Origin of the sequence: Bacillus changyiensis, assembly GCF_027706145.1 — a bacterium.
Lineage (GTDB): Bacteria > Bacillota > Bacilli > Bacillales > Bacillaceae > Bacillus > Bacillus changyiensis.
This window is the reverse complement of record NZ_JAQFWW010000001.1, coordinates 978434-1093776: the sequence shown is the minus strand read 5'-3', so window position 1 is coordinate 1093776 and position 115343 is coordinate 978434. Positions and strand designations below refer to the sequence as shown.

The 115343-nt window shown below is 38.1% G+C and carries 109 protein-coding genes, 1 tRNA gene, 7 pseudogenes, 4 riboswitches and 1 other annotated feature (1 of these 122 cut by a window edge); of the genes and pseudogenes, 75 read left to right on the top strand and 42 right to left on the bottom strand.

Translation table 11 applies throughout. The features are described 5' to 3' along the window. Positions 1–406 carry the 5' portion of a LysR family transcriptional regulator gene (locus PDT38_RS05710; RefSeq protein ID WP_270799651.1) on the bottom strand. It extends 485 nt beyond the left edge of the window, so 406 of the gene's 891 nt are visible here — the first part of the coding sequence; its start codon is at positions 404–406; its stop codon lies off the left edge, out of view. Positions 407–531: 125 nt separating this feature from the next. Between PDT38_RS05710 and PDT38_RS05705 the strand changes: the two genes are divergently transcribed. Beyond that, positions 532–1545 (top strand): YeiH family protein, encoded by a 1014-nt coding sequence (locus tag PDT38_RS05705; RefSeq protein ID WP_270799649.1) that lies wholly within the window; start codon positions 532–534, stop codon positions 1543–1545. Positions 1546–1721: 176 nt separating this feature from the next. Here the strand turns inward: PDT38_RS05705 and PDT38_RS05700 are convergent, their stop codons facing one another. From PDT38_RS05700 to PDT38_RS05690, 3 genes and pseudogenes are all read right to left on the bottom strand, one after another. Next, the gene (locus PDT38_RS05700) at positions 1722–1871 is read right to left on the bottom strand and encodes a hypothetical protein (protein WP_270799647.1); all 150 of its coding nucleotides are present in this window, start codon (positions 1869–1871) and stop codon (positions 1722–1724) included. A gap of 96 nt (positions 1872–1967) precedes the next feature. Beyond that, positions 1968–2276, bottom strand: coding sequence for a hypothetical protein (locus PDT38_RS05695; RefSeq protein WP_270799644.1), 309 nt, complete (start codon positions 2274–2276; stop codon positions 1968–1970). 84 nt (positions 2277–2360) lie between these two features. Further along, positions 2361–2633, bottom strand: a pseudogene (locus PDT38_RS05690) (T7SS effector LXG polymorphic toxin); the annotation flags it as partial. Between the two features lie 370 nt (positions 2634–3003). On the opposite strand from PDT38_RS05690, the gene PDT38_RS05685 reads away from it, so the two are divergent. Beyond that, positions 3004–3996: an aspartate phosphatase gene (locus PDT38_RS05685; protein ID WP_270799641.1), complete on the top strand. Its 993-nt coding sequence runs from the start codon at positions 3004–3006 to the stop codon at positions 3994–3996. Positions 3997–4724: 728 nt separating this feature from the next. Here the strand turns inward: PDT38_RS05685 and PDT38_RS05680 are convergent. Then, a tRNA-Val gene (locus tag PDT38_RS05680) sits at positions 4725–4797 on the bottom strand. A gap of 514 nt (positions 4798–5311) precedes the next feature. On the opposite strand from PDT38_RS05680, the gene PDT38_RS05675 reads away from it, so the two are divergent. Together PDT38_RS05675 and PDT38_RS05670 are read left to right on the top strand one after the other, a co-directional pair. After that, positions 5312–5602, top strand: coding sequence for a hypothetical protein (locus PDT38_RS05675; RefSeq protein WP_270799640.1), 291 nt, complete (start codon positions 5312–5314; stop codon positions 5600–5602). A gap of 207 nt (positions 5603–5809) precedes the next feature. Continuing rightward, positions 5810–6355 (top strand): IseA DL-endopeptidase inhibitor family protein, encoded by a 546-nt coding sequence (locus tag PDT38_RS05670; protein WP_270799639.1) that lies wholly within the window; start codon positions 5810–5812, stop codon positions 6353–6355. Positions 6356–6441: 86 nt separating this feature from the next. Here PDT38_RS05670 and cysI read toward each other — a convergent pair whose 3' ends face one another. Together cysI and PDT38_RS05660 are read right to left on the bottom strand one after the other, a co-directional pair. Continuing rightward, positions 6442–8160, bottom strand: coding sequence for an assimilatory sulfite reductase (NADPH) hemoprotein subunit (gene cysI / locus PDT38_RS05665; RefSeq protein ID WP_270799638.1), 1719 nt, complete (start codon positions 8158–8160; stop codon positions 6442–6444). Between the two features lie 21 nt (positions 8161–8181). Beyond that, positions 8182–9948 (bottom strand): assimilatory sulfite reductase (NADPH) flavoprotein subunit, encoded by a 1767-nt coding sequence (locus tag PDT38_RS05660; protein WP_270799637.1) that lies wholly within the window; start codon positions 9946–9948, stop codon positions 8182–8184. Positions 9949–10122: 174 nt separating this feature from the next. Here PDT38_RS05660 and PDT38_RS05655 point away from each other — a divergent pair, with 174 nt between their 5' ends. The 3 genes from PDT38_RS05655 to PDT38_RS05645 all read left to right on the top strand — a co-directional run bounded on the left by PDT38_RS05655 (position 10123) and on the right by PDT38_RS05645 (position 13034). Continuing rightward, positions 10123–11001 (top strand): LysR family transcriptional regulator, encoded by an 879-nt coding sequence (locus PDT38_RS05655; protein ID WP_270799635.1) that lies wholly within the window; start codon positions 10123–10125, stop codon positions 10999–11001. Positions 11002–11102: 101 nt separating this feature from the next. After that, on the top strand, positions 11103–11444 hold the full coding sequence (locus PDT38_RS05650) for a hypothetical protein (protein ID WP_270799634.1): 342 nt from the start codon (positions 11103–11105) through the stop codon (positions 11442–11444). A gap of 876 nt (positions 11445–12320) precedes the next feature. Continuing rightward, positions 12321–13034: a LysM peptidoglycan-binding and 3D domain-containing protein gene (locus PDT38_RS05645; protein ID WP_270799633.1), complete on the top strand. Its 714-nt coding sequence runs from the start codon at positions 12321–12323 to the stop codon at positions 13032–13034. Positions 13035–13082: 48 nt separating this feature from the next. On the opposite strand, the gene PDT38_RS05640 is transcribed toward PDT38_RS05645, so the two are convergent. The 5 genes from PDT38_RS05640 to PDT38_RS05620 all read right to left on the bottom strand — a co-directional run bounded on the left by PDT38_RS05640 (position 13083) and on the right by PDT38_RS05620 (position 16046). Next, positions 13083–13214, bottom strand: coding sequence for a hypothetical protein (locus PDT38_RS05640; RefSeq protein WP_270799631.1), 132 nt, complete (start codon positions 13212–13214; stop codon positions 13083–13085). Between the two features lie 186 nt (positions 13215–13400). Beyond that, a complete protein-coding gene (locus PDT38_RS05635) occupies positions 13401–13565 on the bottom strand; it encodes a type II toxin-antitoxin system SpoIISB family antitoxin (RefSeq protein ID WP_270799629.1) in 165 nt (54 codons plus the stop codon). Then, entirely contained in the window at positions 13565–14308 is a 744-nt protein-coding gene (locus PDT38_RS05630) for a type II toxin-antitoxin system SpoIISA family toxin (RefSeq protein WP_270799628.1), read from the bottom strand. The genes PDT38_RS05635 and PDT38_RS05630 overlap by 1 nt, the downstream gene beginning before the upstream one ends. 109 nt (positions 14309–14417) lie before the next feature. Further along, on the bottom strand, positions 14418–15416 hold the full coding sequence (locus PDT38_RS05625; RefSeq protein WP_270799627.1) for an inorganic phosphate transporter: 999 nt from the start codon (positions 15414–15416) through the stop codon (positions 14418–14420). Positions 15417–15428: 12 nt separating this feature from the next. Beyond that, positions 15429–16046, bottom strand: a complete 618-nt coding sequence (locus tag PDT38_RS05620; RefSeq protein ID WP_172294264.1) for a DUF47 domain-containing protein — start codon at positions 16044–16046, stop codon at positions 15429–15431. Between the two features lie 226 nt (positions 16047–16272). Between PDT38_RS05620 and PDT38_RS05615 the strand changes: the two genes are divergently transcribed. After that, a complete protein-coding gene (locus PDT38_RS05615; protein ID WP_270799624.1) occupies positions 16273–16923 on the top strand; it encodes a YesL family protein in 651 nt (216 codons plus the stop codon). 326 nt (positions 16924–17249) lie between these two features. After that, complete coding sequence (locus PDT38_RS05610; RefSeq protein ID WP_270799622.1) at positions 17250–19118, top strand: rhamnogalacturonan lyase; 1869 nt, start codon at positions 17250–17252, stop codon at positions 19116–19118. Positions 19119–19203: 85 nt separating this feature from the next. On the opposite strand, the gene PDT38_RS05605 is transcribed toward PDT38_RS05610, so the two are convergent. Together PDT38_RS05605 and PDT38_RS05600 are read right to left on the bottom strand one after the other, a co-directional pair. Further along, positions 19204–20514: an APC family permease gene (locus PDT38_RS05605; RefSeq protein WP_270799619.1), complete on the bottom strand. Its 1311-nt coding sequence runs from the start codon at positions 20512–20514 to the stop codon at positions 19204–19206. Positions 20515–20752: 238 nt separating this feature from the next. Next, positions 20753–21976, bottom strand: coding sequence for a S1C family serine protease (locus PDT38_RS05600; protein ID WP_270799617.1), 1224 nt, complete (start codon positions 21974–21976; stop codon positions 20753–20755). 219 nt (positions 21977–22195) lie between these two features. Between PDT38_RS05600 and PDT38_RS05595 the strand changes: the two genes are divergently transcribed. From PDT38_RS05595 to PDT38_RS05555, 9 genes are read left to right on the top strand one after another with little or no spacing between them, the layout of a single operon-like run. Beyond that, positions 22196–23020 (top strand): M55 family metallopeptidase, encoded by an 825-nt coding sequence (locus PDT38_RS05595; protein WP_270799615.1) that lies wholly within the window; start codon positions 22196–22198, stop codon positions 23018–23020. Between the two features lie 17 nt (positions 23021–23037). Next, positions 23038–23964 carry an ABC transporter permease gene (locus tag PDT38_RS05590; protein ID WP_270799612.1) on the top strand — a complete coding sequence of 309 codons (927 nt, stop codon included), beginning with the start codon at positions 23038–23040 and terminating at the stop codon, positions 23962–23964. 5 nt (positions 23965–23969) lie between these two features. Then, positions 23970–24932: an ABC transporter permease gene (locus tag PDT38_RS05585; protein WP_270799610.1), complete on the top strand. Its 963-nt coding sequence runs from the start codon at positions 23970–23972 to the stop codon at positions 24930–24932. Between the two features lie 3 nt (positions 24933–24935). Further along, positions 24936–25925, top strand: coding sequence for an ABC transporter ATP-binding protein (locus tag PDT38_RS05580; RefSeq protein WP_270799607.1), 990 nt, complete (start codon positions 24936–24938; stop codon positions 25923–25925). A gap of 31 nt (positions 25926–25956) precedes the next feature. After that, positions 25957–27573, top strand: coding sequence for a peptide ABC transporter substrate-binding protein (locus PDT38_RS05575; protein ID WP_270799604.1), 1617 nt, complete (start codon positions 25957–25959; stop codon positions 27571–27573). 12 nt (positions 27574–27585) lie between these two features. Continuing rightward, positions 27586–28509, top strand: coding sequence for a S66 peptidase family protein (locus PDT38_RS05570; protein WP_270799602.1), 924 nt, complete (start codon positions 27586–27588; stop codon positions 28507–28509). A 12-nt stretch (positions 28510–28521) separates the two neighbouring features. Next, positions 28522–29610, top strand: coding sequence for a mandelate racemase/muconate lactonizing enzyme family protein (locus tag PDT38_RS05565; RefSeq protein ID WP_270799600.1), 1089 nt, complete (start codon positions 28522–28524; stop codon positions 29608–29610). A gap of 3 nt (positions 29611–29613) precedes the next feature. Then, positions 29614–30573 (top strand): C40 family peptidase, encoded by a 960-nt coding sequence (locus PDT38_RS05560; protein WP_270799599.1) that lies wholly within the window; start codon positions 29614–29616, stop codon positions 30571–30573. Beyond that, on the top strand, positions 30509–31543 hold the full coding sequence (locus PDT38_RS05555; protein ID WP_394356219.1) for an ABC transporter ATP-binding protein: 1035 nt from the start codon (positions 30509–30511) through the stop codon (positions 31541–31543). Before PDT38_RS05560 ends, PDT38_RS05555 begins: the two co-directional genes overlap by 65 nt. A gap of 35 nt (positions 31544–31578) precedes the next feature. On the opposite strand, the gene PDT38_RS05550 is transcribed toward PDT38_RS05555, so the two are convergent. Beyond that, the gene (locus PDT38_RS05550; RefSeq protein WP_270799598.1) at positions 31579–32445 is read right to left on the bottom strand and encodes a dimethylarginine dimethylaminohydrolase family protein; all 867 of its coding nucleotides are present in this window, start codon (positions 32443–32445) and stop codon (positions 31579–31581) included. A gap of 175 nt (positions 32446–32620) precedes the next feature. Between PDT38_RS05550 and PDT38_RS05545 the strand changes: the two genes are divergently transcribed. From PDT38_RS05545 to PDT38_RS05515, 7 genes are all read left to right on the top strand, one after another. Further along, complete coding sequence (locus PDT38_RS05545; protein ID WP_270799595.1) at positions 32621–33139, top strand: acyl-CoA thioesterase; 519 nt, start codon at positions 32621–32623, stop codon at positions 33137–33139. A gap of 94 nt (positions 33140–33233) precedes the next feature. Continuing rightward, positions 33234–33971 carry a DUF421 domain-containing protein gene (locus PDT38_RS05540; protein ID WP_270800148.1) on the top strand — a complete coding sequence of 246 codons (738 nt, stop codon included), beginning with the start codon at positions 33234–33236 and terminating at the stop codon, positions 33969–33971. A gap of 113 nt (positions 33972–34084) precedes the next feature. Then, complete coding sequence (locus tag PDT38_RS05535) at positions 34085–35392, top strand: pectate lyase family protein (protein ID WP_270799593.1); 1308 nt, start codon at positions 34085–34087, stop codon at positions 35390–35392. Between the two features lie 372 nt (positions 35393–35764). Next, positions 35765–36667 (top strand): formyltetrahydrofolate deformylase, encoded by a 903-nt coding sequence (purU, locus tag PDT38_RS05530; RefSeq protein WP_270799591.1) that lies wholly within the window; start codon positions 35765–35767, stop codon positions 36665–36667. 48 nt (positions 36668–36715) lie between these two features. Continuing rightward, positions 36716–36932 (top strand) — a binding site (T-box leader). A gap of 67 nt (positions 36933–36999) precedes the next feature. Next, complete coding sequence (proB, locus tag PDT38_RS05525; protein WP_270799590.1) at positions 37000–38097, top strand: glutamate 5-kinase; 1098 nt, start codon at positions 37000–37002, stop codon at positions 38095–38097. 14 nt (positions 38098–38111) lie between these two features. Next, positions 38112–39359 (top strand): glutamate-5-semialdehyde dehydrogenase, encoded by a 1248-nt coding sequence (locus tag PDT38_RS05520; protein WP_270799589.1) that lies wholly within the window; start codon positions 38112–38114, stop codon positions 39357–39359. Between the two features lie 219 nt (positions 39360–39578). Further along, positions 39579–40004, top strand: coding sequence for an organic hydroperoxide resistance protein (locus PDT38_RS05515; protein ID WP_270799588.1), 426 nt, complete (start codon positions 39579–39581; stop codon positions 40002–40004). A gap of 342 nt (positions 40005–40346) precedes the next feature. On the opposite strand, the gene PDT38_RS05510 is transcribed toward PDT38_RS05515, so the two are convergent. Next, the gene (locus tag PDT38_RS05510; protein ID WP_270799586.1) at positions 40347–40790 is read right to left on the bottom strand and encodes a MarR family winged helix-turn-helix transcriptional regulator; all 444 of its coding nucleotides are present in this window, start codon (positions 40788–40790) and stop codon (positions 40347–40349) included. A gap of 27 nt (positions 40791–40817) precedes the next feature. Further along, the gene (locus tag PDT38_RS05505) at positions 40818–41288 is read right to left on the bottom strand and encodes a nucleoside deaminase (protein ID WP_270799584.1); all 471 of its coding nucleotides are present in this window, start codon (positions 41286–41288) and stop codon (positions 40818–40820) included. A gap of 146 nt (positions 41289–41434) precedes the next feature. On the opposite strand from PDT38_RS05505, the gene PDT38_RS05500 reads away from it, so the two are divergent. Next, positions 41435–42064, top strand: a complete 630-nt coding sequence (locus tag PDT38_RS05500) for a histidine phosphatase family protein (protein ID WP_270799582.1) — start codon at positions 41435–41437, stop codon at positions 42062–42064. Between the two features lie 90 nt (positions 42065–42154). On the opposite strand, the gene PDT38_RS05495 is transcribed toward PDT38_RS05500, so the two are convergent. The 5 genes and pseudogenes from PDT38_RS05495 to metE form a co-directional block, all read right to left on the bottom strand. Further along, positions 42155–43009: a DUF6544 family protein gene (locus PDT38_RS05495; protein WP_270799581.1), complete on the bottom strand. Its 855-nt coding sequence runs from the start codon at positions 43007–43009 to the stop codon at positions 42155–42157. Positions 43010–43182: 173 nt separating this feature from the next. Continuing rightward, the gene (locus tag PDT38_RS05490) at positions 43183–43842 is read right to left on the bottom strand and encodes a hypothetical protein (protein ID WP_270799579.1); all 660 of its coding nucleotides are present in this window, start codon (positions 43840–43842) and stop codon (positions 43183–43185) included. Beyond that, complete coding sequence (locus PDT38_RS05485) at positions 43839–44153, bottom strand: DUF5082 domain-containing protein (RefSeq protein ID WP_270799578.1); 315 nt, start codon at positions 44151–44153, stop codon at positions 43839–43841. Before PDT38_RS05485 ends, PDT38_RS05490 begins: the two co-directional genes overlap by 4 nt. A 670-nt stretch (positions 44154–44823) precedes the next feature. Then, positions 44824–45348: pseudogene (locus PDT38_RS19395) on the bottom strand (GNAT family N-acetyltransferase). A gap of 174 nt (positions 45349–45522) precedes the next feature. Continuing rightward, positions 45523–47805: a 5-methyltetrahydropteroyltriglutamate--homocysteine S-methyltransferase gene (gene metE, locus PDT38_RS05475; protein ID WP_270799576.1), complete on the bottom strand. Its 2283-nt coding sequence runs from the start codon at positions 47803–47805 to the stop codon at positions 45523–45525. 59 nt (positions 47806–47864) lie between these two features. Between metE and PDT38_RS05470 the strand changes: the two genes are divergently transcribed. Continuing rightward, positions 47865–48023, top strand: a complete 159-nt coding sequence (locus tag PDT38_RS05470; RefSeq protein WP_270799575.1) for a hypothetical protein — start codon at positions 47865–47867, stop codon at positions 48021–48023. A 570-nt stretch (positions 48024–48593) separates the two neighbouring features. After that, positions 48594–48863 carry a Rossmann-fold NAD(P)-binding domain-containing protein gene (locus PDT38_RS05465; protein WP_270799574.1) on the top strand — a complete coding sequence of 90 codons (270 nt, stop codon included), beginning with the start codon at positions 48594–48596 and terminating at the stop codon, positions 48861–48863. A 339-nt stretch (positions 48864–49202) separates the two neighbouring features. Here PDT38_RS05465 and PDT38_RS05460 read toward each other — a convergent pair whose 3' ends face one another. Next, the gene (locus tag PDT38_RS05460) at positions 49203–50207 is read right to left on the bottom strand and encodes a S8 family peptidase (RefSeq protein ID WP_270799572.1); all 1005 of its coding nucleotides are present in this window, start codon (positions 50205–50207) and stop codon (positions 49203–49205) included. Positions 50208–50352: 145 nt separating this feature from the next. On the opposite strand from PDT38_RS05460, the pseudogene PDT38_RS05455 reads away from it, so the two are divergent. Beyond that, positions 50353–50508 (top strand): annotated as a pseudogene (locus PDT38_RS05455) (transcriptional regulator SplA domain-containing protein); the annotation flags it as partial. A gap of 141 nt (positions 50509–50649) precedes the next feature. Further along, positions 50650–50814, top strand: a riboswitch (M-box (ykoK) riboswitch). A gap of 248 nt (positions 50815–51062) precedes the next feature. Further along, complete coding sequence (gene mgtE / locus PDT38_RS05450; RefSeq protein ID WP_270800147.1) at positions 51063–52418, top strand: magnesium transporter; 1356 nt, start codon at positions 51063–51065, stop codon at positions 52416–52418. Positions 52419–52570: 152 nt separating this feature from the next. On the opposite strand, the gene PDT38_RS05445 is transcribed toward mgtE, so the two are convergent. Then, positions 52571–52903 carry a MerR family transcriptional regulator gene (locus tag PDT38_RS05445; protein WP_270799569.1) on the bottom strand — a complete coding sequence of 111 codons (333 nt, stop codon included), beginning with the start codon at positions 52901–52903 and terminating at the stop codon, positions 52571–52573. 181 nt (positions 52904–53084) lie between these two features. On the opposite strand from PDT38_RS05445, the gene PDT38_RS05440 reads away from it, so the two are divergent. The 3 genes from PDT38_RS05440 (at position 53085) to PDT38_RS05430 (ending at position 54142) form a co-directional block, all read left to right on the top strand. Beyond that, positions 53085–53243: a hypothetical protein gene (locus PDT38_RS05440; protein ID WP_270799567.1), complete on the top strand. Its 159-nt coding sequence runs from the start codon at positions 53085–53087 to the stop codon at positions 53241–53243. Positions 53244–53335: 92 nt separating this feature from the next. Beyond that, positions 53336–53509, top strand: coding sequence for a stress protein (locus PDT38_RS05435; protein ID WP_270799565.1), 174 nt, complete (start codon positions 53336–53338; stop codon positions 53507–53509). Positions 53510–53680: 171 nt separating this feature from the next. Beyond that, on the top strand, positions 53681–54142 hold the full coding sequence (locus tag PDT38_RS05430; RefSeq protein WP_270799563.1) for a MarR family winged helix-turn-helix transcriptional regulator: 462 nt from the start codon (positions 53681–53683) through the stop codon (positions 54140–54142). Here PDT38_RS05430 and PDT38_RS05425 read toward each other — a convergent pair. Both PDT38_RS05425 and ku read right to left on the bottom strand, forming a co-directional pair. Continuing rightward, on the bottom strand, positions 54139–55977 hold the full coding sequence (locus PDT38_RS05425; RefSeq protein ID WP_270799562.1) for a DNA ligase D: 1839 nt from the start codon (positions 55975–55977) through the stop codon (positions 54139–54141). The genes PDT38_RS05430 and PDT38_RS05425 overlap by 4 nt on opposite strands. A gap of 3 nt (positions 55978–55980) precedes the next feature. Next, entirely contained in the window at positions 55981–56844 is an 864-nt protein-coding gene (ku, locus tag PDT38_RS05420) for a non-homologous end joining protein Ku (RefSeq protein ID WP_270799561.1), read from the bottom strand. A 141-nt stretch (positions 56845–56985) separates the two neighbouring features. Between ku and PDT38_RS05415 the strand changes: the two genes are divergently transcribed. The 4 genes from PDT38_RS05415 (at position 56986) to PDT38_RS05400 (ending at position 60727) form a co-directional block, all read left to right on the top strand. Beyond that, on the top strand, positions 56986–57627 hold the full coding sequence (locus PDT38_RS05415; RefSeq protein ID WP_270799560.1) for a DedA family protein: 642 nt from the start codon (positions 56986–56988) through the stop codon (positions 57625–57627). A gap of 46 nt (positions 57628–57673) precedes the next feature. After that, positions 57674–57847, top strand: a riboswitch (yybP-ykoY riboswitch). Positions 57848–57895: 48 nt separating this feature from the next. Continuing rightward, positions 57896–58657, top strand: coding sequence for a TerC family protein (locus PDT38_RS05410; RefSeq protein WP_449374905.1), 762 nt, complete (start codon positions 57896–57898; stop codon positions 58655–58657). A 259-nt stretch (positions 58658–58916) separates the two neighbouring features. Then, positions 58917–59672, top strand: a complete 756-nt coding sequence (gene sigI, locus PDT38_RS05405) for an RNA polymerase sigma factor SigI (protein ID WP_270799559.1) — start codon at positions 58917–58919, stop codon at positions 59670–59672. After that, positions 59669–60727 carry an anti-sigma factor domain-containing protein gene (locus PDT38_RS05400; RefSeq protein WP_270799558.1) on the top strand — a complete coding sequence of 353 codons (1059 nt, stop codon included), beginning with the start codon at positions 59669–59671 and terminating at the stop codon, positions 60725–60727. Before sigI ends, PDT38_RS05400 begins: the two co-directional genes overlap by 4 nt. A gap of 8 nt (positions 60728–60735) precedes the next feature. On the opposite strand, the gene PDT38_RS05395 is transcribed toward PDT38_RS05400, so the two are convergent. Together PDT38_RS05395 and PDT38_RS05390 are read right to left on the bottom strand one after the other, a co-directional pair. Continuing rightward, a complete protein-coding gene (locus tag PDT38_RS05395; RefSeq protein ID WP_270799557.1) occupies positions 60736–60930 on the bottom strand; it encodes an alpha/beta-type small acid-soluble spore protein in 195 nt (64 codons plus the stop codon). Positions 60931–61143: 213 nt separating this feature from the next. After that, the gene (locus tag PDT38_RS05390) at positions 61144–61860 is read right to left on the bottom strand and encodes a DUF1836 domain-containing protein (protein ID WP_270799556.1); all 717 of its coding nucleotides are present in this window, start codon (positions 61858–61860) and stop codon (positions 61144–61146) included. Between the two features lie 137 nt (positions 61861–61997). Between PDT38_RS05390 and htpX the strand changes: the two genes are divergently transcribed. The 7 genes from htpX to PDT38_RS05355 all read left to right on the top strand — a co-directional run bounded on the left by htpX (position 61998) and on the right by PDT38_RS05355 (position 70067). Further along, complete coding sequence (gene htpX, locus PDT38_RS05385) at positions 61998–62888, top strand: protease HtpX (protein ID WP_270799554.1); 891 nt, start codon at positions 61998–62000, stop codon at positions 62886–62888. 306 nt (positions 62889–63194) lie between these two features. Further along, on the top strand, positions 63195–64544 hold the full coding sequence (locus tag PDT38_RS05380; protein WP_270799552.1) for a TrkH family potassium uptake protein: 1350 nt from the start codon (positions 63195–63197) through the stop codon (positions 64542–64544). 72 nt (positions 64545–64616) lie between these two features. Then, positions 64617–66608, top strand: a complete 1992-nt coding sequence (locus tag PDT38_RS05375; RefSeq protein ID WP_270799550.1) for a penicillin-binding transpeptidase domain-containing protein — start codon at positions 64617–64619, stop codon at positions 66606–66608. A gap of 128 nt (positions 66609–66736) precedes the next feature. Next, positions 66737–66892, top strand: coding sequence for a hypothetical protein (locus tag PDT38_RS05370; RefSeq protein ID WP_270799548.1), 156 nt, complete (start codon positions 66737–66739; stop codon positions 66890–66892). 2 nt (positions 66893–66894) lie between these two features. After that, complete coding sequence (locus PDT38_RS05365; protein ID WP_270799546.1) at positions 66895–67065, top strand: hypothetical protein; 171 nt, start codon at positions 66895–66897, stop codon at positions 67063–67065. A 294-nt stretch (positions 67066–67359) separates the two neighbouring features. Next, the gene (locus PDT38_RS05360; RefSeq protein ID WP_270799544.1) at positions 67360–69570 is read left to right on the top strand and encodes a PAS domain-containing sensor histidine kinase; all 2211 of its coding nucleotides are present in this window, start codon (positions 67360–67362) and stop codon (positions 69568–69570) included. 5 nt (positions 69571–69575) lie between these two features. Then, complete coding sequence (locus tag PDT38_RS05355; protein WP_270799542.1) at positions 69576–70067, top strand: methylated-DNA--[protein]-cysteine S-methyltransferase; 492 nt, start codon at positions 69576–69578, stop codon at positions 70065–70067. A gap of 201 nt (positions 70068–70268) precedes the next feature. On the opposite strand, the gene mtnA is transcribed toward PDT38_RS05355, so the two are convergent. The 4 genes and pseudogenes from mtnA to fosB form a co-directional block, all read right to left on the bottom strand. After that, complete coding sequence (gene mtnA / locus PDT38_RS05350; RefSeq protein WP_270799540.1) at positions 70269–71102, bottom strand: IF-2B domain-containing protein; 834 nt, start codon at positions 71100–71102, stop codon at positions 70269–70271. A gap of 5 nt (positions 71103–71107) precedes the next feature. Next, on the bottom strand, positions 71108–72142 hold the full coding sequence (gene mtnK, locus PDT38_RS05345) for an S-methyl-5-thioribose kinase (protein ID WP_270799538.1): 1035 nt from the start codon (positions 72140–72142) through the stop codon (positions 71108–71110). 66 nt (positions 72143–72208) lie between these two features. Continuing rightward, positions 72209–72346, bottom strand: a riboswitch (SAM riboswitch). 75 nt (positions 72347–72421) lie between these two features. Continuing rightward, positions 72422–73201: a carbon-nitrogen family hydrolase gene (locus tag PDT38_RS05340; RefSeq protein WP_270799537.1), complete on the bottom strand. Its 780-nt coding sequence runs from the start codon at positions 73199–73201 to the stop codon at positions 72422–72424. 46 nt (positions 73202–73247) lie between these two features. Continuing rightward, a pseudogene (fosB, locus tag PDT38_RS05335) lies at positions 73248–73657 on the bottom strand (metallothiol transferase FosB); the annotation flags it as partial. A 169-nt stretch (positions 73658–73826) separates the two neighbouring features. Between fosB and PDT38_RS05330 the strand changes: the two are divergent. Next, the gene (locus tag PDT38_RS05330) at positions 73827–74066 is read left to right on the top strand and encodes an aspartyl-phosphate phosphatase Spo0E family protein (RefSeq protein WP_270799534.1); all 240 of its coding nucleotides are present in this window, start codon (positions 73827–73829) and stop codon (positions 74064–74066) included. A gap of 35 nt (positions 74067–74101) precedes the next feature. On the opposite strand, the gene PDT38_RS05325 is transcribed toward PDT38_RS05330, so the two are convergent. After that, positions 74102–75592, bottom strand: a complete 1491-nt coding sequence (locus PDT38_RS05325) for a PAS domain-containing sensor histidine kinase (protein WP_270799533.1) — start codon at positions 75590–75592, stop codon at positions 74102–74104. Between the two features lie 184 nt (positions 75593–75776). On the opposite strand from PDT38_RS05325, the gene PDT38_RS05320 reads away from it, so the two are divergent. Continuing rightward, complete coding sequence (locus tag PDT38_RS05320) at positions 75777–76232, top strand: MarR family winged helix-turn-helix transcriptional regulator (protein ID WP_270799532.1); 456 nt, start codon at positions 75777–75779, stop codon at positions 76230–76232. Between the two features lie 23 nt (positions 76233–76255). Here PDT38_RS05320 and motB read toward each other — a convergent pair whose 3' ends face one another. From motB to PDT38_RS05305, 3 genes are all read right to left on the bottom strand, one after another. Continuing rightward, the gene (motB, locus tag PDT38_RS05315) at positions 76256–77023 is read right to left on the bottom strand and encodes a flagellar motor protein MotB (protein ID WP_270799530.1); all 768 of its coding nucleotides are present in this window, start codon (positions 77021–77023) and stop codon (positions 76256–76258) included. Continuing rightward, positions 77016–77810, bottom strand: a complete 795-nt coding sequence (gene motA, locus PDT38_RS05310) for a flagellar motor stator protein MotA (protein WP_270799529.1) — start codon at positions 77808–77810, stop codon at positions 77016–77018. Before motA ends, motB begins: the two co-directional genes overlap by 8 nt. A 175-nt stretch (positions 77811–77985) precedes the next feature. Continuing rightward, the gene (locus PDT38_RS05305) at positions 77986–80079 is read right to left on the bottom strand and encodes an ATP-dependent Clp protease ATP-binding subunit (protein ID WP_270799527.1); all 2094 of its coding nucleotides are present in this window, start codon (positions 80077–80079) and stop codon (positions 77986–77988) included. Between the two features lie 226 nt (positions 80080–80305). On the opposite strand from PDT38_RS05305, the gene PDT38_RS05300 reads away from it, so the two are divergent. From PDT38_RS05300 to queF, 5 genes are all read left to right on the top strand, one after another. Next, a complete protein-coding gene (locus tag PDT38_RS05300) occupies positions 80306–81337 on the top strand; it encodes a YkvI family membrane protein (protein ID WP_270799525.1) in 1032 nt (343 codons plus the stop codon). Positions 81338–81413: 76 nt separating this feature from the next. Continuing rightward, positions 81414–81458: riboswitch (PreQ1 riboswitch) on the top strand. Positions 81459–81570: 112 nt separating this feature from the next. Then, positions 81571–82230, top strand: a complete 660-nt coding sequence (queC, locus tag PDT38_RS05295) for a 7-cyano-7-deazaguanine synthase QueC (protein WP_270799523.1) — start codon at positions 81571–81573, stop codon at positions 82228–82230. Between the two features lies 1 nt (position 82231). Further along, positions 82232–82387, top strand: coding sequence for a hypothetical protein (locus PDT38_RS05290; protein ID WP_270799521.1), 156 nt, complete (start codon positions 82232–82234; stop codon positions 82385–82387). Further along, positions 82380–83111 (top strand): 7-carboxy-7-deazaguanine synthase QueE, encoded by a 732-nt coding sequence (gene queE, locus PDT38_RS05285; protein ID WP_270799520.1) that lies wholly within the window; start codon positions 82380–82382, stop codon positions 83109–83111. The genes PDT38_RS05290 and queE overlap by 8 nt, the downstream gene beginning before the upstream one ends. Before the next feature lie 18 nt (positions 83112–83129). Continuing rightward, positions 83130–83627 carry a preQ(1) synthase gene (queF, locus tag PDT38_RS05280; protein ID WP_270799518.1) on the top strand — a complete coding sequence of 166 codons (498 nt, stop codon included), beginning with the start codon at positions 83130–83132 and terminating at the stop codon, positions 83625–83627. 221 nt (positions 83628–83848) lie between these two features. Here the strand turns inward: queF and PDT38_RS05275 are convergent, their stop codons facing one another. The 3 genes from PDT38_RS05275 to PDT38_RS05265 form a co-directional block, all read right to left on the bottom strand. After that, positions 83849–84202 (bottom strand): tyrosine-type recombinase/integrase, encoded by a 354-nt coding sequence (locus PDT38_RS05275; RefSeq protein ID WP_270800146.1) that lies wholly within the window; start codon positions 84200–84202, stop codon positions 83849–83851. Between the two features lie 571 nt (positions 84203–84773). Continuing rightward, the gene (locus PDT38_RS05270; RefSeq protein ID WP_270799517.1) at positions 84774–85904 is read right to left on the bottom strand and encodes a Rap family tetratricopeptide repeat protein; all 1131 of its coding nucleotides are present in this window, start codon (positions 85902–85904) and stop codon (positions 84774–84776) included. A gap of 122 nt (positions 85905–86026) precedes the next feature. Next, the gene (locus tag PDT38_RS05265; RefSeq protein WP_317134944.1) at positions 86027–86218 is read right to left on the bottom strand and encodes a helix-turn-helix domain-containing protein; all 192 of its coding nucleotides are present in this window, start codon (positions 86216–86218) and stop codon (positions 86027–86029) included. Positions 86219–87024: 806 nt separating this feature from the next. Between PDT38_RS05265 and PDT38_RS05260 the strand changes: the two are divergent. The 3 genes and pseudogenes from PDT38_RS05260 to PDT38_RS05250 all read left to right on the top strand — a co-directional run. Continuing rightward, positions 87025–87216, top strand: a pseudogene (locus tag PDT38_RS05260) (site-specific integrase); the annotation flags it as partial. 190 nt (positions 87217–87406) lie between these two features. Continuing rightward, positions 87407–87625 (top strand): annotated as a pseudogene (locus PDT38_RS05255) (preQ(1) synthase); the annotation flags it as partial. A gap of 265 nt (positions 87626–87890) precedes the next feature. Beyond that, entirely contained in the window at positions 87891–88421 is a 531-nt protein-coding gene (locus PDT38_RS05250) for a serine O-acetyltransferase (protein ID WP_270799516.1), read from the top strand. 118 nt (positions 88422–88539) lie between these two features. On the opposite strand, the gene PDT38_RS05245 is transcribed toward PDT38_RS05250, so the two are convergent. Beyond that, positions 88540–88833: a GNAT family N-acetyltransferase gene (locus PDT38_RS05245; protein WP_270799515.1), complete on the bottom strand. Its 294-nt coding sequence runs from the start codon at positions 88831–88833 to the stop codon at positions 88540–88542. Positions 88834–89168: 335 nt separating this feature from the next. Here PDT38_RS05245 and PDT38_RS05240 point away from each other — a divergent pair, with 335 nt between their 5' ends. The 4 genes from PDT38_RS05240 to PDT38_RS05225 all read left to right on the top strand — a co-directional run bounded on the left by PDT38_RS05240 (position 89169) and on the right by PDT38_RS05225 (position 93893). Further along, positions 89169–89984 (top strand): DUF1672 family protein, encoded by an 816-nt coding sequence (locus tag PDT38_RS05240; RefSeq protein WP_270799514.1) that lies wholly within the window; start codon positions 89169–89171, stop codon positions 89982–89984. A gap of 172 nt (positions 89985–90156) precedes the next feature. After that, the gene (locus PDT38_RS05235) at positions 90157–90654 is read left to right on the top strand and encodes a hypothetical protein (protein WP_270799512.1); all 498 of its coding nucleotides are present in this window, start codon (positions 90157–90159) and stop codon (positions 90652–90654) included. A gap of 192 nt (positions 90655–90846) precedes the next feature. Further along, positions 90847–91773 carry a DUF1672 family protein gene (locus PDT38_RS05230; RefSeq protein WP_270799511.1) on the top strand — a complete coding sequence of 309 codons (927 nt, stop codon included), beginning with the start codon at positions 90847–90849 and terminating at the stop codon, positions 91771–91773. A gap of 14 nt (positions 91774–91787) precedes the next feature. Then, positions 91788–93893, top strand: a complete 2106-nt coding sequence (locus tag PDT38_RS05225; RefSeq protein ID WP_270799509.1) for an SA1320 family protein — start codon at positions 91788–91790, stop codon at positions 93891–93893. A 109-nt stretch (positions 93894–94002) separates the two neighbouring features. On the opposite strand, the gene PDT38_RS05220 is transcribed toward PDT38_RS05225, so the two are convergent. Next, positions 94003–94191 (bottom strand): YkvS family protein, encoded by a 189-nt coding sequence (locus PDT38_RS05220; protein WP_172294426.1) that lies wholly within the window; start codon positions 94189–94191, stop codon positions 94003–94005. A gap of 157 nt (positions 94192–94348) precedes the next feature. Between PDT38_RS05220 and PDT38_RS05215 the strand changes: the two genes are divergently transcribed. The 5 genes from PDT38_RS05215 to PDT38_RS05195 all read left to right on the top strand — a co-directional run bounded on the left by PDT38_RS05215 (position 94349) and on the right by PDT38_RS05195 (position 99755). Further along, entirely contained in the window at positions 94349–94543 is a 195-nt protein-coding gene (locus PDT38_RS05215) for a hypothetical protein (RefSeq protein ID WP_270799508.1), read from the top strand. 94 nt (positions 94544–94637) lie between these two features. Next, positions 94638–95978 carry a polysaccharide biosynthesis protein gene (locus tag PDT38_RS05210; RefSeq protein WP_270799507.1) on the top strand — a complete coding sequence of 447 codons (1341 nt, stop codon included), beginning with the start codon at positions 94638–94640 and terminating at the stop codon, positions 95976–95978. A gap of 59 nt (positions 95979–96037) precedes the next feature. Further along, a complete protein-coding gene (stoA, locus tag PDT38_RS05205) occupies positions 96038–96505 on the top strand; it encodes an endospore biogenesis thiol-disulfide oxidoreductase StoA (RefSeq protein WP_270799506.1) in 468 nt (155 codons plus the stop codon). A gap of 198 nt (positions 96506–96703) precedes the next feature. Continuing rightward, positions 96704–98590, top strand: coding sequence for a heavy metal translocating P-type ATPase (locus PDT38_RS05200; protein WP_270799504.1), 1887 nt, complete (start codon positions 96704–96706; stop codon positions 98588–98590). A 70-nt stretch (positions 98591–98660) separates the two neighbouring features. Next, the gene (locus tag PDT38_RS05195; RefSeq protein WP_270799503.1) at positions 98661–99755 is read left to right on the top strand and encodes a M24 family metallopeptidase; all 1095 of its coding nucleotides are present in this window, start codon (positions 98661–98663) and stop codon (positions 99753–99755) included. A gap of 59 nt (positions 99756–99814) precedes the next feature. Here the strand turns inward: PDT38_RS05195 and PDT38_RS05190 are convergent, their stop codons facing one another. Further along, positions 99815–99949: a hypothetical protein gene (locus PDT38_RS05190; protein ID WP_270799501.1), complete on the bottom strand. Its 135-nt coding sequence runs from the start codon at positions 99947–99949 to the stop codon at positions 99815–99817. A 214-nt stretch (positions 99950–100163) separates the two neighbouring features. Between PDT38_RS05190 and glcT the strand changes: the two genes are divergently transcribed. The 12 genes and pseudogenes from glcT to PDT38_RS05135 all read left to right on the top strand — a co-directional run bounded on the left by glcT (position 100164) and on the right by PDT38_RS05135 (position 115279). Next, the gene (gene glcT, locus PDT38_RS05185) at positions 100164–101030 is read left to right on the top strand and encodes a glucose PTS transporter transcription antiterminator GlcT (RefSeq protein ID WP_270800144.1); all 867 of its coding nucleotides are present in this window, start codon (positions 100164–100166) and stop codon (positions 101028–101030) included. 218 nt (positions 101031–101248) lie between these two features. Beyond that, positions 101249–103336 (top strand): glucose-specific PTS transporter subunit IIBC, encoded by a 2088-nt coding sequence (gene ptsG / locus PDT38_RS05180; RefSeq protein WP_270799499.1) that lies wholly within the window; start codon positions 101249–101251, stop codon positions 103334–103336. A 100-nt stretch (positions 103337–103436) separates the two neighbouring features. Then, positions 103437–103703, top strand: coding sequence for a phosphocarrier protein HPr (locus PDT38_RS05175; RefSeq protein WP_026586744.1), 267 nt, complete (start codon positions 103437–103439; stop codon positions 103701–103703). Next, complete coding sequence (ptsP, locus tag PDT38_RS05170) at positions 103703–105421, top strand: phosphoenolpyruvate--protein phosphotransferase (RefSeq protein ID WP_270799497.1); 1719 nt, start codon at positions 103703–103705, stop codon at positions 105419–105421. Before PDT38_RS05175 ends, ptsP begins: the two co-directional genes overlap by 1 nt. 118 nt (positions 105422–105539) lie before the next feature. Continuing rightward, positions 105540–105770 carry a transcriptional regulator SplA domain-containing protein gene (locus PDT38_RS05165; protein WP_270799496.1) on the top strand — a complete coding sequence of 77 codons (231 nt, stop codon included), beginning with the start codon at positions 105540–105542 and terminating at the stop codon, positions 105768–105770. A 32-nt stretch (positions 105771–105802) separates the two neighbouring features. Next, positions 105803–106831, top strand: coding sequence for a spore photoproduct lyase (gene splB, locus PDT38_RS05160; RefSeq protein ID WP_270799494.1), 1029 nt, complete (start codon positions 105803–105805; stop codon positions 106829–106831). Positions 106832–106926: 95 nt separating this feature from the next. After that, positions 106927–107952, top strand: a pseudogene (locus PDT38_RS19385) (cache domain-containing protein); the annotation flags it as partial. Then, positions 107947–108894 (top strand): methyl-accepting chemotaxis protein, encoded by a 948-nt coding sequence (locus tag PDT38_RS19380; RefSeq protein ID WP_394356241.1) that lies wholly within the window; start codon positions 107947–107949, stop codon positions 108892–108894. The pseudogene PDT38_RS19385 and the gene PDT38_RS19380, both read left to right, overlap by 6 nt. A 131-nt stretch (positions 108895–109025) precedes the next feature. Continuing rightward, positions 109026–109811, top strand: coding sequence for an SDR family oxidoreductase (locus PDT38_RS05150; protein WP_270799491.1), 786 nt, complete (start codon positions 109026–109028; stop codon positions 109809–109811). Positions 109812–109825: 14 nt separating this feature from the next. Continuing rightward, the gene (locus PDT38_RS05145) at positions 109826–110698 is read left to right on the top strand and encodes an NAD(P)-dependent oxidoreductase (protein WP_270799490.1); all 873 of its coding nucleotides are present in this window, start codon (positions 109826–109828) and stop codon (positions 110696–110698) included. 176 nt (positions 110699–110874) lie between these two features. Next, the gene (locus PDT38_RS05140) at positions 110875–112989 is read left to right on the top strand and encodes a peptidoglycan D,D-transpeptidase FtsI family protein (protein WP_270799489.1); all 2115 of its coding nucleotides are present in this window, start codon (positions 110875–110877) and stop codon (positions 112987–112989) included. Between the two features lie 172 nt (positions 112990–113161). Continuing rightward, positions 113162–115279, top strand: a complete 2118-nt coding sequence (locus PDT38_RS05135) for a peptidoglycan D,D-transpeptidase FtsI family protein (protein ID WP_270799488.1) — start codon at positions 113162–113164, stop codon at positions 115277–115279. The last annotated feature ends 64 nt before the right edge of the window (positions 115280–115343 follow it).

Here is a 115343-nt window from a genome sequence, read left to right as displayed (position 1 = left end):
TAACAAGTTCAATGATTTTCTTCGTATTATGAATCTTAACCGTTGGAGTAATCAGTGGATAATGTTTCTGAAGTCTTGCAATAATTCTAGGTAAAATATATTCTCCAAATGTATAGCTTGCTCCAATGACAATTGGACCACTCGCATGATGGGTTAGATCATCGATAGACGTTTGCATTTTCGTATAGAGCGCTAAAATCTCTTTTGCATGACGATAGACAATTTCACCAGCTTGATTGAGACGAACATATTTATTGCTTCTTTCTAATAATCTAGTTCCAACCGATTCTTCAAAAACTTTAATATATTGACTCACAGCGGGTTGTGTCATATGAAGTTCCTCTGCCGCCCGTGAGAAGTTTTGTTTTTCCACCACTTTGACAAAGACTTTTAAATATTGGTCCATCCTTATTCCCCTTTATGTTCTCTATTTATATTGATTTACTTATGATAACTATTATACATATTTATTTTTCTAATGATAAGAATCCATGTATGCTAGATTTATTAACATTCTAGAGGTGATTCATCATGAATTCTAAATTTGCGAGGGCTGAACGATATCAGCTGTTTTGGTTTGGAGGTGTAGGCTTTACATTTATTTTAGCTGGTCTTGGCTTCGCCTTAGCTTTTTTACCTGGTTTAAATCGTATCGGTCCAATGGCCTGTTCGATTTTGTTAGCTGTGTTGTATCGCCAATTTTTTCAATATCCGATACTTTTAAAAGATGGAATTCAATTTGTTTCTAAAAAAGTTTTGCGGTTTGCTATTATTTTATATGGTTTAAAACTAAATATAGATGTAATCCTTCAGCAGGGAGTAGGCTTGCTTGTCAAAGATGCAATGGTTATTACATTTGCGATTTTCGCTACAGTCTGGCTTGGACAGAAACTAAAAGCAGACGCATCTGTCACACTATTATTAGGAATAGGGACAGGTGTCTGCGGGGCAGCGGCGATTGCTGCTGTTTCCCCTATTGTTAAAGCAAAAGAAGATGAAACCGCAATGTCAGTCGGAATGATTGCTTTAGCAGGTACTATTTTTTCGATTGTGTATACCATTTTAAGACCGATTCTTCCATTATCAGCAAGCGAGTATGGCATGTGGAGTGGAATGAGTTTGCATGAAATTGCTCATGTGGCCTTAGCTGGAGCTCCTGCTGGTGAGAAAGGATTAGCGCTAGCACTTGTTGTCAAATTAGGACGTGTTCTGTTGCTTGTTCCACTATCACTGTTTCTTATCTACTGGATGAAAAGAAAAAATGCAGATGAAAATATGTCTGCTAAAATAGATTTTCCATGGTTTTTAGTTGGATTTTTATTGATGAGTCTATTTGGAAGCTTTGTGCTCGGCAAATCAATCCATGTTTCTTCAGAAATGATCAATGGTGTTTCAACAGTGACGACATTTCTGTTAACATCAGCAATGGTTGGGCTAGGGCTGAATATTAGTTTGCGGGAACTTCGTAAAAAAGCATTGCGTCCTGTCGCAGTCATTTTCATCGTATCAATCGCACTATCGATTGTTACGTTTTTACTCGTGTAGTTAGAGAGAGCATAAATCTCGGGGTTATGCTGTCGGCAGACATAGAGAGGAGGAGCAGGAAATGTGGCAGGTGGTGTTAAGCAATCATATTTTCTTCTCTTTCATCCCATGTCATTGCTTTTGTGAGGGTGGAGCTAAATCACTGAAAGACAGACATGAAGGAGTTCATTGAGAGATCACTTGAACATTTCTTCAATATGATAAAGTTCTATTTGTTCTGCTTCTTTGCGATCATCAGTATAATCATTTTCATTTATGATCTTTATCAGTCCTTTTTGAAAGAAAGATGACAATCGCTTTGCTTCATGAACTAACATAGGTTTCATTTTCTTTAATGTTTCTCTTTGTTGTAGATGAGGCACGTCATCAATTCTAGTTATATAGATAAGTCCTAAAAATCGAAGAAAAGAATATCCAGAACATTAATCTTGATATAATTGTTCTAATATCTCAACTATATCATGGTTATCAAATATGAGATGATCCAATAGTGAAGTTATTCGAATTTGTTCAAACTTACCAAATGGAATGATTGCTAAAATAAGTTTTTCTAAATCATTTTTGATGTACTTATTTGTATAATCCAAATCAAGTAAGTTGAAGTAAAAATCATTCCCGTAAATCTTTTCAATGTCCTGTGTTTTATATACCCACTTCTCAAACTCTGCAATACTGATATGTCCTTTATAAACACGATAAAACTGTTTTTGAATGTCTGTTTGACTACTCATTCTACACTCCTTTCTTAAGCAGAAGAAACGCTTATTCATTTCGATCCTTTTCTGCTTATCCAATTATCTTTGATATCACCAGAATAAAAAAGAAATCTGCATATCGGCAAGCTTGATCCAACTGCCGACAACCTCGGCCTGTCCTCTAAAAAACTCTTTAATGTTATCTGCGCCTTTTCCTGTGAAATCATCACCTAAATCTGCGCCTCCGAGACACGCTGTTTTTAGTGTCTGAAGCTTCTCTTTCAGGTTTTCATAATCTTTTTTTTGTTGATAGGCTCTTTCAATTAAAGTACTAGCTTCAAGAACTTTAACTGAACTGTCTAACTCATTATTTTGATTTTTCTTGTCCGCCATCACATTTTCCTTTCAATCATATTTTCCATATATCTAAATAATAGAGTAGGATAAAGATAATCGAAATAGATCGTTTCCCCTTTTCTATGTATTAATTCCCTAATACAAAGAAGTTAAATAGTCCTGTTGCTTTGGATATTCGGTATCACGCAACTTTTTTTATCGAAAAAAATTTTCGCTTTATATTTGAAGTATTTGTGATATTCTTAACAAAAAAGGTATTTTTGAACAGAAAGAAATGAGGGGTTATGGAAACAATTCCATCTTCGTTAGTGGGAATGAAAATTAATAAATGGTATAACGAGATACAAAAATTAGATGTAATTGAAGAGAGCGGCTAAAAGAAGAAGTTTGTCAAGAAATAGAAAACATGGAAGAGGATCAGGATGCTCTATTGTATTTTCAACTGATGGACTTAAGACACCAGCTGATGTTAGACTATTTGTTCCCGAAAGAAAATGATATGACACTTGCCGATTATCTTAGAGAGATAGAAGGAAAGGGTCAGAAATTTTCTGGGTTACTAGAGTATTATTTTTCGTTGTTTTCGGGAATGTATTATTTTTCAGAAGGGAAATACATAACAGCAATTAGATACTATAGAATGGCAGAAAAGAAATTGACTAAATTTTCAGATAAAATAGAAAAGGCTGAATTTTATTTTAAAATAGCTGAAGTCTATTATCATATGAAGCAAAATCATATGTCTATGTATTATATTTCTCTTGCAGATGAAATTTATAAAAAACACTCTACATATAAAGTTCGTCAGATTCAATGTCATTTTGTTATTGCAGGAAATTATGATGATTTGGAGGCACATGATAAGGCATTACCTCATTTGCATAAAGCTTTGGCTCTTTCTAAAGAGATTGGAAATTCATCTATGATTACCAAAGCTTTATTAAATATGGGTCACTGTTACAATAATGTAGGGAGTTTTCATGCTGTACCCTTTTATCTTGAAGCTATTAAAGCTGCTGAGAAGACAAAAGCAAAAGAAATTACAATTCCATATTATGATTTGACTCTGATCCATTTTAGTAAAAACGAAAATGCTAAAGGATTTGAATATTTTCAAAAGGCTAGAGAGAGTGCTCAACTATTCCAAGATGATTTGTTTATGTATTTGTTGAATGTTGTGGAGGAGTTGTTTATTAAACAAACGGATCAGGAAAAAGTTTTACAATATTTTGAACCACTTAGGGATAGTAGAGGTTATCCTTATATAGAAGAACTGGCAATAATTGCGACCGAATTTTATAATAAGAATGAGCGGCTGGCAGATTCTGTGGTTTTCTATAAGCAGTTGTTGGAGGCTCAAAAACAAATTCGAAGGGGAGAATTTCAAAATGAAATGTAAAAACTTTTTTTCAGCGGTCATCATTTTGGGAGTATTAACGTTAGGGATTACCGGTTTTTCTCATGCGGATCACAGTGATATGCAGGCTTCATCAAGATATTCTACTTGAAGCTTGATGTAGAAACGAAATTATAAGATCAATGAAGCCCAACTCTAAAGAGAAGGGCTTTTTTCACAACTTATTTGAATAGTTTACCTAACAATTTCCCTGTCGTTTTTCCGGCAGCTCGACGGGCAATGCGTTTCCCTACTGTACCTTTTTTAACCGCATTGACATCTCCTAAAGTTTTAGCCAACTATACATTGCTGATCTGATTTTGTTGATGCTCATTTTTACATGTCCCTTTTGTGTGGTTTTATAGCGTAAAGAAAGTATGTGGGCACCCACACAACACCCACAAACCCATGATAAAGTGTGACTTTTAGTGATCAAGAAAAATTGGAAACCTTGGTATTTCGGCGTTTTAAACATACTAAGATATAGTAAGATGTTCAGAAATAATCTAAAATATGAATACCAATAAGTTTTTGGCCGCTTATTTTGCAAATGCTTAATAAAAAATCTTAATTTTAACATGAGAATAAGCAAATAGGGTTCTTATTACTTCACGCCAAAAGAAAACCGCAACCTAGGCGTTTTTAGGACCGTTACCCTGCATAAATCAACGCAAATAAAAAAACGGCAGGAATGCCGTTGTATCAACGTTTCCTACCATTTCAATTTTGTATGATTCCGACTGGGCTCGAACCAGCGACCTCTACCCTGTCAAGGTAGCGCTCTCCCAGCTGAGCTACGGAATCATGAAGCTGGGTATTTCCTTACTGACAAGTTCTATTATATGCATATGGACTTAGACTGTCAACTGTTTTTTAAAACTTCATGGGGTTTTGTAGATTAGCATGGAACTTTTCTAAAGGCTCAATAAGATGATCATTGAGACATCCCTCAAGATCGCCATGATAGAGCTTTACGAAAGTGAGAGGGAAGAGAAAACATATGAACTGTATTGTAAAAAATAGTTAAGAAAGTATTGACAACTGCCATTCTTATCTTCATTATTTAATTGAAAGGAATGATTTGGATGGAGTGATTGAACTCTTTCATCCAAATCCAAGCATTGAGTTTGTTAAATAGCTGTACAGAGTGTAAGAATGAGGAATGGTTTAAAGGACTTTCGATGTTCCCAAGTGGTCATCATCATGAACATTTTCTCGCAAAAATCAGGTTATGCTGAGACCAGCCCCGGGTTCATTAGCTTCAGATGGTTTATTTTCAGAAGGTTTAGTGAAATGATATTAAAAGGGTGATTAAATCATGACCAATGGCCCAACTTCAGTGAAAGGGTTAATTTTCCAAACGCATATTTACAGATTAAAGGAATTGATGGAAAAGTTTTTGGAAGGCAACATTTCGAAAGCAGAGCGTCGCGAATTATTGCAACTTCATGAAGAGTGTACAGATATGATGGTTCATATTTTCAAAGACTCGAACCGTGCATTGTTTGATACTGAATTAATCCCTGCGGAACATGCAAAAAAGATTAATGAGCTTTTAAAGAGAATATATCAAAACAGTCAAAATATAAGAGATTTATTGGATGATTAGCGTATGGATCAGTACCTTGTTTTTAGGGTGCTTTTTTTAGTGGACTGATTTTAAAGCGGTGGCTTCAGCATGTGTTAAGTTTGAAATCATGAATAAAACAATCAACAATCTGAGTAAAGGAAAAATTTTCTCGAAAACATATTGTAATCTAATCGTAATTATTGTAACATTTGTAATATAAGAGATATATTTGAGGAGAGAATAACAGTGAAAAAACTAATGCTTTGTTTAATAGGTGCTATGTTGTTCCTGCCGAACAGCTCAACGGCCATGAAAAACCAACATTCAACAGACTTAACTAAAAAACAAGTGATAATCAAGACGTTACAGGCTCGTGAACATTTTTGGAACATAATGATGGGGCATAATCCTAAAATAAAACATTCCACTTGTCAGACAGAAACTGTTGAATATCATCATCTACCATATATGTACATGTGCAGCGAATTCAGTACAAAAGAAAAAATGACACAATACTTAGCTCCCATTTTTACAAAAAAAGCAATCAAAGAAGGGTTTGAGAAATACAAAATCGTATCTTACAAAGGAAAAATGATCGTTCCTGTTGGTGATGGGAGCAACCTTTTAAGTTGGGAAAACTCATCATTTAAACTCATCTCTAAAAAAGGGAATATACGCACATACGAATTTACCGTTCCGTCTTTAGATGGAACAGGATCAATTAAAAGAAAAATTACGTTTATCAAAGAAAATCATAAATGGAAAATGAATCAGCTCGATGCTGTGATGTGAATGAAACAGCTAGTGTCAAAACAGACATTAGCTGTTTTTATGATAAAAATTGAATGAAAACACCTCAGCATGGCCGAGGTGTTTAATTACTCATGAAAATTTGTACCGTCCGTCGTTTCTTTCACAATGCCAGCGCGAATGACGAAATCACCGAAATGTTCAGCTTCCTTACGTTCTTTCGCATAACGGGGAAGAATCTGCCGAAGTTCGCTTAAAATTTCTTCTTCACTAATGTTCTCGCGATACATTTTACTGAGCCGGCTCCCATCAAAAGCGGCACCAAGATACATATTGTATTTGCCAGGGGCTTTACCGATAAAACCGATTTCTGCAAGTGCGTGGCGGGCACAGCCGTTTGGGCATCCGGTCATTCGAATCGTGATGTCTTCGTGATGAAGACCGTTTTCCTCAATGATTTCATCAACTTTGTCAATGAGAGATGGTAAATAACGTTCTGCCTCGGCCATTGCCAAGCCGCATGTTGGCAGGGCGACACAAGCAATCGAGTTGCGGCGAAGTGCCGTAAAATCATTTCCATCTGTTAAGCCATATTCTTCAATAAGTTCGTTTAGTTTTTTCTTTTTTGCGCTTGATACATTGGCAATGATCAAATTTTGATTTGCGGTTAGGCGAAACTGACCTGTATGGATTTTGGCAATTTCACGTAATCCTGTCATCAATCTGTAGTCATCTTGATCTTTGACACGTCCACCTTCAATAAACAATGTTAAATGCCATTTTCCTTTAACGCCTTGAACCCAGCCGTAACGATCACCATTATGATCAAAATGATAAGGTTTCGTTTCAGCAAGGCTCCAACCGAGACGGTTTTCGAGTTCCTTTTTGATTGATTCTAATCCAAGACGGTCAACTGTGTATTTAAAACGGGCATTTTTACGGACGGAACGGTTTCCATAATCACGTTGAATCGTCATTGTTTTTTCTGCGACTTCACACACTTGTTCAGGCAGACAAAAACCGATAACTTTGGCAAGCTGCGGATATGTCGCTTTATCTCCGTGAGTCATGCCCATCCCACCGCCGATTGCTACATTAAAGCCTAGAAGTTTGTTATTTTCTACAATTGCGATAAACCCAAGATCTTGAGAAAATACGTCAATATCATTTGCTGGTGGAACAGCGATGCCGATTTTAAATTTTCGCGGTAAATAGAGTGGTCCATAGATTGTCTCAATTTCAGCTGTCTCCGGTCCACCGATCAATTTTTCTTCATCAAGCCAAATTTCATGATATGCACGGGTACGGGGTAGTAGCTGATCACTCAAGGTTTTTGCCCATTCATACACTTCAGCGTGAATTTCTGACTGATCAGGATTTGAGGCGCACATCACATTACGATTGACATCTCCGCAAGCGGCAATCGTATCCAAAAGAACGGTATTGATTTTTTGAATTGTGTTTTTCATGTTCCATTTTAAAATACCATGTATTTGAAATGTCTCTCTTGTTGTCAGTTTCAATGTACCGTTTCCATATTGGCGGGCAAGCTCATCCATAACAAGCCATTGTTCAGGGGTTGCTACACCACCTGGCAGCCGGACACGGAGCATAAACTGATAGGCTGGCTCCAATTTCTGCTTTTGGCGTTCATTACGGAGGTCTCGGTCATCTTGCAAATAGCTACCATGATGTTTTAACAAGCGGTTGTCATCATCAGGAATTCCGGCACTGATTGAATCGAGCATGGCTTCCTGCAAATTTCCGCGCAAATAGTTGCTTTCTTGTTTTATTCGTTCAACATCGCTTGGCGAACCTTCGGGTGCTTTTAATGGTTGGCTTCTCATCGCTAAAAAACCCCTTTCATGTTAATATACATCACGCTGATAACGTTTTTGTTGTTTCAACTCCGTTAAATAGGCCTCTGCTTTTTCGAAGCTCATGTTGCCTTCTTTTTGAAGAATCTCTAACAAAGTGTGATGGACATCTTTCGCCATTTTTTTCTTATCTCCGCAAACGTAGAATACCGCTCCTTCTTCAAGCCACTCAAACAGTTCTTTGCTATGTTCCAGCATACGATGCTGCACATAGATTTTTTCTGCCGAATCTCGTGAAAAAGCAACATCCATCTTCGTCAATACGCCTGTTTTCAGCCAGTTTTGCCATTCCGTTTGATAAAGAAAATCTGTCACAAAGTGCTGATCACCGAAAAACATCCATGATTTCCCTGTTGCTCCTGTCTCTTCACGTTCTTGCATAAATGAGCGAAACGGAGCGACACCTGTACCAGGGCCGACCATAACAATGGGGGTGTCAGAGTTTTCAGGAAGTTTAAAGTTTTGATTGGCTTGAATATAAACCGGAAGTGTATCACCTGGTTGAATACGTTCAGAACATAAGGTTGAGCAGACACCTTTTCGGTTGCGACCATGTGCTTCGTAACGGACAGTGCCGATTGTAATATGAACTTCATCTGGATAAGCCATAAAACTGCTGGCAATTGAATAAAGACGGGCTGGCATTTTCCGAAGCATAGAGACAAATTGTTGTGCTGATGTATTGAACGGTCCAAAATCGCGTACGAAATCAAGTAAATCGCGTCCTTCGAGATATGCTTTGATTTTTGTCTCATTCCCTGTCAGTGAAGATTGATTGGACCATTCAGCAGCTTTTTGAATCAAATTCTTTGTCAGAACAGTGATTTCAAAATAAGAAGTCAGGGCTTCTTTCAACGACATGCTTTCACCCTGTTTATTAACAGTTACCACTTCTTTTGCATCCCATTTCAGTTCCTTTAAAAGCATTTCAACGAGTTCGGGATCATTTTCGGGATAAATACCGAGTACATCTCCAGGTTTATATGTTAAACCTGAACCTTCAAGTGATAATTCTAGATGGCGTGTTTCTTTGTTCGATCCACGACCATTTAAATTTAAATTTTCCAGTACTTCGGCTTGAAACGGGTTTTTTCTTGAATAAATCATTTCTCCTGCTTGAGGAGCTTTCACCGTGGATAATGTAGAGTTGTTTCTTTCGCCTTGATTCAACGCGTCTAAAACACCTTCAAGCCATTTGCCTGCTGGTTCATCATAGTCGAGGTCACAGTCAACTCGCGGATAAAGTCTTGCACCGCCGAGTTCTTTTAGCCGCTGATCAAAGTCTTTACCTGTTTGGCAAAAAAACTGATATGAACGATCTCCGAGTGCCAAAACGGAAAAGTAGAGACCATCTAACTTAGGAGCACGCTTACTATGAAGATAGTCGTAAAATGACAACGCATTATCAGGGGGCTCACCCTCCCCATGTGTACTGACAACAATGAGCAGATGTTTTAATTGTTTTAATTGTTTCGGCTTAAAATCATTCATTGCTGAAACGGTTACTTGGAAGCCACCTTCTTTCAATCTTATACCTACATGGTTGGCAAGGCTCTCTGCATTTCCCGTCTGTGATCCATATAAAATCGTTACGTCTTTTGAAACATGTTGACCAGTTTCATTAGACAGTGTTTCAAGAGGAGCCGCCAAATACCCGCTCAACCAAATCTTTTGAGATGGTGTTAAGGTGGGTAGAAGACGATTAAGAAGTTCTGTCTGTTCCTGATTAAACGGACTGTTCATCACTTGAAACTGCAATAAAATTCACCTCACAATGATATAAATGCACTATTCCGATAAAATAAATAAGATTTATTGGCGAAAAAAATGCTAAACTTTCTCCTTAAAAGTTTACCGGAATAGTAGATATTAGTAAAATATATATTAATTATTAGAGCTATGAAGATTATTAATAATAAGAGGTGAACTCATTTGTATTATGATGCCTTAAAAACATTTGTTACCCTTGCAGAAGTGAAAAATTTTACAAAAACAGCTGAACGTCTCCTTGTCTCACAGCCAAGTGTGAGTATTCACATCAAAAATTTAGAGAAAGAATTACAAACGACATTATTTGAACGCTCACCGAAAAACTTAAAAATTACCCCGACAGGTGAGATTTTATATGACCGTGCCAAACAGATGATCTCCATATATGAACAAACAAAACAAGATATTCTCGATCATCACAATACGATAAAGGGTGAACTAAAAATTGGAGCAAGTTTTACAATCGGTGAGTATGTCTTGCCAGCATTATTATTTAATCTTCAAAAGGATTATCCTGAGCTTGAACTACAAATTGTCATTGGAAACACTGAAGAAATAGTTGAATCGGTCCGTCTTTATGAAGTGGATATTGGTTTAATTGAGGGGCAGACAAATGACAAAGATCTTTCTGTGCATCCTTTTATGCAAGATGAATTATTTATTACCGCATCAACTAGTCACGTATTGTCCAACCAAAAAGAAGTGACAATTGCTGATCTCCACAATCAGATATGGGTGACAAGGGAACTCGGCTCAGGCACTCGAGAATACCTTGACCATGTCATTCGCTCCAATGGTTTAAAAGTAAAATCATTTTTAACTATTAGCAGTAATCAAGCGATTAAAGAAACCCTTATGACGGGGATTGGCCTTTCTTTGCTGTCGGGCAGTGTAATTGCACGAGATATACAGCATGGAACACTATCAATCATCAGCTTGAAAAACCAATCTTTTCACAGAACATTTTCTTATATTTATTCTCCCATTATGGCAGAGAAAAAAAATGTCAATATATTTATTGATGCATTGACAACATGTTGAAACTATGTTTTTGGATATTTTGTGAATGATTTCCTCCAACAATTGACTACTCAAATCAGATGGAATATCCTGGGGTTATCATGGAAGAAAGGGATGATGATATGAAAAGATTAGTGAAAGGTTTAGTAGTTTCATTTGTATTCGCTGGCTTTTTTGCACTTCCATGCAATCCTTTACATGTTCAAGCAAAAGAATTATCGCAATCAGTCCATGTTTCCAAAACTGGGTTTTCTCCACAAGCGATTGTGATCAACAGACCGATGACAGTTGGACAAGAAGATCAATATGTCGGAATTACTAACGTATCATACAGTGGCAGTGCCATTACAGTCAGAATTGCAGGAAATAGAGTTTATGTAAAAGCCATCCATCGTGGAAAAGCAGTGTTTTCCTATCGAAATACGTTAGGAGAACTCGTGATCAACAATATTACCGTTCGGTAAAAGTTTGAAGATCCCACAAGTACCTTTAAGTGAGAACAATCTGTTATGTAATCGTTTTGGCAGCTGTTTTCATGAGTGATTTTTTTAAAGTTTATTTTTCTACATTTGTATAGGTGAAAAACATTTTAAAAAAGTAAAAGTTTTTTATAATAGTATATAAATCATGGACAAAGAGCTATTCGAATCATTTCTTAGTGAACCATCAGCTGTTGGTTCTTAGGAATAGCTCTTTTTTGTATGTGTGAAGATCAATTTACTTCTTCTTTTCCTCAATAAAAATCCAGAAATAATAAGCAAACCACATAACTAAAGGAAATATATATACAATGTGTTTAATGCCTTGTGGAAGATACAATATTAAGAATATACCAAGAATAAGTGTTGGAACTACTAATATATAGTATTTCTTTCTGTGCAAAAAAATCATCCTTTCTGCTTTATATATTAACGTAATTTTAGTCATCAAACTAGGATTGTCTAAAATATCTTTTATCAACATGGATCAGGGGGAATTGCAAGACTCCTGCGGGAGTATCCCCCCGCGGAATGCAAGAAAATTTCCCGATTTTTCTATCATAATTGTTGCTTCAAACTACTTCTCAACGGAATCATTTGTGAAAACATAAACTAGTAAATACTTTAGTTTCTAGCGTAATGATTATCTACCATTAATGTGTAGAATGTTATAAAAGATGAAGAAACCCTGTGTTTCAACGCATAACATGAATGGAGAGGTCTAAAAAGCTGATCTTCAAAAGACTTGAGTAACCAAATTGTAACTCAATTTATATCATTCTGTTATGAGAATGATATTTTTCTATGATACGATTGTCCCTGTTAGTTTCTTAAAGAACTAACAAAGGGAGGATTTAACTTATGAAAAAAACAATGATGTCCTTGATCGCAGCTTTCGCTTTCTCAGCAACTGCATTCGGAGTAAATGCCTCAGCCAAAGAAATTAAAGTGGAGAATGGTGATACGCTCTGGGGGATCTCTCAACAGTATGGGATGAACCTTAAGGACTTAAAAAAATGGAATCAGCTTTCATCAGACATTATTTTGCCAGGGCAAAAGCTGAACATTTCTTTGCCAAAAGAAGAATCTAATCAACACAAGTACACTGTCAAGTCAGGGGATACATTAGCAAAAGTAGCTAAAAAGTTTGCTGTGGATGTCCAAGATCTTAGAAAGTGGAACAATATAACGTCAGATCTTATCATCACAGGTGAGACGATAACAGTCTATCAAAAGAGTACAAATGATAAACAATTGAATACGCAAACGAACACGCAAAGAACGACAAAAGAAATCACTGTGACGGCGACTGCCTATTCAGCAAATGACGGCGGTATTTCGGGAATTACGAAAACAGGTATTGACCTTAATCGTAATCAACATGCAAAAGTAATTGCGGTTGATCCAAGTGTTATTCCGCTTGGTTCCAAAGTATATGTAGAAGGTTATGGTGAGGCGATCGCTGCAGATACGGGAAGCGCCATTCGTGGAAATAAAATAGATGTGTTTATTGCAAATAAAGGAGACGCCTTAAATTGGGGCGTGAAAACTGTAAAGGTTAAAATATTAGATTAACAAAAAATGCAGGGGAAGCATATTCATGAGGCCCCTGCGTCTTTTGTTTTAATCTTTCTTTTTCCGCTTGTTCAGTGCCTGAATCATTTTTTCGCTTCTTTCTTTTAGCATTGTGGTATAAACAGACAGGCCAAATCGACCGAATTCAACGTGTTTTACATGTTTTTTTAGTTTTTTCACAGCATCACCTTACCAATTGACATTCATCACATTATCATATGTATTCATTCTAAAAATGGAATGAAGAGTTGTAATTAAGAAACAAAATTGTTAAAAATTATCATTCTAAACTGTTGATATAACAGGGTTTGTTAAACGTAAAAAGGGCGTCCAATAGTCAAAAAAATGACTTATTGGACAGTCCCTTCATGCTTTTTTTCGTTTAAATTCACTAATTAGCTGTTTGTTTTGTTTGAAAATCCGTTCAGTGTGGGGACTGACTTGATAGGTTGCAAAGTTGGAATTCGCTTGTTTTATACACTTTCCGCGCTTCTTTGTCATGCTATACTTTTTCTGAAAAGCTGGTTCCATTAATTGTCCTCCTCTTCGTTTGGCAATAGGAGATCGTAAATACTGGTTAGGGAAGTAAATAGAAGATAATCAAATTCTGTAACAAGATCTTCTGATGTTAGTTTCATAACATAGTCAATATCATGAATTGAAAAGGGAATCAAAATCATCGTTCCACTTTCTTCATAATAAACATCTTTTCGATCCAATTTTTCTTGGACAGCAAAACGATCTTCCGTGTGTTCTAGCAAGTGATCTTTGCTTTCTTCTGAATTATATTCACATAAAGCGGCTGATATATTCATTTTTTCTGCAAATTGTTTAATGAGTTTTTCAATACCTTCTGCATATGCTTCTATATCTCCATAATAAATGTGGATTGGCTCGTTTTTCAATAGGTATTGAAACGTTTTTAGTCTGTTTTGATAAGTGTGAAGTAGGTCATTATTTTCTTCAAGCAGTATTCTTGTGTCAACTGCCAGTTCATTGCTTCCGATCCTTTTAAAATATGCATTTAAGAAAATAAAAGCATCTGTTAATGTGAAAAAGACAGCAACAATTAAATAGTAGAGCCAATTTGTAAAAAGGGATTCAGGGTGTACAGTCCAATATAGAACTGCACCGATTACATAAAGGAGATACCAAGTTTTACGAATAGCAGCCGTTTTTTCTTTTAGTTTTTTTTCAAAACGCCAGACAGCTAAAACATACAAAGCCAAGGCGAGAACGATAAACCAGACTGAGAATTGATAGAATAACAGCATAACTTGTTCCCTCATTCCGAGAAAAAAATTTAGTACTATTCTTATAGTTATGCTTGCTATCTTTTGAACATGAAAACTCCCATCCATTTTTTGGATGGGAGTTGGTCAATTAAAAAAACAAATCAAGTATAAAGTAGCCAAGGGCACCAAGAGCAGCTGAAATCGGAAGAGTAATCACCCATGTGATAACCATTCGTTTTGCAGTACCCCAATTTACACCTTTTACTCTATGTGAAGCACCGACACCTAAAATAGATGAAGATATGACATGTGTTGTGCTTACCGGTAAATGAATAATTGTTGCACCAAAGATAATCGCTGCACCTGTCAAGTCAGCAGAAACACCATTAACAGGGCGAATCTTCATAATTTTTCCGCCCACCGTTTTAATGATTTTCCATCCACCAATAGAAGTTCCAAGCCCCATGGCTGTTGCACATGCAAACTGCACCCAGAATGGAATATCATATGAAGTGTGCATGTTACCAGCGATTAAAGCCATCGTAATAATTCCCATCGCTTTTTGCGCGTCATTTGTTCCATGGGTATAAGACTGAACCGCAGCCGTTAAAATTTGCACTCTACGGAAATGCTTATTTGTTTTAGCTAGGTTGCTATTTTTAAAAATGACTTTTACAATACTGTAGATCATGTAGCCCACAACAAATGCTAAAATTGGTGAGAAAATAAGAGCTTCGATAATTTTAATAAATCCATTGTATTTAATTGATCCAAATCCGTCTGATGCAATAACAGCACCGGCAATTGCTCCAATGATTGCATGCGAAGAACTGCTTGGTATGCCAAAATACCATGTTAAAAGGTTCCAAGTAATTCCGGCGATAAGAGCAGCCAATATGACGAGTGATCCATTTGCTAATTTAAAGGGATCAGCAATATCGCTCGTAATCGTTTTAGCAACCCCGGTAAATGACAAGGCACCGGCGAAGTTCATCACAGCAGCCATCATAATCGCATGTCTAGGTTTTAAAGCTTTTGTCGATACCGAGGTGGCGATCGCATTTGCTGTATCATGAAAGCCATTGATAAAGTCAAATGCCAAAGCAAAGATGACAATCAATATGGTGAGTACAAATAAAAGATCCATTATAATCCCTCGTTACGCATTTTTCATAATGATGGTTTCTAAATTATTTGCTACACTTTGGCAAAAGTCCGCAATTTCTTCAAGTGTTTCATAAATTTCTCGGTATTGTATGACTTTGATTGGATCTGTTTGTGTCCCAAAAAGATTTTTTAATGATTTACGATGCAAATTATCACAATTGTGTTCATATTCTTTAATTTTAATGGCGTGAGGTTGAATTTCATTAAGGCGGTTTTCAGCCATCAATTCAATTGTTATTAAAATTTCTTTGGCGCATTCTCTAATATATCCGCTGAATTTGTCGATATGTTCATCTGAAGAAGTAATTGAGAAAATTTCCATCATCGCAGAAAAATGCTCAATACCGTCAAGTACATCGTCAAGACTATTGGTTAGCTGAAGGATATCTTCACGTTCAATCGGTGTGATGAATGCTTTATTCAGCTCCTTAATCATCGTATGTACATAGTTATCTCCTTTTATTTCATACTCTTTTAAGGTATCCGCAAATTCTTTAAGGGTCGTTTGATTCTTGACTTTATAATTAACAAAGTACTCAGCCGTTTCATCTAAATTTTTTGCAATTTCCATTAAAAGCAAAGAAAACTTGTCTTTTTTTCTTTTCAACATTTGAAACCCTCCATAGTTTAAATGAGACAATGCACACATCAAAATATTATATAACTTTTTGTCGAAAAAAAATAGGTGCAGTCGAAAAAAATAGATGAATTTTGAATTGGAAATCATAAAACATAAGAGGAAAACACTGATTTAGCTGTGCATCGGGAGGATTTTTTTACAGAAAGGAGAAGTATTTAAATGTAAGCGTTTTCTAAAAGATCTGGGGAGGCCTATCATGAATCATGCGTTTTGGAATGGATGTAGCCGATTTTTTGAGTGGGTATTGAGGTTAGCATATTTAAATATGCTATGGATTGGTTTTTCTTTAGGAGGACTAATCATTTTTGGATTAGCTCCAGCGACTGTTGCGATGTTTGCTGTCACAAGACAATGGGTGTTGGGGAGAAGGGACATTCCTGTTTTTGAAACTTTTTTCGAAACGTTTAAAAAAGAATGGGGCAAATCAAGTATTCTTGGTTTAATTCTGTTATTGATCACTTTGTTGTTCTATTTCGATTTTAAGATGGCGGTCTTTTATTTTGGCGGTCAACTCGCTGTACTTAGTTTGTTGGTCAGTTTGTTTATTATTTACAGCATTATACTCCTGCATATTTGTCCAATTTATGTCCATTATGATATGAAACAAATGGAAGTGTTAAAATACAGCTTTATTATCGGTTTTTCCCAGCCGCTTGTTTCTATGCTGATGATACTTAGTGTAAGTGGTGTAGTGTTCCTGTCTTTATTTCACTTTATATTTCTCGCTCTTTTTAGTGGGAGTGTTCTGAGTTTTATATTGACAAAACTGGCATTTCGAGCTTTTCATGCGGGGGATCATCGCCGTGAGAAAGGGAAGGAACAAGCTTTTTCAATGCGTCTAAAATAACTTCACCGCTTGAAAGTAAATTCATATGTCATAATGATTATTTTTTTTAATTACTTTATACCTACTTTTTACTTCTGCTTGTTTATTAGTCTGCCTTACTATATGGATAGAGTTGATTGTCATGATGGTCACTACTAATGACAACAAATGGAGATAATCCAATAGTACCGAAAAGGATTTTATCGGACTGGAAAAACTAGACTAGTAGAACTATAAAGCCTCATGGTATACAAATAAAGGAAAATTGAATATATATGGAACTCATCATATAATTTGTTATTGTGTGCGCTCGCAATAACAAATTTTAATGTTGAAGGGAAAATGTGATGAGAGGGACAAAGTGGGTCAAATTATTCGTAGTTGTAACATTTTTAACTATTAGTTTTGTATCGTCTTTTCAGATACAGACGAAGGCAAGTGGAGATGAGACAGGACAGGCAAGGCAAATGGAGTTGTTAAAACGCGGGCTGGTCGCTGTTAAAACGGAAAAAGGTGTGTTTCTTAGCTGGCGATTGCTCGGTACTGAGCAACCTTCTGTTTCATTTAATGTGTATCGAAACGGACGTAAACTTAACAAAACACCGATTACGTCAAGCACAAATTATCTAGATGTAAACGGAGATAAAAATGCAACGTATGACGTAAGAGCTATTATAAATGGTCATGAGCAGCGTCCATCTGACAAGGCTCACGTCTGGGGAGAACAATATCAATCTATCCCATTAGACAAACCTGCCGGAGGAAAAACACCTGATGGGGTACGCTATACATATAGCGCAAATGATGCAAGTGTTGGTGATCTTGATGGTGATGGCGAATACGAAATTGTCCTTAAATGGGATCCTTCAAATTCAAAGGACAATTCACAGAATGGGTATACAGGAGAAGTGTTTGTTGATGCTTATAAGCTAGATGGTACACGGCTGTGGAGGATTGGTTTAGGTAAAAACATCCGTGCTGGTGCCCATTATACACAATTTCTTGTCTATGATTTCGATGGCGACGGTAAAGCGGAAGTCGCTATGAAGACGGCTGATGGATCGAGGGATGGAAGCGGCAAGGTGATTGGAAACGCTCATACGGATTATCGTAATGGAAGAGGCCGGATTTTGTCAGGAAATGAATATTTAACAGTATTTAAAGGAGATACAGGTAAAGAGCTGGCAACCGTCAACTATGATCCAGCGCGAGGAAAGGTAGCTAATTGGGGTGATCGATATGGAAACAGGGTTGACCGTTTTCTTGCCTGTGTGGCATATCTCGATGGAAAAACACCAAGCATTGTGATGGCTCGTGGCTACTATGCGAAGACTGAGCTTGTCGCCTACAACTGGAGAGGTGGTAAGCTAACAAAACGGTGGACGTTTGATTCCAGTACACCAGGTAATCAAAAATATGCAGGGCAAGGTAACCATAATTTGAGTGTTCATGATGTTGATAATGATGGAAAAGACGAAATCTTGTATGGTTCAATGGCTATTGATGGTAATGGCAAAGGTTTATATTCAACAGGTTTAGGCCATGGGGATGCACTGCATGTCGGAGATCTTGATCCAACAAAACCTGGTCTGGAAGTCTTTCAAGTTCATGAAGAAAAGAAATCTCCTTATGGATTATCATTCCGTGATGCGGCAACAGGCAAAGTCATTTGGGGTGTCTGGGCTGGGAAAGATATCGGACGCGGAATGGCGGCAGACATTGATCCACGCTATCCTGGAGCTGAAGTTTGGTCATTTGATGGTCTCTATACTGCACAAGGTAAAAAGATCGGCAACCGCAGACCTGCCTCAATTAATTATGGTATTTGGTGGGATGGTGACCTTCAGCGGGAACTCCTTGATGGTAACAGGATTGAGAAATGGGATTATCAGCATGAAAGAACGAACCGTCTGCTGACAGCGGATGGATGTTCTGCAAATAACGGATCAAAAGAAACACCTACCCTTCAAGCAGACATTCTTGGAGACTGGCGTGAAGAGGCAATCTGGCGTACAAATGACAGCAGTGCGCTTAGAATCTATACAACGACAAATGTGACAAATCATCGTTTATATACGCTCATGCATGATTCCGCTTATCGCCTTGGAATTGCTTGGCAAAACATTGGTTATAACCAACCGCCACATACTAGTTTTTATTTAGGTGAAGGCATGTCATCCCAAAAGAAACCGAATATTTATACACCTAAAAACTAGAACTTAAAGCTATAATTCAATTGTCAGAAACATGAACAAAAGCCGCCGATGATGCCTGTTGGCTATTCGGCGGCTCATTTTAGCTTCAGGCTTTCTTTTTCATCCAGAAATAAACTGGAAGTCCAACGAGCCCGATTAAGATCGACCATAAACAACTGTAAAAGTCTGTGATCAGGGTGCTACAAAGGACAAAGAGGGAGCCAGCTATCGCGATAATTGGCATAAATGGGTAAAGTGGAACACTGTACGCTCGCTTGATTCCGCTGTTACGCTTCCGCAAAATAAAGACAGCGAAAAATGCCATCACATAAAAAATATAAATCATAAAAATCGAAATCTCTGATAACTTTTCAGGATTGCTGATCATCATCAAAATGACCGCTAAGATAATCTGAACAATAACGGCGATCCAAGGTGTATGGAATCTTGGATGAACATGGGCTATCCAACGTGAAAATGGTAGCTGTTTTTTTTCTGACATCGCAAAGATGACGCGTGGAAAAGTAAGCACTTTACCGTTCAAACAGCCAAAAATACTAATAATAATGCCAATTGAAATCAATTTGCCACCGATTGAACCGAATAGCATTGTGGCAGCAGTACTTGTAGCATTCTCACCAAGTTTTACAATTTGCTCAGCCGGTAAAACGTGAAGCAGTGCGACATTGATCAATAAATAACAAGCCGTCACAATCAACAAACCGCCAGTCATTGCTTTTGGCAGCAGTTTTTCAGGGTTTTTCATTTCACCGCCAAGAGCTGTAAGGAGAATCCAGCCATCATATGCAAACAGTGTCGCTAAAACCGCAGCTCCAAAGTTCTGTTCTCCGATACTGCTACCCACTGCACTAAAGATATGCTGATCACCTTTCCAAAGCCCGAAAATAATAATACAGGCAATCGGAATCAGCTTACCAATCGTTGTAATGGCCTGAACCACACCACCGTATTTTGTACCAATAATATTAATAATGCATAAAAATGCGACAGTAATGATACCAATTAGTGCAGCCCATGACTTGTCCCATGAAAATAGATGGGTCATAAGAGAACCAAAATACAATCCGAGCGCTCCGATAATAGCTGGTCCATAAATGATAATCTGTACCCAACCGCATAAAAAGCCCCAAAACTCTCCATAGATTTCTTCAAGATACGTATAAAGCCCACCTGTTTTCGGGATTTGTGTACCAAGCTCAGCGATGGTCAGCCCGCCTGCAAGTGTTAAGATTCCACCAAGGAGCCAGGCAAAAAGTGCGATCTGTGCGCTTCCAGAATAAACAAGCACACTGCCGGGCTTCATAAATACGCCAGAACCAATAATTGTTCCTATTACAAGAGAAAGCGCAAAGAACAAGCCGATCTCTTTCTTTAGTCCATTTGCTTCTGCATTCATTGATGACGCCTCCCTAGCTGTATTAAAACCTATTTCTATTGTAATAGCATTTTAAAAAAACAGAAATAAAATAAATTTTCTGATTTTCGTATTTATAGAACGTATTAATCTTTTTTCAGCATAATCAATACAATATACCTATTCAAAAACGAACTTTTTTAAAAGGTTTTTATATTAATGTTTGTGTTTTTGTGAATTTGAAAAGGCTGTCGACGCTTCGACAGCCTTTTCAAATCGTTTATGAAGTTGTTTCTTCTTTTTGATCAAGTGTAAGTTGTTTTGTCATTGTCTTGCCGTTTCTAATAATTGTAACCTTTACTTTATCTCCGATATTGGTGTTTTTATAGAGAATGTTTCGTAAAGTGCTACCTGAATCAACATTTTTTCCATTCAGTTTGATCATACAATCGTTCTCTTGAAGACCTGCTTTATCGGCTGGGGAACCTGATTGGACTTTACGAATGTAGACACCTTTGTTTAATTGATTAGGGCCTACTCCAAGTGTGCCTGTCTGATATTGTTCAGGGACTTGTTCAAGATCCATCATCAGGATGCCGATGAATGGCCGTTCGATTTTTCCTTTAGCCAGCAGTTCTTCAGCAATTGGCTTCACATCATGGCTGGGAATTGCAAAACCAATGCCCTCAACACCGTTTTGACTAATTTTCATGCTGTTAATCCCGATGACTTCACCCTTTGAATTTAAAAGGGCTCCACCACTATTCCCGGGGTTGATTGCTGCATCTGTTTGAATGACATGCATCTCAGTTTTACCGGCAGATGTATCGACGGGAACGGTTCGATCTACACCGCTGATGATACCTTGTGTAACAGTCCGGGAAAGCTCATTGCCGAGCGGATTGCCTATCGCGATCACAGATTCTCCAGCCCGTAGCTTTGTCGAATCTCCAAAATTAGCAACTTTGTCTACATATTTAGCTGGAATCTCAACAACGGCAAGGTCTGTTAAAGGATCGCTACCCATAAGTTTTCCGTCTGTTTCTTTACCGTTTGCTAGAGAAACTGTCAGTTTATTTGCCCCTTCGACAACATGATTATTTGTGATGATATAAGCTTTTCCGTCTGTTTTTTTATAGATAACACCTGAACCTGATCCAGCTTTTTCCTCGTTTGAACGATCACTTTCAAAGCCGAACATATCAGCGCTTGACTGTTTTTGATAATTTGAAATACCGACGATGGTTGGCGAAACATCTTCAACCATTTCAGAAATATCCGCTGATTTGTTGATGACTTGTTTCGTATTCGTATGAAGAGATGAGGAAGAATCTGTTGTTTGTTGTGAAACAGATGAATTTACCGGTTCATCTTTGTGATCATTGATAGTCGTTATCCCAAGAACGATGCTTCCTCCAAGGATTCCGCTGATCACCGGTGTCAGCCATGAGAAATTCCGTTTTGCCATTTTAGATTTAGGATGTTGTTCCTGATTGGTTTCCATGTTCACCACACTCCTATTTATTATCATTACCTTTTATATATCCATCATAAACCAAGAAAATGGGAAAAATGTGAAAACAATATGGGGAATTGTCAAAAAGAATAAAGTTGGCAAATTCCATTTTTGTCAAATATTATTGCAATGGAGGCGATTTTTTAATATAATTTGTTGGAATATTCGTAAAATAATAAAAAATTTGAGAGGTTTAGGGGGATGTTGATGAAACTCTACATGTCAGTTGATATGGAGGGGATTTCCGGTCTACCTGATGAAACATTTGTCAATTCAGGCAAACTGAATTATGAACGAGGAAGAACCATTATGACAAATGAAGTGAATGTTGTAGCCTGTGAAGCTTTTCAAAATGGTTGCTCAGAAGTACTTGTCAATGATAGTCATTCAAAAATGAACAATTTACTTATTGAACGGCTTCATCCTGAAGTAGCCCTTATTTCGGGAGATGTCAAACCTTTTTCCATGGTTGAGGGACTTGATCATACATATGGAGGGGCGATTTTTCTCGGCTATCATGCGAGAGCATCACTAAGAGGGGTGATGTCCCATAGTATGATTTTTGGTGTTAGGCATTTTTATATCAATGATCAGGTGGTTGGTGAATTAGGATTCAATGCCTATGTAGCTGGCTATTACGAGGTTCCAGTACTGTTGGTTGCTGGCGATCGCCAAGCGACAATTGAAGCTGAAGAACTGATTCAGAATGTGACGACAGCGGCTGTCAAAGAAACGATTTCTCGTTCTGCTGTCAAATGTTTGACACCAGAGAAAGCGGGTCGCCTATTAAAAGAACAGACAGCATATGCGCTGAAAAACAAAGATAAAGTGAAACCGCTCATCCCGCCTGACAAGCCTGTGTTAAGCATTGAATTTGCTAATTATGGTCAGGCGGAATGGGCCAATTTGATGCCTGGTACTGAAATCAAACCGGGGACAACGATTGTCCGCTATCAAGCAAAAAATATTTTAGAAGCTTATCAAGCAATGCTTGTCATGACAGAGCTTGCCACGCGAACGACATTTTCTTAAAGGAAGGTGTGATCAACATGGCAGGTTACACCATGAAGCGATTTTTCTCAATGGTGTCGACGATCTTGATCATCACAACATTGACCTTTGTGATCATGAAAGTGATTCCGGGATCACCTTTTAATGAGGAGCGAAATACCAATCAAGTTGTTCAACAAAACCTTGAGGCTTACTATCATTTAGATGAGCCTATCTTTGTCCAATATTTGATTTATTTGAAATCGATTTTAACGTTTGATTTTGGTCCATCAATCAAACAACCATCACAAAGTGTTAATGAGTTGCTTTCAAGAGGTTTTCCCGTTTCATTTGAACTTGGGATGATTGCACTTTTACTAGCGATTTTTTCAGGGATAGCTCTGGGGATTTTTGCAGCGCTTCGCCAAAATGGCTTAATCGATTACTTGGCGATGACGATTGCAGTACTCGGAATTTCGATTCCAAACTTCATTATGGCAACAGTGCTTATTCAACAGTTTGCTGTTAATTGGTCAATCTTTCCACCCTCGACTTGGACAAGCCCATTGCATATGGTGCTTCCGACAGCTGCACTTTCAATGGGGCCCATGGCGATTATTGCCAGACTTACCCGTTCAAGCATGCTTGAGGTGCTGACCCAGGATTATATTCGGACAGCACGGGCAAAGGGGCTTTCTCCTTTGAAAATCGTAATAAAACATGCGTTAAAGAATGCGCTGCTGCCTGTCATCACGATTCTTGGAACACTGACTGCTTCAATATTGACGGGGAGTTTTGTCATTGAAAAAATCTTTGCTATTCCAGGAATGGGGAAATATTTCGTTGAGAGCATCAATTCCCGAGACTATCCCGTCATTATGGGAACCACCGTCTTTTACAGCATCATTCTCATCATTATGCTGTTTTTAGTCGATTTGGCTTATGGTATCATCGATCCGCGTATCAAACTGCATAAGAAAGGGTGAGAACTGTGAGTCTTCCAGTTCGCAGAGAACATGATGTGTCAACTGGTGAGCAAATCCCGAATGAATGGTTTACGCCGAAGAAACAGAAAAGAGTTGAAAAAGAATCGATTGTTAGACCAAGCCTTTCATATTGGCAGAATACTTGGCGGGTTTTAAGAAAAAACAAGTTGGCGATGACCGGCTTAAGTATTTTGCTTTTCTTGTTCATCATGGCGATTCTTGGTCCATTTTTTTCACCTCACAGCGTTACAGAACAGACACTCGCTCAACAAAATCTGCCTCCGTCATCAAACCATTGGTTTGGCACGGATGAGCTTGGACGCGATGTTTTTACGAGAACATGGTATGGGGCAAGGATATCGCTGTTTGTTGGTGTGATCGCCGCTTTCATTGATTTTGCGATTGGTGTCATTTATGGCGGGATTTCCGGTTATAAAGGTGGAAAAACTGACCATGTCATGATGCGAATCATCGAAGTTCTACACGGACTACCTTATTTATTAGTTGTGATTCTCTTAATGGTTCTGATGGGACCGGGACTTGGAACAATAATCGTTGCATTGACTGTCACAGGTTGGGTTGGTATGGCAAGGATTGTGAGGGGACAAGTTTTAAAGTTGAAGCATGATGAACATGTTCTGGCATCAAAAACTTTTGGCGCAAGTACAATGCGAATCATCCGCCGGAATTTGCTTCCGAACATGATGGGCGCAATTATTGTCCAGATCACTTTGACAGTACCATCTGCCATATTTGCGGAAGCTTTTCTGAGTTTTCTCGGCTTAGGGATTCAAGCGCCATTTGCAAGCTGGGGTGTAATGGCGAACGACGGTTTGCCTGTTATATTATCTGGTCATTGGTGGCGGCTGTTTTTTCCAGCGTTCTTTATCTCAATCACCATGTTCGCTTTTAATGTACTAGGAGATGGACTCCAGGATGCTCTAGATCCAAAACTGAGGAGGTCATGAATTTTGCAGAAAAAAGTGCTGGAAGTTGATCAATTACACGTTTCATTTTCGACATATGGAGGGTCTGTTAAAGCTGTACGCGGTGTCAGTTTTGATTTATATGAAGGAGAGACGTTTGCGATTGTCGGTGAATCTGGATGCGGAAAAAGTGTGACCTCACAAAGTATCATGCAGTTGCTTCCGAAGCACTCAGCGACAATTACAGATGGTTCGATCTATTTTAAAGAAAAGGATTTATGCGGTTTGTCAGAAAAAGAGATGAGAACAATCCGAGGTGCTCAGATCTCCATGATCTTTCAGGACCCAATGACAGCTTTGAATCCGACCTTAACGATCGGTGATCAGTTGACAGAGGCTATTTTGGAACATCAGACGATCTCAAAAAGTGAGGCGAAAAAAAATGTGATGTCAATGCTAGAGCTTGTTGGCATTCCCAATCCGACAGAACGTTTGAAACAGTATCCGCATCAATTCAGCGGTGGCATGAGACAACGGATCGTCATTGCAATGGCACTGATCTGTAAACCGAAGATCCTCATTGCAGATGAACCAACAACTGCTCTTGATGTCACGATTCAGGCACAGATTCTTGAACTATTTAAAGACCTTCAAAGAAAAACTGGCGTGTCCATTATATTAATTACCCATGATTTAGGTGTTGTCGCACAGACAGCGGATAGAATCGCGGTCATGTATGCAGGGAAAATCGTTGAAACGGGGATGAGAAAAGATATTTTTTATCATCCGCAGCATCCTTATACAAAAGGATTGTTAAAATCCGTACCTAGGCTTGATCTTGAAGATACAGAACTTGTTCCTATTGAAGGGACACCGCCTGATTTATTTTCACCGCCTGCAGGATGTCCTTTTACCGCTCGCTGTTCACATGCAATGGAAGTATGTAATCGCTTCTATCCAGTGAAAACGGAAATCTCAATAGGACATGATGTGTGTTGTTGGCTTCAGGATGAACGGGCAGAGCGGGCAATATGATCTCTGCTACACTTTAAAATGGGGGAATTTGATGAAAAGACTTTCGAGTAGTTTGATCATCATGTTGATGGCTGTCATGTTATTTGGGTGTACCGCAAATCAACAGGCAGGGCAAACAGAGAAGAAAGGAGGAGCAGATCAAGAGCAGGTGTTGAAGTTAAACAATGAAAAAGAACCGACATCATTTGATCCACCGATTGGATTTAACAGTGTGTCATGGCAGGCGCTCAACAATTTGATGGAAGGGTTGACAAGGCTTGGTGCTGATCATGAACCAGCAGCAGCAACAGCTGAGAAATGGAACATTTCTGAAGATGGTAAAACATATACTTTTACAATTCGCAAGGATGCGAAGTGGTCTAACGGTGATCCGTTGACAGCGGGGGATTTTGAATATGCATGGAAACAGCTGCTTGATCCGAAAACAGGCTCATCCGCTGCGTTCTTAGGATATGTGATTGAAGGTGGTGAAGCTTTTAATAGTGGTAAAGGCAAGAAGGATGAGGTAAAGGTTAAAGCGCTGGATGAAAAAACACTCAAAGTGACATTGGCCAGACCGCAAACATCATTTTTGGACATTGTCGCAAATCCGGCTTTTTTTCCAATTCATCAAAAAGTAGCCAATGACAATCCGAAATGGCATGAAGAAGCTTCAACATTTGTTGGAAATGGCCCTTTTAAGCTAACAGAATGGAAACATGATGAAAGCTTGACAATGGAAAAAAGCGATACGTATTGGGATAAAAATACTGTAAAACTTGACAAAGTCACATGGGCAATGGTTGATGACAGAAATACAGATTATCAAATGTTTCAATCAAATGAACTTGACACATCTTTTGTACCTGCAGAAATGAGCGAAAAGTTGATGAGTTCTAAGCAAGTGAAAGTGTTCGATCAAGCGGGGCTTTACTTTTACAGGTTCAATGTCAAGATGGAACCATTTCAAAATGAAAAGATTAGAAAAGCGTTTGCATTGGCAGTTAACCAGCAAGAAATTGTTGATTACGTCACTAAAAATGGTGAAAAGCCAGCCCGAGCCTTTGTCTCTCCAGATATAAAAGGACAAAACGGTAAGAGCTTTCGTGAGGAAGGCGGTGATTTAGTAAAATTTGATGCTGATCAAGCGAAAAAGTTGCTTAAAGAAGGAATGACAGAAGAGCATTACCAAATGCTTCCTGAAGTTACACTCACATACAGCACAAAACCTGAACATAAAAAGATGGCAGAAGCCATCCAACAACAGTTGAAAAGAACGCTAGGTATTCATGTGAAGTTGGCAAATATGGAGTGGAACACATTTCTGGAAGAACAAAAAGCACTTAAGTTTCAGTTTTCCCAAAGTTCGTTCTTACCTGATTATGCAGACCCTGTCAATTTTCTAGAAAGCTTTCAAACCGATAATACGATGAACAGAACTGGTTGGAGTAACAAAGTATATGATCAGCTGATTCGAGCGGCAAAAAGCGATGTGGCCGAAGAGAAGCGCCAACAGCTGATGCATCAGGCTGAAAAGCTATTGTTTGAAGAAATGCCAATTATTCCGATTCACTTCTATAAACAAGTCCACCTAGAAAAAGAGAATGTAAAGGGAATTATTCGCCATCCTGTCGGTTATATTGAGTTGAAATGGGCTGAGAAGAAATAGGAGGGGATCATCATGAACATCATGCCTGAAAAGTTGCAGGAAGGTGACATAGTCGGAATCATAGCACCTGCAAGTCCACCTGTTTCTGAAAAACTCGAAATCGGTGTTAAATACTTAAAAGAGCTAGGACTTCATATTAAAATGGGCCGTGCAATTTTGAAAAGACACGGCTATCTGGCAGGGAGTGATGAAGAGCGTCTGCGTGACTTGCATGACATGTTCCAAGATCCTTCTGTTAAAGCTGTGATTTGTGCATGTGGAGGGTATGGAACAGCACGAATCGCCCAGCAAATTGATTATCGTCTTATCAAAGAAAACCCGAAAATATTCTGGGGCTACTCAGACATTACTTTTTTACATACAGCGATCCAGCAAAACACCGGACTCATTACATTTCATGGTCCGATGCTCAGTTCAGACATCGGCTCTGAAGATGTTCACCCACGAACAAAACATTCATTTCAACAGCTTTTTCAACAAATGAACCTTCATTATACGGAAGAGATCTCACCTTTAGAAATCGTGGTTCCAGGAGACGCAAAAGGAAGGCTGATTGGCGGAAATCTAGCACTTTTGGTGACGACACTAGGTACACGTTTTGAAATAGATACAAGGGGGAAATTGTTTTTCATTGAAGATATTGATGAAGAACCTTACCGAATTGACAGAATGCTGAATCAGCTAAAAATGGCGGGTAAATTCGCTGATGCTGCCGGGATTTTACTGTGTGACTTTCACAATTGTCTTCCTAAAAAGCGTGAAGAGTCACTGTCACTGAAAGAGATTATCCACGATCATATCACACCTTTTGAAAAACCGACACTTTCCGGCTTTAAAATCGGTCATTCTTCACCGAATATTGCAATCCCCATCGGAGCTGTCGGGGTGTTAAATACAGAAAAAAAACAGCTGATGATCACACCGGGAGTTTCTTGAAAGGAGGACGGAATGAGAATCACTGATGTTCACACATATCGCATTGCTGTACCATTAAAAAAACCGTTTAAAACTGCACTTAGAACCGTTCATACAGCAGAAGCCGTGATTGTCAAAATAACAGCTGAGAATGGGATAGCCGGATGGGGTGAAGCGCCACCAACCGCTGTCATCACAGGAGAAACAATTCTCAGTATCGAAGGTGCGATTAGACAGTTATTTACTCCATTACTGATCGGTCAAAGCTTATTAAACACGGAAGCCATTTTTGTTGATATTGAGAAGTTGATCGTTGGAAATCGAAGCGCAAAGGCAGCCATTAATATGGCTGTATATGATTGTTTGTCACAAATGTGTGGATTGCCTCTGTATCAATTTCTCGGCGGATACAGGCAGAAACTAGAGACCAACTTTACTGTTAGTGTTAATCATCTGAAAGAGATGGGAGAAGATGCCGTTCGCTTAGTGAAGGAAGGGTTCCGTACCTTAAAGGTGAAGGTTGGAAAGGGTGATATGAAGACGGACATTTCTCGAATTCGTGAAATCAGACAGCAGGTGGGGCCGGATATTCAAATCCGGCTTGATGCCAATCAAGGTTGGACAGCTAAACAAGCGGTCACTGCTATCCGGAAAATGGAAGATGAAGGTTTTGATATTGAACTTGTTGAACAGCCAGTCCATAAAGACGATCTTGAAGGCTTAAAACAGGTGACAAATGCTGTAGACACACTGATTATGGCTGATGAAAGTGTCTTTACCCCTGACGAGGCTTACCAAGTACTCAAATCAAGAAGTGCTGATCTCATCAATATTAAGCTGATGAAAGCAGGCGGTATCTGGCAAGCGCTCAAGATCAATAAATTTGCTGAGGTTTGTGGTGTTGAATGCATGGTTGGTAGTATGATCGAAACTCGGCTTGGCATTACTGCTGCCGCTCATTTTGCTGCGAGCCAAAAAAATGTGACAAGGTATGATTTTGACGCACCACTTATGCTTAGCGAAGATGTTGTTCACGGTGGTATCAACTATAAAGGCAGTGTCATTACATTTCCAAGTGCTCCAGGACTAGGTATTGACGATATCAGTTGTAAGGAGGTATGACAGGTGAGTTTGCATACAGTGACAGTTTCAGTAGCAAACGTTTGGACGCATCGGCACGCACCGCGGGAGATCGATTTCACAATGTTAGAGCAGCCGGTCGATGTAAGAGCCTGGCTTCACTCCTTAACATATGAAAAGCGACTTGAGTTATGTACGAAAAATCTCGTGCAAACCCAGGTTCTTTTTGGAGAAGAAGTAGAGGTTCTCGCGGAAAAAGCTGGGTGGGCACAAGTAGTTGTTCCCAGTCAACCGTCAATAAAAGATGAACGTGGCTATCCTGGATGGATTCCGTTATCCTGCTTGGCTAAAAGTCGTCCACAGCGGGTGGAAACAACCGTTGTTATTCAAAAACCGACTGCTTATTTGTACACAGGAAAACAGAAAACAGAAACATTCGACTTGAGCTTTTTAACAAAACTTGCAGTTTTATCTGAAAACAGCAATTGGTTTGAAGTTGAGACACCGATCGGATGCGGCTGGCTGAAAAAAGAGGATGCTAAAATTTCAACAAATGCTAAAGGCTCTGGGATAGACATCGTTCAAACTGGAGAAGCTTTTTTGAAGGTTCCTTATTTGTGGGGAGGAATGAGCGGATTTGGCTATGACTGTTCAGGATTCACCTTCAATATGTTAAAAGCGAATGGATATCAAGTGCCAAGAGATGCCGGTGACCAAGCAGAGGGGGGAGAAGCAATTGCCTTTGACAGACTTGAACCGGGTGACCTGTTATGTTTCGCAGATGAAGAAGACGTAGGGCGGGTGCATCATGTTGGTTTTTATTATGGAAATGGCCAAATGCTTCATTCACCGAAAACGGGTAGATCAATAGAAATGATCACGCTTGAAGGTACAGATTATCAAAAAGAACTGTGCACCATTCGTCGCTACTTTTTAGAAAATGGGGGAGATTCCGCTGGGAAAACAAACATTGTTAAGTGTCAATCACCTAAAAATACATTTTGATATCGGAAAAGGAAAAACAGTGAAAGCGGTTGATGGTATTTCTTTTATGATCAACAAAGGGGAAACGTTCGGACTTGTTGGTGAATCAGGATGTGGGAAGTCAACTTCTGGCCGAGTACTGATGCGGCTTTACAAACCGACAGAGGGTGAGGTGACTTACAAAGGAAAAAACATTCATCAGCTAAATAAAGTAGAAGCATTTCAATATCATCGTAATATTCAAATGATCTTTCAAGATCCATATGCTTCTTTAAATCCCCGTTTAACGGTGAGAGATATCATTTTAGAGCCAATGGAGATTCACAATCTGTATGGCGGGCGAAAAGAGCGGCTTGAAAAAGTGGACGAGCTATTAGAAGCAGTCGGTTTACACAGGGAGTTTGCCAATCGTTATCCACATGAATTTAGTGGAGGTCAAAGACAAAGGATCGGGATTGCGAGAGCGCTTGCACTTGATCCGGAATTCATCATTGCAGACGAACCGATCTCAGCTCTTGACGTATCTGTACAGGCTCAAGTTGTCGGTCTCTTGAAAAAATTGCAAAAAGAAAAACGATTAACTTATTTGTTTATCGCTCATGACCTGTCAATGGTCAAACATATGAGTGACCGGATCGGTGTCATGTATCTAGGAAATATGGTTGAAATCACAGATCGTGTTCAATTGTATAAAGAGCCGCTCCATCCTTATACACAAGCTCTTTTATCTGCTATTCCAATTCCTGATCCTGATATTGAAGATAAACGAAAACGAATCATTTTAAAAGGCGAGCTTCCAAGTCCAATTCATCCGCCAAGTGGCTGTGTTTTTCGGACGAGATGTCCAGCTGCTATGGAAGTTTGTGCGCTTAAAAAACCTGCTCTGCAGGAAATTGATAAAGATCATTTTGTTGCCTGTCATTTATATGATAGAGAGTTGGAACAAATGACTGATAAGATGAAAGTCTTGTTTCAGGCAAGGTCAGAATAAACTGTTCAACAAAAAAAGCCTGTCAAAACAGGCTCTTATTTACAACTTCGCTGAAGTGGCATTGTACAGCATCTAAATGATCCGCCAGATTTAATAATCTCTGAAAGATCGATTTCAATTACAGTATAGCCTCTTTTTTGAAGCTGTTTGTTTAATTGTTTATTATGGGGCAAGCTGATCACTGTTTGTTTACCAAGTGAGAGAATGTTTGTACCAAGTGTAAACTGTTCATCATCAGAAATTTCGATCAAATCATAACGTTCCTTGAGTCGGTTGTATTCGTTTTCTCCCAAAGCTTTCGGGTAGATGAGCGCTTCATCTTGTGAAAGGATATTAAAAATACAATCTAAATGGAGAAATGATTCTTCAAACGGAATCGGAATGACTTCGTATGAGGTGAGCTGCCGCTTTAATTGTTGAACAGCTGAAAATGTTGTTCGATGACTGATTCCTGCATAGACAGTGTTGTGATCGATGAGGATATCACCACCCTCTATACAATACCCTTTATTAAAAGGTTGATAAGAGAGGTTTTCTTTTTCAAACCATCTCTGCAAAACATTTTCCTCACCTTGGCGAACCCTAGCTGAAAGTTGCGCTGTAAAAATAGTTTCACCGATAACAAATCCGATATCTCTCGTAAATACCTGCTCAGGAAATTGATTTACAGACGGCAATAAAACAACTTCTACACCGTGATTTTTAAGCTCTTTTATCAAAGTCTCATGCTGCTTTACAGCAAGCGTTTTATTAATATTATCGTGATAAAAATATTTCTGTGTTTCATTGATGACCTCGGCGATCTCCATATATTCAGGTCTGCAAAGCGCAACTGTTTTTAATCTATCATATTCACTATTGCAGCCTGCTCTGTCATTTTTTTTCACTGTAACTGAATCCATATTGCTTCCTCCATCCCTCATTAATATTTATATTATTCCCTTTTCACATGAAGAGGTAAACACTTTCATAAGAAAATCTTACAAATTCCGCGGATAAAATCTTTAGACAAATCAATTCTAATAGTGTTTAATAAAGAAAATTCCTGTTACAAACATCATCAAAGGAGTCATGAACATGAATCAATCAGAGATTAGATACTGTCGGGAATCCAAAGTTGTCAAAACAAGCCGGGTTTTTCCGCTTGATACAAACAACCACAATACGCTATTCGGCGGAAAATTGATGAGCTATATAGATGATATTGCTTCGATTTCTGCAGCAAGACATTCCCGTTGTGAAACAGTTACTGCTTCAATGGATTCAGTCGATTTTCTTGAACCGATTCGCCAAGAAGATTCTGTTTGTTTGGAATCTTATGTGACATGGGTTGGCAGAACATCGATGGAAGTATTCGTAAAAGTGATTAAAGAGCACTTACTGACTGGTGAACGGACCTTGGCGGCAACATCTTTTTTAACATTTGTGGCTCTTGATCAAGCTGGGAACCCTCAAATTGTCCCACAAGTTGAACCTGAAACAGAAGAAGAAATCATGCTTCACGAGACAGCTAGACAGCGCGCTGAACAACGCAAAAGTCATCGAAAGCATAGTAAAGCTCTTGCTGAAGCTCTCGCTGTAGATAAGCCATGGTAAGCTTTTTCCCCCGATCTTTTTTTAGATCGGGGGTTTTTGAATGCTTCAACCAAAAAATGTAAAGGATAAAAATAAAAAGCGGAGACAGAACGTTATGAACTTTGAATATTTATGGATATTTTTATTGAAACCGGCATTAGTTTTTACAACTGCTTACATTCTTTTTCGAATGGCCGGAAAAAAGGCCGTTTCACAAATGTCGAACTTTGATCTTTTGTTGACATTTGCAATTGGGACGATTATCAGTGAACCGATCCTTACATCGAAACTATCCGTGTCTATTTATTACGCGGTTATCTTTCTCGTCTTTTATCTATTCATTGAAAAGCTATCTTTACACAATAAGTGGAGATGGTTTCTTGTTGTTCAGCCGACCGTCCTGATTCGAAATGGGGATATAGATGAAAAGGGGTTAAAAAAAGAACGGCTGACAGTCAATGAACTGCTCGGTAAACTTCGAGAAAAAGGCTATGCTGATCCTTATGATATTGATTTAGCTTTAATTGAAGAATCGGGACAAATTAGCGTGATTCCAAAAGCGAATGCGAGACCTATTCAGCCGCGCGATTTGAATCTTCAAACTGCCCGAAATTTTGTACCGATCCCATTAATCTTAGACGGAGAAATTATTGAACACAATTTGAAATATTTAAAGCTAACAAAGCAGTGGCTGTTTCATAAATTAAGTGAAAAAGGGATTCAAACAACTGCCATTTCATCAATCATGCTTGGTACATTAAATGAAAAAAATGAAATTATGATCGATCAACATCGTTCTCAAGATGTATCAACAGGTAATCCTTATTTATATAAACCAGGTGATGATGGGTAATTTTTCACAAATTAGCTTGAACAAAAAACAAAACATAGGAGGAAATTATGTTGTTTTTTGTATTTTAATAGAATATATTAGAAATTGTGAAAAATGAGATTGAAGGTGAAATGATGAAAAAACTTTTTTGTTCTACATTGCTTTTCGGTACTTTGTTACTAAGCTCAACCATGCCCGCCCAAGCAAACGATTATGGACATGAAGTGCTTGGGAAAAAAGATGGTTGGGGAGCCTATGGAGAAGGAACAACTGGGGGAGCGGCTGCTTCTTCTCATCATGTGTATACGGTTGAAAACCGAAAGCAACTTGTTGATGCATTAGGGGGTAATAACAATCAAAATGGCAACAATAGTACTCCAAAAATCATTTATATTAAGGGAACGATTGATCTAAATGTTGATGATCATAATAGGCCTTTAGGCTATGACCACTATAAAGATCCAGCATACAACTTTGATCAATATATGAAAACATATGATCCTAAAAAGTGGGGGAAAAAAGAACCGGCAGGTAAACTTGAAGAAGCAAGAAGTCGCTCACAGAAAAAACAGAATGAGCGAGTCATCATTAATGTAGGTTCAAACACGACAATCATCGGTCTGAAGCATGATGCGAAAATTGTCGGTGGAGGTTTCCACCTTAAAAAGACCGAAAATGTGATCATCCGCAATATCGAATTTCAAGATGCCTATGACTATTTTCCTGCTTGGGATCCGACTGATGGAAGCAAAGGGAACTGGAACTCTGAATATGACAATCTTTTAATTGAAACATCTAAGCATGTTTGGGTTGATCATTGTGCATTTAATGATGGAAATCATCCTGATGAAAGAGCGGGTACATATTTCGGACGTGAGTTTCAACATCATGATGGGTTGCTAGATATTAAAAAACAATCCGATTTTATAACGGTATCTTATAATGTATTCTCAGACCATTCTAAAAATACAATTATTGGATCTAGCGATAAATATGCTGCTGACCAAGGTCATTTACGTGTGACGTTCCACCATAACATGTATTCCAATATTAAAGAGCGCGCACCAAGGGTTCGCTTTGGTATGGTACACATGTACAATAACTATTTTAAAAGTACGAAAAAAAGCTACAACTATTCTTGGGGCCTCGGCTTTTCGTCAAAAATTTATGCCGAGAGCAACTATTTTGATCTACCAAAAGGAACCAAGCCTGACAAGATCATAAATGTCTTTAAAGGGAACGCTTTATATGAAAGAGATACGCTTTTGAATGATCAAACAAGCGTTGCAAAAATTGATGTTGTAAATATGTATAATCGTGCTCATCATGCTTCCATTAAACCTTCGGTGGGGTGGAAACCTGTTCTTTATGAAAAGATCAGCCCAGCTGAAACGGTGCCTGAGATCGTGCAGCAACAGGCTGGCGCGGGAAAATTAAAATAACTTAGAAAACGGACATGTCGATGTCCGTTTTTTAAATTCCTTAGTATATATAGGGGATTTGTGGGTTGTTATAGTGAAGGAGAAAATATATTGTTATGAAAAAATATTTATCAGACCTCTCTTACGAAAACAGAACACCATCATGAAAGTAAATATAGAACACCAAGAAAATCGCTAAATACAAGTTGCATGCCCTGTAATGGGCGCTGTATGAAATATTGTGGTTCTTCAAGAATTTCAACTGGTATGATGGTAGTAGATTGACTGTATTGTTGTTTTTACTTGATACAAAAACGTTAATTGATTTTTCAATACACTCAAGTATAATGTAGAGATAGTTTATGAATTCAAGGTAAAGAGGGTTATCCAAAAATGAAATCTTATATAACACAGCAGTTAAAACACTATCAAGATCACAATCATGAAAAGGCGCGTTTACTTGTCAGCTGCCCAGATCAACCGGGCATCGTTGCAGCCGTTTCGACATTTTTATTTAACAATGGTGCGAACATTATTGAATCCAATCAATATACAACAGATCCGGAGGGCGGACGCTTTTTCCTTAGAATTGAATTTGAAGCTGGCGGAATTGGTGAAAAAATCAGGCAGATGAGAGAGGCGTTTGCAGCAGTTGCTGATCATTTCCAAATGACATGGAGTATCACCTTGGCAAGTGAATTAAAGCGGGTTGCCATCTTCGTTTCGAAAGAACTCCATTGTCTGAACGAATTGCTATGGGAGTGGCAAAGTGGAAATTTGATGGCGGAAATCGCAGTGGTGATCAGCAATCATGAAGATGCCAGAGAAGTTGTCGAATCGTTAAATATTCCGTTTCTCTATATGAAAGCGAATAAAGATATTCGTGAAGAGGTCGAAAAACAACAGCTCAAGTGGCTTGAGGAGTATCGTGTAGATGTCATCGTCTTGGCCCGCTATATGCAAATCTTAACACCTGAATTTGTTTCAGCACATCCACACAAAATTATTAATATCCATCATTCTTTCCTTCCTGCTTTTATTGGAGCAAATCCGTATAAACGCGCCTATGAAAGAGGTGTCAAATTAATTGGAGCTACCTCCCATTATGTGACAAATGAATTGGACGAAGGTCCGATCATTGAACAAGATATTGAACGTGTTGATCATAGAGATCATGTGGAAGATCTAAAAAATATTGGTCGGACAATTGAAAGAAGTGTTCTTGCAAGAGCGGTCAAATGGCACTTAGAAGACCGAATCATTGTGCATGGAAATAAGACGATCGTTTTTAGCTAAATTTTGATCTTGACATGGATCAGTTTCCTAGGCATAATTAAAAAAAATCAGCGAGCGTTGAAGAGGATTAGTAAGCAGTTTTTTCTGTGAAAGAGAGTGAAATGGCCTGCTGAAACATTTCACCACAAGAAACCTGCTGAACCTGCCTTAGAGTCTTAGGAAAAAAACCTAGGCGTCTTACCCGACGTTACCGGGGAAAGCGGAATGGGCATTTTGAGCACATTCAATGAAGGTGGTACCGCGGAAAGCTTTTTTCGTCCTTTTTTTAATTGGACGAAAAAGGCTTTTTTTTATTGATTTGTCGCCGCTCGAATATCTCGGAGGGGAAAATTGTGAAAAAACAACGGATTGTAATTAAAATCGGAAGCAGTTCATTAACAAGTTTAAATGGCAGTATTGATGTGACTAAAATAAAAGACCATGTTCGGGCAATAGCTGCCTTAAAAAAAGCAGGCCATGAAGTCATTTTTATTTCTTCAGGTGCTGTCGCTGCTGGTTTTCTCCAGCTCGGTTATCCAACAAGACCAGTCACTTTAAAAGGAAAACAGGCTGCCGCAGCTGTTGGTCAAAGCCTCTTAATGAAGCAGTACATTCAGCAATTTGCAGAATATGAATTGCTGTGTGCCCAGATCTTATTGACAAGAAATGATTTTGCCAAACGAGAAAGATATCGAAACGCTTACGCCACCATGATTGAACTGATTGAAAGAGGGCTTATTCCGATCATCAATGAGAACGATTCTGTATCTGTTGAAGAGCTGACTTTCGGTGATAATGATATGCTTTCTGCCTTAGTGAGCGGACTCATTCATGCTGATAAGCTGATCATCTTAACAGACATTAATGGTCTCTATCATGAAAATCCAGTAGAGAATCCGGATGCCCACCGTTTTGATTATATCCCCGATATTACAGAAGATCTTTTAAGTTATGCTTCTTCTTCTGGTTCAAAAGTCGGAACGGGTGGGATGAAATCAAAGCTGTTGGCTGCAAAAACAGCTCTTTCTCTAGGTGTTAATGTTTTCATCGGTACAGGAATGGGAAAAGATAAACTCATTCAGGTTTTAAATGGCAACGGAGATGGAACATATATTGGCCAATCTGATTTGTCTTCGGTGAACAATCATAAACAATGGATTGCCTTTCACTCTCCTATCTCAGGGAAGATCATCATTGATGAAGGAGCAGAACAGGCACTTTTGGAGAAGGGAAGTAGCTTATTGCCAGCTGGTGTTATAGATGCTTGTGGGAATTTTGCCAAAGGAGCAGTTGTTAAAGTTTGTGGTCCAAATGGATTAGCAGGGAAAGGTCAGGTTCTTTATTCGTCAGAAGAGCTATTAAAAATAAAAGGAAAACGTAGTGATGAGGTCAACTGTAATAAAGGAATAGAAGTCATTCATCGAAATGACTGGGTCAGTATAAAAGAATAAGGGGGCTAATTCAAATGAACGAAGTGATTAAAAAAGCAAAACAGGCGAAAAAAGCGAAAGCAGAGCTAGTGCATCAAACGACAGAAGCGAAAAATGAAGCTCTTTTTCTTATAGGTGAAGCGCTTCGTTCTAATCAAGACTATATATTGACGGAAAATCATAAAGATATTGAGTGTGGCAAAGAAAGAGAGTTTTCCCCTGCGCTATTAGATAGGCTTTCCTTAAACCCTGAAAGGCTGAACGATATTGCAGATGCTCTCTCGCTCCTAATCAATCTTAACGATCCTGTCGGAGAGCGTTTGGAAACCATTCGCAAAGAAAATGGGCTACTGATTGAAAGGGTTCGTGTTCCGCTAGGTGTTGTCGGCATGATCTATGAAGCGCGTCCAAATGTGACGGTCGATGCTGCCACACTTTGTTTGAAAACAGGAAACGCTGTGATTCTCCGCGGTAGTTCGTCTGCAATCAATAGTAACAAAGCGCTTGTCCGTGTCATTCAGGGAGCACTTGCCCAATCCATGTTGCCGAAGAATGCCGTTCAACTAATTGAAGATACGAGTAAAGAAACGGCGAAACAACTGTTTACGTTAAATGAGTACTTAGATGTATTAATCCCAAGAGGTGGAAAAAAGCTTATCGATATGGTGGTGCGAGAATCGACAGTCCCTGTGCTTGAGACAGGAGCAGGGAACTGCCATATTTTTATTGATGAGTCAGCACAATCGGAGATGGCAAAGCAAGTCGTCATCAATGCGAAAACCCAGAGGCCCTCTGTTTGTAATGCTGTTGAATCTCTACTCATTCATGAAAATTGGGCAAAACACTCTGGAAGATCACTACTGAACACGCTTCAGACAAACGGGGTCGAAATTAGAGGAGATCAACTGATTTGTGAACTGGTTCCTTCAGCCGTTCCAGCGGAAGAGCTAGATTGGGAGACCGAGTTTTTAGCACCTATTATTAGTGTAAAAACTGTCCCTGATATACAGGAAGCGGTCAAACATATTAACCGCTATGGAACAAGGCATTCTGAAGCCATTCTTACCGAAAATGAAGAAAATGCTCGCTTTTTCTTAACATCTGTTGATGCAGCCGCTGTTTATCATAATGCTTCAACTCGTTTCACAGATGGGTTTGAGTTTGGATATGGCGCAGAAATTGGTATCAGTACACAAAAGCTGCATGCAAGAGGTCCGATGGGACTTGAAGCATTGACTTCTTCTAAATATATCATAAAAGGAAACGGACAAATTCGTATTTAACACGCCCACGTTCGCAGCCTATTACTGTCTGGAACATCTAGGCTTCAGTACTGTTACCATACCATCTCTCGTGAGTCAAGCTATTGAACTTTAGAACTCAAATCCAGTTTTCAGAAGCATTCTGCTATTTTTTTAGTGGGATGCTTTTTAGTTGAATTTTGAATTTTAATTTTATAAAATTTAATTGTGCACAATTAATTTACGAGGAGGAGATTTTTTATGGCAAAAGTTTTATTTACCTCTCAGGCGACTGCAAAAGGCGGTAGAGATGGACATGTCACAACACCTGACCATGTATTGGAACTGGAGTTAGCTATGCCTGAAACGCCAAAAGCAAAAAAAGTAGAGCAATCAACTAATCCAGAACAATTATTCGCTGCTGGATATGCAGCATGTTTTGACAGTGCATTACAATTGACTGCTAAAAAATCACGTGTAAAGATTGAAACGGAAGTAACCGCTCATGTCAGCCTTCTAAAAGATGAAGCAGATGATGGGTTTAAACTCGGTGTCAGGCTTCAAGTGAAAGGAACAAATATTGAAAAAGCAGAACTAGAAAAGCTTGTCGATCAAGCCCATCAACTATGCCCGTACTCTAAAGCGATATCTGGAAATGTTGAGGTCGTTCTTGAGGTTGTATCATAAAAAAGTATTGCGGTATTTAGCATGGTCATTCCTAAATGAATGATCATGCTTTTTTTAGAGAAAATGAAAAATCTATATATTGTTGGCGGGTTGTTACTTATTACAATTCTCATACACTTATTGATGCGAAACGATATTGATAAAAATAAAAGACTAACGAAAAAAGGGAAAATAAAATTGGGGAACGTTATTTGTCATCATGATTTTGACCACCATAACCATAGTGCTAGTGAATGGTTAAATATGTTTATCTTCTTCATAGAAAATAGGGCATAGAACCACTATGGATCCATGCCCTTATTTGTTTGATAATTGAAGGCGCTTTCGCCATGTAGGTCTCAATTATTTCATTTCATTTGTTATCGATTGCAGGAAAGAACGCAGCACATCTGATAGGTGTTTTAATTCTTCTGAAGTTAAGGGTGTCCGCGTCATTATCTCCGTCGGAATATGGCTTGCTTTTTCTTTTAGCTCTAACCCGGTTGGGGTTAATGAGACAATAACGGATCGTTCATCATCAGATGATCGTTCGCGTTTAATGAAGCCATGCTGTTCCATTCTTTTCAGCATTGGTGTCAGTGTCCCCGAATCCAAATAGAGCAACTCACCCATTTTTTTAACAGTTAATTGCTCATGTTCCCATAATAATAGCAATGTAACATATTGAGGATATGTTATATTCAGTTCATTGAGAAGCGGTTTATACAATTTTGTCATCTCACGTGAGCTCGCATAAAGCAAGAAACACAACTGCCGGTCAAGTTTCATATGATTAAAATCGTTCATCCATTCACCAACTTATTAGAAACAATTTTAATACTCAATCTTTTGCTCGGTGTTTACCCAAGTCTGAAAAGGTTTAAGCTTGTCCGTAACTTCAATCTTATAAAAAGGAATCTTCCGTTCACTTTGATGTTTTGTTATTTCTTCATAAATATAGGAATCGTCAAAGCCTGCCGATGCGGCATCTGAATGTTGTGATGCGAAATAGACTTCCTTCGGTCTGGCCCAATAAATGGCGCCTAAACACATTGGACATGGTTCACAACTAGTATAAAGAATGCAGTCACTCAACTGATAATCACCGATTGCTTCACATGCCTTACGAATAGCTGTCACTTCTGCATGTGCTGTCGGGTCATTACTTGTTGTCACATTGTTTTGTGCTTCGGCAAGGATTGTTCCATCTTTTACAATGACAGCGCCAAAAGGTCCACCTGTACCGCTCTTTACACCTTCTACCGCAAGTTCGATGGCTCGCTGTAAGTATGTTTCGTGATTCATTTCTGTTCCTCCTTGGTTGACTTGCATTTTTATTATAGCTGAAGATGTTGAAAAAATGAAATGAGTTCATAAATTGCAATTCATTTACATGATTGTGTGATGTTAAATATAATAAATGATAGAAATGAAGGATGGAGGAGGATTATTTGCTTACTTTATATATTGCTAGACATGGTCAGACTGAGTGGAATATTGAAAAGCGAATGCAGGGTTGGGAAAATTCTAATCTAACAAGTTTGGGATTAGCAAATGCGCAAGCACTTGGCCAAAAATTAAAAGATGTTGATTTTCAAGTCGTATATGTTAGTACAAGCGAACGTGCTGTTCATTCAGCTCAAGCCATTCTACAAGACCGAGTGCTTCCTTTCATAAAAGATGATCGGTTTAGAGAGATTGGCCTTGGTTGTTGGGAAGGGAAAACATATGCAGAAGTTCAACAAACTGATGCCGACATGTTGAAGGCTTATTTTCATCAACCTGATCAATATATTCCGAATGGGGGAGAAAGTTTTCCAGCTTTTGAAAACAGGGTGAGACAAGCTCTCAAGCAAATTTTAGACAACCATCGGGAAGGGAACGTCTTACTTGTCAGTCATTCTGTTTTTATCTTAATGCTTTTGAATATATTAAAAAAACGACCCATTCAAGAACTTTGGAATTCAGCTTATGTTAGTGATACCGCACTAGCGGTAGTTAATATTGCTAAAAATGGTCATATCACAATTTTAAAAGAAGGGGACGGAGAGCATCGAATCAAACAAGAACATAGTTGGTAACGCTCTCTCATACAATAGAGCTACTGCGCATCGCCATCCTGATCCGTGACCCTCGGATTGACGATCGCAGTTTTTTTATAACAGTTACAATTAATCGATCTCTATCTTATTGTACTGTACATCATCAATTTCAAAATGGAACCAGTCAAAGTCGCCTGTATCTAGCTTCCAAATGACTTTTCCTCGAACTGGAATTTTGATCCCGTTGAATTCTTGATAATCCTTCAGTTGGATAAGCCATTTTTCTAGAGAATATGTTCCTTTTGACTCCATATAACGATCTGCTAAAAAGCTTGTCACTTCACCCTTATCATTAAATTGGAATACGCCAGATCCGGTTATTCCACCATAACTCATCGTCGCTTTCGCAGAGTGTGAATCGATTTCCTCCCACTTTAGTGCATGATGAAGGGCTGCCGTTGGAAACCATACTAACTCCCCTAAATATCTTAGAAGTGTACCTTGATCAATTTCTTTTCCGCTTGCATCCGCGATTTTTATAAAAGAGAGGAGTTTAATCAGCATATTTCCTTTGCCTTGATCATATTTATCTCTTCCAGCGATATGAATGAGTGGAGCAGCTTTAATGAAGCAATTCCAAATGAAAGCGGGCTTATCGATTGTATAATAATACACAGCTTTAGCAGGCATCCAAGGTTTTCCCTTTTCAAGCCGTAGCTTTGATTTTTGTTCAATGCGAACTGTGTGTATTTTCTCCTTACCGATCACTTGAGCATGGTGTAACCATTTTTGAACACATGCTGGCAAAGTTGTTAAATCAGCTTTTTCTATGATGTGTTGTTTGCTGTCTTTATCAATATTTCTAGCAAATAATGTTTGGGCTTCTTGTTTAACTTTTTTGAGAAAGATGATATTTGAAATTCGACTTACGAAAAAAACGAGGATCATCATGATGATGAGTCCTAAAGCTAGCCCTTGAATCAATGTTTCTTCCTCCTTATGAAAGCTAATTATCATGTTAGCATACTAATGAAATTGAAAAAAACTTGAGGGGAATGTACCTGGATGTGACAATTGAAAAAGCTGGCGATAATGCCAGCTTTTGTTTAGAGGTTATATTCTTAGTTCCTCATTGTGAATCATATTTTGCTGTTACACTATGACTGGGTTGTATGCTTCGGTAGGTAAACTGTTTGAACATCGATTGCTTGTTTTGTTATACATGAAACCGTAAGTGAAAGAGGGCCTTTGGCGACATGCTGATAGGCTAGAAGACAAAGGTTTTTTACGACCCTGTTATTAAATAACTGGCGTGCCGACCAAAGCAACCGCTTTCCTTGATCATCAAACTGAAAACAAGCTCCATTTTGAGTGTTTGTTAACAAACCTGTTAGACCGTTCTTCTTTAATTCGTTCATTAAAACACGTGGTTCGGACAAAATTGATAGCTCTAACTTAAATTGATCAGCTGACAATCCCGATGTGGCCAGAAAAGTCATGATGTGTGAATAGTTAGCAAGCTGTCCGCTATGTTGATATAGCTGCGCAGCAAGGATCTGATCGGTTTTTTTCATCCGGGACTCAGTGTAGCAAAGTAAATGATGGATGTCATCAAGTGTCCTTAAATAGCTCTTTAATTCATAGTCTAATTCAGACTGGGCATGATCGATAGCATTTGTTTGTGCCGCTGTCACATTTAAGAGTAGTACATGGAGATGTCGGTTTAAAAGCTGTATCATCCCACTAATCCGCTCTTGAGATTGGCTAAATTGAAGGGTGAGGGCATTTAAGTTGTTTAAATTGATACGGATACTCATATCAGTTCCTCAGCTTTCAGTCTCAGCCGCTCGATTTCCTCTGTCGCTTGCTGCTTAACATTACTTAGACTGTCGTAAACACGATATTCCGCATCATCAAGATCATCTAGTAGAGCGTCATACATCTGGCGTGCTTGCCCTTGCCAGTCATTCATGTACAATTGATGGGCTTTTAAAATGGTCAAACTTTCATGTCTCAGTTCAGTCATCGCATCACTCAAATCTCTTATATAACGTTCAAGAGATTGAATATCCTCGGCATATGTTTTTCGTTTAAATTCGCGTTCAAAGGCTTTTCCATCATCATTCAATATATATTTTCCTTCCTTTCCAATCAAGCTACTACAAATATGTTAAAAGAAAAAGGAATGGAAAGGAATCGTACAAATGAATCAAAAGTCTTAATGGGAGATTTGGCGAGTGAATGACCGATGATAGTATAAAAGAACCATCTGGGAATAGATGGTTCTTTTATACTAGCTGCTATCTTATAAAAAGATCTGATTATTTTTCACTTCATACAGGAACAGAAAAAGATCTAACCCCACACTTAGCTAAGTCTGGGGTGGGGCAAATTCTTCATATTCTGACAGACGGCTGTTGGGAGAAATTGATCCTCCACTTTTAATTTACCTCTTAATCAGTAGTAGTGAAGCCTATGCAGCTGTTTTGCAAAGCTGTACTCTATTTATTTAATAAAGTACCCTGAGGCCGGACAACGATTTTGTCTTACCTTTTCTTTATGATTTTTCCCATACGTGCCTAGAGATGAATTTTTGATGTTTTTTCAATTTTGTTTTCAAGCGAAGGTCATAAGTGTTTACCTTTTCAATCATATCTTATTGAATCTTCCACTTTGGAAACAAGCCTTTTAGAATGAAAGTATTTATGAACGATGTCACCAAAGACTTGACGGTTGGAAGTTTACTGTAATTGACAATTGTATAAAGTAGCTGATCTTCTTAAACCCAACAAGTTGAATTAGAGTTTTTTATTAAGATTTTCCCATTCTTCTCTTAATATACCCATTCGAATTGAGTCGTAATACATACCGTTATAAAGTCGACATTTTCTTAACCTTCCTTCTAATTTCATACCTAATTTTTCTCCTAATCGCATCATACGAAGATTTCCTGACCATGTTGTGAAACCGATTCTAACCAAAGGTAAGGTCTTAAACAAATGATCTATCCAATGTTTTAAAAAAAGGGTTCCATATCCATCATCACCATAATTAGGGTCATAAATAGAAATTCCAACTTCAAGCCAGTTAGATTCCTGATGTTCTCAGTAATAAGATACGGTACCAATCAACTGATTATGAATATACAATCCCCAGCGATTTTTCTTTTGAATAAGAGAAGAGGCTTTATTTTGAAGAAAATCATTGTAAGATAATGTCTCGTGTTTATAATATGGAGCATCCTATTTTTTCCATTATGGATCGGGTTTTTTATACACGAATGTCCAGTAAGCTTCTAAATCCGCTTCATTTAAGGGTTTCATGTGCAGCTTTTTATTAATATTAATACTCAACAAATCATACACCACCTGGATTTGATGTTTTCCGTAAAGAAGTTCTTTGCTAAACTCCTTGTAAAAATAAAAGAAAAAAAATTAGCTGTCGAGAGAATCTCGACAGCTAATCATCTGCAAACAGATAGTTCTTCCATTTCATCTTTAAACGGTTTGAGCCAATGAATCTCTTGCTTGTTTTGCGGCTTCTACCATATTTTTTAAAGCGGCAATTGTTTCTTCAGGTTGCCTTGTTTTTAAACCGCAGTCAGGGTTTACCCAAAAACGGTCGTTTGGACAAACTTTAAGAGCATCACAAATGATCGTAAGCATTTCACTGGTAGGAGGGACCCGTGGGCTGTGAATGTCATATACACCAAGTCCAAGACCTTTTAAATAAGGACGGTGTTCGAGATATTCGAGAAACTCACCATGGCTTCTACTATGTTCAATCGTAATTACGTCTGCATCTAGGTCTTCAATCGTATCGACAATATCTTCGAAATGACTGTAACACATATGAGTATGAATTTGCGTTGTATCTTGAACAGATGATGTAGAAAGTCTAAAAGCCTGAGCAGCCCATGTGAGATAGTCATTTTGGTCATGTTCTTTTAATGGAAGTCCTTCTCTTAATGCAGGTTCATCAACTTGAATGATTTGTATTCCCGCTTTTTCAAGTGCTTCAACCTCTTTTTTAAGGGCATAAGCAATTTGAAAAGCAATTTCTTTTCTCGACAGATCAGACCGGGCAAATGACCAGTTTAAAATGGTGACAGGACCTGTCAACATGCCCTTTACTTGTTTGGAAGTCAAAGATTGGGCATAAACTGTTTCCTTCACAGTCATCGGTTCTTTAAATTCGACATCTCCATAAATTACTGGCGGTCGGACACAGCGAGAACCGTATGATTGAACCCAACCATATTTAGTAAAGGCAAATCCGGCCAGCTTTTCCCCGAAATACTCAACCATGTCTGTCCGTTCGAATTCTCCATGAACTAGAACGTCAAGTCCGATATCTTCTTGAATATCAATCCATTTGTTAATTTCTTCTTTAATAAAGGCTTCATATTGCCCATCTGACCATTCTTGTTTTCGCCATTTTTGCCGTGCGCTTCGCACTTCAGTAGTTTGTGGAAAGCTTCCGATTGTTGTTGTTGGTAACAGTGGCAGTCCAAGTGCTTCATTTTGGAGAGTAAGCCGTTTTTCGTAAGCTGTTTCACGAGTAAAATCTTTTTCAGTCAGCTGTTCTTCGGTAAATGCCTGATCAGTGGCTGTCCCGAAATGTTTAAGTGTGTTTAAGTGTTGGTTTGTGTTGTTTATTTGCTCCCCAATTGCTGCTTTTCCTGACAGTAAACCTTCTTTCAATAGACGGAGTTCAACACATTTCTCTTTTGCAAAAGCTAGCCCGTTTAACAAATCTTTCGCCAAGTGTTCATCAGGGTGGATAGCTACTGGAACATGGAGCAGACTGTTTGAAGGTTGAATCCAGATTTCGCTAACTCTGATTTCACTAACCAATTCGGTGATCCAATCAAGTCGTTCTTCCAGATTCGTTTTCCAAATATTCCGTCCATCCAATATTCCAGCGGCAAGTACTTTATTCTTTGGAAAGCCGAGGGATTTCAACTGTTCAAGGTTTCTTCCTTGATCATGAACAAAATCAAGTCCGATTCCTTCAACAGGAAATGAAATCAGCTCTTCGTATCCATCAACTGAATCAAAGTAGGTTTGTAAAAGAACGTTAAGTGTTGGAACTTCATCTTTAATGGCTTGATATATAGCCTTTGCAGCCGCTATTTCTTCAGGAGAGGCTGTGACAAGAGCTGGTTCGTCAATTTGTACCCATCTAACACCTTCCAACTCAAGCTCTTGAAGAAGTTGGATGTATAGAGGGACCAACTGTTGATAAATGCTTGCGACTTCTTGTTTTTCGTAGCCTTTTGCCAATTTTGTAAACGTGTATGGACCGAGAATGACAGGCTTTGTTTCTACACCAAAGACTGATTTTGCTTTTCGATAGGCTTCTAACGGTTTATTTTCTGTCAGACGGAATTCGATTGATTTTTCAAATTCAGGCACAATATAGTGGTAGTTTGTGTTAAACCATTTAGTCATTTCGCATGGTACAGCGTTCTTAGTACCTCTAGCCATTGCGAAATAAGTATCTAAAGGATCTTGGATATGCTTAAATCTTTCCGGAATCCAGTTGAACATCACCGCTGTGTCAAGGACGTGATCATAGTATGTAAAATCAGACACTGGTACAATGTCAATTTGCTGATCTAACTGTGTTTGAACTGCCTCTAAAAATTGTTTTTCCATCTCTTGAAGAAATGTTTCACGGTCAATTTTTTCTTTCCAATATGACTCAAGCGATTTTTTCCATTCCCTGTTTAATCCGATTCTTGGAAAGCCTAAGCTACTTGTCTTCACAACTGTCATTTGATCTCCTCCTTTAAAAATCAATAAAAAAGACATTCACTTGTTTTGGGGATTTGGAGGTGAATGCCGCCAAACAGCAACTTGTGTTCGAGATCTGTGCTACATCAACTCTTGAACACCTCCTATCAGTCATTGGAAAAGCATCAGATCAACTCTCCAACCGGATATCTCATCCTTTCCAGATCAGAACAGTGGGTTTTTTAGCTGCTTTCTATTAGCTTTTCTTAAATTTTTTCAAATTCAGATCAAAGCCAGCTGACCATGTTCCTGATGATGAAATTGTTTAATAGATTATATACCGTCATGACATTTTAGTCAAAATTATTTTTTTATTCTAATAATTTAAAAGATTGATTAAAAAACTGTAGATCTTCACGACCTTTTCAGCTGTTTGAAATGTTTGTGTACCATTCCGTCAAGCACTGGTAGTGTATGAAATGTTTAATATGGGGATGTTTTAAAAACGTGCCTTTAGATGGTGGCTTTATTCATAAATAAAGGAGAGAAAAAATGATTTGATTAACAGGTTCTACGGGAACAGTAGGAAGAGAAATTGTCAAACAACTAATAGAATGAGGCGTTCCATTTAAAGCTACTTCCAGATTAAAAAAAGGAGATGGTATTTACTTTGATTTTGAAGACGCTGATTCTTATCTTCCGGCTATGAATGGGATTTAACCGTCCACCACATATTTCAAATATAAAAAAGTACTTAGATCCAGTCATCACCTCAGCCAAATTAGCAGGAGTAACACATATTGTAATTTTATCGTGATTAGGTGTCGAAAATGATAAAGTCAGGAATTCCTTATACTTTCTTACGTTCAAGCTTTTTTATGCAAAATTTAGTTCACCAGCATGTGGAGGAATTACGTAAAGATCGTCAAATTTTTGTGCCAGCAGGCAATGGGAGAACAAGCTTTATTGATGTTCGGGATATTGCTTCAGTAGTCGTAAAAACGTTAACTGAGTCTGGTTATAAAAATCAGGTATATTCACTAACTGGTTCAGAGGCACTGACCTATTACAAGGTAGCCGATATGTTAACAGCTGAATGAGGAATAGCCATTGCTTATGCCAATCCATCTGCAAAAGCATTCAGAAAGAGAATGTTAGAAAAAGGAGTTCTTGATCACCATTATGATTGGTATTTATGCAAAGTTAGGACTGGCTAAGAAAATGACACCTGATCTAGAGAACATACTTCAGAGGCAGCCAATCACTGTAAGGCAATTTGTTCACGATTACCGGGATGAATTCATTTAACTTGCACAGTCATGTTCAAATAGATGTTAGTGTCCACTAAAAAAGCCGGTCAATGGGACGTGGAAAGTCCTCATGACCAGCCAATTTATTAGAAAATGACAAAAAAGTCTTTGTGAATAGATCTTAATCAATTAAAAGGAAAGGAGTTTTATCTTTGCGGTTTTTTCGGCTAAAATATCTGGAGAGGTTAAATATAGAAAACCGTTGCCAATCAATGTTTTTGAGTAATCATCAAGAGGAATCGTTCGACGGATCAATTGGGCGTATAGCTCCGGCTCGGTCAATTTACGATTAAATGCTTTTTCTTCCATCGATTGAATAAGAGCCAGTGCTCCGCTGACATGGGGAGCAGCCATTGATGTACCCGTTAATTTACCATATTGTTGATGAGGTAATGTTGACAAGATTTTTTCACCAGGTGCCACTAAATCAATTTCTTTATTCGCATTTGAAAATTCAGATGATTCTCGTGTGACAGATACTGACCCGACAGCGATCACTTCATTATATGCTGCTGGGTATGAGTATTCCTCTGTCCGCTCATTTCCATCACCTTCATTTCCTGCAGCGCAGACGACAAGAATACCATTTTGGACAGCATGATCAATCGCTTTTTTCAATTCTGGAATATCATTGGGGCCGCCCAGAGACATTGAGATGATATCTACTTTCTGTTCGACGGCATAATTGATTCCATTAATAATCCATTCATATTGACCAGATCCATCTTTACCACCAAGCACCTTGACAATTAACAGGTTTGCAAGAGGGGCAACCCCTGAAATTCCTCCGCTGTTCCCATTGGCGGCAATCGTACCAGCTACATGGGTACCATGTCCATTATAATCATTGTATTGGTCTTCTTGACCGTTATCATCGCTAGTGAAGTTTTTTCCACCAATCACTCGGTTAGCTAAATCTGGATGTTTGGTATCACAGCCTGTATCAAGAACTGCAATTGTAACATTTTTTCCTTTAAAACCTTGTGACCACAGCTCTGGTGCCTTAATAGCATTGATTCCTTCCGGCATTTCACTAGCTTCCATAAGCTTTTCATCCATGACATAAGGAATTAATCGCATTTGCATGTTTAAAGCCTCCTTTTTTGTGCTGCTTTGGTGAGGTACAAGGTGCATGATAAAATTATAAAACATCTTTAAAATTTAAAAAAGGTTCATTCGTATTAATTTTTTGAAAAGTCCAAATTTTAAAAATAACGGACGATTAGCTCATATCTATGACTAAAATGAGGTACCCTATAGAAAAAAAGGAGTTGTTTTTCTTATGAAAGAAAAAGAAGACCATCAGGTAGAATTATCAATTAATCAGGCGGAATTCGTACCACATCCGAAGTTTGATGAGGAGTATACCCTTTTGCTTCATGAAAACTATCATTTCCTCTCAAATGAAGATATTTCTTCAAAGGAAAGTGAATAATCTTTAAAATGCCTCATCTGATTAAAAAGCTGGTTGGTTTTTTGACGGAAAAAGAAACTTTCACATACATTAAAGGGTTATTATTGTTTTATTTATTGACAGTTGCCCTTTTTTTCTGTAATCTCATTTTGTCCGATCAATACAGCTTTTCGTTAGGTGAGGCTCCTGTATGGAGATACGCTGCTGCCCAAAAATGTCCAAAGACGCCAATGGGTTAACAAGAATCATCGACATAAGGTGATTTTTAACGCAGCTGACATCATGTCTATGCCATACAGTGCTAAAGCTCTACGATTGAAGGCGTTAGGGTTTTATTTTGTATGGCTTTTTAACACCTTCATTTTAATGAAATAGGTGTTTTTTTATTTTATAATAAAAATAAATAAATGGATTTTTCTAAGGAGGTGTGAGTATGGATTCTCCCCATTCGAGGCGGTTTAAACATACGAAAGGCATCATTAGGCACACATTGATTGAGGATGAGGAGATCTTTAAACATCACACCTTCTGTTATGGTGGTATAAGGATCTCCTAAAAAGGAGGTACAAATGACCATGTTGCAAAATATGACATATGATGAACTAATTTTACGGATTATTATTTTACTCAGAGATGGAAAACGAAAAGAGTTTCTACATCTTTTAGAAGAATTGCAACCGTATGATATGGCGATTTTATTTAAAGAAATGCCAGAAAAGCACCGCGGGCGTTATCTTTCTTTTTTAACCGTTGATGATATAACCGATTTGATGGGAGAGTTAGAAAAAGAAGAACAGTTTGCTGTGTTAAATAAAGTCGGTAAAGAAAAAGCGACCCATGTCATGAACAAAATGGATAACGACGACCTTGCCGCACTTCTTGAGGAGATGGAACCAAAACTTAAGGATCAGCTTCTTTCGAGCATGGAAGCTGAAGAATCCGAAGCAGTCAGAGTACTAATGAACTATCCAGCGGAAACTGCAGGAAGAATTATGACAAACCGTTTTGTATGGATTCCGCAAAACTATACGGTAAAGGAAGCTGTTATTAAGCTGAAAAGTTTTGCAGAGATTGCCGAGTCCATCAACTATTTATACGTGATCAATGAAGCAAAACAGCTTGTTGGTGTTTTATCTTACCGCGATCTAATTTTAGCTGAACCCGGTGAAAAAGTGCAGGATTTAATGTTTACAAGGGTTATTTCTGTTGATGCCATGCAAGATCAGGAAGAGGTCGCAAGGCTCATTGAACGTTATGACTTTCTAGCCATTCCTGTTGTTGAGAAAGAACATAAACTTGTCGGAATCGTTACCGTTGATGATATTATCGACATTGTGATTCAAGAGGCGAATGAAGATTACGAAAAATTTGCTGCTTCAGGTAAGGCGATCACGTTTGATACAAAATCGTATGTTGCCGCATACCGACGACTCCCTTGGTTAATTTTACTTTTGTTTATCGGTCTGATTTCTGGGAGTATTATGAGTTATTTTGAAGATACGCTTCAACATGTTGTGGCATTAGCCTTTTTTATGCCAATGATCGCCGGAATGACAGGAAATACAGGCACACAGTCATTAGCGGTTGTGATCAGAGGCCTTGCCAAAGAGGAGCTCAATAAGAAAACGATCTTTCGGTTGATTTTTCGAGAATTGAGAGCCGGTATCATTATTGGGATTGTATGTGCTGTTTTTATTACAGGAATCGCAATTGTTTGGCAGGGGAATTTTTTGCTTGGTTTTGTGGTAGGTACATCACTTTTAGCAACACTTATTATTGGTACGATGGCGGGTACGATTGTCCCGATTATTCTTCACAAATGTAATGTCGACCCAGCGATTGCCTCAGGCCCGTTAATTACAACTTTAAATGACATTTTATCTCTATTAATTTATTTTGGTATTGCAACAGCATTTATTCATGCCTTATAAATAGCGCCCTCCTAAAAAAGGAGGGCTTTTTCTATGGAGCTGATCAACATGGATCAGGAGAAATTGCGAGACCCCCGCAGGAGGCTCACGGAATCGCCCGCGGAAAGCCGAGCAAATTTCCCAACTTTCATTCACACTACGATAAAAAATTCTTAACGGTTTCTGTATGTGAAGTGTGCATTAAGCTGCCCCTGAAGCATTTTTTTTCTTAGTTGTTGATCATTTTTTAAACTTTTTTCTTTTTTGCGCATATCTTTCAGGATCTCTGCTGTTTGTACACCGTCTTCGCGTTTATTTGCAATGTCCATCAGCCGCTCTACATCCGCGAAGGAGTATTTTCTAGTTCCCCTTGATGATCGTTGTGGATAGATTAATTTTCTTTCTTCATAATATCGAATCTGCCTCACTGATAAGCCTGTGAGTTCGCTGACGATACCGATAGAAATGACTTTTTTATCCTTGTAAGAATGGTCTTCGACTGTCATATTCCCACCCCTAAGACGACTTTTTTTGTATTATATAAAAAATTGAGAGAAAAATCTTATGATTTGTAATAAAATCTGACATGGATAAAAAATTTACGGAAGAAAACTTAACATAAGAGATGAAATGGACTTGAAAATTTTATAATGTTTAACTACAAAATGGATTAGGGGGAGCCTATTGATGAAAGAAGAAAAACAAGCTGTCCTACTCGCTCAACAAATAATTGCTTTAGACAACAGAAGAGATGAATTGTTTGAAATGTTATTGAAACTTGCAGGAAAAGAAGCTTTTCCACTATTGCGTTCAGTGCAGAATGGCCTTTACCAAAAATCATCTTAAGATGAGTAATCTTTACATGGTGTTTATTTTGTGTTAACAAACCGAGTGTAAGATAAAGTTGATGGAATATCTAAAAAATGAAAGGAGATACAATGAGTAAATTACTAAAAAAAGCATTGGAAGAAGAGAGAAAACACTATACAAAAAAACTGATTTCAATTGGTGCATGTCAACAAGATATTTTGCATAAGATGACAATTACAGAATTGCGAAAAGAATATATTTACTTTTTTCGAAAAGATAAAGCCTCGCTTAAAAATAAGTAAATAAAGCGGGGCTTTCTTTTTAATAGATGAAAAAAGAAGAAGGAGTTTCCCCACATTTAACGAAAATATATACATGTAGAAGTGGGAGGAGATCTCCCTTTGTTTTTGTGGGTGTAAGGGTTTACACTCGCTTAAATTTATTTTAAGAAAATAGTATAAGAGGTAGATGATATGAGACTTTCGTTTAATGAGGAAGAGGTTCACCGTGCTATGTCTTTGTACAAAGTTTTTGCAAGAGCTTTTAAAAGCATTTCAGAACATAGTATTCGGGATAGTAAGGAACATGGCTTTAATCCAACAGAATTTGCTGTATTAGAACTTCTTTATACAAGGGGAGCTCAGAAGTTACAGCAAATCGGTTCAAGACTGCTCCTTGTAAGCGGGAATGTCACTTATGTGATTGATAAACTAGAAAAAAACGGTTTTATCAAAAGGGAGCAGGACCCAAAGGATAAGCGATCTGTTTATGCGAAATTGACGGAAAAAGGCCAAACATACCTTGATCAAATTTATCCTATCCATTCCATGAGAATTGCACGTGCTTTTTCAGGTTTGACAAAGGAAGAACAGGAACAGCTCATAAACCTATTGAAAAAAGCCGGAATTCACAGCCAACATCTTTTGTTTCGTTAAAAATTGCTGTCTTTTAAGTGATCGAGAATCGCTCTAATTTGTTTGTCTTGCGGCTGTCTAAAAAATTGTTCGAACGGACATCCGGTTTCATTTACCCGTTTGATGACAGCATCCATTGTAAAATCAACAGGTGATAAGGTGGAATTGATTTCTGACCAAAATAGTGGAGCTGCAACTGTTCCCAGTTCATTCCCTCTTGGGGAGTAAGGGCAGATTATCGTTTTTCCAGGAGCATGCTGGACATAGTCGATGTAAAGTTTTCCTTGTCGATTTTTTATCAATCGTTCAGTTGTAAACAAATCAGGAAATAGTGAGACACAATATTTTGCAGCAAAACTTGTGAAAATGCGAGTCTCATCATAAGTAAATGTGTTTTTTGAAAGCGGTATATAAATTTGTATACCTTTGTTCCCTGACAGTTTAGGAAAGGATTGAAGACCAAGTTGTTCAAATAAGCGCCGTAGTTCCTCAGCTGCACGAACAGCGAGGGAAAACTCCGATTGTGAAGGTGGATCAAGATCAAAGACAATTTCAGTCGGGTGTTGTGTATCTACTGTTTGAAAAGGAATATGAAATTCCACGGCAAGTTGGTTGGCAAGCCATAATAAAACAGAATAATCATGACATAGAATATGTTCATGCTCTTGATCTTTAACAGAAGTAATAAAATCAGGGGCATAATCAGGCTTGTTTTTTTGAAAAAAGGATTCTTTACATGCTCCGTGGGGATAGCGAATCACTGTAAGCGCCCGATTTTTTAAAAAAGGCAAAAGAGTTTCACCCATTTCAATTAAGTAACCCATGTAATCTGCTTTTGTTTTTTGGGTTTTCGGAAAAATAAGCTTGTCGAGATGTGTAAATTGCAAAGCTGGGTTTATGCTTTTTGAATGCAGTAAAAGCCGCAAATATGTGCAATCTTCCCATGACATATCAAATTCGAATTTGACAAAAGAAACTTCCCGTAGTGTACCAAAATGGATTGTCAAATAATACACCATCATACAAATCGAAGGAGCAATCACATATTCACCAGTTTTTACTTCTGTTCCATGTTGTTTGACAATCGCGAGGACAGCGTTTCTTTCCTGATCTGAAAGGCCATGGGAAACTGAACCGATCTCTTTTATTTTTCCGCGATCAACAATGGCTATTGTTATATAACCATTTGCATGATTATATCCTGTCATGAAAACGGCTGCTCGTTTGTGGTTTTTTAGCTTCACCCATTCAGCCGTTTTTTTGTTTTCTTTCCAGAGGCTGTCTTTTTTCTTGGCAACCACTCCTTCTCCATCATATTTTTTGATGTGTTCCCAAAGTGAACGAAAATCAGACGTTTCGGGAATGTAGTGAATTCGCTCATGTGAAAATGGGTCAGGAGCTAGTGGGATTTTCAGATGAACTGAAAAGTCATAAAGCATTTTCTTCCTTTCCTCATAGGGTAATGAAGTTATGTTCTTTCCTCTACATGTCAATAAATCAAAAGCAAGGTAGTGACATGGTTGATGAGTAGCAGCTTCTAGGATAAGATCTTTTCTTTTCAATAATCCTCTTTTTTGCACATATTCAAAATTTGAACGGTAACGGTTTGTTAATGAAACGATTTCTCCATCGATTGTAAAGGGGAGATATCTTTCAAGTTGAGGTAGCTTTTTTTTTATATACTGTGTAATTTCAGGAAAAGCGTTATTCAAAGAAAGACCATTCCTGCTGAGTAGGGAAACCTCTGTTTGAGAAACGTTTAATAGCCCCCGGTAGCCGTCATATTTTACTTCATATCGCCAATTTTCACCTAGTGGAGGTGAAGACGAGAGTACGGGCTGCATTGTAAGGGCCATTTTCTATGTGACCTGGGAGGCTTTTTTTCGGGATGTTTTTTGTTTTTTAGCCTCTACTCCCACTGTTTTTTCTTCCTTCACTACTTCTTGTTTTTTCGTTCGTTCAATACTTGCCTGAAGAGCGCTTACTAAATCGATAACATCCTCACGTGACGCGGTGTTTGCAACAGGAGTTGTCAATTCGTTTTGATCAATCTTTTCCTTAATTTTCTCCATGACGGCAACTCTGTAAGTATCTTCATATTTTTCAGGTGTAAAAGTAGTTGTCAGTTCATCAATTAATGAAATTGCCGTTTGCAATTCTTTTTGATTGATTTCTGTTTCTGTCGGCACTCCAGGGACATGTATCGTGTTTCGCACCTCATCAGGATAGTGGATTGACTCCATTAAAATACAGTTGTCATACACCCTTAGGATGGCAAGTTGTTTCTTGGAACGAATTGTCATATGGGCAATTCCGATTTTTTCTGTTTCTCTCAGAGCCTCGCGAAGAAGGGTGTACGCTTTTACGCCATTATCTCCAGGTCCGACAAAATAAGATCGGTTAAAATAAATCGGATCAATTTCTTTTAGTCGTACAAAATCAACAATTTCAACTGCTTTATCTTCTTGCTCTTCCTTTAGATGATTCATTTCTTCATCATTAAAGGTGACATATTTTCCCTTGACATATTCATATCCTTTAACAATATCATCTGATGATACTTCTTGATGGCAATTTGTACATTTTTTTTCATATTGAATTGGTGAAAGACATTCTTTATGAAGAGAACGCCACTTAATATCTTTGTCTTCGGTTGCAGCAAATAATTTGATCGGAATATTGACAAGCCCAAAACTAATTGAGCCTTTCCACATCGTATGCATTCGTTCAACTCCTTTTTCCTTAGTGATGCCATTGTACGATTTGTTTCATGAATAGTAACATATGGATTTGAAGCATCATACAAAAAACTGTGGTAAAATCAAGTTTGTAAGTTCTTTAGAACTCGAAATTATTTTAAGGCTGTGATTGATATCGAACAATTGATTTTGTCAATGGTAGAGGCTTTTAAAAATCTCTCATATTTTGGTGTGTTTCTTGCTTTATGCATTGAGTTTATACCAGCTGAAGTTGTTCTTCCTCTTGCCGGCTATTGGGTTTATCAAGGTGATATGTCTCTTATAGGGGTCGTTCTGGCAGGGTCACTGGGAGGTGTCGTTGGTCCATTAACTCTTTATTGGTTAGGAAGGTATGGAGGAAGACCCTTTTTAGAACGCTATGGAAAGTATTTTTTTATTAAGCCAGAAGCGCTTGAAAAGTCAGACCGTTTCTTTGAGAAATATGGCGGTTTTGTCGCGTTTAGCGGCCGGTTTATTCCAGGGGTTAGAACGTTGATTTCAATACCTTGCGGACTTGCCAAAATGAATGTCTGGGTGTTCTCCATTTATACATTCCTCGCCATTACACCAATTACTTTTGTTTATGTTTATTTAGGCTTTTATCTTGGTGAGAACTGGAGCGCTGTTGGTAGATTGTTGGACAAGTATCTTCTACCACTTGGAATGGCAATTGCGGTCTTGTCTATTCTTTACCTATATATAAAGTACAAACAAAATAAAGTGAAGACAGAAAGCCTGACTTCTTTTTTGAATAAAAATAAGGATTGACAGATAAACGTAAGAGAGTTAATATGATCATATAATTCAATATTTTCTTTTTCCCAAAGGGGAGTAGCGTCCGGTTTTAAAACCGGAAACAAAGTCGTCAGTTCATGGATGAGTTCCATCGGCTTTGTTGGCATGTATTGATAAAGATATAACCATGTCTAGCAAGACCTTTGCCTAATGTTGGCAGAGGTCTTTTTTGCTTTCTGAAAAATACACTGCTGCATTAGGGGGAATAAGAGAAAGAGACAATTACTTAGGAGGATTTTAAATGGATGCAGCATTATTACTTGAATATGGTTGGGTTCTTCTTATTTTAGTCGGGCTAGAAGGTATTTTGGCTGCGGATAATGCTCTTGTCATGGCTGTCATGGTTAAGCACTTGCCTGAAGAAAAAAGAAAAAAAGCACTTTTTTACGGATTAGCCGGTGCGTTTGTGATGAGGTTTGGTGCGCTATTTGCGATCTCATTTCTGGTCAATGTTTGGCAGGTTCAAGCGATTGGCGCAATCTATTTGCTGTACATTTCCATCCATCATATTCTAAAGCAACATGTTTTCAAAAAAGGCGAAAAAATAAAGGGAACGAAAGAAAGTGGGTTTTGGCCGACTGTGATTAAAGTCGAGCTTGCCGATATTGCTTTTGCCGTCGACTCGATTTTAGCAGCGGTAGCGCTTGCTGTTACATTGCCTGTGACAAACCTTCCTAAAATCGGTGGATTAGATGGCGGTCAATTTATAGTGATCTTAGCTGGTGGTATTATCGGTATTATTATTATGCGTTTTGCTGCAAGTGCGTTTGTCAATTTGTTAAAGAAGCGTCCGAGCCTAGAAACAGCAGCATTTGTGATTGTTGGTTGGGTCGGTGTCAAACTGACGCTTTATACACTTGCCCATCCGCAAATTCATATCATTTCACATCATTTTATTCATTCAGGAACATGGAAGCTCATCTTCTGGGTTGTACTGATTGGTATTGCTCTTGGAGGATGGTTTATGTCAAATCCTAAAAAACAGCAGAATGAGGCTGCATAAGAATAACAAAAAACTGTCGGTAAATACTGATAGTTTTTTTGTTGGGGAATTTGTCGAAATAACTTTTCATTTTATTAACATGGGTGTTACAAAAACAGCAAAAAACCCCCTTAATCATCTGCTTCTTATCGAATTAATCTAAATGAAGAACCATCCTTATTGTCACAATTGAAAAATTAGAAATGTGTTCCATCTCTTCACCTTTGCGAATCCCTAATAAATTAGCTATCATAGATGAGTAGTATAGGGAGGAACTGAGGTGAAACCAGTGCTTAGCCTTTTGTTTAAGACAGGAAAAAAGAAACCAACATTAGAAGATTCTGTAATCAGCATACAACAAGGAAATCAAAAGCTGCAAAACGAACTGATTGCTCAATACAAACCTTTTGTAGCTAAAACGGTTTCATCTGTATGCAAACGATACATAGATGATAAAGATGATGAATTCAGTATCGGCTTGATTGCATTTAATGAAGCGATTGAAAAATATTCTTCAGAAAAAGGAAATTCGCTGCTTTCTTTTGCAGAATTAATAATTAAACGTAAAGTAATTGACTACATCCGAAAAGAAGCGAGAAATGCCAAAAACGTAAAAATGGATTCGCAAGAAGGAGAAGAACATGAATCTTCTCAAAGTATGATAGAAGCAGAATTATCAATTGATGAATTTAATCGTCAGCTTGAACAAGAACAAAGAAGGGAGGAAATTCTACATTTTAAAGGAAGATTGAAAAGCTTTGGTTTATCGTTTTCTGATTTACTGGAGCACTCGCCAAAACACTTTGATGCGAGACAGAATGCAATTAAAGTGGCATATACGCTTGTTACCCATCAAGAATTGAAGGAGATGTTGTTTCAAAAGAAACAGCTCCCTGTTAAACAGCTTGAGAAACTGGTTGATGTGAGTAGAAAAACTGTGGAAAGAAATCGCAAGTACATTATCGCGATGGTGATTATTATCACCGGTGATTACATTTACCTTAAAGATTATCTAAAAGGGGTGCTTCATTCGTGAGAAGAGGAATTGTAGTAGAAAAAAATAAAAAATGTGTTACTTTGTTAACCCCTGACGGACAATTCTTAAAAGCGAAAAAAATGGAAGAAGAATATAAAATCGGTCAGGAAATTGCCTTTCCTGTAGAGACAAGGATGGAGCGAAAACGCGCAGGTTTTTTTGATTTACTCTCGCTTCGTTCGATAAAAGCCGGTGTTTTCTCAATTGCTGCGATTATGCTGTTTGCTTTTATGTTTATACCTGATTTTTTCAATAATAAAGCCTATGCATACATGACCATTGACATCAATCCAAGCTTTGAATTGGCACTGAATAAAGATTGTGAAGTTGTAGGTCTGGTGGCGCTAAACGAAGATGGAAAAGACTTAATAAACAGTATAGAAAATTGGGAAAAATCAGACTTTAAAGAAGTGATCAGTGAAATTGTGGAAGACAGCGATAAACAGGGCTATGTTAAAGACTCAAAAGAAGTTTTAATTACAACTGTTTATGAAAATAATGAAGATGATTCTTATAAAACAATTGTAAAAAGCGAGATTGCTGATGTAACGGAAAAATATGAGAATCAGAACTTTAAGATGAAATTGGTAGAATCAGACATGGGAACAAGGGAAAAAGCCCAGAAAGAAGGGGTCTCAACGGGCCATTATATCCGTTCTCATGAAGAAGAGACAAAAGATCAAGATGTTGTGGATGATCAAGAAAAAAAAGCTGATCAACATCACAAAGATGAAGATAAAAAAGAAAATAAAAAAGAGAAAGGAATCAAAGATGAGGATCAACCTGAACAACATTCGAATGATGAAGAATCCAAAATGGAAGATCAACCAGATGATGATAAAAAAACATTAAATCGAGATGAGACAGGTTCAGATCAGAAGAAAAACGAGGAAACGATTACCCCAAAACAAAACCCTCAAGACAAAAATAATGACAAAGAAGATGAGCAGTTAGAAGAGGGCACTTCTGAGGATGAGAATGTCAATAAAGTTCCTTCACAAAAGGATAAAAAACCGTCTGATCAAGAAAATCCGCCGAGAAGCCCCGGCGAATGATTTAGGTTTTATTTATTTTTTTCATTTAACTGAGTTTGAGCCTGCTGTACAAGACGTTTTGTCATTTCCCCGCCAACAGATCCATTTGAGCGAGCGACCGAATCTGATCCAAGGTGCACACCAAATTCCTGAGCGATCTCATATTTGAACTGGTTTAATACTTTTTCAGCACCAGGAACAACTAGTTTATTCGTTCTGGACATGTATTCCACTCCTTTACTTATGGTTGCTTGTTTAGTTTTAAAATAGATGAACTTTTTTATGCTGGCAATTGTTGATATGACAATGAAAAACTTAGCTATTGTGAGGAGACTGCTGGTAAGTCCATTGTTTCATGAAAAAAAGGTGCATGCCTACTATTTGTAGTGCATCACCTTTTTTTAAAAAGAACCCTTTTTGAGTTTTTCAGTGTTTTTTTACATATGATATTTGTTAAATATTTGTTGGATCATTGATTGTGCTGTTGTCTGAATATGGGAGACAACAACTGATAGTACGGTAACTGATGTGGTGTCTTTCACTATGTTCCATTCGTCATCTGAAAGATCATAATAGAATTCGCGAAGCCGGTTTGTTTGCTCAATAACGATTGATTTCAGTGCTGATTCAATTCGGATATAATCTTTTATTTGATACACGTACTCGAGGACTTTTGCATATCCTTCATAAAAACGAAGCGGGCTAACAACATCGTCTGAACGGTCGGTAATGGTATTAAAAATCATATTTAAAATAGGTCGGATCGTTTCAAAGTCATAAACTGATTTTAAATCCCGTACAATAAGAAGGATAACAGCTTGCTCAATCGAGTATTTTTTACCGAGCTCTGGATGGCCCATTAAATCTTTAATATCCCGTTTAATCCAGTTTTGAATGGCTGTTGATTTTAAGCTTGTGAGCTCACATAAATTACCGAGTTCTACAATTTCATTAGTAGAAAGTCCGTGTTCAGTTTTCTGTTTTTTTCGTTCGTATCTCAGGATGAATTCTGGAATCCTTAGTTTATATTCTGTTTCATTACCGGCTTGATTTCCTGAATTTAATAAGATTGTAAGCGGACTAATATCAAGCTGTCCTTTTAAAGCATACATTAATTTTGCCATTTCTAGGCGAGTTAGTTGATAAGGTTCCATGTTCCACCTCGTATGTATTCATGCATTAATAAACATTATAAACATTATCTTACGTCTTATCGCTTGCATTTTCAAACAGATGTTATATAATTTCATTAAACAAGTTCATTTGAACTTATTATAACATGGAGGTTATGATGGGAAAAAGAATTCTTCTCTTTCTATTGTCGAACATCTTAGTCATTACAACAATCGGTATTGTACTATCGATTATCAGTTCCTTTACAGGAGTTGGGACGTATTTTACTGCTGATGGAATTAATTTACCGGCGCTTCTTGTATTTAGTGCAGTTGTTGGCTTTGTCGGCTCCTTCACCTCACTTTTAATGTCGAGATGGATGGCTAAAATGGCGATGGGTGTGCAGGTGTTAAACCCTGAGAAAGAATCGCTTACTGATGAACAGCAACAATTGGTGGATCGTGTTCACCGATTAGCACGTGCTGCAGGATTAACAAACATGCCGGAAGTCGGCATTTACAATTCCCGAGAAGTCAATGCATTTGCAACAGGTCCATCCAAGAGACGCTCACTTGTTGCTGTCTCAACAGGGCTGCTTCAAGAGATGGATGACAATGCTGTTGAGGGTGTGCTGGCCCATGAAGTCGCTCACATCGCCAATGGTGATATGGTGACAATGACATTGCTTCAAGGAATTGTCAATACATTTGTCGTTTTCTTTGCAAGAATTGCTGCATGGGTAGCTACTCGATTTGTTCGCGAAGAATTGGCGCCGATCGTCCACTTTATCGCGGTGATCGTTTTCCAAATTGTCTTCTCCATTCTCGGTAGTCTAGTTGTATTTGCTTATTCACGCCACCGTGAGTTTCATGCAGACAGGGGCGGTGCAGACCTTGCTGGCAAAGACAAGATGATTCATGCACTTCGTTCGCTTGAGCATTATACAGCAAGAATTAAAGAAGAACAAGCTTCTGTTGCAACATTAAAAATTAACGGAAAAAAACAAACTTTACTTTTCTCAACTCACCCAGATTTAAATGAGAGAATTCGTCGTCTTGAAGCAAAATAAATCACAGACTCCTCTTGGATAGGGGAGTTTTTTTATGTTTATATTAGATACTTAACAAACACCGTCATTACGTATTTGAAAGAAAGTATTTTGTCATTTGCCGAATAAAGACAAAAGTCTTGTGGCAAGTGGTTAAAAAATGGAATTGAAAAATTATGTCAAACTCAGCAAAAGGAGTTGATTTAAAATCCATTTATTTCATAATAGAATTGATTTTTATTCGATGAACGTATCTGTACATCTAGGAATGTTTCCTTTAAAATGGAACACGTTATGAATAACGACTACAAATAAAAGAGGAATATGATGAAAGTTTTAATGAAGAAGATGTTACGTGTGCTTTCACCATTTCAATTGATTGCGCTTTATTATGTTTTAGCTGTTACAGTTTCCGTTGTTTTATTAAGCCTTCCGGTTGCCCACCAAAAAGATGTTGAATGGTCTTTTATAGACGCATTGTTTACTGCGGTAAGTGCTGTAAGTGTAACCGGTTTGACAGTTGTTGATACGGCTGACACATTCAGTACGACTGGCATTTGGATGTTGGCATTTATTTTGCAGTTTGGTGGGATCGGGATTATGACACTTGGGACTTTTGTCTGGCTCATTCTTGGGAAACGGATCGGTTTAAAGGAGCGACGTCTCATTATGACTGATCAAAACCAGACACATTTATCTGGTCTTGTGAAACTGATGAAACATGTACTTGCCCTCATTGTTTTGATTGAGTTAATTGGTGGATTAGTACTTGGAGCCTATTTTTTGAAGTATTTTGATTCGGTCGAGGAGGCTTTTATCCAAGGCTTTTTCACCAGTATCAGTGCGACAACCAATGCAGGATTTGATATAACGGGAAGCTCAATGATTCCGTTTCAGCATGACTATTTTGTTCAGTTTATCGTGATTTTGCTGTTAATCTTTGGAGCGATTGGATTTCCGGTACTCATCGAGGTCAAGGAATTTCTTTTTAGCAAAAAAAGGAATTATATCTTCAGTCTGTTTACAAAGCTAACATCGGTCACTTTTTTTCTGTTAGTGATTGGTGGAGCCATTGGCATTTATCTTTTAGAAGCCAACTTTTTATATGCAGGAAAACCTTGGCATGAAGTATTGTTTTATTCCTTGTTTCAGTCAACAACGACCCGAAACGGTGGTCTAGCTACAATCGATATCAGCCAATTTTCAGATGCAACTGCCTTGTTTATGTGTATCCTAATGTTTATTGGTGCCTCACCAAGTTCTGTTGGTGGAGGTATTCGGACAACTACCTTTGCTCTAAACTTATTAGCTTTGTTTCATTTTGCTAGAGGAAATAAGTCAGTGAAAATTTTCAAAAGAGAGCTTTACCATGATGATTTGATGAAATCATTGATCGTAACGATGATGGCTAGTTTACTCGTATTTTGTTCAACACTAGTCTTAACAGTGACCGAAGACCATTCTTTATTACAACTTTTGTTTGAAGTATGTTCGGCATTTGGAACGACTGGCTTATCAATGGGGATTACTTCAGAGCTTAGTCCAGTAGGAAAAAGTGTGATTATCCTCTTGATGTTTATCGGAAGGATCGGTATTGTCACACTTCTTTATTTAATAGGAAGAAAAGAGATTGAAGCAAATTTTCATTACCCAAAAGAAAGAATCATTATTGGATAAGGATAAACCTTCTAAATTTCTTTTGTATGGTATAATACTTCATGGCGGACATGAAAAATAGGGGGAAAACAGATGAAAAATAAAATCCTCCATTTGTTTATGGTCATCGGTTTTCTGTTGCTGGCAGGAGCTTGTTCAAATGAACCGACAGCAAAACAAAGCATGGACCAATATGTAGACAAATGGAACAATCAAAACTTTGAAGAGATGTATGACCAGCTTTCAGCTGCCACAAAAAAATCAATCTCAAAGGATGATTTTATTAAACGCCATCAAACGATCTATGAACAGGCAGGAGTTTCTGATTTAAAGATTTCCATTGTTGATCAGAATGATGAGGATGACAAAAAAGATGTGACAACGATTCCTTATAAAGTCAGTATGCAAACCTTAGCGGGACCTGTGTCCTTTAAAGGAACAGCAAAGCTTGTAAAAGAAGAAAAGGATGGCAATACATCATGGAATATTAATTGGAATCCCTCTTTTATTTTTTCTCAATTGAAAAAAGGAGAAACAGTCAAAGTTTCAGCTAAAGAACCTGTTCGTGGTACCATATATGATCGAAATGATAAAGCGCTCGCAACGAATACGGAAGTTCCCGAAATCGGAGTTGTTCCTGGGAAACTCGGAAGTAATAAAGAACAGACTTTGAAAAAACTGGCGAAATTCCTTGATATAGAGTTGGCGGATATCGAAAAACAATTTTCTGCCGGATGGGTAAAAGACGATTCATTTGTACCACTTAAAAAAGTAAGGCCAGATCAGACAGACATTATTAAAAAAGCGACATCTTTACCAGGTGTGTTAAAACAAGAAGTTGTGTCAAGATATTATCCATACAAAGAAAAAGCTGCTCATTTAACGGGTTACATCAGACCGATAACAAAGGAAGAATTAAAACAAAATAAAGAAAATTATAGTGATCATTCATTACTTGGCATTGTTGGCCTTGAACATATTTATGAAAAGACATTACGAGGCAAAATGGGTTGGACAATTACAATACCTGAATCAAGAGCAACGATTGCATCAAAGGATGCTAAGGACGGGGCAGATATTAAAACTGTGATTGATATTGCAAAACAAGAACAACTATATAACCAATTGAAAGATGATTCTGGTGCTGCTGTGGCTTTGGACCCCCAAACCGGAGAAACATTAGCGCTCGTTAGTGCTCCTTCCTATGATCCAAATGGTTTTTTATTTGGCTGGAAAAAAGGAGAATGGGAAAAATTAAACAAAGACGATGCAGCCCCATTTGCTTCAAAGTTTAATAAAACGTATGCGCCAGGTTCAACAGTTAAACCGATTACAGCTTCAATTGGATTGAAAAATGGTGTGATCAAACCAGACGAAGAGAAAAGCATTGTCGGTAAAGAGTGGCAAAAAGATGCGTCTTGGGGTGGATACAAAGTGACAAGGGTATCAGAGCGACTAAGTAAAGTCAACTTGGAAAATGCCTTGATTACATCTGATAACATTTATTTCGCACAAACTGCCATTGATACGGGAGCAGATCATTTTACAGAAGGCTTAAAATCATTCGGTTTTGAAGAAAAGCTCAACTATGAGTTCCCGACAAGTCCTTCCTCGATAGCAAATGACAAAATTGAATCAGATATTCTCTTGGCTGATTCAGGATATGGACAGGGACAGATGCTAATGTCTCCACTTCATTTGGCAGCCACTTACACAGCTTTTTTAAATCAAGGAGATATGCTCAAGCCATATTTAATTAAAAAAGACGGTGATAAGAAAGAGATATGGCATGAAGGTGTTGTCACTGCTGAAGGCGCGGACACCATTACAAAAGGCTTGAAAGGTGTTGTTGAAGACCAGCGTGGATCTGCCTTTAGACCGGTAGAAAAAGGACTCACAATCGCAGGGAAAACAGGAACAGCAGAGTTAAAAAAGAAAAAGGGTGAAAAAGGAAAAGAAAATGGCTGGTTTACAGCCTACGATTATAAGAACAAAGATCTTTTGATTACAATGATCATTGAAGATGTCTCAGATCGTGGAGGCAGTTCATATGTTGTCAAAAAAGTAAAAAAGATGTTTAAATGAGGGTTATCCGAAAGGTTGGATTTTTCTGACTTTTCGGAGGCTTTTTTTTTCTATAAAGTGGATGTGTGGAATCGCTTGTTTAGGCAAGCCTATTGATGAACAATATCAACAGAAAGGAGAAGGATATCATGAAGCGAAAAGCTGCTCGAAATGAAGCCGCAGTTAATAATAAAACACCTGTTGAAAGTATGGATGACCATCAATATATGACACAATTTGATGCTGAAAATGGGGATAGAGGTGCTAATCGCAACTCGAAAAATGGCAAGCAGGGTGGAGCATGACAATGAAAAAGCACCAAAAAAGTAAAGAAAAACAAAACCATAAAAAACCGATGAATAAACAAGTGCTTGAAGAGGAATTTTCAAGTGAACTCGGTGATGTCAATGCTTTTAAAATGATAGATGTGATTGAACATAACAAAACGAAAATGGCCAAGAAAAACAATCATTGTTGAAAAAAATTAGCTTTTTGGGGCTGTCCGGTAAGTCAATTTTTGGACTTTCGGACGCCCTTTTCACGTTTAAATTGAAGAAATTTTTTTTGCAATGACAGCTTTTTAATGTAAGGATGGATCGTTTGGTTTGTCTATCCTTAAGTAATTTAGTAAAATGGAGTACCATTTCCCTGGAAATATTGCGAAGTGAACGAAAAAAATATCCCATTGCTGTAAAAGTTTGAAACAAATGAAGGAAGAATTGATAGATTGTAGAATTATTGGAGGATAGGTTTTGAAGAAGGAGTGTAACAAATGACAGAGACTCTTGATTTAAAAAAATCCTTGAATCTGCAAAACCAGTTAAAAAGCCTGAAAGATGAGAACGATACCTTAAAAACGGAGTTGCATTATTACGAACTGATGTTCAATGGAACGCTTGATGCTATTTTTATTCTAGACGAGCAAATGAATATTATGAGAGCAAACAATGCCGCTTGCAACATTCTGCAATGTGAAAAAACAGAGTTGTTGAACCGTTCTGCGATTGCTTTTTTGCATGCTGTTTCACCTGAAGAATTAACGCGGAATATTCGTTGTTTTTTAGAACGTGGTTATTTAAAGAGAGAAGTAGCCATCAGGTTGGATAATGGATCAGTAAAATATGTGGAGTTTACGGCGAACAAAGGGCTAGGAGAAAATTGCATCTTTGTTGTTATGAGAGATATCTCATCAAAAAAGATATTAGAACGTGAACGGACAATGAATGAGAAGCTCTTTAAAGATTTATTTCATAGGGCAGTTGAAGGGATTGTCATTTTTGATAAACAAGGCAGTTTTATTGATGCGAACGATTCTTTTTGCCAAAGCTTTGAAATTGCAACTGGTGAGCTCTCAAACCTGAAACTGGCCGATTTCGTATCCGTTGAAAATACTGATAAACTGAAAAATATGTTACGGACCTTATATAGAAAAGGAAAAACAAAAGGTGAATTGCCAGTACGTCTGCGATCTGGAAAATATAGGCTTTTTGAACTGACAGTCACATCTAATATTTTAAACGGTTTTTATATGTCAATTATGAGGGATATTACTGAAAAACGTCTCATGGAAAGAAAGCTGTTTAAAAGTGAAGAACGATTTAGAGAAGTGTTTGAAAATGCGATGGATGCAATTATTATCATGAACAAGGATTGGCAAATTGTAAAAGCCAATCAGTCAGCCTGCAAAATTTTTGAATTACCGATGAGAGAGCTATTAACAAAAAGAATCATTGACTTTATTGACTTAACAGATAAACGCTATTTTTCTATTCGAAAGCGTTATGATGAAAAAGGAGAAATGCGAGAAGAACTACAGTTTCGGATGGGAAATGGGCAATATAAAGAACTTGAGTTTACATCAAAGCGAATCATGTTCGGTAACCAGCATTTAACGATTTTAAGAAATGTCAGTGACCGGAAGCGAATGGAAAAAGAGTTACGGGAAAGTGAACTTAAATTTAGGAAAGTATTCAATGGATCAATGGATGGAATAGTCCTTTTTAACAATCAGTATAAAATCATTGATGCCAACCCTTTAGCAGGAAAAATACTTCATATTCCGGTTGAACAATTAAAATCGTTTAATCTTCTCGATATTTTATCTGAATATCAGATTGAAAATGCAGTTTCACAAGTTAAGACAATCTCTTTTGAGGAAATCGATAATGACATTCCATTTTTATTAAACAATCAAAAACAAATTCTAGAGTTTTCTTTTAAGCGAAACATCATTCAAAATATGAATATGGCGATGCTCAGGGATGTGACGGAACGAAAAGAACTTGAAGAGCGCCTACGCAAGTCTGATACACTTCATGTTGTTGGAGAGCTGGCAGCGGGAATCGCCCATGAGATTCGCAACCCGATGACTGCTTTAAAAGGGTTTATTCAGCTGCTTGAAGGAAGTATTAAAGAGGAAGATCATTCACTTTATTTTAATGTCATTACATCGGAGTTAAAAAGAATAGAATCAATCATCACAGAATTCCTAATTCTCGCCAAACCACAGGCTATTATGTATGAAGAAAAAAATATTATTAAAATTATGCAGGACACGATGGATCTTCTTCATGCACAAGCGAATTTGGATAATGTCCAGATGCACTTCGACTATTATGACAAAATTCCACTGATTTACTGTGAACCGAATCAACTTAAACAAGTTTTTATTAATATTTTAAAAAATGCTATTGAGGTGATGCCTGATGGGGGAAATATCTATGTGAAAATTCAAAAGAAAGACAACAGCCATATTACCGTATCCTTGACTGATGAAGGAATTGGTATGGCGGAGGATAAATTAAAGCGTCTGGGAGAACCTTTTTATACAACAAAAGAACGCGGTACTGGACTTGGGTTGATGGTTAGCTATAAAATTATTGAAGAACATAATGGAGAAATTGAAGTTGAAAGTATAGAGGGGAAAGGTACAACTTTTCACCTGACACTTCCAATTAGACAACACCATGAAGAGGGAGGTTAAAAGCTTTGGGCTATTATAGTACAATCACTCTACCTTTTGGACAAGCATACCTTGTCGAGCAAAACCGGCATTTGACACATTTACTTTTTGAAAAAGAAGACTTGAGTAGTTTAATCAATTTAGATCTTCAAAAGCGGGATACTGAACTATTAAAAAATGCCAAACTGCAGCTTGAGGAGTATTTTAAAGAGAAACGAAAAGTGTTCACAATCCCGCTGTCTCTAGAGGGGACAGCATTCCAAAAAAAAGTCTGGGGAGCACTGCTGTCCATTCCTTATGGAGAATCGAGGAGTTATTCTGATATTGCACATGCAATTGGAAAGCCTACTGCGGTTCGTGCAATTGGCCAGGCAAATAAAAAAAACGCGATTCCAATTATGGTTCCATGTCATCGTGTCATTGGAAAAAATCGGACACTGACTGGTTATGCTGGAAATGAGATCGATAAAAAAGCGTTGCTGCTTGATATTGAAAAAATTTCTTATCAAGTAAATTGATTAAATATACAGTTCCTTTTTTTTGTTTGCGACATATACTTTTATTAAGTTAAAAATGTTGGTGATGGTAAAAAAAGGAGGGCAAATACATGAAACTGAGTCGCCCGCAAAAGATTGCTGGTTATGCTGAATGGTTTTTCAAACTTCATGTCCTTACGGCAGAACAAAAAAAGGAAATTATTAAGTTGATAAACAACCGTTTTAAATAAAAAAACGTTCAATTTCATGCTTGTCCGTGATCAGTCCATTTTCTGTAATGATGCCTGATATGAGATGAGCTGGGATGTGCCCTCCTTTCGTTGTGTTATGAATGGTTTGCTGACTTTCAAAATGACTAAATGTAAAAGCAGGAGCGGCGATAAAAAGCGGAATATCAAATGCTTTAGCTAATACTGCTAACCGGTACGTACTAATCTGATAGGTGTCGTCACTGTTTTTGATGATATAGTCAGTTCCGGCAATTACAGCTGAAATGTTTTTTTTCGTTAACATGCTAGCTGCTGTATAATTTTCGATGTTAGTGATTTCTGTCTCATGTTGTACTAGCTTCAGTTGATTATTGTGAATGTCGCAAGTATAGATGTTAAAGTCAAGACATTTAGTATTTGAAAGGGTATTAGAGATCGTCATCATCATTTCACCGGGATGAAACAGTTGCAGAACATTTTGACCAATCTGTTGGTATATCTCTTCTTCCTCAATCTGGATTTGAATCGCCTTGTGCACAAGAATGGTTTTAGCCTCGTTCACTGATTTTGCACTTTTTGTCCTTTTGATTAGATCTTCCAACATTGATGAGACATAACCAGCTGGCGATTTGCTCAGTATATCTTTTAGTGATGTCAGCTGTTTGTAAAAATCGGTAACATCTACCGCGTCAATATCTTGGGCGTGAAGAGCAAGTCTGGACACAGCAATGCCCATAGTTGGTTTGTTTTGAAGTGACTCGTATATATCTTCCTTCGCTGTTAGATATTCCGGAAATGGGGTTAAGATTTTAACTGCTGTTTCGTCCTGTTTTGAAAAATCAGGCATATGAATCACTCCTTCAGCACAGTATGAATTATGTCTTTTGTTGTATGGAAATTTTTAGTATGTCCGATGAACTTTGCACCTATTTTTTGAGCACGCTCTTTTTGTTTGAAACTTCGGTTAGCCAGCCTCATTAATTCACATCCAGCAAACCCCACAGTATCTGCAAATATTTCTCTTAGTGTTCTTTCTAGACAATTGTTCGTTTTGTATACGTTTAAGCAGTCTTTTTCCCATGCTTCACTAAAAGTGGAACAGAATGTTTCCCACATCGTTTCGATATGGTTTAATAAAACAATTTGTTGATTGTCATTTCTAGTTAATGCAGTGAGTATCAGACTAGCGGTGAATTGCCCCAAATCAAAACCAAACGGTCCAAAAAATGAAAATTTTGGATCTGTTACTTTTGTTTCGGTTTCTCCGGCCCAAATACTGCCTATATGGAGATTACCGTGAATCAAAGTTTCTTCGGAATTGAAAAATCGTTTTTTCAGCTTATCGATATGAACTTTTAATGTTTGTTTGTTGTCTATTTTTTGTATTTTATTAAAAAAATTCTCTTCCCAAAAACTTGGGGATGTAACGTGTTTCATCAGCCGTTTTTTTACCTGGATGTCCAATGCATAGCTAGACGTATAAAATAAGGTTTTTCCAAGAAATTCTCCAATATCTGTTGATAGATTTGGATAATTATTCTCATTCATTAATCCTTTTTTGACGATCTGCAAATGGGATAGATCCTCTAAAACTGTTACTGCAAGATCTGTATCTGCATAAACCACCTTTGGTACAAGATGAGGAACATATATTGATTGGCGAAGCAGTGCGCTATTTTCAATTTTCGCGTACTGCTTTGCATCATGTATTGCTTGTTTGATGATCAGCCCTTTGTTTTGAGATTGATCATAAACATGAAAGATCAGATTTTGATTATCGTTATCCATCTCCCGACAAGTTAATTTGCTCCCATTAGAAAAAAAACCAAGCTTGATCATAAGTGCTACTGCTGAACTTTCTGTTAAAGGATTTTGAACGACAGTCATTTTGCTCCCTCCCAAAAGTAAAAGCCTCTTTCCCAGTGAGAGAAAGAGGCTGATCGTAATCCGCCTCTCTTATCTCTCAGAAATAGATCTGATGGATTTAGCACCGTGCCCTAAAGGCGCATTTGCGCCCCATTTCACAATGGAATTACGGTCGGTTGCTGTTGGGGTCATAAGGCCAGTCCTTCGCCCAACTCTCGATAAGAGAAAACAGTATGAAATTTAGTTAGAATGGTTGTTGAAAATATTAACAATGTTCATGTTTGTTTGTCAACTCTTTTTTTAATATAAATCTTTGCGGATATCTTCAAAAATAGGTATTTCTTTGCGAATTCTTTTTACATCATGAAGGTCAATTTCCGCTCTGATGACAGCTTCCCCATCTTGAGCTTCGGCAAGAATGTTTCCTAATGGATCAATGATCATACTGTGACCGGCAAATTGGTTTGCTGGATCTTTTCCCGAACAATTGCAGGCAGCAACAAAACATTGATTTTCAATGGCTCTGGCGATTAAGAGGCTTCGCCAATGATGAAGTCGTGGTGCCGGCCATTCAGCCGAAACAAACAGTATATCGATCCCTTTTAAAGTATGTTTTCTGATCCATTCAGGAAAACGGATGTCATAACAGATGACACCAGCTGCTTTCATTCCCGCTAGTTCAAAGCAGCCATCAGTAGAGCCGGGGGTGAGATAAAGATGTTCATCCATCTGTTGAAAAAGATGAACTTTACTGTATTCTTTAACAAGATCTCCACGTTTGTTTGTCATGTACATCGTATTGTAAACACCGGCTTGTTTCTTAACCGCAACTGATCCACCAACAATATCGATATTGTTCGCTTTTGCTGTGTTCTGAAGCCATGCTTTCGTCTGTTTTCCCTCATTATCTCCAATCTGCTGAAGGTTCTGTAAATCATAGCCTGTTGTCCACAATTCAGGGAGAATCAAAATATCTGAGTGCCGACTCTCAGCTTCAATTAAACATTGTGCTTTTTTGAAATTTTCTGAAGGATTTCCGTATGATATGGCGAATTGTAGACAAGAAATCGTCCGTTTCAATTTGTTTCACCTCGTTTTCGTAATAATTCCTCAATATGGGCTTGATGAAAGGAAGGTGAGGCTTTTCTTTCGATAGTATGCGAGTCTGTCGAAAACTGAACCAGTGTGAAGTTCAAATTTATGTCCATCAGGATCTGAGAAATAAATTGAACCATGACCTTTTCTCCCTTTCAGCACCTTCACACCTAATGCTTTTAGTTTCACCTCCCAATCCGGCAAATCTATTTGAGCCATTGAAAAAGCAAGATGTGTGTAGGAATCATGAATCTGTGTTCGCTGAAGGTTTTTTTCTTCGTTCAATGCCAGCCAGATCCCGTTTAAATCAAAATAAGCCGTTTTCTTGCTCTTTACAAGCCATTTCGCCTCAAACACCTTTTCATAGAATCTAACAGAGGTTTCCAGATCAGAAACGGAAAATAGGAGATGATTAATTCCTGTTATTTTGCTACTTTCCATCTAGTATCCACTCCTTTTGTAAGCCGTTACAATCATGTGATAAATCTATTATACCGGAGTAAACACTTTTTTTGAAAAAATGGGTTTACAAAATAGGTATAATCTGTAATAATGCTCAAGTACGCAAAATTTGGAGATTTGTCACTTTATGTGGTAAGGGGGGAAAAGCATGCACATAGACAGAGAAGCATTGCTAGTTTCCATCAATGAAAAGCGGCAAAAAATGGTGGAAGCTGCTGAAATTCATGGATATACAGGACATGAAACGATAAAACAAAGTCAAGAATTGGATCAATTAATCTATCAATATCAAAAAATGTCTGTCATTGACAATGATTCGTCAGAACAGCCATTGCATCTTTATGTAGACCGCAATGACTGTTTGATTGTTGAAAAATATACGGCATAATGAGATCCGTTATAAGCGGTGGAACTTGAGGTATTTTAATCCGCTTTTTCATTTGATATCGGCAACTTGATCGTTACGGTTGTCCCTTTATGCTGTTCACTTTCTATATGAATCGTTCCTTTATACATAGAGATAATCCGTTTACAAACGACGAGACCAAGTCCAGTTCCTTTTTCTTTAGATGTAATAAAGGGTTGGAAAATTTTATCCATCATTTCCTTAGGAATTCCTTCACCATTATCTTTCACAACAACTTCTGCTATTTGTTGGTCATGTTCGATTCTAATGATCAGTTTCCCGCCGTTTTTCATAGATTCTAAAGAATTTTTAGCAAGATTCAAGACAACTTGCTTAATATGATCTTTATTGCAAAAAACGTATGCAGAATTTTTTGCTTGATTATGGACCTCAACCTCTACATTATATAAATGTGCTTCTGAATAAATAATGGGCATAATTTCATCGACCATTTCATTCATCATGTTTAACTGCCATTCCTCTGCCGTCGGTTTTCCTAGCACAAGGAATTCACTGACAATTTGATTGATTCGCCTAATCTCCTGATCGATTACTGAGAAGTACATTTGATCTTCCTTCGAGGTATATTTTTTCTGAAGGAGCTGGATAAACCCACTGATCCCTGTGAGCGGATTTCTAATTTCATGAGCTGTGCTCGCTGCAAGGGTGCCAATCAATTCTAGCTTTTGTGTTTCATTTTGGGCAAGCTCCTGCCTTGTCCGCCGTTTCAGCAAAATATACTGTAATAAGAGGAATAAAATGTTAAGTAAGATGAAAATGCTTAAAAATGAAAACAGAATGCCGCGAGCCATTTGTTTAGACTGAACGGGAGTTGGATAAACTTCCAGCTTCCAAGCGATTTGATCAAGATATGCATCAACAGTTTCACGGTTTTTTTCTGGAGGCGAGCTTCCTGCTGTAAAAACAATTTGATCTTTCTGATTAAGAACTTTAATAAAAAGTTCTGGACTTAGCATATCGATAATGTTTTTTAAGTAATCGATGCGAATCGTTGCCATTAAAAAATTTGTCACATGACCTTTCTCATCAAAAACAGGTGTAAAGATATTCAGCTCATTCCTGTCTGTTGCACCTTCTGTAATGTCTATAATAACAGATTTTTTTGAGTTTTCAGCTTCTTTCAAAATATCCTTGCTAAACGATATCTTTTTTTCATGATCAGGCTTTGTATTTAACATGACATCGCCTTTTTTATTCAGCAAATACAGTGTAGAAATACGCGGTTCTTTTTTATAGGTTTCGGTTAGAATTCGTCCAATCTGTGGTTTGCTAACAGGGTGGTTAAGGGCTGTTGCCAAAGTGCTCATTCGCGCTTCTGTTTCACCTATTAAATAATTGAGTTGGTTACGATGAATGTTCAGCATAACAGACGCTATCCGCCGATGTCTTTCAGCTATATGTTCCAGTCTTTCATTGTATATAAAAAAACTGATAATAAAAGCTGGAACCATGACAAAACTCAAATAAAGTATAACTTTTTTCAACATTTCACTCTCTCCCAATCACACAGGAATAGAGGTATTATAACACTAGTACGAGCTGAATTATAGAAAGCTTGATTAAAATATTTGACTAACATAAATATCCTTTTGTTAAAGGATATCAGTTGACATTTTTCGTATAGTTTATTAATGTTTTTCTGTAGTTTGTTTCTTTTGGAGTTGAGAGATCATGAGTAATAGTGAACAGGAACAGTCATTAAAATTATTTATTGTGTTATCACGAGCGTACAGATCAATTAATGATCATATGAATAGATATATTCATCAACATGGCCTAAATCCAACTGAATTCGCGGTTTTAGAGCTGCTTTATCATAAAGGAGATCAACCCCTACAGCAAATAGGTGACAAGATTCTACTTGCGAGTGGAAGCATTACATATGTGGTCGATAAATTGGAGAAAAAACAACTGCTGGTGAGAAGAGCCTCTTCATCAGATCGCCGAGTCACTTATGCACAAATAACAGATCAAGGGGTCAAGCTCTTGGAACAGATTTTCCCTGATCATGCTAAAGAGCTACATCAAATGATTAGTGTTTTAAATGCTGATGAGAAAAAAGCTTGTATTGACATGCTGAAAAATGTAGGGTTGAACGCGAAAAAACTTCATGATGACAAAGAATAAGGAAGCTGCTTTTGGCAACTTCCTTATTCTTTCGTATTCAAATTTTCTTGGCCAATCGGGAGGATGAGAACTTCAACTCGTCTGTTCTTTTTTCGACCTTCTTCAGTATTGTTTGAAGCAATCGGTTTAAATTCCCCATAGCCTTTTGCGCTAAATGTCTTGGCATCTAGTTTTGGGTTTTCAATTAAAAGTCCCATGAAATTGACAGCCCGCATAACACTTAAGTGCCAGTTTGATTTAAATTCGGAATTTCTTATCGGTATATTATCTGTATGCCCGCTAATTACGATATTGCGCGCTGGTTTTAAGACGAGCAGATCGGAAACTTCTTTAGCTAGCGGAATATCTTGTTGACGGATGACCGCTTTTCCAGAGTCGAAAAAGATGTTGTCTTCAATGGATAGAAGGAGTCCTTCATCAGTTAGCTTTGTCGTTACTTTTGCTTCAAGTTTTTTTTCTTTAATAAATTGGTTCACCTGTTGTTGGATTTTTTCCAATGAATGTTTGTCTTCATCTTTTATACCAGCTTTAGGTTCATCCGGTTTTGTCCCATCCTCATCAGTGTTTGCTTTCGGCTCTGTGAAGCTTGAATACTCCATCACTCCTGTTCCACCAGACAGTACAGTATTGAACGATTTAGACATCATTTCAAATTTTTTGGCGTCAATTGAGCTCATCGCAAACAGTACGATGAAAAGAGCGAGAAGAAGGGTAAGTAAATCCGCATAAGGGATGAGCCAAGATTCATCTACATGTTCTTCATGATCTTTATGCTTCTTTTTTTTAGCCATTTTGATTGTCTCCTTCAGAAACGGCGATATTTGCTCGTTCGCTGGTGGATACATACATTAAGAGTTTCTGTTCAATCACTTTTGGAGACTGTCCTTCCAAAATGGAGAGGATTCCTTCAATCATGACTTCCCTGACCCTCACTTCTGCTTTTGATTTACGTTTTAATTTGTTGGCAAAAGGATGCCACAATACATAACCTGTAAAAATCCCCAGTAGGGTGGCAACGAATGCGGCACTGATAGCATGTCCAAGAGCTTCTGTATCGCTCATATTTCCAAGTGCGGCAATTAGTCCGACAACAGCCCCTAAAACACCTAGTGTTGGCGCATATGTCCCTGCTTGGGTGAAGATGCCTGCACCAACTTGATGTCTTTCTTCCATTGCACTGACTTCTTCTGTCAAAACGTCGCGAATGAAATCGGCACTCTGACCATCGACAGCCATACTCATACCATTTTTTAAAAACTCATCATCTATTTGACTAAGGTTAGCTTCTAAGGCAAGAAGACCGTCACGTCTAGCAATTTGTGCCCATTCGGAAAACATTGGGATAAGCTCTTCAACTTCGATCATCTTTCTTTCTTTAAACAATATACCAAAGAGCTTGGGAATCTTTTTGACATCCCGCATTGGAAAAGCAATGGTAACTGCTGCGGCTGTTCCGACGACGATGATCAGCCATGCTGCCGGATTGGCAAGAACTGCAGGACTGACCCCTTTCATGACCATTCCCACACCGACTCCAATGATCGCTAAAATGATTCCAATTAATGATGTTTTGTCCATTTTTTCACCAATTCCTTTTAACTAACTTTTCTATAGTTATTATCGGTTTATAGGATAGGAACTTTAGGATGTTTCAAAAATTGCTAAGAATAAGGACTTTTGGATTATTGTTAATGAGGGACAAAAGTATTATTGATCAAAAAGACCGACTTCTTGGGGAAGAAGTCGGTCACTCTTACATATTTGGTTTAACAGTGATATTATTGTTCTCGACTGTAACAACAAATCCGGAGATCTCTTCATTTTCAAGCAGGAGGTCAGTTATTGGATCTTCGACTGTTTCCTGTATCGTTCTTCTTAAAGGACGCGCTCCAAATTCGGGCTGGTGACCAATTTCAGCGATTTTTTCTTTTGCCTGATCAGAAACCTCTATCGTCAGATTTTGTTCATGTAACGTTTCTTCAAGCTCTCTCAACAGCAGTTCAGTGATTTTCACGAGATGGTCTTTCTCAAGTGGTTGAAATTTAACAATATGATCAAACCTGTTTAAAAATTCTGGCTTAAAGAAAGCGCCTAAAGAGTCAATCAAAGATTGTTCACTTAGCAACTGTTCTTCTCTGTTAAAACCAACAGTTGTCGGTTTTTCGGCAGTTCCAGCGTTACTTGTCATAATAATGACAGTGTCTTTAAAGCTGACTGTTCGACCCTGACTGTCAGTGAGGCGACCATCTTCCATAATTTGCAGGAACATGTGTTGAACATCAGGGTGTGCCTTTTCAATTTCATCAAGCAGGACGATGCTGTAAGGATTTCTGCGGACTTTTTCTGTTAATTGTCCTGCTTCATCATGTCCGACATATCCAGGAGGGGAGCCAATAATTTTTGAGACAGCATGTTTTTCCATATATTCACTCATATCAAGGCGGATCATAGAGTCTTTTGTACCAAACAGTTCTTCTGCAAGTCTTTTAGAAAGCTCGGTTTTACCAACACCTGTTGGACCAACAAACAAGAATGAACCGACAGGTCTATTTTTTGATTTGAGTCCAGCCCGGCTTCGTCTAATCGCTTTAGCAACTTTTTTAACTGCTTGTTCTTGGCCAATGACTCGGCTTTTGAGGTTTTCTTCAAGCTCTCTCATTTTTTTCTGTTCATCATGCTGAAGCTTGCTGACGGGAATGCCTGTTTTTTCTTCAATGATCGCTTGAATGTTTTTCAGACCAACTGTTACTTGTTTTGTTTTTGTGTTGTGGTCAAGTTTATCATGTAATTCTGCTTCCTCATCCCGAAGCTTTGCTGCAACTTCATAATTTTCTTCTTGCAATGCTTTTGTTTTTTCCACCTCTATTTGTTGTAGTCGTTTTGAAGCGTCCTGATCACTGATGATATCGAGTGCTAAATTCGCCTTGGAACCCGCTTCATCAAGTAGATCGATCGCTTTGTCAGGGAGGTGGCGATCTTGAATATAACGGTTTGAAAGGACGGCGCATGCTTGAATTGCTTCATCTGTATAAGAAATTCCATGGTAAGCTTCATATTTTTCTTTGAGCCCGTTCAAAATAGCAACAGTTTGTTCAATTGTTGGCTCATGTACAACAATCGGCTGGAATCGTCGTTCTAACGCAGCATCCTTTTCAATTTGGCGATATTCTTTTAAAGTTGTTGCACCGATGACTTGCAACTCACCTCTGGCAAGAGCAGGTTTTAAAATATTGCCTGCATCCATAGAACCTTCGGCAGAACCAGCACCAACTAGCAGATGGATTTCATCAATGAAAAGAATTGCATTTTTCCGTTCTTTCAATTCTTTTATTAGCTGTTTCATTCTTTCCTCAAATTGTCCTCTAATTCCTGTATTAGCAACAAGTGATGCGACATCAAGCAAGTAAAGTTCTTTGTTTTTCAGTTTGCTTGGAACATCACCTTCAGCAATTTTTAAAGCAAGACCTTCGGCAATGGCAGTTTTACCAACACCTGGCTCTCCAATTAAGACCGGATTGTTTTTGTTCCTCCGGTTTAAAATCTCAATAACGCGTGCAACTTCATGACTTCGACCAATAACAGGATCGATCAAGCCTGTTTTCGCGGCATTTGTTAAATTGTTTGCAAGTTGATTAAGCAGCCCTTCTTGCGATGGTGATTGTGAATTTACTTGGGAAGGCTGACTGAAAAAAGGGCTCCCTCCGAAAAAGTGATTTCCGGAAATGTTTGAAGGTTGTGCTATTTTTCTGTAGCAGTCTTCACATAAATCCATATGTTTTTTTGTAAAGTTAACTTGAATGTTAAGGCGAATCGTCGCCTCATTTTTTTGACATTGTTGACAACGCATTTGCCTAACCCCCTTTAATGGTTTTGACCTTTTTTGACCAAAGTTTTAAGAAAAAATGGTCGCTTGTTTGACCATCTCTGACTATTAGTATACATTGACTATCTTTGACTTTCAAGATCTTTGCTTCATTTTTTTTCTTGTTAGAGATTGTAAGTTGTCCTTCTATTTTGAGAGCTTGGCTCATATGGTGTAAAGTGAGAAGTCGGGTACTTTATGGAGGATAAGTATGAGTCAATCGAAAGGATCCGCTTTACAACTAGCGTTTGTCTATGTAGGGACTGTGGTAGGAGCGGGATTTGCGACAGGAAGAGAAATCGTGGAATTTTTTTTAAGGTTCGGTTGGACAGGTCTGGCTGGCATTTTAATCAGTGGAATGATGTTTACGTTTCTTGGTGCGAAAATTATGTTAATCTCAACGAGGATTAATGCGAAATCATATCAAGAATTAAATAAGTTTTTATTTGGAAAAACATTAGGGAAAATGATCAATGTTTTTTTGCTCCTGATTTTACTTGGTGTTACATCTGTGATGTTATCTGGTGCGGGGGCTATTTTTAAAGAACAACTTGGACTTTCCAGTCAAATGGGAATGCTTGTGACAATTGTTTTAAGCTTATTCGTCATGATGTGTGGAGTAAAAGGAATATTTAGTGTAAATCTTATTGTCGTTCCGTTATTGTTGCTATTTTCAACGGTTGTCCTGTTTGATTCGTTTATTTTTGGTGATCCGTCTCTGCATTTTCCATTGGGATTTTCAGCTAATCCGGAGTGGTTAGTGTCTGCCGTTTCATACGGAGCTTTTAATTTGTCACTCGCCCAAGCTATCCTTGTCCCACTTGCTTCTGAAATTAAATCGGAAGCTATCATTAAAAAAGGTGCTATTATTGGAGGGTGTTTACTTACTCTTATATTAACGGCAAGTTTTTTGTCACTGTCGACTTTACCTGATGTCCTTTTATACGAAATCCCAATGGCGCAAGTCGTCTACATTGTTCAGCAATCTGTTCATATTATTTACTTGTTAATCATTTTTGGGGAAGTTTTCACATCTGTCATCGGTAATTTGTATGGTCTGGAAAAACAGATTAAGGAATACATTCAAATGAAAAGTTTTTATATTTTTGTCCTGATTCTGTTTACTATTTACTTAACGGGGCAGATTGGCTACGGTAAATTGATTTCAACGATTTACCCATTCTTTGGACAGTTGAGCCTTGTATTTATTTTCTTTCTCATGATGAAAAAAATGCCGAAGTGATAGGGAGACTTGGCGATCGTCTTGTTTTATGGTAAGATGGCGAAAGAAAAATTGAACAAAATCCGCTTGAAAAAATGCGGGAGAGGTTCTAGCAAAACCCTCTATAAAAAACTAAGGAAAGCTGTATCCTTGGGGTATGGCCTTTTTTCATGTTTTTTTGCTGGACACCTTTCCTTTAGGAAGGTGTTTTTTCATGATGATAGAGTCTATGGAGAGGCGGAGAAGGAGGAATTATGAAACAGGAAAAAGCGATCGTTGTATTTAGCGGCGGTCAAGATAGTACAACATGTCTATTATGGGCGTTAAAACAATTTCACGAAGTAGAAGCGGTCACTTTTCAGTACAATCAGCGGCATATTCAGGAAATTGAAGCTGCAAAAAAGATTGCGGGAAAGCTTGGTGTCAAACATCACCTATTAGATATGGCACTTTTAAACCAACTGGCACCAAACGCTTTGACGAGAGATGACATTAAAATTGAAGCAAAAGAAGGTGAACTTCCGTCCACTTTTGTTCCTGGGCGCAACCTTGTCTTTCTTAATTTTGCTGCAATTCTCGCTTATCAAGTCGGTGCCCGGCATATTGTGACAGGTGTTTGTGAGACAGATTTCAGCGGTTACCCGGATTGTCGCGATGCTTTTATCAAATCGTGCAATGTAACTGTCAATTTAGCAATGGAGCGTCCATTTGTCATTCATACACCGCTCATGTGGTTGAATAAAGCAGAAACATGGGAGCTTGCCGATGATTTAAACGCCCTTGATTTCGTCAAACATGAGACACTTACTTGTTATAACGGAGTCATGGCCGATGGTTGTGGTGTATGTCCAGCCTGTAAGCTGCGGGCTAACGGGTATCGCGAATATATGAAAATGAAAGAGGTGAGAGCATAAAGTGGTGAGACATGAAGTCGTTGATAAAATGATCTATGAAGAAGTTGAGGCCTTTTTGGAAGAGCTTGATAAGCCCTATTGTGCCCAAGTTTTTGTTCGAGAAACATCGACAAGCTATCTCAACTATCGAGCAAAACTAGGTGATCATCATGGCTAAACCGATTCCCGTTCTAGAAATATTCGGTCCAACTGTTCAAGGAGAAGGGATGGTCATCGGCCAAAAAACGATGTTTGTTAGAACAGCTGGTTGTGATTATTCGTGCAGTTGGTGTGATTCAGCTTTCACATGGGACGGCTCAGCGAAACATGACATCCAATGGATGACTGCACAAGAAATATATGAGTCACTGCGGAACATCGGGGGTGACGCTTTTTCTCATGTTACCTTGTCAGGGGGAAATCCAGCCCTGTTCAAACAGTTAGATGAACTGATTTCCCTTTTGCGAAAAAATGGTATACAAATAGCGCTTGAAACACAAGGGACAATATATCAGGATTGGTTTACAAAAATCGATCATTTAACAATCTCACCGAAACCGCCAAGCTCAATCATGAAAACTGATTTCAAAAAACTTGATGAAATTGTGAGAATGCTTCAGCAAAACGACAGACTGACAGCCACAAGCCTAAAGGTCGTCATTTTTACACCTCTCGACCTTCAATATGCAAAAGGTGTTCATCAGCGTTATCCCTATCTCCCATTTTATCTCCAAGTTGGGAATGATGATATTCATACAGAAGAAAGGGAGCACCTCGTCGAAAAGTTATTGCGAAAATATGAAGAACTAGTTACCGCTGTGATGAGCGACCCTGAATTAAACCGTGTTCGCGTTCTTCCTCAGCTCCATACTTTGATCTGGGGAAATAAACGAGGCGTTTAACAAGAAAGGAAGATCAACATGTCAACAAGAAAAGACTCAGAATTAGAAGGGGTAACCCTACTTGGAAACCAAGGAACCGACTATTTGTTTAACTATACTCCCGAAGTATTGGAAGCTTTTCCGAACAAGCATCAAAATAGAGACTATTTTGTCAAATTCAATTGCCCGGAATTCACATCCTTATGTCCAAAAACAGGTCAACCTGATTTTGCAACCATTTATATTAGTTATATCCCAGATCAAAACATGGTAGAAAGCAAATCTCTGAAACTTTATCTTTTTAGTTTTCGCAACCATGGAGATTTTCACGAAGACTGCATGAACATCATCATGAATGATTTAATTGAATTAATGGACCCACGTTACATTGAAGTCTGGGGGAAATTCACGCCAAGGGGCGGAATCTCAATTGATCCCTACACAAATTACGGTAAGCCAGGCACAAAATATGAAAAAATGGCAGAATACCGCTTGATGAATCATGATTTGTATCCGGAGACGATTGATAATCGGTAGGGTGTTACGTTTGGAGTTGTGTGGTCGGAGTGTGACCGGTCACAATTTCGACGGCCCTCTTGTGACCACGCGGTGACCAAATTAATACGAATGTGTGATCACGATCCCTGCCTTTTTCGGTGGGGGTTTTCTTTGTATTTGACGTTCAAATATCGCATAAGTCATTTATCTTGATCGGCTTATGACGACTTGCGTATCGTATCTTGATGTTCGTTACAAGCCTAGGTCTTCCCACGCTCGGCTTTTGACACGCCCCCCATTTTCACAAAAAAAGCTGGCCAATCGACCGACAATAAAGAGAAATCTTCTAGCGTTGCTTGTACTTCATCGTCTGTTATCCTAATATATTTAAGTGTGATTGATGGGGCTGAATGATTAAATAACGTCTGAAGCGTCGCCCCATCTTTATTACGTTTGTAATGATGATACCCGAATGTCTTGCGCATTGTGTGCGTCCCACCCACATCATCACGACCAAGCATTGCCGCAGCTTTCGTCATTATCTGATATGCCTGCGTGGTTGTTAGATGACCGTTACCCTTGCGGCTAGGAAATAAGAAGTCATCGTATTCTATGGTATGTATATTCGTTTATCTCGTCCTGCAATACCAACCTTTTTTTTGCCGGTCTTCTTCTCACGAATTATAACGTGCTGTTTTCCTCATACATCCCCAACTTTTCGCGATACAATATCACTCGCCCTCAATCCCGTATTGATACCGAATACAAAAAGAAATCGATCTCGCTCTGTTCCGAACCTTCTAAGTGTCCATTTCATATCGTTTATTTCGTCGGTTGTACGTTCTTTTCATCCATTTTATGTACGAAAATAACTAAAAACGTACATTCGTTTAATAGGTCGGAATTTTGGCCGTCTGTCCGTCCTGAACGCAAAGGGTACCGGACTTTACACACATAACACACCGAAACGTAATAAATCGTAAAATGATCGAGGGGTCACGCGGTTTGCTAGAAGGTTTTTCAATGCGTGTTTTAAAAAATCAAAAACACCCCAAAAGAGGGGCGTTTCCTTACGATTGTTTTCTATTGGCGACTTGGTAAGTTTCGTCTGAATGGTAGGTTGTGGTTAAGAAGTTGATTCCCAGTGTAAGTACTGCGGTAGCCAGAATAGGAACAATTAATTTTTTAATACTCATATAAACAATCACCCTTTTTTATTTGTGTTTGTGCATAAATCATTTTACGAAGAAACTCATTAGAGTTTTGGTAATCTTCTCTCTCGAGATACCAGTTCGAGACCTCAAATGACAACCTTTCCATGTATGCATATATTTTATTCTTGTCTAGGTACTTAAATACCTTTAAAATTTCAGTTTTATTAGCAGAATAAATATAAAGAGCTTCTAAAAATTCAAATAAGGAAGTAAATAAGGAATCTTTATATTCTTGTGCTGTTTGTATGCCGATGTGAAACATCTTAAGTGCGTGCTTATAATTTTTTTGCTTGAAAAGGAGTTGAGAAAAGAAATATAAAGAATGCGGCAAATTATTATATTTTTGCTTGATATTGATTTCAACAGCTTTTTCAGCATACTTAACAGCAGTGTCTAAATCGCCCATACAGTCATAGCAGTCTGCTAAATTGAAATAAGCAGAACTGATCAGTCGCTGATTTTCTTGCTGTTTTGCTAACTCGAGGGCAGAATTAAGATGAGGTAAAGCTTTATCGTGACACTTAAAGTCATCATAATTTCCTGCAATAATGAACAGGCATTGAATTCTCCGAATTGTATATAGTTCATGATTGTCATAAATTTTTAAGGCTCTTAATATATGATACATCGAGACATGATTCTGCTTCATATTATAGTATGCCTCTGCGATTTTAAAGTGAAATTCTGCCTTTTCTATCACATCAGGAACGTATGATAATTGTTTTTCAGCATTGCGATAAAACTGTATCGCAGAGATATATTGTTTTTGCTCAAACTCATACATTCCTCTAAAAAAGAACGAGTAATATTGAAGAAGCCCATTTAAATTTTCTCGTGGCTCTTCAATTTGGCGTAACAACTCTTCAATAGAAGGTCTGTTTTTCCGTTCTTCTGTAGGTTCTAAATAGTCTAACATTAATTGGTGACGAAAACACATTAGTTGATAATAGAGGAGTAGATCCTGATCTTCTTCCATTTCATGAATTTCCTTTTCGACTTCACTTTTTAAAACTTCCGCATCTGGAACACTAAACTGTCTAACCATTTTATACCATTCGTGGATTTTGACTCCGACTTTTGACGAGGGTATTAATTGATCCATTTCCACCTCTCCCTTTTTATTTCCTATTTGTAAATATATTACTACAATTTTCGTGAGAATAGACAAAAAAATGAGAAAACTTTAAGTATTTCATAAAAGACGACAATATAAAAGACGTCAACCTAATTCGATGCGTCGTTAATGTACTCAAACTGGACGACCTCTTCAATTGAGTAATCTAAGTATTTGCATATTTGTGCAATAACCTTTAAGGCAACAAACTCACCGGCAGTCATCTTCGCCAATGTTGACGATGATATGCCTAGGTCGTTTCTAAGATCCGTTTTATTCTTCTTCCGTTTCGTGAGAGTCACCTCTAACGGATGGTACGTCTTTAAGCTAGCGTTGTCTGCCTTATTAGACGAGAATGGAAACCTAATATGATAGAAGAGGTAGTCGGAATGAACTTATTCCGCAAAGAGAAAGATTACCGATCATTAGCCGAAATCTATTTCGATCATTTAAAGGCACCGCTGCCGAGATAGAACGCGATTTTGATAGATTGAGAGCGGCACAGTCGGAAGTCGATCGAGAACTGTCGGATCAGTATCACGAGATAGAGAAAGGAAAGTTCGATGTGGTTCGCGGTTATTACTTGGCGAAGGGGCTTCAGGACATATTACAGTGCCGCAGAACGATTAAAGGAGAGCTGTGTCGGCTCGGTTCGCTTAACCGACTTCACAACGAACAGAAACTTGCGCCGGCAACCATCCGGACAGCTTTCGGTATTGTTGCCGAAGTCTTAAAGAAAGCCTTCCGAAAAGGAGCCTTTGCCCTTGCAATCCTTGACGATATAAACCTTCCGCCCGAAAATCGCATTTCTAAAGTGTGGAACGAGGCGAATGTACAAGCGTTTTTGGATGCTCGCAATCGTATCATTAACTCGTTATTTTATCGGGATGGTATTATCCGTTTGTTACAGTTATGCGTATGGGGGAGGGTCTCGAATTGCGGTGGTCCGATATAGATTTCGAAAAGGGTTATTTAACAATGACAAACTCTCGCGAAGGTAGATGACAAGGGCAATTACGGATTAGTTCCCTAGGACAAAACTACGGCGGGCTTTCGGACAGTGCATTTATCGAAATTCTTTATCGAATATTTAATTGAACATAAGAAAATGATCCAGCGCGAAAAAGAGATCTTCGGCAAAGACTACATCGACTATGATCTCGTAGTGTGTACGAAGCACGGAAAGTGGGTGCATCCCAATCACTATCGACGGGCATCTACTCGGTTAATTGCACGGCTTGAGCTCCCGAAAATTCCGCCAAAGAATTTGCGACATACTCACGCGACGTACTTAATCAGTATCGGTATAAGTCCGAAGATTGTTCAGGGGCGTTTAGGTCATGCGCATATCAAAACGACGCTGGGAACGACAGTCACGTGTTGCCTTCGATGCAGGCGGAATTGGTCGGAACTTTGGACGAGTTGGTCGATAGAGAGTGACCACAGTGTGACCGGGTGTGAAACCGTTGATATATCGGCATTTCATTGATGGATTCCACAATGAAGACTGCATGGACATCATCAAGAATGATTTAATTGAATTAATGGACCCACGTTACATTGAAGTCTGGGGGAAATTCACGCCAAGGGGCGGAATCTCAATTGATCCCTACACAAATTACGGTAAGCCAGGCACAAAATATGAAAAAATGGCAGAATACCGCTTGATGAATCATGATTTGTATCCGGAGACGATTGATAATCGGTAGTAGTGGAGTTGTGTGACGTTTTGTGGTCGGAGTGTGACCACGCAATTAAGCGGTTTTATATGATGTTTTGTGATTTCCCTGTGAAGTAGACGTACGATTGAGTGCGTCTATTATTATTTAGGTATGTGATATTTGCATGTTTTGAAACATTCAAGTCTTATTTTTGTGGGATTTTTGAGGGGATTCAATTTTGATATCATGAGGAAAGTTTGATTACAAATAAGGGTTTGTATGCTAAAATTATGAAAAAAAGCAGGTGTTATTTGTGATCTCAACAAAGAAAGAATTGCACTATTATCTAGAACAAGATAAAAAGTCTTTAGGAATCTCACACCGAAAACCTAGGTTGCTAGGGGATGATATTTGGAAATATCAAATCTGTCTTAGAAAATATGAATACTATGCGAATACCAATTCAAAGTTTCTAAAACAGATTTATAGATATTTACATAAAAAGAAAGGGTTAAAACTAGGTTTTGATATCCCAATTAATGTGTTCGGCCCAGGGCTAAGGATCAACCATTGCGGATTACTTATCGTCAATAGCAATGCAAAAATCGGTACAAATTGTGATATTCATCAAGGAGTTAATATTGGACAGAATCACGACGAATATGATGTTCCGACGATTGGTGACAATGTTTGGATTGGACCTGGTGCGAAGTTATTTGGCAAAATTAAGATAGCAAATGGAATTAAAATTGGAGCAAACGCCGTTGTCAATAAATCTTTTACCGAAGAAAACATTACAATTGCTGGGGTCCCCGCTACAAAAGTTAATGGGGCAAAACAGTAGCCCGCTCATCCTGAGCTGGGCTGTATTCTGTGTTATCCATTAATGAGAGCTTTCGAAGTAATCTTTTTCAAAAAAATAATCTTGGTCAATCCACTGATCGTGCCAAAACAATTCTTCTTTAAAAGTAACCTCCTTTGTCATTCCGATATTTCATCACGGCTCCTGAACGTTTATTCTGTGTATGACACATTCCGACAACTTTATGTGCATGCAATCTTTCAAACGCAAATTGTAACAAAAGCTGTGCCGCTTCACATCCATAACCCTTTCCCGAGTATTCGGGCAAAATGGCAAAACCGATTTCCCATGTTCTTCTGAATTGATGATTCACCATATTTGTGCTAACCAATCCAGCTAAAGTGACAACAAAATCATAACTTGTTGGTTTTTCACATGTTTCATTTTTATCCATATATGCTTCTCTTACAACATCTTCTTCGTGATACCATAAATATACAATTTTTTAAATGAAATTCAATGATAGTATTAAGTTTTCTCCAGAAATATTCATTGGCCCCTAATTCCCATATATTCACTTTAAAACAGACGACAATAATATTGAAGACTGATTCAAGCCAAGCAAACTTAAATCAGTTTGATTGGTTAGTAATGAAATATACCTATTTTCTGCATCTGTTATGTGGTTCTAAATTCGTATTCTTCTCTTTTGAATGAAAAATACATATCTAATGATATATGGTTGTTTTATAATAAAACGATTCGAAAAAATGTTGGAGGAATTTTATAGTGAAGAATCAAAAAATAATCTTACTTAGCATGTCAGCGTTATTACTATTAGCTGGATGTCAGGCTATGAAAAAACCAGAAAAGCAACTTGATCAAAAAGAATTAGAAAGTGTTCAAAAATTTGGAGATGAAATGTTAAAGGAAAAAAAGGCCGATGAAAAATATCACGATAAAATTAAGAAAGCGGTTAGGAAGTTTTTTCTTGATAAATATAAAACAAAGGTGAAGATTAATCAAATCGTTCGAAAGGTTAATAGTGTTAGAGTGTATGTCGAATCTGAAGGGGAACCTCATTTTTATACAGAAGCCAGCCTTATTATGCTCGATGAAGATCATATTCTAGCTGAGGTCAATGCAGAAAAGGATGATGTTGAGGATGCGATTAGAACTGGAATTTATGCAATGGCTTGTGATAAAGAATTCAAAACACTTGACAACTATTTGAAAAAAGCGACTTCGAAATATCATGTCAAAGCATTAAAGCAAAAAGATCGTCGTAACGGCTATAGTACACCATATTACAATATATCCATAGCCTCTGATGCCTTCGGTGTTGACCTTAACAAAATGTATCTGAAAAATCCTAAACGAAGCAAAATGGAATGGCGAAAAATCTTAACGAAACATCAAATAAATGATAAAAAAATAAAGATCGACATTCAATTGTATTTGGAAACGAAAAAGTTGAAGGATGATCATCCAACCTTAAAAAAAATCATTGGCGATCTAAAGAAAAAGGATGATATAGCACCAGGTATATATGAAGTACACGTAGAACAAAAACTGGTTGGAAAATCAGCCAATTCAAAAAAATAATTATTTTTGTGGGGTTCTGACAATGACTAATATCAAATGTTGAAGTTTAAAAATTTAATTACATTTTAGTGTTGGAATCCCATTAATTTAATAGTGAATTAATGACCGCTGAAGAGCAAAAACAAGCGGACTGATCCGAATGACATTATCAAGAAGTAGGAGCATTTATTAAATGAGAGATGAAGCAAAAAATGCAAAAAATAAAAAAACAATTAGTGAAGATAAAAATTTAGTAGAACTAGCAGGATACCATTCTTATAAAAATCCTACAGAAAAACGAAAACTTAATGTTGACGGACATATTTATAAAGTAGTTAATGCAGTATATAAAGACTCCACCGGCCTTGACGCCATGACAGTCAAAAACATAGAAACAGGCGAATACACCATCGTCTACCAAGGCACAAACATAGACAATGGAGACCAAGACCTTGACGCCGATAAAGATCTTGCCATAGGTAGGACACATGAACAGTTTAAAGCAGCACGTGACTATTTTGACGAGATGAGAGAAAAGTATGGTAGTAAATTAACATCAGTCTGCGGAAATTCGCTTGGCGGTGGTTTAGCGAATGATGTGGCTGTGAAACACCCTGATTTGAAGTGTGTGACGGTTCATTCAAAACTCAACAAAATAAACAGAACATTAATAATATTAAATATAATATGAATTATACAACATGATATAAAATACCTAAATCAAAAGTATCGAAACCTATAATTTTTTAATCCTTTAAAATAGTTCTAACTTCTTATTTATTAACTTTCTTAGCAAAAGTGCGTATCAAATCATACAAATAAAATGACTAATATTCTATAATGAAACAATTCGAGCAAAACCTCAAACTAAGGAGGGGTAATTTTGAAATTTAAAAAAATAATAACGTTAAGTATTGGAATTCCATTACTTTTGGGAGGGTGTATGAATTTGCATGGTGAACATGATAAAAAAATGACCGCTGAAGAAGAGCAAAAACAATTTGAAAAAGAACATTTTGCCCGTGTTCAAGATTATACAGGACAAGGTCTTAAACTTGATGGAGGAACACAAACTGACGGAATCGCCAAAGCCCATCACACTGAAATTGAAAAAGCAGTCAAGAAATTTTTCTTAGACAAATATAAAACAAAGGTGAAAGTTCACAACATTGTTGGTGCGCTTCAAGCAGCTACTGTATTTGTTGAATCAGAAGGTGAACCGCATTTTCATACATATGCCGTTGTTCCGATCGATCTAGAAACGAAAAAGGTTTTAACAGATAAGGTTTTTTCCCAGGAAGGGCAAGTTGAGGATGCGATTAAAAGTGGTATCTATGCGATGATTTTTGATCAAGAGCTTAAAAAACTTGATGATTACTTAGATAAAACAGTGAAAAAAGAGCCAGTTATTGGTATTAGACAAGAAGCAGTTAATAATTTAAAGACAGCGGGTTTTACTACGAGTTATTACTATATAACTATGGCAGATCATAGTTTTGATGAAGTTTATTTGAAATATTTAAAAGATCCAAATAAAAGCAAAGAAAACTGGAAAAAAGAACTCAAACATACCGAAATGGATCCAAAATCATTTTATGTCACCATCGATTTATATATGGAAAAACCAAACACTGAACCAGATAAAACCATTTTTAATCAGATTGTAAAGGATATAGAAAATATGAAGGGACTTGCGCCTGGACAATACAGTGTCTTTTTAAATGATAATACGATTAGCAAAAGAGCTGGCTCCAATTCAAAAGACAATACGCTTGAACGAACTTATCCGAAAGACATTATCAAGAAGTAGGAGTATTTATATAAATGAGAGATGAAACAAAAGATGCAAAAAATAAAAAACCAATTAGTGAAGATAAAAATTTAGTAGAACTTGCAGGATATCATGCTTATAATATGCCTGGCAAGAAGCAATCAGTTAATGTAAACGGATATAAATATACAGTAGTAAATAAAGTACAAGATAACAAAAATGGCCTTGACGCCATGACAGTCCTAAATGAAACAACAGGCGAAATTACCATCGTCTACCAAGGCACAAACATAGCCAATGGAGACCAAGACCTTGACGCCGATAAAGAACTTGCCATAGGTAGGACACATGAACAGTTTAAAGCAGCACGTGACTATTTTGATAAAATGAAAAAAGAGTATGGTGATAAATTAACATCAGTCTGCGGCAATTCGCTTGGCGGTGGTTTGGCGAATTATGTGGCTGTGAAACACTCTGATTTGAAGTGTGTGACAATTAATCCGTCGGTCTTGCCTGAAGGGGAAGTCGATCATGATGAAGATTATCCGAATATCACAAACTATTTCAGTAAGTATGATCCGCTGACATCTGCGGAGACTGGTGCGATGATTGCTGACCGAATTCCCGGAAAAGTAATTGAAATAGATAATGGGGTTCCGCTTATTTCCTCTATATTATCTAACCATATGGGCTATAAAATGGGTGGGATTGACGATAAAGACCAAACAGTTGAAATCGGTGAAAAAGGGGATCCGGGTCATGGGAAAGTGTATGTTTCCGCTAGTGACCATATCGTGACAAGTATTTGGACAGGCGAGCCTCTTTACGGAAATGTCGGCTCAACGAAGATTGAGATTAATAAAGCTAGTCTCGACTTGTTGGCGAAGTCGTTGGAAACAGATGTGATGAGACGTCTTGGTTATGTTTCTGAGTATATTGAAAATTCCAATGAGATTGTTAAACATGAACAAAAGATGAAACCTAAACGAAAGGCTGATCTTCAAGAGAAGGTGGCAGATTTTTTTGAAAGTGCATTTGGCGATCCATTATTTACCGGGATTACTCAAGCTGCGAATCTATTAAAAGGCTTTATTGATCAAATCATCGATTGGGTAGATATGGCTGAAGAAAAGTTCCGTTCGCTGAACTCCATCTTGAATTCACCGCCGGCTGAGTTGATCGAACATATTACACAGACCGACATTAGTGTTGAAAGTATTTGCGATGGAATTCGCGGGTTTTTGAGAGACATCAAAGATGGTATCGATGATTTGTCAAATGCACTGAAGGGACTGATCACTGAAGGGATTTCCCATGTTTTTGTCAATCCAGTTAATGGCTTGACTGATGCGGTTGCTGATGAAGTGTACAAGCATTTGGTGATTGTTGGCAAAAATGAAAAGCAGTTAAAAAGCCAGCTGAGCACATTTATTAAGCAAGTAAATGCAGCGGCTACAGGTTTCCAAAACAGTGATCAAGGCGCTGCCAACGATATTAGAAACCGTAAAGCACCTAAGGAACAAAAAACATCAGTTCCCGCATCAGTTCAAGCTGAATGTGAACAATCGGACTATTTGAAAGATCGTTTAAAAGTAAAAGCTCAGCATGTTGATAGTTCTATGGTTAATTTTGTAAGTTCTGTTAGTCTATTTTTAAACCCTGTGCTTGGTTCCGCCTATAGAACGTTAGTAGTGTTTGAAGCATTTATGGAACAAGCAATTATTGATGTAAAGGCGGTAGCTGTTGCAGGATCGATTCCTGATAAATTAATCGGACTATTTACAGATTGGGATGGTAAAATTGAGAAGAGCATTAATGGAGTAGTCAAGGATTTAGAACAGGTAGAATCAGATACTGAAAAGTACCGTAAAGGTGTCGAAAGTTTCACTCAATGCCTGTCTAATTTGCCTTTATTAATAAAAAGATTCAAACCATATATTGACACCGCCATTTTTGAACCGCTTGGCTTCAGCAACATCAATATTTATAACACGGCGGCTGTGTCAACTTTAGAAGAAACGGAATTGCTTTTTTTAGACATTGTTTATCAGTTATCAGATCATAAAGCAGAAGCGATTACCGCCTTATGTCATACGGCGGGAGAGATTGTAAAAACGCTCCGACTATTCAGAGGCGATGTCACAAGGGCAACGATGTAGAAGAACCGGGAAAAACCGCCAGACACTGAGTCTAACGGTTTTTCAATTTTTGGAAGAACTTGCGAAGTGCATTTTAAGGTTCTGAGTGGAATTCTTGTGAATGGGCGATTTAATGTAAGGAGTCTTTTATAATTTTATAGTTTTTATGATTGACGACTGTTAAAGAATCCAATTCTAGGTCTCTATAATTATCCATAATGGTGACATCGACAATTACTGAGTTTTCATTAACTTTTTCGACAACTCCGGTCAGTCCATTTTTAAATTCGATGACATTTCCGACTTTTGCAATTTTCAAAGCGACTTCCTCTCCTTTTAAGAAAATAACCTATTGAAAGTATTTTGCAATATTTTCATTGAGAAGTAAAGCGATATGATATACAAGTTCGGTGATTGTAATCGGCAACTACTAAGTGATATAGTAACGTCATAAGAGAAAGAAGGGGAGAGAGCGATTGACAGATGAGAATGTAATTGATTTCATAAAACAGTTAAGGGAAGGCAACATTCACGAACTTTGTGTGAAAAAGGAAGATTTTTTGTTTTTTAGATCTATTTTGACAAAACAGGAAGATTTCAAGCACTTCCGCGGTGTTGCCCAACGTGGTGGTGACATCATTTTTCAATATATGAAAGAACCGAGAAGTTAAAAAGTTTTCTCACATGGTGAGAAGGCTTTTTTTAATAATTTTTAGACTTGTCTCATATGATGAGGTAATAATCAGTGAGACAAGGGGAGACCTCATGAACCGTTTTGTGAAAGGAATTATTCTTCTGTCGCTAGCCGCATTTTTTGCGGAATGCCTAGAGTTTGTCATTAACATGATTCTTGCTCGGGAACTTGGAGAGCATGGCATGGGGCTCTATATGAGTGTTTTGCCCTCGATATTTTTGGTTGTGGTTATTGCAAGTCTTGAGTTGCCTGTTTCGATATCAAAATTTATTGCGGAATCTAATCCGAGGTTACATGAAAGTATGTTAAAACATGCTTTTCAGATGACAGCAGTTTGTACCGTTTTTTCTACGGCGATAGCGGTCATCATTCTTCCATTCATTCCTGTCTTTGACTCCTATCATCCCTTGATTAGAGGAATTGTGATCGGGATGATCCCCGCTGTTGCATTTACATCGATTGCACGCGGCTACTTTATGGGTGTTCAGGAAATGGGGAAAATTGCAATAGCGAATGGACTGAAAAAAATCTTTCAGCTTGTCGGCTTGTTTTTGTTTTTTCAATGGTATTCCTTTTCATTACATACATCAGTTCTTATTTCATTGTTTGTTCTGTTTGCAAGTGAAGTGGTTGTGTTTGTTTACTTGTATTCCCAGTTTCTTTTGGCGAGACGCGCAGTTGCTGATGGGAGACATGTTCATTTGCGGAGAAACGATGTCTTGAAACGGCTCCTGACTGTTTCTATCCCCACCACAGGTTTACGGATTTTTCATGCCATTGCCAATGCAATTGAACCTTTTTTAGTGAAAGGGACATTGCTAGTTGCAGGTGTTTCAAGCACGGCAGCTATTGATCAGTTTGGTATGCTTTCAGGTGTTGCGATGACGATTGGTTTCTTTCCGGCTTTTATCGCTCATTCATTAATGGTTGTCATGATTCCAAGTATTTCTGAAAGCTATGCCTATCAGCAGTATGACAAGGTGATTAAGCGGATTAAACAAGCGATTCTCATTACGTTGCTTTACGGAATACCGTCTATTCTAGTGATGTATCATTTTGCAGAACCGCTGACCCATTTGTTTTTTGATTCAATTAAAGCTGCTCTTTATTTAAAGTTGTTATGGCCGTATTTTTTATTTCACTTTTTTGTCATGCCTTTGCAAGCTTGTTTAATTGGAATTGGGCTTGTCAAAGATGCATTTTATCATAATGTTTGGGCCAGTATCGTTTCATTTTTGCTGATGTATCTGTTTGGATCAATGGAAAGTTTGCAAATGGTCGGCATCATTTTGGCAATGAATACAGGGATGATTTTGCTGACAACCCTTCACTATATGACAATTTGCAAACAATTAGGAGTTTCTTTGTTGTTGACAAATAAAACAGGTGCACCAACAATTGAAAGCCGCTGACTTGACTTCATACTTTTTTGTTTTCGTGGGAAGCTAAACAAAAAAGAAAGGAAGATCAGATGCGAAAAAAAGGAATCATTCTCTGTTCACTCATCTTTCTGTTTTTGGTAGGATTTCAGCTGGAAGCTTCTGCTATGGAGATGAAAACAATAGAAGGGCAAAGCATTAAGGTTCCGGCACAAGGTCGAAAAACGATCATCCATTTTTGGACCAGTTGGTGTCCTCCGTGTCGAGAGGAATTACCACGTTTTCAGTCCTTCTATGACCAACATCAGTCAGATGTGCAATTGATCACGATTAACTTGTTGAATGCCGAACAAAACGAACGAGCGGTGAAACAGTTTATTAGAGCCAATCAGTTATCATTTCCAATCGTGTTTGACCGAACAGGTGAAATAATGAAAAAGTATCAAGTGATTACAATTCCTTCTACTTTTTTTCTAAATGAAAAAGGGAAATTGGAAAAATCAATTGTTGGACCAATCACTGTTGAACAAATGAAAGCATGGTCTGAGAAAAAAAGCTGAGTTTTCCAGCTTTTTTTTACAGTTGTTAATGATAATTATTATCAAATGTAAATTGTAATAATTATTAATTTTAAAGATGATAGATGTATGCTATAATCGTTTCATAAAAGCTTTTAAAATGCTGCCTAACGGCGGCAATTTGTTTTTTAGAAGGAAATTGATGATGATTTACATTATCAATTAGGGAGGGCGTAGAAAATGCAGTTACAACATAAATTTAAGCTGATTGAGAATTGGAGAAGACATGGTGAATTGGTTGCTGCGCTTTTATCAGGCGCATTGATTCTTAGTGGATGGTTTTTTTCTGGTCATGAAACATTATCAATCATCCTTTTTCTATTCGCTTTTTGTATTGGTGGGTTTGCAAAAGCAAAAGAGGGGATCATGGAAACCATAACTGAGAAGACATTAAATGTTGAGCTGTTAATGATTTTTGCAGCAATCGGCTCTGCGGTAATCGGCTACTGGGCTGAAGGCGCCATTTTAATCTTTATATTCTCACTTAGCGGTGCTCTTGAAACATACACTCTCGACAAAAGTAAACGAGATTTAACATTGCTAATGAAATTAGAGCCTGAGGAAGCCGTTTTGCTTGAAGAAGGAGGTCAAAAAAAAGTAGCAGCCGAGGAATTGAAGGCTGGTGATTTGATCTCAGTTAAACCAGGTGAGCGGATCGCTGCGGATGGAGAAATTGAATCAGGGACAACAAGTGTTGATGAATCCGCTCTTACAGGCGAGTCGATTCCGGTAGAAAAAACGATCGGAGATCAAGTATTTTCAGGGACTTTTAATTTAAGCGGATCTTTGACAGTACGCGTTCTAAAGGCGAACAAAGACTCGCTCATTAAAAAGATTATGAAATTGGTAGAGTCTGCGCAAAACAGCGTTTCACCTTCACAAGCTTTTATCGAACGCTTTGAAAATATGTATGTAAAAGGTGTGTTGCTGGCTGTTGGATTGCTTTTGTTTCTACCTCATTTCGTGCTTGGTTGGAGTTGGGGAGAGACGTTTTACAGAGCGATGGTCTTTATGGTAGTCGCTTCGCCTTGTGCGCTTGTCGCTTCAATTATGCCGGCTGCATTGTCACTGATTTCAAATGGGGCAAGACATGGCTTGCTTGTCAAAGGAAGTGTCTTTCTTGAGAAACTTGGTGAAACGAAAATAGTCGCGATGGACAAAACAGGAACAATCACAAATGGCAAACCTGCAGTTGAAGACTTGATATTGACTTTTGGGATGACAGAGGTGGAATGCTTAGAAGCGGCCGCTTCAATTGAGAAGCAGTCCAATCATCCGCTTGCACAAGCGATTGTCAAATATGCAGAAGCTCAAGGAGTGAATCCAGACATAACTGTGTCAATCCAAGAAACATCAGGTTTTGGCGTCAAAGCGCAATTTAAAGGAGAAATGTGGCAAATCGGTAAAGCTGAATTTGTCATGGAAGATAAACAAAATGATCAGTCTTTTAAAGCTTCAGTTCAAACCATTGCTGCACAAGGAAAAACGCTTGTATATGTAAAAAAAGGTGAGCGTGTTGTCGGATGTTTTGCTTTAAAAGATCAAATCAGACCGGAAGCCAAAGCGGTAATAAACGAACTCAATCAACTTGGGATTCATACAGCAATGTTGACTGGGGACCAGCCTGAAACGGCTAAAGCAATTGCAGAGGAAACGGGTTTGGGTATTGTTGTTTCTCGATGTCTCCCAGATAGTAAAGTAAAGGAAACGCAAAAGTTGAAACAACAATACGGAACGATTGTGATGGTTGGTGATGGCATCAATGATGCGCCAGCACTTGCTACAGCAGATGTTGGAGTTGCGATGGGTGGAGGGACAGATGTTGCCTTGGAAACGGCTGATATTGTCTTAATGAAAAATGATTTAACAGGTTTGACAAAAATGGTCAAGTTGTCACGAAAAATGAATCGAATTATAAAACAAAATGTTGTTTTTTCTTTAACTGTAATCTGTCTGCTCATCTGCGTTAATTTCCTGCAAATTCTTGATTTGCCGCTCGGTGTTATCGGTCATGAAGGGAGTACACTGCTCGTGATTTTAAACGGATTAAGACTATTAAAATCTTAATCTCCAGACAAATCAAGAGAAAAACGATACAATAGATGTGGAATAATTGATCTAAAAAGGAGGAAGCGAATTGGAAAGAATTGAATACATCTCTTCCTGGCTGAAAGAAAAAGATTATCAATTAGCTTTTATTCATTCGAAAGAGAATGTCTTTTACTTAACAAACTTTTATACAGAACCTCATGAACGGTTGATGGGTGTGTTTGTCTTTCAGGATGAAGAGCCGTTTTTTGTTTGTCCGCAAATGGAGGCAAGTCAGGCGAAAACAGCCGGTTGGACATCTGACATCATTGGGTATGAAGATCATGAAAATCCGTGGGAACTGATCTCAGCCACTTTGAAAAAACGCAACTTGCAATTTGAAAAAGTAGCAGTCGAAAAAGAAACGATATCACTCTTGCGTGTAGACATGTTGAGAACTGTAACAAATGGTGCGGATTTTGTTTCTGTAGAAGACAAACTAAACGAACTTCGTGTTGTCAAAGATGAAAAAGAAATTAGCATTCTTCGTGAGGCGGCAAAACTTGCGGATTATGGAGTTGAAGTGGGAGCTAATGCTTTAAAATTAGGTATTTCTGAAATTGAAGTTGTTGCTAAAATCGAATATGAATTAAAGAAAAAAGGAATTCAAGGGATGTCATTTTCGACAATGGTTCTGTTCGGTGAGAAATCAGGTCAGCCCCACGGGAATCCAGGGAGCAGAACGCTCAATACCGGTGATTTTGTCCTGTTTGATTTAGGGGTCATCATTGATGGATATTGTTCAGATATTACGAGAACGCTTGTCTATCAACAGGTCAACCAACAGCAGAAAGATATTTATGAAACAGTTCTTCAAGCTGAACTGGCTGCACTTCAAATGAGCAAGCCAGGGGTGAGAATAGGGGATCTTGATTTGAAAGCACGTGGCATCATCGAAAACGCAGGGTTCGGAGAATATTTTCCACACCGTCTTGGTCATGGGCTCGGGATTTCAGCGCATGAATACCCATCGATGAGCCATAACAATAACGGACTACTAAAAGAAGGAATGGTCTACACAATTGAGCCAGGTATCTATGTGCCGGAAATCGGTGGTGTTCGAATCGAAGATGATGTACTTATCACTTCAGACGGAGCTGAGACACTGACCCGTTATCCGAAACAGTTAACAGTGATTTCATAAAGAGTGTTAATCATTGTGACCCTATAGAGTAAAACAACTCTACAGGGTCTTTTTGTGTGTCAATCTTTAGAAATAAAAAAATCATCAAAAGAACGGAACGGTTTGACTTTATGTTTTTCGTTAAGCGGTTTCATTGCCGCCTTTGCTGATACAACAATCGTTATACATAAGAGGATCAAAATAAAGATAGCCATTTTTTCCTCTCCTTTCCCATTAGAGCGTGATCAGTACCGGTACGGTTTTATCTTAAAGTGTGAAATGCATACCATAGCAAGCCTTTAATTTTTTTTGCTATGAAAATCGTTATGTTTTATGATCTAATGGGTGTGAAGTTTCGACATTTTTCATCAAAATTTCTAAAAAAAAATTGACGCGCTTTCATGAGTCTTGTACGATATGATAGATCGAATGACAAAGGAGTTGAGGATCGTGAATAGATCCTTCACGGTTGAAAAGGTGCTCAACAACAACGTATTAATCGCACTTCATGAAGATTATCGTGAGGTTGTCTTGATTGGAAAAGGGATCGGTTTTGGAAAAAAGTGTGGAGATCTTATTGAACATGAGAATTATGAAAAAATGTTTGTTCTAGAAGATGATAAAGAGCAAACCCAGTATAAGAAACTCCTTTCGTATGTTGATGAAAAAATGGTTGATATCGCCAATGACGTGATTTATCATGTTGCACAAAAAAGTGGCCAGCCGTTAAATGAACATATTCATGTCGCTTTGACAGACCATATCGCATTTGCGGTTATGCGCCTAGAAAAAGGGTTTGATATGAAAAATCCATTTTTGCTTGAGACAGAATCGCTTTATCCAAAAGAATATGAACTTGCCAAAGAAGCTGTTGAGATGATCAATGAACAGTCAGACATCAAGCTTCCAGAAGGAGAAATCGGGTTTATTGCCCTTCATATTCACAGCGCTTTGACGAACCGACCTCTGTCAGAAGTAAATCAACATTCACAGTTAATTTCAAAGCTTGTGCAAATGATTGAAGACGCTTTCGAGATGAAAGTAAATAGAGAAAGTGTTAATTATTTGCGGTTGATCCGCCATCTGCGATTTACAATTGACAGAATTAAACGGGAGGAACCGATCCAAGAACCAGAAAAATTAATGTTGTTGTTGAAAACGGAATATCCATTATGCTATAATACTGCTTGGAAGATGATCAAGGTCTTGCAGCAAGCGCTCAAGAAACCTGTTCATGAGGCAGAAGCCGTTTACCTGACATTGCATTTGTATCGTTTGACTAATAAAATTTCATAACGCCTTTATAACGTGTTACTGATTCGATCAGGCATGAGTGAAAAAAGGGAAGAAATGAAGACGCTGTCTTTTATTTCTCTATACCCATATTCACTCATGCCTTTTTTGTGTTCTGTTGATGAAATGTAAACGGTTAAAATGTTAAAAAATGCCTTTTGAATATGTTGTAATGAAATTTTGCAGCAAGGTCAAACTACCCTAGAGGAGGTAATAAAACTATGTTTAAATCATTTTTTGGCGTTCTACAAAAAATCGGGCGGGCGCTCATGCTCCCAGTTGCTATTTTACCAGCTGCAGGGCTTCTGCTAGCAATTGGTAATGCAATGCAAAATGAGCAAATGTTTAAAGTTGCACCGTTTTTAAAGCATAATGCAGTTCAATTGGTTGCAAAAGTGATGGAAAGTTCAGGAGACGTCATATTCTCTAACTTAGCATTGCTATTTGCTGTCGGGGTTGCAATCGGTCTTGCAAATGGAGACGGTGTTGCTGGTATCGCTGCTATTATCGGCTATCTTGTGATGAATGTGACGATGAGTGCGGTGTTAATTAAAACTGGCTCAATACCTGAAAAAGCAATTGAAAGAGCACATTTTTTCGCTGAAAACCACCCGCAATATACGACAATGCTTGGAATACCTACATTAGCCACCGGGGTTTTCGGCGGGATCATCATTGGTGTTCTCGCAGCTGCGATGTTTAATCGCTTTTACAGAATTGAACTACCGCAATATTTAGGTTTCTTTGCCGGTAAACGTTTTGTACCGATTATTACATCTGTCTGTGCATTGATCCTTGGTTTGCTTATGTTGGTGATCTGGCCGCCAATTCAAGGAGGATTAAACAGCTTTTCAACAAACTTGCTTGCTGCAAATGAAGCGTTTGCTGCCTTTGTCTTTGGAATCATTGAACGTTCATTGATCCCATTTGGTCTGCATCATATTTTCTATGCTCCGTTCTGGTATGAATTTTTTGATTATACCAATAAGGCTGGAGAATTGGTCCGCGGTGATCAAAGAATTTTCATGGCGCAAATTAAAGATGGCGTTGAATTGACAGCGGGTACATTTATGACTGGTAAATTCCCGTTTATGATGTTTGGACTTCCTGCTGCAGCACTTGCGATTTATCATGAAGCAAAACCTGAAAGCAAAAAACTTGTTGCCGGTATCATGGGTTCTGCTGCATTAACATCTTTCTTAACAGGGATTACTGAACCGATTGAGTTCTCATTCCTATTTGTTGCACCAGTCCTTTTTGGAATTCACTGTATCTTTGCCGGCTTATCATTTATGTTAATGGATATATTAAATGTCAAAATCGGAATGACCTTCTCAGGCGGTTTGATCGATTACTTCCTGTTTGGTATTCTGCCTAACCGGACAGCTTGGTGGCTCGTTATTCCTGTCGGGTTAGCACTGGCGGTCATTTATTACTTCGGATTCAGATTTGCGATTCGCAAATTTAACTTAAAGACACCAGGACGTGAGGATGCAGCTGCTGAACCAGCTTCTGAAGCTGGCAAGCCAATAGGAGATCTTCCTTATGAAATTTTGACTGCCATGGGTGATAAAGAAAACATCAAACACCTTGATGCTTGTATTACAAGGTTGCGTGTAACGGTCAACGATCAGAAGAAGGTTGATAAAGAGCGCTTGAAAAAACTTGGTGCTTCAGGAGTCCTTGAAGTCGGAAATAATATTCAAGCGATTTTTGGACCAAGATCTGAAAACTTAAAATCACAAATGCTAGATATTATGGCAGGACGTACACCACGGCCTGTGAAAGTATCTCCAGCTAATGAAGTCGAACAACAAATTGAAGATGTCATGGTCGAACCTCTGCAAAATGAAGCGGGTGAAGAAGTATTTGTTTCACCGCTTGCTGGTGAAATTCACCCAATTACAGATGTTCCTGACCAAGTATTCTCAGGAAAAATGATGGGTGACGGATTCGCAATTCTTCCATCAGAAGGCACTGTTGTCTCACCTGTCAGAGGGAAAATTATTAATGTCTTCCCGACAAAACACGCGATTGGTCTTCAATCTGATGGCGGTAGAGAAATTTTAATTCACTTTGGAATCGATACAGTAAGCCTGAAAGGTGAAGGTTTTACATCGTTCGTTTCTGAAGGTGATCGGATTGAGCCAGGGCAAAAACTGCTTGAAGTCGACATTGAGAATGTGAAAGATAAAGTTCCATCATTAATGACACCTGTTGTATTCACAAACCTTAAAGAGGGTGAAAGTGTCAATATTAAGGCAAAAGGAACTGTCACACTCGCTCAGGAAGACATCATCAGTATATAAATTTTCACAAAATAGCCGTACTTGTCAGATGACACGTACGGCTGTATGATATAATATTGTGAATGTACTATAGCTTTAATTAAAAGGAGATTGATAAAAAATGGCACAAAAAACATTTAAAGTAACTGCAGATTCAGGAATTCACGCGCGTCCAGCGACAGTTCTTGTACAAACAGCAAGCAAATATGATGCTGATATTAATTTGGAATATAACGGAAAAACCGTAAACCTTAAATCAATTATGGGTGTTATGTCACTAGGTATTGCAAAAGGAGCTGAAATTACGATTTCTGCTTCAGGCGCTGATGAAAACGATGCACTTTCTGCTCTTGAAGATACTATGAAAAGCGAAGGACTTGGCGAATAATGCTTGAAATGAAAGGTATTGGTGCTTCAGCCGGTATTGCGATTGCAAAAGCATACCGGCTTGAGGAGCCGAATTTAACAGTTGAAAAGAAAAACATCTCTGATTTTGAGGCAGAAGTCAAACGTTTTGAAGAAGCTATCGAACAGTCCAAAAAAGAGCTTGAAACAATTAAAAGCCACGCTTTAAAAGAGCTTGGTGAAGATAAAGCCGAAATTTTTTCTGCACATTTATTAGTATTAAGCGATCCAGAACTTTTAAACCCTGTGAAGGACAAAATTAAATCTGATTCTGTTAATGCAGAATTTGCTCTCAAAGAAACAGCTGACATGTTTGTGTCAATGTTTGAATCGATGGACAATGAGTATATGCAGGAACGTGCAGCTGATATTCGTGACGTCACAAAACGGGTCACAGGACATCTTCTCGGTGTTGACATTCCAAATCCGAGCCTGATTTCTGAAGAGGTTATTATTGTAGCTGGAGACTTAACACCGTCTGATACAGCCCAATTAAACCGTCGTTTTGTGAAAGGATTCACAACAGATATCGGTGGACGAACTTCACATTCAGCGATAATGGCACGTTCATTGGAAATTCCAGCAGTTGTTGGAACAAAAGTAGCAACGAAGGAACTTCAAAATGGTGTGCTTGTGATTGTTGATGGTATAAATGGCGATGTGATCGTTGATCCTTCACAAGAGACAATTAAACAATATGAAGAAAAACATCAAAGCTTTTTAGCACAAAAAGCTGAGTGGGCCAAGCTTGTCAATGAACCAACGGTTACAAATGACGGTCACCATGTCGAACTTGCTGCCAACATTGGAACACCTGATGATGTAAAAGGTGTCTTGGAAAATGGAGGCGAAGCAGTCGGACTTTACCGTACAGAATTCCTATACATGGGCAGAGACCAGCTTCCAACTGAAGAAGAACAATTCGATGCTTACAAAACGGTTCTTGAGCGTATGGAAGGTAAATCTGTTGTCGTACGTACATTGGATATCGGTGGTGACAAAGAGCTTCCATATTTAGAACTACCAAAAGAAATGAATCCTTTCTTAGGGTACAGAGCGATTCGTCTTTGCCTTGATGAACAGGAGATTTTCAGAACACAATTGCGTGCGTTGTTACGGGCAAGTACATATGGAAACCTGAAAATCATGTTCCCAATGATTGCCACTGTCAACGAATTTAAAGAAGCAAAAGCTATTCTTTTAGAAGAAAAAGCTAAACTTCAAGCAGAAGGTCAAACTGTTGCTGATGACATTGAAGTTGGTATGATGGTTGAAATTCCAGCTTCAGCGGTTATTGCTGACCAATTTGCAAAAGAAGTTGACTTCTTTAGCATTGGAACGAACGATTTGATTCAATATACAATGGCTGCTGACCGGATGAATGAACAAGTTTCTTACCTTTATCAGCCATATAACCCTGCCATTCTTCGCTTAATTACAATTGTAATTGAAGCGGCCCATAAAGAAGGAAAATGGGTTGGAATGTGCGGCGAAATGGCCGGTGACGAAATTGCGATCCCAATTCTTTTAGGTCTTGGTCTAGATGAATTCTCAATGAGTGCAACTTCGATTCTTCCGGCGAGAACACAGATCAGCAAACTTTCTAAAAAAGAGACAGAATCTTTTAAAGAACAAATTTTATCGATGAGTACGACAGAAGAAGTGGTCCAATTCGTAAAAGAAAACTTCCACCTGTCTTAAATCATCTAACAAACCAAAAACCTAGACGGCATCATGCCGTCTAGGTTTTTTATTTTTCTGGAATGAGTCTTTCACACTTGGGGATAATACAGGTAGCTATTAGGAAGGAGAATGTCTCATGAAAGATGGTATTCAGGCTGGGGATCAAGTCTATGTCATTTACCGTAATCCCCACGCTGCAAATGTTGCCAATATTAAAGAAGCAGAAGTTGTTGAGCACCCACTTCATGATGGTGAGCTGGCTTTGTTTTTATATGATACATATCATGCGCTGGCTGATGATGATGCTGTATTTTCTTCTTATGAAGAGGCCGAACAGCTTTATCGTCATTTATTTGATGAGGCCTAAAAACAAATGAAAAAGGATGTGTCTGTTTTTAAATGGTTAAACCGTTTGTACCCCAACTTGTATATATTGAACCAAGGGCTTTAGAATATTCGCTCGGCAGGGAATTAAGGGACAAATTTATCGATATGGGTGTTGAAATAAGGGAAACGACATCTCATAATCAAGTCCGTAATATACCGGGAGAAGGTCATTTTCAAAAATACCGAAATGCAAAATCTACGTTAGTCATTGGTGTTAGAAAAACATTAAAATTTGATTCCTCAAAGCCATCGGCTGAGTTTGCCATACCGTTTGCAACAGGCTGTATGGGTCATTGTCACTACTGTTATTTACAAACAACGATGGGAAGTAAGCCATATATTAGAACATATGTTAATGTTGAAGAGATTCTTGAACAGGCTGATCAATATATGAAAGAACGTGCTCCTGAAGAGACTCGTTTTGAAGCTTCTTGCACATCTGATATCGTTGGAATCGATCATTTAACACACACATTAAAACATGCGATTGAACACTTTGGAAAAACAAATCTAGGTAAATTGCGGTTTGTAACAAAATTCCATCATGTTGACCATTTACTTGATGCCAAACATCATGGAAAAACGCGGTTTAGATTCAGTGTTAATGCAGACTATGTCATTAAACATTTTGAACCAGGTACATCACCGCTCGACAAACGGATTGAAGCAGCTGTAAAGATTGCTGAAGCAGGTTATCCGCTTGGTTTTATTATTGCGCCTATTTATATTTATGACGGATGGCGTGAAGGCTATAGGTTATTACTGGAAAAATTAGATGATGCCATTCCGCTTCACCTCAGAAAAGATATCACGTTTGAAATGATTCAGCATCGATTTACGAAGCCAGCAAAAAGAGTCATTGAAAAAAATTATCCTAAAACAAAACTAGAACTTGATGAAGAAAAACGTCGCTATAAATGGGGAAGATATGGAATCGGAAAATATATATACCAAAAGGAGGAAGAAACTGAACTCCGTGAAGCCTTAGAATCCTATGTAGATGGCTATTTTCCAGAGGCGAAGATCGAATACTTCACATAACATGCAGCTTTAGCTGCATATTTTTTATGTCTTAAATATTAAAAATAAAAGCCGATAAAAAAGGTACGAAGGCGTAAGTAGAGGAGGGATTTAGCATGTTTAAAAAACTGCACATGAAAATTGCTGGTTTTGTTACAATCATTTTGGTTTTAACGGTTCTTATTCTTCAATTCTCAACAACATCGATCTTAAAGTCGATGCTTCAAGATGAGGCAAAGGCTTCAACGTCAAGTATTCTTGGTTCACTTAAAGGGAATATCGAACTTCAACTGAAAAGCTATGAAATGACCTTGGAACGAATCGGTTCCGGAAAAATGGCCACTTCGTTTTTAAATAAAAAGGATAAAAAAACAACAGAATTGATCAATGACGAGTTAAAACAGATCAAGGACAAAGATGGCTATGTCAATTTAGCATACATTGGTACAGATCAAAAGGAAATGGTTACATTCCCGAAAGTTACATTTGACAAGGGCTATGATCCAACTGCAAGACCATGGTATAAAGCAGCAGCAGAAACCCCTGACCAAGTCATATGGACAGAACCATATGAAGATGCAGCGACTAAACAGATGACCATTACGGCAGCAAAAGCAATTGTTGTCAACAATCAAGTAAAAGGTGTTGTCAGTTTGGACCTGTCATTAGATTCAATGAACAAAATCATTAAAAATCAAAAAGTTCCTTATGACGGTACTGCATTTATCATTGATAAAACTGGAGTAGCAGTCGCACACCCTTCAAAACAAGGAGAAGATTTATCAAAAGATAACATGTATAAAGAAATCCTCTCTGCTAAGGACGGGATTAATATTGGTGAAGAAAATGTCATTGCTTATCAGTCAATAGACGGAACAAGTTGGAAAGTAGGGGCGGTATTTCAATCTGAAAAAGTGCTTTGGATAGCTAAAGAGATGAATAAAACAGTCATGATGATCTCAATCATTGCCTTAGTCGTAGCCATCATTCTTAGCTTCTTCATGGCCAAAACGATTACCGGACCGATTAAACAGTTGATTTCCAAAACAAAAGCAGTTGCTGAAGGAGACTTAACAGTTCAAACAGTTGTCAAATCAAAAGATGAAATCGGAATGTTAGCAGAAGATTTTAATAAAATGGTCGAAAATATGAAGGATATGATCATAAAAGTCAAGTCTTCCTCAGAACAAGTATCTGGGTCAACGAATCAACTGACTGCAATCTCAGATGAAACAGTATCAACAAGTGATCAAATTGCAAAAGCAATCGAAGAAGTGGCAACAGGTGCTACTGAACAGGCAGCAGAAGTTGAGACGATTAACGAAAAATCAGAGAAGATGTTTGTCAAAGTGAAAGAAATTGAACACCATGCCGACAGCATTCAAAAGCTATCAAAAACATCAGAAGATGCAAGTTATAGTGGAATTGATGCGCTTGGACAGTTGTTGATGAAATCGAATGAAGCGAATACTGAAAATAAGAAAGTTGAACAAATGCTTCAGAAATTAGAAGAAAAAACGAAAAACATTGAAGAAGTTGTGACGGCTATCTCAGCAATTTCTGATCAAACCAATCTTTTGGCACTTAACGCAAGTATTGAAGCAGCTCGTGCCGGTGAAAGCGGCCGCGGTTTTGCTGTCGTTGCAGATGAAGTCAGAAAACTAGCGGAACAATCAGCGACTTCTTCACAGCATATCAGAGAAACAGTGAAGCAAATTCAATTAGAAACAAAAGAAGCTGTATTAGCTATGACAGAAGCAAGCAAGATGAATGGCGAACAAAATAATATGATCCATGAGACAGGTGAAGCCCTGAACAAGATTACAGTAGAAATGCAATCTTTAGTCAATTCAATTGATCATGTTTATTCTGAAATTACTGCTATGAGTGGAGAGCAACAAAAAATGACCGACTCCATACAAAGTATTTCAGCCATTTCACAACAATCTGCAGCAGCAGCAGAAGAAGTCAGCGCGTCGGCAAACGAGCAGCTGACAGCATTAGAAACGATTGCAAAATCAACAGAGTCTCTAAACAAGGCAAACAAAGATTTAGTCGATGCAATTCACAAATTCAACATTTAGTAGATGAGCAATCACCCTTTAACTCCCTTTCATACAGACAGATGAAAGGGGGTTTTTTTATGTCCAAGGGGACAGATCCTTACTTTATTGAACGACATGTTACAATATAAAAAGAAAGGAGCTGATGATTGATGGATCTGGAACTGAAAGGAAAGACGGCGCTTGTAGCGGCAAGCAGCAAAGGGCTGGGAAAAGCGATTGCCACCGCTCTTGTTGAAGAAGGTGCAAATGTCGTGTTATCTGGTAGACATGAAACAGCTTTAAAGAACACTGCAAAAGAATTAACTGAGCTTGGTAATAATCTTGTCACATATCATGTTTGTGATCATGCAAACGCTGCTGAGATTAGTGAATTGGTTAAAAAAACAGCTGAGGTGTCAGGATCGATTGAGATGCTTGTCAATAATGTTGGCGGACCAAAAGGTGGAAGTCTATTGGATTTGACAGATGAGGATTGGATTCAATCATTTGAGTTGCACTTGCTCAGCTATATTCGCTTGATCCGTGAAACACTGCCCTATTTGCAGAAAAATGGCGGTCGAATCATTAATATTGCATCATCATCAGTTAAACAGCCAATCCCTGGACTTTTACTCTCCAACACCTTCCGAATGGGGATTGTTGGTCTGACAAAATCTCTAGCAGATGAATTGGCAAAGCACCGCATTTTAATCAATACGCTTGCTCCGGGAAGAATTGCTACAGACCGTGTGGCAGAGCTAGATCAGAAAATCGCAGAAGAATCCGGTTTATCACAACAGCAAGTGCGAGCAGACTTTGAGCACCGCATCCCTCTGGGGTTTTATGGAAAGCCTGAACAATTTGCACATTATGCAAGTTTTCTTTTATCAGAACGAAATACATATATGACAGGGCAAACGCTGTTAATAGACGGTGGAATGGTAAAAGCCATTTAAAGGGGAGGATCAAAATGGAAAAAACGGTCGGATTTATTGGTGTTGGTGTGATGGGAAATCGTATGGCTTCACATATCATGGCTGAAGGATATCGAACAGTTGTTTATACAAGGACAAAACAGAAAGCCGAAAATCTTTTGCGAAAAGGTGCCATTTGGAAATCTTCTATTAAAGAAGTAGCAAAAGCAGCAGATGTGATCATGACAATGGTTGGCTATCCGCAAGATGTTGAAGAGGTTTATTTCGGAAGTGAAGGATTGCTTGAACATGCTAAAGAAGGGTCATATTTGATTGACATGACCACTTCAAAACCTTCGCTTGCCAAACAAATTGCGAGAGCTGCAAAAGTAAAATTACTGCATGCATTGGATGCCCCAGTTTCAGGAGGAGATATTGGTGCCCAAAATGGAACATTGGCGATTATGGTTGGTGGGGACCGAGAGGCATATGAAGCATGTCTTCCGCTTTTTTCTATCATAGGTGAAAACATTCAATATCAAGGACCGGCAGGCAGTGGTCAACATACAAAAATGTGCAATCAGATTGCCATTGCCTCAGGGATGATCGGTGTTGTGGAGGCAATGGTATATGCGAAAAAGGCAGGACTTGATCCTGAACATGTATTAAAGAGTATAACAACAGGTGCTGCGGGAAGCTGGTCACTTTCCAATCTTGCACCAAGAATGCTTAAAGGGGACTTCCAGCCTGGCTTTTACGTAAAACATTTCATTAAGGATTTGAAAATTGCCCTTGAAGAAGCAGAAGTGATGGGCGAGAAAATGCCGGGACTAGAGCTTGCCAAAACCCTTTATGAGAGACTTGCCGATCAAGGTGAAGCAAACAGTGGCACACAAAGTTTATTCAAACTTTGGATTGATGAAAAATAAACGGAACACCACTTGCATTCCCGGTGGAAAGCAAGTGGTGTTTTTATGTCCCTGACAAAAAAAGAGAAACGAAATAGGCTTTTGATCCGTCCTATTAAAGTAGTAAAATTAAAAATTGTAAACGATAAAAATCATTTTTAACAAAAAATTCACATCATGAAGGGAGAGAATGTTCAGTGACGAAACCTGGACTTGATCCTGTTGAGATAAAAAGATCTAGACGTTCCCGTCTCTGGCGGATTAATCTGTATTTCTTTGCTGTATTCAGCTTGTTTGCTGCACTCATCATCAAACTAGGGGTTGTACAAATTGTCAAGGGTGAAGACTATGAGGAACAAGCTACAAGAATCGATGCAAAAGTGGCTACATACCCAGCTCCACGTGGGAAAATGTATGACAGATACGGGCGTGTTGTCGTTGATAACCAAAGTGTGCCAGCCATCACGTACACGAACATGAAAGGCACAGAAACAAAAGAAAAAGTAAAGATAGCAGCAAAACTTGCAAAGCTGATCGATATTGACACCTCATTTTTGAAAGAGAGAGATTTAAAAGACTACTGGATTGCCACACATGAAGAAGATGCAACTAAACTGTTGAGTGATAAAGAGAAAAAGTTTAACGCTAAGAAAACATATGCACTTCAAATTGAGCGTGTTCCTGAAAATGAAATTAAAGCATTGAAAAAAAATAAACAAGAGCTTGAAACGGCTGCTTTTTTCAGAAGGTTTTCCGGTGGATATGCCTATGAACCACAGATCGTCAAAGCGATGAATCCGAAAAAATCCTCTAAAGATAGCGACAAATTGCTAGATGAAAAGTCTTCCAAGCAGTTGCCTGCCCAAGATTTAACTTATGAAGAAGTATCGCGCGTGTCTGAGCATTTGGAAGAGTTGCCAGGGGTCGATGTGATCATGGACTGGACGCGCAAATATCCATATGAAAAAACACTGTACTCTGTACTTGGCGGTGTCACAACACCTGAACAGGGACTGCTCAAAGATAGAGAGGATTTTTATTTGACAAGAGGATATGCAAGAAATGACCGAGTCGGCAAAAGCTATCTTGAGTATCAATATGAAGAATATTTAAATCCGAAAAAAGCAAAAGTGCAATACAATGAAAACAGAGCCGGCAAAGTCGTTGGCCAAGAAACAATTGATGAAGGAAGACGCGGCTATGATCTGCAACTATCTTTTGATATCGAACTGCAACAGAAAGTGGAAAAAATCATTGAAGATGAGCTGAATCGGTTCCGTGGTTCCAATCCTATGCTTGACAGAGCCTTTGTGGTGATGATGGATCCGAATAATGGCGATGTCTTATCAATGGCGGGAAAGCAAATTGTGGACGGCAAAATCACCGATTATGCGATCGGTACATTTACGACCCAGTATGAAATGGGGTCAGCTGTTAAAGGCGCGACAGTGCTTGCCGGTTATCAGGACGGGATGCCACATGGGCAGTACTATACTGATAATGGAAAACTAGTTTTTTCAGGAGATTTAAAAAAAGGATCGTGGAAAACGGGCGGCTTCGGTCCTATTAATGAAGTTACAGCACTTCAAAAAAGTTCAAACATTTATATGTTTTATGTGGCGATGAGGATTGCAGGACTTACATATAAACCGCACGGTCCCCTTCCAGCAGATCTTGAAGATTTAAAGAAAATGAGATATTATTACAATCAATTTGGGCTTGGTGTGAAAACAGGGATTGACTTACCACATGAATCAGCTGGGATGCAAACAAATCCAAAAGTGGTCGGAGGACTTCTTCTTGATGAAGCAATTGGACAGTTTGATACATATACACCGCTGCAGCTTGCACAATATATGTCAACAATTGCAAATGGCGGATACAGGGTGCAACCGCGAATCGTCAAAAGTATCCATCAGCCTGAAAGTGAAAAGCTTGGACCTGTTATTGAAGAACGATCACCAAAAGTTTTGAATCGAATCAATAATTCTGCTAGTGACATTGAAAGAGTTAAAATAGGCTTAAAAAAAGTAACACAAGCAGGAGGAACAGCGGCCACATTCTTCAAATCGTATGATGTAGCAGGCAAAACCGGAACAGCAGAAACAAACTATTACGGTGAAAAAAAACAATACTTTGGAAATGCAATAGACAATATCACATTTGCCGGCTATTATCCATCAGAACATCCAAAGGTTACCTTTAGTGTTGTTGTTCCATCTATTGATGATGATACAAAGATGAATAAAATAATCGCTGAGAAAGTCATCAGAGCCTATGCAGATTTGCAAAAAAAACATGACAAACATTAACAAAAAAGAACACGGATTTCCGCCGTGTTTTTTTGTTAATGTTTAAAACCCCTCAGAATAGTTTAGATTCGTCATATTAAAGTAGTAAAATTTAAAATTGTCACGCTGATAATAAAAATGTTAAAATATAATTTTAATATAAATATCGACATGATAAGGGAGAGAATGTTGAGTGACGAAACCTGGACTCAATCCTGTTGAAATAAAAAAATCTAGACGTTCCCGCCTCTGGCGGATTAATCTGTATTTCTTTGCTGTATTCACCTTGTTTGCTGCACTCATCATCAAGCTAGGCGTTGTACAAATTGTCAAGGGTGAAGACTATGAGGAACAAGCTTCAAGAATCGATGCCAAAATTGCCACATATCCGGCTCCACGGGGGAAAATGTATGACAGATACGGACGTGTTGTCGTTGATAACCAAAGTGTACCGGCCATCACGTACACGAACATGAAAGGCACGAAAACAGAGGGAAAATTGAAGACAGCAAAAAAACTGGCAGATCTGATTGATATTGACACCTCATTTTTGAAAGAGAGAGATTTAAAAGACTACTGGCTTGCTAAGCATGAAGAAAAAGCTGCGGGTCTCTTGAGTGATAAAGAGAAAAAATTAAGGGCTAAGGAAACATATGCACTTCAAGTGAAGCGTGTTCCTGAAAGCGACATTAAAGCGCTGAAAAAAAATAAACAAGAACTTGAAACGGCTGCTTTTTTCAGAAGGTTTTCCGGCGGATATGCCTATGAACCACAGATCGTCAAAGCGATGAATCCGAAAAAATCCTCTAAAGATAGCGACAAATTGCTAGATGAAAAGTCTTCCAAACAGCTGCCTGCACAAGATTTAACTTATGAAGAAGTATCACGCGTGTCCGAGCATTTGGAAGAACTACCAGGGGTCGATGTGATCATGGACTGGACACGTAAATATCCGCATGAAAAATCACTGTACTCGATCTTAGGCGGTGTCACAACACCTGAACAAGGACTGCTCAAAGATAGAGAGGACTTTTATTTGACAAGAGGATATGCTAGAAACGACCGAGTCGGCAAAAGCTATCTTGAATATCAATATGAAGAATATTTAAATCCGAAAAAAGCAAAAGTGCAATACAATGAAAACAGAGCCGGCAAAGTCGTTGGCCAAGAAACAATTGATGAAGGAAGACGCGGCTATGATCTGCAACTATCTTTTGATATCGAACTGCAACAGAAAGTGGAAAAGATTATTGAAGATGAGTTGAATACGTTTCGCGGTTCAAATTCTATGCTTGATAGAGCGTTTGTGGTGATGATGGATCCGAATAATGGCGATGTCTTATCAATGGCTGGAAAGCAAATTGTGGACGGCAAAATTACCGATTATGCGATCGGTACATTTACGACGCAGTATGAAATGGGATCAGCTGTAAAAGGCGCGACAGTGCTTGCCGGTTATCAGGACGGGATGCCACACGGGCAACAATATTTTGACACAAAACTATACCCTGCAGGTATGCCGAAGGGTAAAGGCTCATACACTGGAAACAATATCGGCTGGGCTGACGAAGTTAGAGCGCTTCAAAAAAGTTCAAACGTCTATATGTTTTATGTGGCGATGAGAATTTCAGGGGTCACATATAAACGGAATGCCCCTATTCCAGCAGATCTTGAAGACCTAAAGAAAATGAGGTATTATTACAATCAATTTGGGCTTGGGGTGAAAACAGGGATTGATTTGCCGCAAGAATCAGCAGGGATTCAAACAACACCAAAAATGGTCGGAGGACTCATTCTTGATGAAGCGATTGGACAGTTTGATACGTATACACCGCTGCAGCTTGCACAATATATGTCAACAATTGCGAATGGTGGATACAGAGTGCAACCGCGAATTGTCAAAGGTATCCATCAACCTGAAAGTGAAAAGTTAGGACCTGTTATTGAAGAACGATCACCAACTGTTTTGAATCGAATTAACAATTCTGCTAGTGATATTGAAATTGTTAAAAGAGGTTTGAAAAAAGTAACACAACAGGGAGGAACTGCACACAATTTATTTGGAAAAAATGACGTATCAGGCAAAACTGGAACAGCACAGAAACCTTATTATGGTACAAATAAAAGCCGCTGGGGAGATATGTCATACAATCTAACCTTTGCTGGCTATTATCCGTCAGAACATCCAAAGATTGCTTTTAGTGTTGTTGTTCCATATCTTAGTAATGATAAAGCGCCAATCAGCAAAAACATTTCTAAGAGAATCGTCAATGCTTATGTTGATCTACAAAAAAAACATGACAAACATTAGACAAAAAAGAACACGGATTTCCGCCGTGTTCTTTTTTTGTTTGCAAATTTTGACGAAACCTAGA

Bases quoted from the DNA above. Each gene is read 5' to 3' on its own strand.
- PDT38_RS05605 (WP_270799619.1), bottom strand. From the start codon at position 20,514: ATGAATGCAGAAGCAAATGGACTAAAGAAAGAGATCGGCTTGTTCTTT.
- PDT38_RS05300 (WP_270799525.1), top strand. From the start codon at position 80,306: ATGAGTCAATCGAAAGGATCCGCTTTACAACTAGCGTTTGTCTATGTA.
- htpX (WP_270799554.1), top strand. From the start codon at position 61,998: ATGGGAAAAAGAATTCTTCTCTTTCTATTGTCGAACATCTTAGTCATT.
- PDT38_RS05615 (WP_270799624.1), top strand. From the start codon at position 16,273: ATGAATCATGCGTTTTGGAATGGATGTAGCCGATTTTTTGAGTGGGTA.
- PDT38_RS05225 (WP_270799509.1), top strand. From the start codon at position 91,788: ATGAGAGATGAAACAAAAGATGCAAAAAATAAAAAACCAATTAGTGAA.
- metE (WP_270799576.1), bottom strand. From the start codon at position 47,805: ATGACAGTTGTGAAGACAAGTAGCTTAGGCTTTCCAAGAATCGGATTA.
- PDT38_RS05380 (WP_270799552.1), top strand. From the start codon at position 63,195: ATGAAAGTTTTAATGAAGAAGATGTTACGTGTGCTTTCACCATTTCAA.
- PDT38_RS05270 (WP_270799517.1), bottom strand. From the start codon at position 85,904: ATGGATCAATTAATACCCTCGTCAAAAGTCGGAGTCAAAATCCACGAA.
- queF (WP_270799518.1), top strand. From the start codon at position 83,130: ATGTCAACAAGAAAAGACTCAGAATTAGAAGGGGTAACCCTACTTGGA.
- stoA (WP_270799506.1), top strand. From the start codon at position 96,038: ATGCGAAAAAAAGGAATCATTCTCTGTTCACTCATCTTTCTGTTTTTG.
- motB (WP_270799530.1), bottom strand. From the start codon at position 77,023: ATGGCTAAAAAAAAGAAGCATAAAGATCATGAAGAACATGTAGATGAA.
- PDT38_RS05410 (WP_449374905.1), top strand. From the start codon at position 57,896: ATGGATGCAGCATTATTACTTGAATATGGTTGGGTTCTTCTTATTTTA.
- motA (WP_270799529.1), bottom strand. From the start codon at position 77,810: ATGGACAAAACATCATTAATTGGAATCATTTTAGCGATCATTGGAGTC.
- PDT38_RS05555 (WP_394356219.1), top strand. From the start codon at position 30,509: ATGGGGGAGATTCCGCTGGGAAAACAAACATTGTTAAGTGTCAATCAC.
- PDT38_RS05545 (WP_270799595.1), top strand. From the start codon at position 32,621: ATGAATCAATCAGAGATTAGATACTGTCGGGAATCCAAAGTTGTCAAA.
- PDT38_RS05325 (WP_270799533.1), bottom strand. From the start codon at position 75,592: ATGTTGAAAAAAGTTATACTTTATTTGAGTTTTGTCATGGTTCCAGCT.
- PDT38_RS05685 (WP_270799641.1), top strand. From the start codon at position 3,004: ATGGAAGAGGATCAGGATGCTCTATTGTATTTTCAACTGATGGACTTA.
- PDT38_RS05435 (WP_270799565.1), top strand. From the start codon at position 53,336: ATGAGTAAATTACTAAAAAAAGCATTGGAAGAAGAGAGAAAACACTAT.
- PDT38_RS05460 (WP_270799572.1), bottom strand. From the start codon at position 50,207: ATGCACCTTGTACCTCACCAAAGCAGCACAAAAAAGGAGGCTTTAAAC.
- PDT38_RS05505 (WP_270799584.1), bottom strand. From the start codon at position 41,288: ATGAATCACGAAACATACTTACAGCGAGCCATCGAACTTGCGGTAGAA.
- PDT38_RS05330 (WP_270799534.1), top strand. From the start codon at position 73,827: ATGCACATAGACAGAGAAGCATTGCTAGTTTCCATCAATGAAAAGCGG.
- PDT38_RS05370 (WP_270799548.1), top strand. From the start codon at position 66,737: ATGAAGCGAAAAGCTGCTCGAAATGAAGCCGCAGTTAATAATAAAACA.
- PDT38_RS05620 (WP_172294264.1), bottom strand. From the start codon at position 16,046: ATGTTGAAAAGAAAAAAAGACAAGTTTTCTTTGCTTTTAATGGAAATT.
- PDT38_RS05635 (WP_270799629.1), bottom strand. From the start codon at position 13,565: ATGGAACCAGCTTTTCAGAAAAAGTATAGCATGACAAAGAAGCGCGGA.
- mtnK (WP_270799538.1), bottom strand. From the start codon at position 72,142: ATGACTGTCGTTCAAAATCCTTTAACAGAAAGTTCAGCAGTAGCACTT.
- PDT38_RS05245 (WP_270799515.1), bottom strand. From the start codon at position 88,833: ATGGATAAAAATGAAACATGTGAAAAACCAACAAGTTATGATTTTGTT.
- PDT38_RS05445 (WP_270799569.1), bottom strand. From the start codon at position 52,903: ATGACAGTCGAAGACCATTCTTACAAGGATAAAAAAGTCATTTCTATC.
- PDT38_RS05700 (WP_270799647.1), bottom strand. From the start codon at position 1,871: ATGAAACCTATGTTAGTTCATGAAGCAAAGCGATTGTCATCTTTCTTT.
- PDT38_RS05595 (WP_270799615.1), top strand. From the start codon at position 22,196: ATGAAACTCTACATGTCAGTTGATATGGAGGGGATTTCCGGTCTACCT.
- PDT38_RS05430 (WP_270799563.1), top strand. From the start codon at position 53,681: ATGAGACTTTCGTTTAATGAGGAAGAGGTTCACCGTGCTATGTCTTTG.
- PDT38_RS05165 (WP_270799496.1), top strand. From the start codon at position 105,540: ATGAAAGATGGTATTCAGGCTGGGGATCAAGTCTATGTCATTTACCGT.
- queE (WP_270799520.1), top strand. From the start codon at position 82,380: ATGGCTAAACCGATTCCCGTTCTAGAAATATTCGGTCCAACTGTTCAA.
- PDT38_RS05650 (WP_270799634.1), top strand. From the start codon at position 11,103: ATGAAAAGATTAGTGAAAGGTTTAGTAGTTTCATTTGTATTCGCTGGC.
- PDT38_RS05200 (WP_270799504.1), top strand. From the start codon at position 96,704: ATGCAGTTACAACATAAATTTAAGCTGATTGAGAATTGGAGAAGACAT.
- mtnA (WP_270799540.1), bottom strand. From the start codon at position 71,102: ATGCCTGATTTTTCAAAACAGGACGAAACAGCAGTTAAAATCTTAACC.
- PDT38_RS05510 (WP_270799586.1), bottom strand. From the start codon at position 40,790: ATGAACGATTTTAATCATATGAAACTTGACCGGCAGTTGTGTTTCTTG.
- splB (WP_270799494.1), top strand. From the start codon at position 105,803: ATGGTTAAACCGTTTGTACCCCAACTTGTATATATTGAACCAAGGGCT.
- mgtE (WP_270800147.1), top strand. From the start codon at position 51,063: ATGTTGCAAAATATGACATATGATGAACTAATTTTACGGATTATTATT.
- queC (WP_270799523.1), top strand. From the start codon at position 81,571: ATGAAACAGGAAAAAGCGATCGTTGTATTTAGCGGCGGTCAAGATAGT.
- PDT38_RS05540 (WP_270800148.1), top strand. From the start codon at position 33,234: ATGAACTTTGAATATTTATGGATATTTTTATTGAAACCGGCATTAGTT.
- PDT38_RS05360 (WP_270799544.1), top strand. From the start codon at position 67,360: ATGACAGAGACTCTTGATTTAAAAAAATCCTTGAATCTGCAAAACCAG.
- PDT38_RS05320 (WP_270799532.1), top strand. From the start codon at position 75,777: ATGAGTAATAGTGAACAGGAACAGTCATTAAAATTATTTATTGTGTTA.
- PDT38_RS05175 (WP_026586744.1), top strand. From the start codon at position 103,437: ATGGCACAAAAAACATTTAAAGTAACTGCAGATTCAGGAATTCACGCG.
- ptsP (WP_270799497.1), top strand. From the start codon at position 103,703: ATGCTTGAAATGAAAGGTATTGGTGCTTCAGCCGGTATTGCGATTGCA.
- PDT38_RS19380 (WP_394356241.1), top strand. From the start codon at position 107,947: ATGGTCGAAAATATGAAGGATATGATCATAAAAGTCAAGTCTTCCTCA.
- PDT38_RS05365 (WP_270799546.1), top strand. From the start codon at position 66,895: ATGAAAAAGCACCAAAAAAGTAAAGAAAAACAAAACCATAAAAAACCG.
- PDT38_RS05440 (WP_270799567.1), top strand. From the start codon at position 53,085: ATGAAAGAAGAAAAACAAGCTGTCCTACTCGCTCAACAAATAATTGCT.
- PDT38_RS05645 (WP_270799633.1), top strand. From the start codon at position 12,321: ATGAAAAAAACAATGATGTCCTTGATCGCAGCTTTCGCTTTCTCAGCA.
- PDT38_RS05610 (WP_270799622.1), top strand. From the start codon at position 17,250: ATGAGAGGGACAAAGTGGGTCAAATTATTCGTAGTTGTAACATTTTTA.
- PDT38_RS05675 (WP_270799640.1), top strand. From the start codon at position 5,312: ATGACCAATGGCCCAACTTCAGTGAAAGGGTTAATTTTCCAAACGCAT.
- purU (WP_270799591.1), top strand. From the start codon at position 35,765: ATGAAATCTTATATAACACAGCAGTTAAAACACTATCAAGATCACAAT.
- PDT38_RS05575 (WP_270799604.1), top strand. From the start codon at position 25,957: ATGAAAAGACTTTCGAGTAGTTTGATCATCATGTTGATGGCTGTCATG.
- glcT (WP_270800144.1), top strand. From the start codon at position 100,164: ATGACAAAGGAGTTGAGGATCGTGAATAGATCCTTCACGGTTGAAAAG.
- PDT38_RS05570 (WP_270799602.1), top strand. From the start codon at position 27,586: ATGAACATCATGCCTGAAAAGTTGCAGGAAGGTGACATAGTCGGAATC.
- PDT38_RS05600 (WP_270799617.1), bottom strand. From the start codon at position 21,976: ATGGAAACCAATCAGGAACAACATCCTAAATCTAAAATGGCAAAACGG.
- ku (WP_270799561.1), bottom strand. From the start codon at position 56,844: ATGCATACGATGTGGAAAGGCTCAATTAGTTTTGGGCTTGTCAATATT.
- PDT38_RS05695 (WP_270799644.1), bottom strand. From the start codon at position 2,276: ATGAGTAGTCAAACAGACATTCAAAAACAGTTTTATCGTGTTTATAAA.
- PDT38_RS05150 (WP_270799491.1), top strand. From the start codon at position 109,026: ATGGATCTGGAACTGAAAGGAAAGACGGCGCTTGTAGCGGCAAGCAGC.
- PDT38_RS05535 (WP_270799593.1), top strand. From the start codon at position 34,085: ATGAAAAAACTTTTTTGTTCTACATTGCTTTTCGGTACTTTGTTACTA.
- PDT38_RS05210 (WP_270799507.1), top strand. From the start codon at position 94,638: ATGAACCGTTTTGTGAAAGGAATTATTCTTCTGTCGCTAGCCGCATTT.
- PDT38_RS05465 (WP_270799574.1), top strand. From the start codon at position 48,594: ATGATAAAGTCAGGAATTCCTTATACTTTCTTACGTTCAAGCTTTTTT.
- PDT38_RS05565 (WP_270799600.1), top strand. From the start codon at position 28,522: ATGAGAATCACTGATGTTCACACATATCGCATTGCTGTACCATTAAAA.
- PDT38_RS05145 (WP_270799490.1), top strand. From the start codon at position 109,826: ATGGAAAAAACGGTCGGATTTATTGGTGTTGGTGTGATGGGAAATCGT.
- PDT38_RS05515 (WP_270799588.1), top strand. From the start codon at position 39,579: ATGGCAAAAGTTTTATTTACCTCTCAGGCGACTGCAAAAGGCGGTAGA.
- PDT38_RS05390 (WP_270799556.1), bottom strand. From the start codon at position 61,860: ATGGAACCTTATCAACTAACTCGCCTAGAAATGGCAAAATTAATGTAT.
- PDT38_RS05590 (WP_270799612.1), top strand. From the start codon at position 23,038: ATGGCAGGTTACACCATGAAGCGATTTTTCTCAATGGTGTCGACGATC.
- PDT38_RS05305 (WP_270799527.1), bottom strand. From the start codon at position 80,079: ATGCGTTGTCAACAATGTCAAAAAAATGAGGCGACGATTCGCCTTAAC.
- cysI (WP_270799638.1), bottom strand. From the start codon at position 8,160: ATGAGAAGCCAACCATTAAAAGCACCCGAAGGTTCGCCAAGCGATGTT.
- PDT38_RS05190 (WP_270799501.1), bottom strand. From the start codon at position 99,949: ATGGCTATCTTTATTTTGATCCTCTTATGTATAACGATTGTTGTATCA.
- PDT38_RS05235 (WP_270799512.1), top strand. From the start codon at position 90,157: ATGAGAGATGAAGCAAAAAATGCAAAAAATAAAAAAACAATTAGTGAA.
- PDT38_RS05630 (WP_270799628.1), bottom strand. From the start codon at position 14,308: ATGCTGTTATTCTATCAATTCTCAGTCTGGTTTATCGTTCTCGCCTTG.
- PDT38_RS05425 (WP_270799562.1), bottom strand. From the start codon at position 55,977: ATGGCCCTTACAATGCAGCCCGTACTCTCGTCTTCACCTCCACTAGGT.
- PDT38_RS05625 (WP_270799627.1), bottom strand. From the start codon at position 15,416: ATGGATCTTTTATTTGTACTCACCATATTGATTGTCATCTTTGCTTTG.
- ptsG (WP_270799499.1), top strand. From the start codon at position 101,249: ATGTTTAAATCATTTTTTGGCGTTCTACAAAAAATCGGGCGGGCGCTC.
- PDT38_RS05395 (WP_270799557.1), bottom strand. From the start codon at position 60,930: ATGTCCAGAACGAATAAACTAGTTGTTCCTGGTGCTGAAAAAGTATTA.
- PDT38_RS05550 (WP_270799598.1), bottom strand. From the start codon at position 32,445: ATGGATTCAGTTACAGTGAAAAAAAATGACAGAGCAGGCTGCAATAGT.
- PDT38_RS05520 (WP_270799589.1), top strand. From the start codon at position 38,112: ATGAACGAAGTGATTAAAAAAGCAAAACAGGCGAAAAAAGCGAAAGCA.
- PDT38_RS05375 (WP_270799550.1), top strand. From the start codon at position 64,617: ATGAAAAATAAAATCCTCCATTTGTTTATGGTCATCGGTTTTCTGTTG.
- PDT38_RS05490 (WP_270799579.1), bottom strand. From the start codon at position 43,842: ATGAGTATCCGTATCAATTTAAACAACTTAAATGCCCTCACCCTTCAA.
- PDT38_RS05705 (WP_270799649.1), top strand. From the start codon at position 532: ATGAATTCTAAATTTGCGAGGGCTGAACGATATCAGCTGTTTTGGTTT.